Genomic DNA, 98,410 nt, shown 5'->3' with positions numbered 1-98,410 from the left:
CATCCGCGTTCGCCCGGGCTGCGCAACCCTCACCAGCTCCGCCCGGGCGAACGCTGACCGCCGCGCATTACATAAGGGGGTCAAAATTGGACGCCGATCGGGGGTCAGTTTTGGAAGCCGTTTGACACCCAGTGTCTTCCTCAATCTCAACGCTGCTGATGCCGATCGATTTGGCGTCGGCGAACAGCTTTTGAGTAAGCTCGGCAACTGAGATGATGTCGGCGCCGACGGTCTCGGGGACGTTGGCCGAGATCCACTTGTACAAAAAGTCGGTGCCGCGTGTGCTCATTCGCCCATAAGACTGAAGCCCGCGTTAGGTTCCAAGCGGCCGGACCGCAGCTTCGTCGAGTTCGGCTTCCAGCTTGTCACTGACAGCGGGTATTCTGCCGGCAATCGGTTCGCCGTCGAAGCCCTTCAGCCATGCATCGGCATATTCGTTCCAGTATTGCGGCACGTCTCGCGCCTTGCCGTCCTTGCGAGCCTGGGCGCCGTACATCCACGCATATGCAAAACGCTCATGGTCCTTAGCCATTGCCACTTTCCTCCCTGGAATCCTGCAGCGAGGCGTGGCGTAGATCTTCCTCGCCACGCAGGTGCTTCACCTTGACGATCAGCCCCGGCTTGACCCAAACCGTTGCGGGTCGCTTCATGCCGTCTGTTCAGACGGGTGTTCAAAGCGGTTGCACCTGCGCGAGCAACGCCTCAACCATTGGGAGCATGTTTCTAACGACGACCGCATCACCCGCTGCATTTGGGTGGTCGTTGTCCGCTTGCAGCAACTCCGGATGCCCAGTCACGCCCTCTTTGAAGTCGGCGTAGAGCAAGTCTCCATGCTTGGTCGCCAGCTCGGAGAACATCTTTGAAAACAGCTCGGCATAGTCAGCGTGCCTAAACGAGCAATAGTCATAGGCCGCGGTTCCAACCACAAGCACTGGAACCCTCTTGTCGGCGAGGATACCCAGAAGCTGGTCGAGATTCGCTCGCGTGTGATCAAGGTCGAGAAGCCCGCAATCGTTCTGTGCCAGTTCGACAAGGACAACTTGGTTTGCAGGGCTCGCCTGCAGGTCAAGGCCACCTCTCGATTTCGTCAGCCAACGGAGACCCGCCCCGCTGTCGTTTGTGTACCCGACCTCGACAATTGTCACTGGGTGCCCGGCAGCGTTCAGCGCCGACTTGAGCGTGGGCGCAAATGCGTCAGCCGGAGCTACTCCGTGGCCGTTGATGTAGCTGTCGCCGAGGGTGACGATTGTCGGAGGTGCATCCTCGGCATCCACGTTGCCGGCTAACCCCAACATTGCGGAAAGTGCGGCAAGGGCCACAAACGAAACGTCACGCACTTTTGTCATAGTCTACCCTCCCAGCTGGACCATTCGGGGCTATCCTGGCCTAAGCCTCAGAGCCAGCGATGAATTGTCGGCGAGTGGTTAGCGAACCGCCTGCCTCTATTGGATGCGACGACGGTTTAAACCATACGCTTTCGCATGGCGGTCTGCGAGTCCCCAATGGTTCACTGGGTTTTACGTCCTGGCGCACACTCTGTGGCCACGTGCCAGCGCAACAAAGCCTGCTCGGCACCGCTGATGAACATATATTAGCGGCTGCGAATGCTGTATAACGCCCATGACGACACTCGGTCGCCGCCTAGGGGGAACCGTTCGGTGCATCCGGCCGGAACACGACATATGGCGGGCTTGGCAGGCGTGATAGCCACGGCTGCGATGCTTGAGGATGTCTCTGTTTTCGCGCACGACGCCGCAACTGGCTGGACCTATCCGCCCGCTTGCTGTCACGGCGATCCGAAAACGGGCGAATGTGGTAGGATACCCAGCGCCACCGTAACACCGCGACCCGATGGCTATGTGATCATCTTGCGGCCAGGCGACCATCAAAAAGTCACCCACCAAGACCGATACTTCGTCCCCTATGACAGTGTCATTCCTTCCGGCGACGACAACTTCCACATCTGCCTTCATCCGACCGAGGAAGACGAAAACTGCTTCTTCGCGCCTGCAGACGCGATATAGCCCTGTAGGTTTGGTACTCACCTATCAGCGTCCACCCCGTCTATATTCGCCGGGATCGACAAAGCTCCCTGCCCACAAGTTACGTTTGGCAATGCGGGCTTCGCGCTCTTCGGCAAGGTATCGAGGTGCTCGTTTGTCGGTGACCGCCAATCCGTGTTTCACCAGGTCTCGCCCGAGATCGATGCTTCCCGCGAAGCAGACGCCGGCATCGTCGTCATAGCGGTCTTTGCCTTCGATGGTGCAGGATACATCCCCTATAGCAAGGAGATGACGAATGTGGTCACGCGCATACCTGCCGCAGGGCCAGATCTTGTCAGCGGCATCAAAACACGCCTGCGAAAGTTCCGGGGCATCGATACCGAGCAACTGAACTCGTCTCTTGTCATGCCACAGCGTGTCGCCGTCATGAGCAAACCAATGCTCTCCTGCGGACACGGGGCCACAGGTGAGCACGAAGGCAAGAGCAATGGTCCGATCTACACATGGCCGGAGGCAATGTGATTATTGCGCCTTCTCGTCGTATTTGAAAAGTGGACCGGTTCGCAATTTCCGCTTCGCAGCCCCGCCAGCGCGCGTTCCCCGTCGCAGCTCTCCTACACCCGCCGAAGCGCCTGTCGCGTCCTGACGGCTCCCTATATGGCTGCGAGACAGGCCGAACTGCTATATGCTTCAGCCGGAAGCATGGTGAGCAACAATGGCCTACACTGTGATCTGGTATGGAAGACAAGGCATCATAGACAAGGTGACCTTTGACGCCGAAAAGGCGGCCAAGGATCACGCGATCTCCATGTTCCCGACCCGAAGGGTTGACGATGGAGTCGTGTCAGTCGAGGTTCGCAAGGATAACGGCGCTGTCGTGTTCAGCCACGCGGAGAATTAGGAAAGACTCGCATCCGCGCGACCAGCGCCCGCCTGTGGCCCGCTGCATGCGTCCCAATCCCCGCTGCTCAGCTGCGTGGCGATGAGCGCGTCATGGGCCTCCAAGCGGTTGAGATGGTGACCAGCCAGAACTGACGGTAATGGTCCCCAAATGAAACGCCCGCCGGCGATTTGGGGCCAGCGGGCTTTTACCAGGGAGCAAGCCAGGTGTCGAAGCTGGCTTGCAGTAAGAAATGAAATCCAAGGCTATCGGTTCCATAGAACCTCTCCAGCGGGGATCTCCGCCCGGCGCTGCACGCAGGGTTCGAGAAAACCCGCCGCCCTATCACCTGGCACAATGGCAACGGCCGGTTTCGACTTTCACGGTTGCTGGCTGGAGCAGAGCGTCCCGATCTAGCCGCGTTAGCGCGGTTCACGCATCATGCTCAGATAAGTCGGGTCGAATTCGGCAACTTCCTGCAGGCGGTGCCAGTCGAGAATTGTCACCGTATAGTTTGACCAGGTAACGACCCCGCTCTGGCGAAGGGCCCCGATGACCCGGTTCATATGTACAATCGACAGGCCGAGCACGTCAGCCAATTCAGCCTGTGAGAGCGGCAAATGGAAACTCATGTCCGTAGTGTGCTTGACCACCTGCAATCTCACAAAGAGCTCGCATACGAGATGGGCCAGATGAGAGATCTTGGAACGGCGCCCCATCGCGACAATCCATTCGCGGTGGATGGCGCCGTCAACCAGAGTATCCAGCCAGAGCAATCGAGTGAGGTGCGGTGCTTGCTCGGTGATCGCACGAAGCTTGCTGTGATCGGCAAATATGACGTGGCAGGGTGACAGCGCCACGATGCCATGGTCCATCGTCTTCAGCAAAAAAGCATGAAGATCAACAAAATCACCTGGCACCTGGAGTGAAGTAAATTGCCGACCGCCATCCTCTAGAACCTTGTACCGCGCGGCCAGGCCGTCGAGGATCAACGTGCTATAGGTGGGTCTGGATCCGGAAGACACGATGTCTTGGCCGGTGGCAAAGCTTCGCTCAACGGTCATAGCACCTGACAGCAATGCCTTCTCGGCGTCGGAAATGGCGTCGTGCTGACCAAGGTTCAAGTACAGGGATTCTAGCATGGCAACCGCCTCCAGCTCAGGGCTTTGAAGCCGATCGCCCATTGTACCGTTGGGGAAGCAAAGGCGGCCTCGACAGCACCTAGTCCGTCGGAAGTTGACGGGCATTAACATTTGATATGATGCGCTTTTTCGCGAGCAAAAGCGATGGCACATGGAACCACCTCTTCGCCGCCGAATTTAGGTTTGGAATCGCTGACGGATAGCAGGAACAACATGCCGCGCTATTTTCTCGACCTCTACAATGGCGACGGCCTGACAGTCGACAGGGAGGGCCAAGTCTTCGACACGCGCGAGCGTCTCAGGCGCGAAGCAATCCGCATCTTGCCCGATATCGTTCGTGACGAGATACTCGAAGGCGATCGCACCGCGATCACGGTAAAGGTCCGGGACGAAAACGGACGCCAAGTATTTGAGGCATCTCTCGTAGTTTCATCGGGATGGTGTGATTGAATGAGCGGCTTTTTGTGCAGCGCATTGGCCGAGCGTTGGTTTATGTCAATGAGAAAAGCGGATCGTCTATTTCTTCACACGACCGACGAGGCCCGGCGTGGCCCATTGCGTAGCGGGTCGCTTCATTCCCTTCGGCGCCGTCGCTGCCTGGTCCTGGCCGCGCTTCCATAGCCTTTCGCGCAGCTCTCGGTTTAAGGTAATGAAAGCGCTGCCGACCGGGCAGTAATAAGGCTCAAAAGACGCTTGTGGTCCAAGGGAAATAGCGGGTGATTGGCGGTTTCACCGGTATTGCTGCCCGAGTCATCGAAGTACGCTGAAAGGTCCATCGCTTACCTATTTGCCGGCTTCTCTCAGTCGCGACCGACGTGGAGCGGAAGCTTTCAGCTGATAAATTAAAGTTCGTGTTGTAGGGAATGCCTGCAAATCTCTCCCAATTTTAGCAGAGCCGCGCCTTAGCTAAGCAGGCGAGTTAGGAATCCTGTTTATTATTTCTATTGGTCCTAGACTCTGTCGCGACTTGGCGTAGGAAATGTGTTCGAGTTTCTGCCACTGTATTTGGAGTTGGGAAATGCCGACGACCCCACCTGATCTCAAGGACCTTTCCAAGTACCCCACCATGACCGGCTGGTTCAGTCCAGTGCTTCTCATAAGGCTGATATGGCGGGTCATTCTTTCAGACCTCTTTGGTCAATATGCGGATCGACGTCTAATCGTCGCGGCGCTTGACACAGTTCCTCCTGAAGAGCTGGTCGCCCGCGCCCAGCAGTTCCTGCCGGGAAAGGACAACGAGCAAGTTTGGACTTTGGAGCCGGACGATGAGGGCGCCATTTGGATCGATTTTGTAGCTGATCTGGGGGACGGGTTCGACGCTACTTATGCGATTGCATCACTTCTCGCGCAGGAGAAGCTTTCGGTCGATGGCCATGACTTGAAACGCGGACAGATGCTTTTTATGGGAGGAGACGAGGTCTACCCACGCGCGGCGTCTGAAACGTATCGAAAGCAGTTGCGCGATCCATACGAATGGGCATTCCCGGATCCTAACCAGCGCCTCATAAAAGGCCCTCCCGTTTATGCGTTGCCGGGTAACCATGACTGGTATGACGGCCTTGTTATCTTCCTTTCGCTTTTCTGCCGGAAGGACCATTTGCATCTTGGCGGATGGCGCTCGCACCAGCGACGCAGCTACTTTGCGGTCCAGTTGACCGACCATTGGTGGATATGGGCGATCGACGCCCAACTGGACGACGATGTCGATCAACCACAGAAAGAATATTTTCTCGAAATCGCCAAAGCTATGCCGGACAACGCGAGGATCATTCTCTGCGGTCCGGAACCTGGCTGGCTTTACACGGGGCAGGCCGGAAACAAGGCCCTGAGCGTCATGAGCTATATCGGATGGATAGCCTTGAATCAGCGGCGAGGGCTGACTGTGTCACTCGTCTTGTCTGGCGATACTCATCACTACAGCAGATATGTAGCGGATGATGGCAATACCCAGTTCGTCACCTCCGGTGGGGGAGGGGCCTTCCTTCATCCCACCCATCAGGTGGAAGCGTCAGTAGATCTCAATCGCCCGAACGACGGCTACAGCTGGCTGAATGGCCACATTCAGAAACTGACCTTGGCGACTGATGGACAGGGTGGAGAGGCGGTGTACCCGTCGAAAACCGAAAGCCTGTCCATGTTGGTCGGCAACTTCGCTTTCGCGGTTTATAATCCTGCGTTCGCTATGGTGCTGGGGGGACTTTATTGGCTGGTGGCTTTGGCGGGGTGGCTCCTGCCTGTCGACATCTACTACATTGCACCAGTTCTGTTTTTTGCGGGTTTCTGGGGATATACGAGTAAGCAAGAAGGTGGGGGCGCCAAGACCTTGCTGGTGTCGGCTGCAAATGCTCTGCTGCATTGTATGGGCGTAGCTGCGACCGCTGACATCTTATCACGGGTCAACGCTCGCTTTGTTGACCTTGGGGCATGGCCCCGCTTGTCATTTTGCCTTTCCGGGGCCGAGATGATCGTGGTTGGCGGTGTGATTGCCGGCACTCTGTTCGGGGTCTACCTCTACGTGACATCCCGCTGGCTGAATATGAACCACAACGACGCGTTCAGTTCGATGCGGCGCGACACCCACCGGCATTTCCTGAGGCTGCGCATTCAAAACGATAAAGTTACGGTCTTCCCCGTGGGCCTCACCAAGATTCCTTCGCGGAAGGATTGGCGTCTTAATGAAGCAAATCTTGGCACCCCGCCTCCGGCCTACGTTCCCGTACCTGCTCTGACCCCGCATCTGATTGAACAGCCCTTTTCCGTGTCTTGATGCTTGGACGAATCGAGCAAGATCCTGAGGCTTCATAACGTCACTGGACACGTCGCACATCACGCGCCAAGCGGCCCAGGCGCGTCAGGATGGAAGATCTCGCAAGAGCACTGATTACGGCCCGCCCACAAAACCGTGCGATCCCAAACACTAGTTGGGCCAAGGCCGCACCCAAGGCGCATTGACACCGCCGAGCAAGACCTCCTCGCTGGCCTCAGAGAGGTCCGCCGAGAACTGCGCCTCCGCGCTGCACGCGAACCGCCTGAGAGCGAACGGCTCACCCTTGGGCGTTATGGGCTCTTGGACCTTCATCCTGGTGCAAAGCGCGATCCTGCTCGCGTTGATTGCGGCCAATCTGACCGGCGTCCTGCGCGGATGGGATCCTTAGCCCCGTTCGGCGACCATCGCTATGTTCGCCGGCCATCTGCTCTTCACGCCGTTCACCATCGAACACCTGCGTACCCTTCGCAGTCCACAGGTTTCGCGCATGCTCGCCTTCATGGCTCCGCAGCTTTTCGGCGATCCAAAGCAGCGCGCCGTATATCGTGGCGCGATCATCGGCTGTCAGATCCACAATGCCCGCCTTGACGACGAGCCCGCCGAGTTCGATCAGATGTCGTGTGCGCTGGCGTCGCTCGACCTGCCACGTGCGCATGTCACTGCGAGCCTGTGCCGCTTGCCGGCGATTGTGGGCTGCCCGGTTGCGCTGGAGCGCCGCGAGGATCGCGCTGAGATGCCGGAGCAGTTCGCCGGGACCTGTTCTCGAAAAACATCACTCCACGCTTGGCCCATGCCTCACGCTTGGCGGTGTCTTTCGTCTCGGCGATTGCGACCAGCGCGCCAGCCAGTTCGTCGGTGCTGAGCTGATCGGCGCCGGTGACGATCACCAGTTCGCCAAGTTGCTGCACCTTTCGCGTTTTGAGTTCTCGCGCCTTGTCTTCCAGCGCCCTCAGTTCGGCGTCAAAATCCCGTGGTTTACGCATGGCTGTCTCCATCGGTTGTCGATGCGCCGATGATAGGGGAGCGTTTGCCGGAAGGCTCCAGGGTCGCCGAGACAGGCGGGGACGGGCTGGTCCATCCCGAGAATTTTTCGAGGGAGGGCGCGCTTATACGTCGTGCCGACGTACGCTTTGACGTGCAAATGATCTGGTCGCGATGGCGATCTATCATCTTCACGTCAAGGTCATTGGCCGCAAGGCTGGGAGCAGCGCCGTGGCATCGGCGGCTTATCGCTCGGCTTCGCGGCTGCGCGATGAGCGGATCGACCGCGTGCAGGACTTCTCCGCCAAGCGCGGCGTCGTGCATTCGGAGGTGCTGCTGCCCGAGAATGCTCCGGAAGCCTGGAGCGACCGCGAACGGCTTTGGAATGACGTAGAGGCGTTCGAGGTGCGCAAGGATGCCCAGCTTGCCCGCGAGGTGGAGTTTGCCCTTCCGCGCGAACTGAGCCAAGTGCAAGGCATTGAGTTGGCACGCGACTTCGTTCAGGCCGAGTTTGTCAGCCGAGGCATGGTCGCCGATCTCAATGTGCATTGGGACAGGGCAGAGGATGGCAGTCCAAAACCTCATGCCCATGTCATGCTCACCATGCGGTCCGTGGACGAGAATGGCTTTGGTCCAAAGGTGCGCGACTGGAACAGCACCGAACTGGTCGAGCGCTGGCGCGAGCGATGGGCCGAGCTTTCCAATGAGCGGCTTGCCGAACTCGACATCGACGCCCGCATCGATCATCGCAGTCTGGAAGCGCAGGGCATCGCCCTGGAGCCGCAGACCCAGATTGGTGCACCGGCGCAACGCATTGAAGGCAGCAGCCTTGACGCCGTCGACATTGAAGCGGATCGCGCCGAACTGCATCGCGAGATCGCGCGCAACAATGGCGCGCGGATTGTTGCGGATCCATCCGTGGCGCTGGATGCCATCACGCATCAGCAATCGACTTTTACCCGAAAAGACATTGCGAAGTTCTCGCATCGACACAGCGACGGAATGGAGCAGTTCAATGAGGTCATGGGCGCGATCGGCAACGCACCTGATCTGGTCGAACTCGGCAAGGACGGACGCGGCGAAGACCGGTTCACTACCCGGCAGATGATCGAGACCGAACAGCGCCTGCGTCGCGCGACAGAACGCATGGCCGGAGAGGAGCGCCATGCGGTGAATGACACACATCGCGAGCGGGCTCTGGCACAGTCAGTGCAACGCGGGCTTGTCCTGTCAGACGAGCAGACCGATGCACTGGACCACATCACCGATGGGCGCGGTCTTGGTATCGTCGTCGGCTATGCCGGAACGGGCAAAAGCGCCATGCTGGGCGTTGCACGCCAGGCATGGGCAGCCGCAGGCTATGAAGTTCGAGGCGCGGCACTGTCCGGCATTGCCACCGAGAATCTGGAGGGCGGATCAGGAATTGCCTCGCGCACTATCGCCAGCATGGAACATGGTTGGGGACAGGGCCGTGACCTGCTGACCGCCCGCGATGTCCTGGTGATCGACGAAGCCGGCATGGTCGGCACGCGCCAGTTGGAGCGCGTGCTCTCCCATGCGGCTGACGTTGGCGCAAAAGTCGTCCTTGTCGGCGATCCGCAGCAGTTGCAGGCGATCGAAGCTGGCGCGGCATTCCGGTCGATCCACGAGCGTCACGGCGGCGTCGAAATCGGCCAGGTGCGTCGTCAGCGCGAGGACTGGCAGCGGGATTCAACGCGCGATCTGGCGACCGGCAGGATCGGCGCTGCGATCGGCGCTTATGACGCGCAAGGCATGGTGCACCAGGCCGCGACGCGCGACGAGGCGCGCAACGATCTGGTCGAGCGCTGGGATCGCGACAGGCAGGCAGAGCCACAGGCGAACCGGATTATTCTCACCCACACAAACGACGAGGTGCGCGCACTCAATCAGGCTGCGCGCGAGCGCATGCGCGCTGCCGGCGATCTCGGCGACGATGTTCAGGTGGATGTGGAACGCGGTGCTAGAAACTTCGCCAATGGCGACCGCATCATGTTCCTGCGCAACGAGCGCGGGCTCGGCGTCAAGAACGGCACGCTTGGTGTGATCGAAGAGGTCAGCGTGCAAAGCATGACGGTTCAAACCGACGACCGTCGGTCGGTGCGCTTTGACCTGAAAGACTACGCCCACATCGACCACGGCTATGCCGCGACCATTCACAAGGCGCAGGGCATGACGGTTGACCGCACCCACGTTCTGGCAACGCCAGGCATGGATACGCATGGTAGCTACGTCGCCTTATCGCGGCATCGAGATCGCACGGACCTGCATTACGGCAGCGACGACTTTGCCACACGGGAACGGCTCGTCCGCACGCTGTCACGCGACCGTGCCAAGGACATGGCGTCGGATTACGAGCAAGCCGATCCGGCGCAGTCCTATGCAGAGCGGCGCGGCATCACTTTCCGCGAGCGTGTGGTCGAGATTGTGCGCCGGATTGTTCCGGAGAAGCTGCGCGACAGGATCGGCGGGCTGCTGGACGGGTTGCGCACGTCCGGAGACATCGAGCCCGGCCAGGACCGTGGGCGCAGGCCGGAAAGGGAAGATGTCGGAGCGCAAATAGCAGGTTCCGGCGCCGCGCCTGAAAGAGAGGCTACCGCCAGGGGAGCGGAGCGCGAAACGGATTTGCCGGCGGACTCGGAAGCGGCGTTGCGCAGCACTCGCACGAAGGCGCTTGTGCGTCACGCACGCGCGCTCGACACGATCCTGCGCAGCGGAAATGCGGACGGGCAGGGCAGTCCCGAGCAGATGCGCGAATTGAGGGAAGCCCGCAACGCTTTCGAGAAGGTCCGGCCGCATGGCTGGCGTGATGCCGAAGCGGCTTACACGAAAAATCCCGAGCTTGTCCGCGAGGCGGGGGCCGGCCGCGTCAACCGCATCGTGCTTGCTCTCCAGCTTGAAACGGAAATCCGCACCGGGATGGACATCGATCCGGGCCGCCGCGCCGACCGTTTCGTGCAACGTTGGCAAAAGCTCGACCGGACGGGCCAACACCAATACCAAGCCGGCGACATGTCTGGCTACCAGTCAACGCGGTCGGCCATGTCCGACATGGCCAAGAGCCTCGAACGCGATCCGCAGCTTGAGTCGCTCCTCGCCAGTCGCAAGCGCGATCTTGGCATTCAAACCGATTCCGGCCGGCGCCTCGGCGCGGAACTCGCATTCAGCCATGGCATCGGCAGAGGGCATGGTATCGGACTTTGAAACCCCTCCGATTTGCCGCCGGCAACACGCCATAGATAGGTGCTGCAGGAACTTCGATTGCGTCGAGCATCGGTTCGCGCTGTCTGTCCCAGCACATACCAGCAACAACCCACTGAGAGGCAGGCAAGCTATGCCCGAGCCAGATCGTATCATACGCCTCAAAACCGTCCTTACCCGGACCGGCCTGTCCCGCTCTACCATCTATCGCAAGATCGCCGAAGGCACGTTCCCACCCCAGATCAAGATCAGCATCAACGGGGCGGGCTGGCATGAATCCGATATCAATCGCTGGGTTGAAGATCCCATTCGATGGGGGCCGAAGGCTGAGGTGAAGAGGTCCGATTGAATGGGTAGGTGCAAAAACTGTGGGCTTCCTTGCCGGTTCTGCAAATTGTGAATTTGCATTAGCGCGGTCACGCGCTCCCATCGCTCAACCTGTTACTTCCGATAGCTTCTTGATGGCTGACGGAGCGTTAAAACCGAGAATCTCGGCGAGGTTTATAAACTCCACGACATCAACACGTCGCTGTCCGCTTTCCAGGCGAGCTACGAACGATTGGTATTGGCCGAGCCTGGTTGCCAACTCAACTTGAGTAAGGCCTGCCGCTTCACGTTTTTCGATCAGCAGCGCGATCAAAGCTTTGTGCCGATTCGTACCGAGTGTATCGACCACTTATCACCTCATCTGACCTCAGATGGGGGGTTCCTTTATATCTGATTTTCAGTTATCTTAAATTCAGATATTTAGCTGAGGGCGCCAAAGCGCTTGGCTGTATCCACCAACCAAGCAAAGCTGTTTGGAACTCGGATCATGGCTGATACCGACAATAAATCGACCCTACTGACCGTCACCCGCCGGCAATTGATGGCGGGAGTGGCTGCGGCAAGTTCGTCCGGGCCATTCGGGGTTTCGGCGCGTGAGAATACGACGCGCAAATTACAGCTAGAAGATCCCACTCTGCGCTTGTGCGAGAGGTGGCTGGAGGTTCATGGCAGGACACAGGCACTCTGCCGAAAGCAACAATCGCTGGAGACACTGCTCGTCAGGACAATTGGGTTTCAAAATACACAGGAGCACCTTACCAGCGGGGGCGAAGCAAACGTCCGTTCTGTCGACGGTTTGTCTATTATTCTTTTGCCTGAGGACGAGGCTTTCCATAAGGCGGTAGCTGAACTCGCCGCGCATCAAGCGCACTGGGATGCCATGGACGACCAGATCGGCTATTCGAGAATGGACGAAATGATCCGGCAATCCGAAGCTATCGAACAGGCTCTTCTGGGTGATCTACTGCTATCGCCAGCGACAACGATTCACGGCGTGCTAGCCAAGTTGTCGGTCGTGCTGTGCCAAGCTGAGAATAGGGAAGACCCTGACGATTTCCCATGGCATCACATCCGCGCATTGCGGAACGATCTCATCCGCCTTCATGGCTTAGACGCTGCGACGAACCCAAGATCAGAAAAGCAGCAAAACTCACAGAGCAGGTGAAGCCTTGTTAAAACTTTTGGATGGTTTTCAAAGCGGTGTGGTACCTAATGGTGAGGTCGGTCCCCATCCGGCCGACCGTCATGTCGGCAGGCAGATCGCGACTCTGCGAGTCCAGTCGGACGTCTCCCAGGCGAAACTGGCCCGTGCGATCCGCATCAGCTTTCAACAGCTCCAGAAATACGAAAGCGCGCGCAACCGCGTCAGCGCTTCCACGCTCTACGAAATCGCCCGCTCGCTGGATGTTCCTGTCAGCCGCTTCTTCTATGGTCTGCCGGGCAATGGCGAGGCAACCGCTCCGCTCCTGCCCGTCGACGAACGCCTGGAATTCATCGCCAGCGCGGAAGGCAGACGCTTGATCGGAAGGCTGATGCGACTCCCCCCGCGTGTGCGCAACCGCGTGTCCTCCCTGCTCTTTGAATTGGGAAAGGAAATCGATCCTGTGCAATGGCAAGACGAGGATTAGAAACGAGGTTGAGGAGGTCGTGAGGGCCCGCGCCTCTTGTTGCCTACAACCTGGGAAAGACGGCGGTGGGTGTAGTCAGGCGATCCCGCCAGACATGCCTGAGAGCTTCTCTAGAGCCGCCCGGAATAGCTTGCGGCTTGAGGGTGGGATTTGCGGATTTCCGAAAAGCACGCCTTGCTATCCAATTCTGCGACCAATCAATTTGATGGCTTTTCTCATCTCCTGCATGCGCGCATCTGCTAGGCATGGACCAAGATCATGATCTCGGCAGGATTGACCCAAGCCGCACATTCTGCGGACTGTTATTTTCAGCAGAAGCCCAGCCGATCCGTAGCGAGCGCTACTCGCAATGGTTGTGAGACACCAAAACAGGGCCTTGTTCCGAGCGCCTGATAGAGCGATTCTGCGCCTTGCAAAAGCACTTGCGCGCCAAACGGCTCGCGAAGATCACGAGCGTGAACAGACCGAGAAAACTTATCATGAATCGAACCGCGATCTACGCACGCTTCTCAACCGACCTCCAAAATGAGCGATCAATCGACGATCAACACGCTTTGTGCCGAGCATATGCAGAACGTGAGGGGTTGAACGTTCTCGCAACGTTTGAAGACCGAGCACGCTCCGGTGGCTCCGTCCTGGGCCGTGACGGATTACTTCAGCTCATGGACAAAGCGCGTGAGCACGAATTCGACGTGCTCGTCGTAGAGGCACTTGATCGGCTCTCGCGCGACATGGAAGACCTTGCAGGCATTCACAAACGCCTTTCATTTCTCGGCATCGAAATTCGTGCCGTTCACGAAGGCGCGGTGAACACGGTCTTGGTCGGTCTGCGCGGTCTCGTTGGCCAGCTGTACCGAGAGGACATCGCTCACAAAGTCCGCAGGGGCCAAGCCGGCCGAGTCAACAAAGGGCTCCACGCCGGCGGTCTGACCTATGGATATTCGTCCGTGCTAGGCGATCCCGGGAAGCGGATGATCGCAGAGGATGAAGCGGAAATCGTGCGTCGTGTCTTTCGAGATTATGTCGCAGGGCAAACCCCGCGCGATATCGCTCACGAACTAAACACCGACCGCATACCGCCGCCTCGCGGTCGTGCCTGGAATGCCTCCACCATCAATGGAAATGTACAGAGAGGGACGGGGCTGCTTCACAATGAGCTTTATGCTGGCCGCCTGATCTGGAACAGGGTCAGAATGATCAAGGATCCTGATACCGGGAAACGTGTCTCGCGTCCAAATCCCAAGGGTGAATGGCGAGTAGTCGCAGTACCGGACCTCGCCATTGTCTCGTCCGACCTGTTCGACGCAGCACAAGCACGCAAGAAGGCGCGTGCAACCACCCATCCAAGCCATCAACGCCGACCACGGCATATGCTGACTGGGCTCCTGAGGTGCGGTGCTTGTGGTGCTGGAATGTCGTCGAAAGGCATGGACAAGTCCAGGCGCATTCGCATCCGCTGTTCGGCTGCGACAGAAAGCGGAACATGCGGTGATCCGAAGACCTTCTATCTGGATACGGTCGAGACTGCAGTTCTGAACGGGCTTACCGCAGAGTTGCGCCATCCCGAAGTGATTGCCCAGTACGTCCAGACCTACCACGAAGAACGGAAACGCTTGGCCGCAGCTACCGATGCCAGGCGCACCCGTTTGGAGCGCCGGCTTGAAGAGGTCAGACGGGAGATTGAGCGGCTGGTCAACGCCATTGCCAAGGGCCACGGCGACCCAGCCGTACTGGGACCGCATTCCACAACGCTGCATGAAGAGCGTAAGTGCATTTTGGCAGAGTTGGATCAGGTACCCGCCGCGACCGGAGTGATCGCGCTGCACCCTGCGGTTCTCGCCCGCTACGAGGAACAACTGAATCAACTTCAGACCAGGCTCGCCAACGGCATTGTTTCTGGCGATTTCGAATGTGCAGAGGCAATGCGTGACTTGGTCGAAACAGTCACGGTGTTTCGAGATCCGTCGAGAACCGGCGGGGTTGTAGTCGAAATCGCTGGTCGGCTGACGGCACTCTTGGGCGAGCGTGCCTTCCCCCACGGCCTCAAAGGAGTGGGGGGAATGGTGGTAGCGGGAGAGGGACTTGAACCCCCGACCCCAGGATTATGATTCCCGTGCTCTAACCAACTGAGCTACCCCGCCAGGGCGGCGAAAGGCCCGAAATCCGCCTTAAATCGAAAGGCATTTCGAGGCGTTCGCCAAGGTCGCGCGGATATAAGGTTGGGAGGGCGAGGCTGTCAAGCTTCGAAGCGTTCCATACCGCCGCATATTCTCATTACCCAAAAAAGCTTTGCCGCGCGGACATTTGGTTGCAACGGCCGGGGTTGAGTTCGAAGGGGCACGTCGCTATGTCTCGGCCACGAGTTTTTAGAGTTTGAAACAGATGAAGCCGCGCATTGCAGTCCTCGGTTGCGGATACTGGGGCAGCAACCACATCCGCACCCTCAAGACGCTCGGCGCGCTGCACGCGGTTTCCGACGCCAACCGGGCGCGTGCCGAAGGTTTTGCCAGCGAACAGGATTGCCTGGCGATCGAGCCCGACCAGCTGTTCGTGCGTGACGATATCGACGCCATCGTCATGGCCTTGCCGCCGCAGTTCCATGCGGATCTTTCCGTGCGCGCCGCCGAGAGCGGCAAGGATTTGCTGGTTGAAAAGCCGATCGCGCTGACGGTGCCGGATGCCGAGCGCGCGGTGCAGGCGGCCAAGGACAATGGCCGCGTCTTCATGGTCGGCCATGTCCTGCGTTTCCATCCCGCCTTCGAGACGCTGAAGGGGCTGATCGACAAAGGCGAACTCGGCGAGGTCCGCTACATCCACTCGCACCGGCTTGGCCTTGGCAAGTTCCACACCGAGAACGATGCGCTGTGGGACCTGGCGCCGCACGATCTGTCGATGATCCTGGCGATCACCGGCACCGAGCCGATCGAGGTCCGCGGCGAGGGCGCGGCACTCCTCGACAACCTCAGCGATTTCGCGCATCTGCACATGCGCTTTCCCAACGGCCTGCGCAGCCATCTTTTCACCTCGCGGCTCAATCCCTACCGCGAACGGCGGCTGACAGTGGTCGGCACCAAGGCGATGGCGGTGTTCGACGATGTCGAGCCATGGGAGCGCAAGCTTGCCGTCTACCGCCACGCGGTCTGGCAGGACAGCGGCCAATGGGCCTTCACCACCAACGAGCCGTCCTATGTCGCGGTGGCGCAAGGCATGCCGCTGACGCGCGAGCTGGAGCATTTCATCCACTGCATCGAGACGCGCGCCGAACCGCGCACCAGCGGTGAAGAAGCGATCAGGGTGCTGCGCATCCTGACGGCCGGTACGGTCACCCACACGAAGTCCTGAAGGAAAGCGAAGGCCGCGCCGTAATCATGGCGCGACCGGGCAGGCGGCGCCTATTCGGCGGGAACCTGCGTCGGCCTGGCTGCGAGCCGGCTCAGCATGGCCTCGGCCTCGGCACCGCGCTCGGAGCGTTCGATGAAGCCGCCACCGAAGATGCGGGCCTCGTTGCCGTCGTCGGAATAGAGCACGCAGGCCTGTCCGGGCGCGATGCCGGATTCGCCGTCGGCCAATTCGACCGACGTCACGCCTGCGATGTGGCGCAGCACCGCCGGACGCGGCGGCCTGGTCGAGCGCACCTTGGCGAACAATTCGAGGCCGCCTTCGGGAATGTCGCTGAGCGGCCCGTCGCCAAGCCAGTTCATGTTGCGCAGATAGATCTTGTGCGTCTCCAGCGCTTCGCGCGGGCCGACCACGACGCGGGCCCGTTCGGCATCGAGATGGACGACATAGAGCGGCTCGCCCGAGGCGATGCCGATGCCGCGGCGCTGGCCGATCGTGTATCGCAATATGCCTTCATGGCGGCCGAGCACGCGGCCGTCGATGTGGACGATGTCGCCCGGATTGGCGGCGGTCGGCTTCAGCTTGGCGATGATGTCGGAATATTTGCCCTGTGGCACGAAGCAGATGTCCTGGCTGTCCTGCTTGGCCGCCACCGTCAGCCCCATTTCCTCGGCAATAGCGCGGACCTGCGGCTTCGACAGGCCGCCCAGGGGAAAGCGCAGATAGTCGATCTGCGCCTGCGTGGTGGCGAACAGGAAATAGCTCTGGTCGCGATCGGCGTCGACCGGCCGGTAGAGCGCGCGGTGGGCGCCATTGGCGCCGGAGCGGATATAGTGGCCGGTGGCGAGCGCATCGGCGCCCAGTTCCTTGGCGGTGGCCAGCAGATCGGCGAACTTCACTGTCTGGTTGCAGGAGACGCAAGGGATGGGGGTCTCACCGGCGACATAGCTCTCGGCGAAGGGATCGATGACCGCCTTGCGGAAGCGCTCCTCGTAGTCGAGCACATAGTGGGGAATGCCCAGCGTCTCGGAGACGCGGCGGGCATCGTCGATGTCCTGTCCGGCGCAGCATGAGCCGGCCCGGTGCGTCGCCGCGCCATGGTCATAGAGCTGCAAGGTGACGCCGACGACATCATAGCCCTCGCGCTTCAACAGGCCGGCGACCACGGACGAATCCACGCCGCCCGACATGGCGACGACAATGCGGGTGTTTTCGGGACGTCCGGGAAGGTCGAGACTGTTCATGATGCTTTCATTCTGCGCGGCATCTGAATGCCAATGTCGAGAATATAGGTCAAGCTTTCCGGCGACGCCAGCTTGCAAGGCGATTCCCGGATTGCCGGCGATCCGCGATCGGCTGGATTTTTCCCAGCCAATTCAAGGCTTCCAGCCCGATGTTTCAAATGCCTGCGAAAAGACTAACGCGCCGTTCACGATCCTTACCTAGTCATTAGGGTCTGCTTAGGCAATTTTTAAAGCTGTGGCGGTAACGTGGCGGGGATTGGGTCTTTGAGTTTTTTGTAGAGAGTACGATGACCGATCTGGTTAGACCTAGAGTCAAGTATGTTATTGGGCCTGACGGCAGCCCTCTTACGATTGCCGATCTGCCGCCGACCAACACGCGTCGCTGGGTCATCCGGCGCAAGGCGGAAGTGGTTGCGGCGGTGCGCGGCGGGCTTTTGAGCCTCGAAGAGGCATGCCAGCGCTACAAGCTGACCACCGAGGAATTCCTGTCCTGGCAGGCGTCGATCGACGAATATGGCCTTGCCGGGCTGCGCACCACGCGCATCCAGCAATACCGGCACTAGAGCCGGCCTGAACACGATCAAAGGGCGCGGTACTCCGCGCCCTTTTGTTTTGGACCTGATCCTTCCGACGCTCAGACCGTCAGCGCCACCTTGCCGATCGGCTTGGTGGCGAGAAAGGCGTGAGCGGCACCGGCCTCTTCGAGCGGAAAGCTCTTGGCTACGTGGACGGTGAGCTTGTTCGCGTCGATCAACCGGCCAAGCTCCACCAGGCCTTCACGGTCAGGAACGACCGACATGCGCTCGACCCGGATGTCACGGGCGCTGGCCAGCGCCCTGGTGGTGTCGTTGAGGTTCAGCAAAGACACCAGCACGCCGCCATTCCGGATGACCTTCAGCGAGCGTTCGGCGTGGTCGCCACCCATTGGGTCCAGCACCAGATCGATGTCGCTGATCCGGCTGGTGAAATCGCCTTGGGTATAGTCGATGACCTCGTCGGCACCGAGCTTGCGGACGAAATCGAGCTTGCTCGGGCTGGCGGTGGCGATGACGTAAGCGCCGCGCGCCTTGGCGATCTGCACCGCCAGATGGCCGACGCCGCCGGCCGCCGCATGCACCAGCACGCGCTGGCCCGATTTCAATACGCCATGGCGGACAAGGCCCTGCCAGGCGGTCAGACCGGCCAGCGGCAATGCACCTGCCTGGATGTGGTCCGCCGCCTTCGGTTTCGGCGCGATCTCGTCGGCCGGCACCGCGGCGAGTTCCGCGTAGGCCGCCGCCTGCTTGGGGAAGCGCGGCATGCCGAACACCTCGTCGCCGATCTTGAGACCAGTGACGCCGGCGCCGAGCGCCTCGATGGTTCCTGAAATATCCCAGCCGAGGGTGAAGGGCGGCTCGCCGAGCAGCGGATAGTAACCGCCGCGCACAGCGCCATCGACCGGATTGATGCCGGCTGCCTTGACGCGGACCAGCACTTCGCCGGCCTTGGGCGAGGGGGCCGGCTGGTTGGCAATAATTAGGACGTCGGGACCGCCGACGGTATTCTGGGTAACGGCACGCATGGGATCTCTCCTGCTTGGTTGGTGCCGCTATCATTTGTATAGTAATATTCTGTTGTCCAGTATGTACCTTCTTGATATATAGGTACCTCATGGATAGTGAAGATACGTCTCCCTTTGGCTATGACGCGTACCGGCGGACATGCGCTTCGCACACCGTGCTGGAGATGCTGGCCAGCAAATGGGTCTACCTGGTGGTCTGCGCGCTGCGCAAAGGCCGGCTGCGCAATGGCGAGCTTGCCCGCAAGCTTGAAGGCATCACGCCCAAGATGCTGACGCAGACATTGCGTGTGCTGGAGCGGGACGGCCTGGTGCGGCGTGAGATCTTCCCGGTCATTCCGCCGCGCGTCGAATATGAATTGACGGAACTCGGCCAGAACCTGGCGGGATTGCTCACCCAGATCCGGGTATGGGCGGAACAGCACGCGCCTGATATCAAGGACGCCCGTGCCAGGGCGATTGCCGCCAATGAAGGGGATTGGGCCGCTTAGATCGGTGATCTCCGCGGCGATTCAGGCAGTTCGATGCGACCGCCCGATGAGTTGCGTGCCAGCGGACACATCGAGGACGCGGATCTCGGCCGGTTCAGCCGATCATGGCGCTGCGGCCGCCGGTTTCGGCCTCGCGAATCTTGGTGTCGCGCGATTCCAGCATTTCGGCCTTGGAAAGCTCCGCTTCAGCTTCGCCGAGTAATGATTCGGCAGCGCTTCGCTGTTGGGCGAGGTCGCTTTGCGAATTTCTGAGGTTGTCGCGGCGCAAGCGTGCCGCCTTGGCGAAGGTCGGATAGGCGAAATGATTGATGTCGGTGATGCCGGCTTTCTTTTCCTCGGCGGTGATCTGAAGCTCCAGTTCGACGGCCATGCGTTCGAACTCGGCAATCATCATGTCGAGCTGCAGCAGCTGCCGCCGCTTCTCATTCACCTGAAACTGTTTCAGCCGAACGAGGTTTTCACGTGACTTCATGATTCGGTACTCCCGGAAACGCACACCCGCACATATCGTCCAAACCACCTGGAAAGGCCCAGGCTCTGCCCGTGTCCACCGGCATTCCCCAAACTATGGGAAACAAAACCCTAAAGTTTTTTGCCGGCGGTAACCATTCGTTTACGGGCATTGTTAATCATACGGGTCAGGGCTTAAGGCCGGGTAAAAATTCCGGCCGCCGAAGCGAAGGCGCGTCGATGAGTCCCTGGAGTCGCTTAGTCCAGGTTATTAATGTGTTGCATTAGGAATTTGGGTCTGGGATTCGTTATTAGATTCAAGAGGGTGTAGAAAGAGGTTAAAAAATCTGGTACCGTCGTGGACGGGAAATTAGGTTTTGTTAACCATTTGATGGCAGCCTCTGCACAAGGCAACCACTGCTCCGGGGCAGGACGGGTCGTGAAATGGTCCGGCAGCAGAAAAGGGGAATGAAATGCGTGTTCTGCTGATAGAAGATGACAGTGCAACCGCACAAAGCATCGAACTGATGCTGAAATCGGAAAGTTTCAATGTCTATACGACGGACCTCGGCGAAGAGGGTGTCGATCTGGGCAAACTCTACGACTACGACATCATCCTTCTCGATCTCAACCTGCCCGACATGTCCGGCTATGAGGTGTTGAGAACGCTTCGCCTCTCCAAGGTAAAGACGCCGATCCTCATCCTCTCCGGCATGGCCGGCATCGAGGACAAGGTACGCGGCCTCGGCTTCGGCGCCGATGACTACATGACCAAGCCGTTCCATAAGGACGAGCTGGTGGCGCGCATCCATGCCATCGTGCGGCGCTCCAAGGGCCACGCCCAGTCGGTCATCACCACCGGTGATTTGGTGGTCAACCTTGACGCCAAGACGGTTGAAGTCGGCGGCCAGCGCGTGCACCTGACCGGCAAGGAATACCAGATGCTGGAGCTGCTCTCGCTGCGCAAGGGCACCACGCTCACCAAGGAAATGTTCCTCAACCATCTTTATGGCGGCATGGACGAGCCGGAACTGAAGATCATCGACGTCTTCATCTGCAAGCTGCGCAAGAAGCTCGACGCCGCGTCCGGTGGCCAGAACTACATCGAGACGGTCTGGGGCCGCGGCTATGTGCTGCGCGAACCCGAAGACATCCGCGTCAGCGCCTGAGCGGCGATCGCCGCCCGACTTACTGCTTCGACAAAGAACCCGGCTTCGGCCGGGTTCTTTGCGTCATGGATCAGCAGTGAGGGTATGCTGCCGCCATTTCACCGTTTCACAGAAACGGCGAACTGCTCTAACTCTTTGTTTTGATGCAATTCCTCAGGAGAAAGCGCTATGCGCTTTTCCCGTTTTACACTTTTCCTGGAATTGTTTTAGGCGGCGATCTTCAAGTTGCGAAAGCGCTCGAGCAGCTGCGGGCGATTGAACGGCTTCAGGAGATAGCCCTGGGCGCCGGCGCGCTTGGCCCGCATGATCGACGCGATATCGAGTTCGACCAGCGAGATCAGGATCTGCGGTTTGATCGGACTTTCCATGGCGCGCACGCGGCGGATGAGGTCAACCGCCTGCACGTCCGGCAGGGCGCCGTCGACGACGATGATGTCGGGCATGTCGGCGGAGCACATCTCCAGTGCATCAAGCCCACTGGCTGCTTCGATGACCACCATGTCGGAACCGCCCAGGATGCGTTTTGCAACCTTCCTGATGACGCTTGAGTCGTCGACGAACATGCAACGTTTCATTTTCCGGGTCCTCTTTGCCCTGGGGCAATCCGGTCGTGCGGGCATCTGCTGAGCACCCTAGACCGATCTGGTAAAGAACCCGAAAAGCCTTTAGGTAAAATTTTTGGAAAGATGCCGCCGGAGAGGCTTTTCTTCGCGAATGCTTCGCTGTCGCCGCCGATTGAGCCGTCACGGCAATATTACGCCGTTGAAATACTTTGTTCTCCCGGCAAGCCGGCCTGACGCTCAGGCTGCCGAAAGCACGATTTCTTCCGCCGTCGCATGGATCGATATTGTCATGCCGGCCTCGCGGGCCAGCAGCAGCGTGTAGTAGGGCTGCACCGAATGCGCGTCGATCGGCTCTTCCGGCTTGTGACCGGAATGCAGTTCGAGGAATTTCGGCGGCACGCGCAGCATCGGGCCGCTCGCCGAAATTGAAATGCGCGGCTCGGTTTCAAGATTCTCGAGGGTGACGACCAGCTTGCCACCGCGCGGAATGGCGGCATTGCCGACCAGGATCAGGTTGAGCAGCAGCTTGACCTTGTTCTTGGGCAGCAGCGCGCGCGCCCCGTTCCAGGTCAGTTCCGGCTTTTCATTCTTGAGGAAGGCGATGGCCACCGCTTCGGCGTCGCCGGTGTCGATCAGCATGCCGGCGGAGCCTGCCGCGCCAAAGGCGATGCGGGCGAACTGCAACCGGGCCGAGGCGTTCTTGGCACTCTGGCGGATGAGCCGCATGGCGTCTTCGTCGGCGCCACCCTCGTCGAGCAGTTCAAGCCCGTTGTTGATCGCACCGACCGGCGAGATGATGTCGTGGCAGACGCGGCTGCACAGAAGCGCCGCCAGGTCAGGCGCGGAAAGGGTGAACAGATCGGCCATCGGTGAAAATCCCTGCAAAATTCCGCAATTCGTGGCCGAGCGATTGATCGTCGCGCCTGCCCACACGAATCACGCTCCAACCCGAGGCTTTCTGAATACACAGCACTCGTACGTACAGCAACAAACCCAAAATTGTCGTTGGGGCAAATGGCGTGTTCGCGCAGGCTCCCGGCGCCGCGCGACCCCAAAAGCCAGCCTTCGAACCGCCATCTTCCTGTGGGAGTTAATGGTTGAAAAAGGATTACGGCATAGTTTGCCCCTAACAGTCATCCTTAACGGCCGCCTAAAGAGCCGGACCGGATGCGAGGCGTCGGCGAAAGTGCTCCATGACGGAGATTGGAAGCATGTTTTCCCGATTTTATGACCGGAGTGCCCTCCGCGTCCTCTCACTGGCGATCACGCTCATGGGCGTTCTCGTCTTCTCGACCTCAGCCCTGCGGGCCCAGGAATACACCGCTCAGGAGATTATCGATTCCGGTCACAAGTTCTTCGGCGCGACGTCGGGTGGGCTCGCCACCGTCGTCGAGAAGATCTTCGCCTCCTACGGTCTGCCCAATGGCTATCTGCTGGGTGAGGAGGGGTCGGGCGCACTGATCGGCGGCCTGACCTACGGCGAAGGCACGCTCTACACCAAGAATGCCGGCGACCACAAAGTGTTCTGGCAAGGCCCGTCGCTGGGCTGGGATTTCGGCGGCGAGGGCTCCCGGGTGATGATGCTGGTCTACAATCTCGACGATGTCGGCAACCTCTACAACCGCTATGGCGGCGTTGCCGGGTCGGCCTATGTGGTGGCGGGCGTCGGCTTCAATGTGCTGAAGAACAACAATGTGCTTCTGGTGCCGATCCGCACCGGCGTCGGCGCCCGGCTCGGTGTCAATCTCGGCTATCTGAAACTGACCGAGCGGGCGACGTGGAATCCGTTCTAAAGTCCAACGCGTCATGACCGCAATGCCGACTTTTCCATGGGATTTGTAGGCCTGTGACCCCCAATGCGCTGCGGCAAGCTCTTGCCGCAGCGCCGGATTTCCGCCATGCCAGTATGATGCGGTCCAGTTCCGGCGGTTGCCGCCGATAGCGGGTAGTCCTTTGGTTCAGTCGGTCCTGTTCTTTGCCCTCGGCTTTCTGTGTGCCGGCTTTCTGGCGCTGATCGTGGCTCCGGCTGTCTGGCGGCGTGCCGTCGCGTTGACCCGCAGGCGCATCGAGGCCTCTATTCCGTTGACGCAGGCCGAGATCCAGGCCGACAAGGACCGCGTCCGGGCCGAGTACGCCATGGCGACGCGCCGCCTCGAAATGAACGTCAAGGCACTGCGCGAGAAAGCGGCCGAACAGCTCGTCGAGATCAATCGCGGCCGCGAGGCGTTGAAGGGGCTAGCGATCGAACGCACGGACAAGAACCAGGCGCTTGCCGAACTCGGCGCCAAGAACGAGGCGCTGCGGCAGCGCGAAGAGGAACTGCATCAGCTTTCGGAGCGGCTCAAGGAAACCGAACGCAAGCTGGAGAAGCGGGCGCTCGAGCTCGAAAAGCTGGAGCACATGTACGACGATGCCAGTTTTTCCTCCTCCAGCCGGCAGATCGAGCTGGTGGCGCGCGAATCCGAATTACAGAAGCTCGCCAGCGACATCTTGCTGCTGCGCGGCCAGCGCAAGGAAGCGGATCGGCGCCAGCAGGAGATCGCGGCCGAAAGCAAAGCCGCGCGCGATGCCCTGAAGGCGGAGAAGAAAAGGGCGGCCGAACTCGACAAGAAGGTCGAACGGCTGCTGGCAACGCTCGCCGATCGCGAGGACAAGCTCGACCGCCGCGAAAAGGAACTGGCGCGGCTGCGCGAAAAGGCGAAGGCCGAGGACGGCGGACCGGCCTTGCGGCTGGTCGGCAAACCGGATGAAGCCGGGCAGGACGAGGCCAAGAGGCGCGATGATCTGGACCAGGCGATCGCCAAGCTCGACAGCGATCGCGAGCGGCTGGAGGCCAGGCTGACGGCGCTGGCGCGCGAGAACAAGCGGCTCAAGGCGGATCTCGGCGCGGTTGCATCGCCGGGCTCGGCGAATGGCAGTGCTGCGCTGCGCGAGCAGATGAACGAACTGGCGGCTGAAGTCGTCCACCTGACAGCCAAGCTCGAGGGACCTGACTCACCGATCGCCAAGGCGCTGGCGGCACCGCAGGACAGCCGATCCGACGGCGGCGACCGCAGTCTCGCCGACCGCGTGCGGGCCTTGCAGAAGGCGGCCGCGAACTGAAGCGGCGGTCTGTCGTCACGCCTGTTCAACGGTGTGAAAAGTGGTGCAGCGCGATAGCTGACGCTGCCGCGACGTTCAGGCTGTCAAAACCTTTCGACATGGTGATCCGCACGGTTTGAAGGCGCGCAAGCAGGCTTTCGGGAAGGCCTTCGCCCTCGGTGCCGAGATAGAGCGCCAGGCGCCCGGCCGGCTTTGCATCGCCTATGTCGGTTCGTCCGCGCGGCGACAGGGCGAATTGTTCGAAGCCTCGTTCGGCGAGCATCGCCGTAAAGGCCGCGGTGTTGGTGAAGGACGCGAATGGGATCTTGAGCGCGGCGCCGACCGAAACGCGGATCGCCTTGCGGTAAAGCGGGTCGCAGCATGTCGCGTCCATCAGCACCGCGTCGGCGCCGAAGGCGGCGGCATTGCGGAAGATCGAGCCCATATTGTCGTGGTTGGCGATGCCGACGAGCACCACGACCAAGGCTCGAGCTGGCAGGGCATCCAGCAATGGTCCGGCCGCTTGCGGCGTCTCCTTACGGCCGATGGCCAGGATGCCGCGATGCATGTGGAAGCCGGCAATCGCGTCCATCACCGTGGTGGTGACGACGTAGACCGGCAGGTCGGCGGGTGCCTTGTGCAGGATGTCGTTCAGACCGCTGAGCCGGTTTTCCAGAACAAGAATGGATTCGGCGCCGAAGCGGCCGGACGACAGAAGCAGGTCAAGCACCACCTTGCCTTCGGCGACGAAACGGCCTTGCCGGCCGGCGAGATCGCGTTCGCGGATATCAAGATAGGCGGCGACGCGTGAATCCCGGGGGTCGTCGATGCAAATTGGGTCCATATCATGCGCTCAAAGATCGAAAGCGCGGTTCGTGCGTCGGGAGAGACGCACAAGCCACGCTCCGGAAATCCTCAGCGAGGTAAGCGGCCGCAGGAGTGTCGGGTCAAGTCCCGGCGCGGCGCAATCTCTGTGCCATCTGGGACAGATCCTCCTTGCCGGTACCGAAAATACCATCCAGCACAACGAGCAGCTCGCGCACCGCATCGGATTTGCAGGAGTAATAGATCATCTGGCGATCGCGGCGGGTTTCCACCAGGTCGAGTGCCCGCAGCTTGGCCAGATGCTGGGAGAGCGCGGATTGGCTGAGCATCACCTTGTCGGCGATGGCGCCGACCGACATTTCACCGTCGATCAGATAGCTCATGATCAACAACCGTTTTTCGTTGCCCATCAGCATCAGAAATTCGGCAGCCGATTCTGCGTTGGCTATTAGCTTTGTCGAGACCATGAATGCCCCATGCTGTTTGGTCATCGAGGCGCCATGGGGGCAATGGTGCCTGAATCCATAAATTCACTTGCGTAAGGCCCCTGACGAGTCAGCGCCGTCTCTGAAAGGTAGAACATTTCTTTCAAATCTCAAGTGTTGCTTTTGATCAAATGCAATTAAGTTTCATTATTTGGCTGCCTGGCAGCCCGGCCGCGCTTGGCCATATCGACCAGAACGGGTCTCAACTCCTGCGTTGCTACCAGGGGTTGTGGAAAGAATACCCGGCAAACATTGTCTCTCGACACCAGATCCATGCCGTCGGCGTCCAAACCGGCGATGCTCCAGCCGTCGCCAGATGCCCCGGCAAAATGATGTGCATAGACGGCGATCGCGTCAAGATGATCCGCGTTCATGTGTTCGACGGCTGATTGTTCGCTCGCCGCGAGCTCTTCGACTATGGGGCCGCCGGTGACGAGATCGGCGCGATCGAGCAGATAGGCCTTGCCGAAGCCGCCATTGAGGCTGGCGCGTTGCGGCTCGAGGCGAAAGATCGAGAAATCGCCGAGCCCGGCATAGAGGCTCGCCTTGGGATTGCGATTGAGATAGCGGCGCTCTGCACGACCATGCGCGTCCGAGCCACGCTCGAGCAGTAATGCCTGGCAGATCAGCGTCAGGCGTGGATGCGCCAGCGGGTCGCCCTTGCCCGGCTCGCCGAGCAGCAGGGAGCAGCGCGGATCGGCAAGCATGGCGGGCGTGTGCGCCGAGAGCATCGAGACCAGGATCAGCGGCGCGCCGTCGATGTCGGTGGCGACGCCCACCCGGCTTGCCAGCGGCGACCCGGTCTGCGGTTCCAGCACCGCCAGAGCGCCGAAGCGGGCGCTGCGCAGAAGCGTTTTCGCCAGCCGGATCGCCTCCGCGTCGGTCTCGCGGATCACGTCCTTATTTTGATTTTGCTTCATCAAAACGCTCGCCACAATTTCATTCGCTTATCGGCGCTGCAGGTCGGATTTGGCAAGGTCGCCTGATCCGCTTCCTTCCTCACCTTGGCCTGCAGGCGGATCGGTCCTTCCGACAGACGTCGGCCAGCGCTATTTCGGCGCCATGCGGATGGCGCCATCGAGGCGGATGGTCTCGCCGTTCAGCATCTGGTTTTCGACAATGTGCAGGGCAAGTGCTGCATATTCGGATGGTTCGCCGAGGCGGGACGGGAAAGGCACCGCGGCGCCCAGCGAATCCTGCACGTCCTGCGGCATGCCGGCCATCATCGGCGTCTTGAAGATGCCGGGTGCGATGGTGCAGACGCGGATGCCGGAACGGGCAAGATCACGCGCTACCGGCAGTGTCATGCCGACGACGCCGCCCTTGGAGGCGGAATAGGCGGCCTGGCCGATCTGGCCGTCATAAGCGGCGACCGACGCGGTGTTGACGATGACGCCACGCTCGCCGCCCTGCAGCGGCTCGAGCCTGGCGGCGCGGTCGGCGACGAGGCGGATCATGTTGAAGGTGCCGATCAGATTGACCTCGATCACCTTGCGGTATTGATCGAGCGGATGGGGGCCATCCTTGCCGATCGTCTTCACGCCAATGGCGATGCCGGCGCAATTGACCAGGATGCGCGGTTCGCCCAACTTGCTCGCCGTCTCGGCGACGGCGGCGGCGCCGCTGTCGGCGCTGCTGACGTCGCATTGCACGGCAATGCCGCCGATCTCGGCCGCGACCTTGGTGGCGCGGTCGATGCCGACATCGAAGATGGCGACGCGGGCACCCTTGTCGGCAAGGGCACGCGCCGTTGCCTCGCCAAGGCCGGAGCCGCCGCCGGTCACGATCGCGATCTGGCCGTTCGGATTCATGGCGTTATCCTTTCCCGGAGCAATTCATCATTTCACGAAAGCGCTGAACCGTTTCACATCTTCCTGGAATTGCTCCAAGAAAACAGAGGCGGATCAGGCCCGGATCGGCGGGCAAGGTCAAGCCATGGCCTAGACGTGCTCTACGACCCTGGCCTGGCTGGCATGGCCGACCTCGCCGGTGAGCCTGGCAACCGCGCCCGTTGTGATCTCGTGCGACAAAAGGCGGTCGAGATCGACAGGGCGCGGCATCGAGATCTGGCCGCGCGGGATGCGCTTGAAGCCGAGCGGCCCGTAATAGGGTTCGTCGCCGACCAGTATGACGGCTGGCGCGCCGGCCTTGGCTGCCGCTTCGAGCGCGATCGCCACCAGCCGGCGGCCGATACCCAGGTTCTTGAAGGCCGGCCGCACGGCGAGCGGCCCGAGCATCAGCGCGCGGCCGGCGCCGGCGGCGATGCGGGTCATGCGCACCGAGGCGACGACGAGGTCGCCGTCGACCGCGACAAAGGACAGCGCGCGCTCGTGGCCGCCGGCTTCGCGGATCTTGTAGGCGGCCAGCACGAAACGGCCGGGCCCGAAGGCCTCGGCGTTGATGGCTTCGATTTCAGGGTCGTGCGCCGGAGTTTCCGGCAGGTATTTCACGTCGGCAAGGCTCATGGTCTTTGCGTTCCGGTAAAGGAGGAAAGGTTTGCTGCAAACGGCAGCATTCGCCAGTCAGCGCTTCATCAAGCGCGGGCGCTCTTTCGTCGTCGGTCAAACCGGATCAAAGCAAAGTCAAACATGCGGAGTGTCCGCTAGCATCAATTTTCGGCCGCTGCAATTGGCCTGATATCTCCGCCGTCTCCGTCAAGTGACGGTCTGTTCAGCGCCTGACGTCTTCGACACGGCAACCTTGCGCCTACATTGCGGTGAGGACGCAAGGAGATTTGCATGGGATTGCTGGTCGAAGGCAGGTGGCAGGACCGCTGGTATGATACGGCGGACAGCGGCGGCAGGTTCGTGAGGACGCAGTCGCAATGGCGCGATTGGATCACCGTTGACGGGCAGCCGGCCGAAGGCCGCACACGCGGCTTCAAGGCCGAGCCCGGGCGTTATCACCTCTATGTCTCGCTTGCCTGTCCGTGGGCACACCGGACGCTGATTTTTCGCGCGTTGAAGAGACTGGACGGCATCATTTCCGTCTCGGTCGTGCATCACTTCATGGGCGCCAATGGCTGGACATTCCTGGCCGAGGACGGTGCCACAGGCGACACGCTTTACGGCCTCGATTTCCTGCACCAGATCTATGCCAAGGCCGATCCCGCCTATTCGGGCCGGGTGACGGTGCCGGTGCTGTGGGACAAGAAGGAGCAGACCATCGTCTCCAACGAGTCTTCCGAGATCATCCGGATGCTCAATTCGGCGTTCGACGCATGGGGCGATGCAAGCCTCGACTTCTATCCGCAGGAGCTGCGCAATGAGATCGACCGCGTCAACGCGCTGGTCTATCCCGCGGTCAACAACGGCGTCTACCGCGCCGGCTTTGCCACCACGCAGCGCGCCTATGAGGAAGCGTTCGGTGAATTGTTCGCGGCGCTGGATACGCTGGAGGAGCGGCTGTCAAAACAGCGCTATCTCGTCGGCGACCGCATCACCGAGGCCGACTGGCGGCTGTTCACCACGCTGGTGCGCTTCGACCCGGTCTATGTCGGCCACTTCAAATGCAATCTGCGTCGCATCGCCGACTATCCGAACCTGTCGAACTATTTGCGCGATCTCTACCAGGTGCCTGGTGTCGCCGCGACCGTGAACCTGCACCACATCAAGGCGCATTATTACGGCAGCCACGAGACGATCAACCCAACGCGGATCGTGCCTGTCGGGCCGGAACTCGACTATGGCGCGCCGCATGATCGGGGGCGGTTCGGGAGCTGAGTTCGCCGGCGGAGGCAAACAGCCGAGACCTTACTGGAAGGTCTCGGCGTTGATGCGAGCCTGTCTGGCAAGCTCCGCTTTCAGGAAATTCTTGCCCATGCGGCTGGAATAGCCCCAGGCGTTGATGCCAAAGACGACAAGCCCGGCAAACAGCAGGGTGAAAACCCAGCCGAGAGCAGGGATGGTATCGCTTCCCGGCATGGCTCCGCCCGCAACAGCAAGGCCTAGGAACACCAGTGAAAGCAGGCACGAGGCCAAAGACGAAAAAAGCGTTATCTTCCAATATTCGTCTCGATTGAAAAGCCGAAGGTTCCTCTTGACGAATTTGTAAGAGGCGAAAGAGGTCGACCCGAACGTGATCGCGAAGCCGCTCGCATGGCCGAAGCTGTCGGGTAGCGACGGAAAAATCATTGCGATGCCGATAAACACGGCGGTCAAGCCTACCATCATAAGACTGTAAAAGCCGACATAGGGCCAAACGCTTACCGATTTTACTTGTTCGACATCCATGGAATCGCCCCCCGTGTATTTTCTTGATCAATACAGCCCGGAACTTTTTTAACAGCTAATGCAAGCTTACCAAAAGGACGACGCGGGTTCGTCCCCAAAAACTTCGGCTATACGCCGCAGTGTTGCTGGCGTCGTATCCCTGGGCAAGCGATCGAGCGGGAAGAAACCGGCCTCGGCGATCTCATGGTCCGGCTGCTTCGGCGCTGTCTGGCTGAAATGCTCGATGACGTAGAAGCCGACATGATCGCGCCGGCTGGAACGGCGGTTGAAATGCATCGACTTCAGCGTCGCGGGGGCGGTCAGCGCGATGTTGCCTTCCTCAGCGAGTTCGCGCGCGAGCGCTTCGGCCAACGTCTCGCCGACTTCGACGCCGCCGCCGGGAAGCTGCCAGCCCGGCACATAGGTGTGGCGGATCAGGAAGACCGAATTGGATGCCGTGTCGTGGACGAGGCCGCGCACGCCGAGCGTCATCGGCCGCCGCAGCACGAAATAGAGGTGAAACAATCTGGCCCGCAACCCCGGCCAGCCGGTCTGGCGGAAAGCGGTTTCGGGATCGTTCGTCATCGTTAGCGAAACCGTGGGTGGAAAGCCGCGTGCGCGTCGCCTATGAAAGAAACATGTTCAGGCTCGCGCATATTTCCGATGTCCATCTGGGGCCGCTCCCCGATGTATCCTATCGCGATCTCGCCTCCAAGCGTGTGCTCGGCTACGTCAACTGGCAGCGCAACCGCCGCCGCCACATGCATGACGCCGTCATCGATGCCATCACCACCGACATCAAGGCGCAAAATCCCGACCATCTCGCCGTCACCGGCGACCTGGTCAATCTGGCGCTCGACGGCGAGATCGAGATGGCCAAGCACTGGCTGGAGACGCTGGGATCGCCACACGACGTTTCCGTCGTTCCGGGAAACCACGACGCCTATGTGCCAGGCGCTTTTGACAAGGTCTGCCGGTCATGGGCGGCCTGGATGAGCGGCGACGGTGTCAACACACCGGTCGACCGCAACGCATTTCCCTATCTGCGCGTGCGCGGCAATGTCGCGCTGATCGGCGTCTCGACGGCGCGCGCCACGGCACCCTTCATGGCCAATGGTTTCTTCATGGAAGGGCAGGCGGAGCGGCTCGGCAAGATCCTGCGTGACACCGGCGGGCAAGGTCTGTTTCGCGCGATCATGATCCACCATCCGCCGGTGCGCGGCGCGGTCTCGCAACACAAGCGGCTGTTCGGGATTTCACGCTTTCACAAGATCATCCGCCGCCATGGCGCCGAGCTTGTCCTGCACGGCCATTCGCATCTGCCGTCGCTGTTTTTTATCGGTACCCGGGCGGTCCGGATTCCGGCGGTGGGCGTCGCCGCCGCCGGCCAGGCGCCGGGTGGCAAGCATCCCGCGGCACAGTACAATCTGTTCGACATCGATGGCGAAAAGGGCAATTGGCGCATCCGCCTAATGCGACGCGGCCTGACCGGGCCGGCTATTCCGCCTGCCGACCTACAGACGCTGGAGATTGGCGCGGAGGCACCGGCCGCTATGGCCGCAGGCTGAGCCCCATTGCCACGATGCGGTCCCAGAACAGGGCGGCCGACACCGCCAGGCCGACCAGGGCGCCGGCGGCGATCACGCCAAGGCCCGACAGGAAGGCCGACCAGCCCTTGCTGCGCGCCATCGACCGCAGCGGCGGTTCGGCTTCCGCCACCTCGGCGCGCTTCATGCCGGCGACGGCCGGCTCGACCCCGCCCTCCATCATCCTCTGGCGCTCGACGACGCGTTCGGCGACATAGCGGGTCACGGAATCGGCAACCGGCTTCATCTCGGTCGATTCGGCAAGCACCACACGGCCGATGCGGGTGTCCTTGAGGAAGCGGTAGGTGCGGCGGTCGCGCCCCATCGCGACATGACTGACGGCATCGATCCACAGGCGCGGCTGCAGCCCAGCGGACACGACGAAGTCGAAATTGTCCATGTCGGCGGGCACGTCGGCAAAGACGGGTGCAAGCTCGGCGGCCAGGAGATCGAGGCGCATGCGATGCGCCTCGCGCATGTCGACGACGACATCGTCGCGGTCGGCGAAGGCATTCTTCACATCACGGATGGCATCGGACAGTTTCCTTGACGGATCGATCTTTTCGCCTGCGTCCTTCATCGGCGTCTGCCTCGCGGGTTTGGTTAACACGGGGTTAACACAGCCGCTGGCAAAATGCACTGGCGAGATCAGGGGAGCGAGGCGCTCTGGATGTTGCGCCGGAAGCAACTCAACCGGTCGCGGCGGCGAGTTTCGCGCGAACGGGCCTGGTGCGGCGGTTCATGTTGCGCTGGATGATGCTGGCGATCAGATCGGGCGCCTCCTCGATCAGCATATGGCCGGCCTCCAGCACATGGTGCACATGAAAGCGCACCGGCAGGTCATCCGCATGAGTGAAGGGCAGCACCGCGTCATCACTGCCCCACACCACCATCACCGGCATGGTCAGCCTGTCCAGCAGGTCGCGCGGGATGACGCCTTGCTGGTCGTCCCTGGTCATGGCGGCGGCGATCTCTACGAGTTTTTCCAGTTGCCCGGGCCGCTTGCGCATTTGGAACAGCACATCGGCGACGCATGGCGAAGGCGTGCTGGCGGGCCCTGACATCGCGTCAAGGCAGGCACGCACCTCGGCAAGATCCCGTGCCCTGGCATAGCGGCGCAGCAGCGGGCCGTTGATCTCCGGGCCAAAACCGCCAGGCGCCAGCAAGGTCAGCGAAGCCACTTTCTCAGGCTCGGCCAGAGCCATCAAGGTCGCCACCGCTCCGCCCATCGAATGGCCAACGAGATGGATGCGTTTGACCCTGCGGGACTCAAGGTCGGAAAGAACGGCCCTTGCCGCGACCTTAGCAGGCCCGGCACCGGGAAAGTCGAGCGACATGCCATGTCCCGGCAAGTCGTATGCAAGGGTGCGCGCGGAAGCAGCGAGCGAGGCGATCACCTCGCTCCAGACATCGTGGCAGCCGCCGAAACCATGCAGCAGAACGATGGTCTTCGAACCAGCACCTTGTTCGGCGACATAGAGCGATGAAATCATGAAAGCTGGGGGCTTATTGCGAGACTGAGAAAAGCGCGGGACCAGGCACCAAATGCGGCTGGATTGCTCTTCGTCCAGCGCCATAGCCAGTAAAATTTTCGCGATTATTCGCGGGCGCGAGCATGTAATTCAACGGGTTCGTCGGGCAAAGCCGGCAAATCAGCCCGATTGGTGCTTTGTTCTCCGCGCGCGAACACCCAACAATTCCATTGGTCCAAATGGTCGGAGACTGTCGAGCTTCAGCTGGCGTTGCCGAGGCCGGCGGCGCGCAAAGCGCCGACCAGCCGCTCGGTCAGATCGGCCGGGTATTTTCGCTCGACGAAGGTCGCACGCGGATCGGCGGCAAATTTAGGGAACTTGGTGTTCAGCTCGTCGAGCAGCGTGGCCACCAGTTGGTCCTGTCCGGCAGCCTTGGCGCCGATCAGACGCGCCGCCAGATAATGCGATTTCGTTGCCGTCGTTCGCAACGCCATGCTGGCCGCTATGGCCTTGTTCATGTCGCCCAGCATGAAATCACCGACGAACAATCCGTAGTCCCACCATGTCGAGTGACCGCTGAAGGTCTCGGCCGCATGGGCAAGGATCGGCGTTCCCTCCGCGTATCGGCCAGCGAAGATCAGCCCATAGCCGTAAGCGGCGGCCATGCCGAGATCATAGGGATTGAGTTCATAGGCCTTGCGCATCCAGCGGATCGCTTCGTCCGTGTTGCCGAGGCGCGAGCTGACATAGCCATAGGCGCGATGCGCATAAGGACTGGTCGGTCCCATCTGCACGGCGCGGTGGGCAAACTCGACGGCCTTTTCGATCGTCGCATTGGGCGGGTAGACATAGTGATCGGAAACCGCCTCGACTTGTAGAGAAGCAAGTTCCGAATAGACGAGCGAGGATTTTGCCCCGGAATTGGCCAACGTCTCGAGGCAGCGATAAGCGGCCTCATGGGTTCTGGCATTCTGGTCGAGATAATATTTGTCGTTGAGCAGCAAGCATTGGGTCAGGCCGTTTGGCGTGCCGGTCTGCTCGATGTAGTTGTAGATCGTGCCCGAGGCGGGAAGGGCCGAGCTCAGCATGTCGGCAACACGGTCTTCGACAGCAGCAGGGGCGCTGTCGGTCGGCGTGAGATTGCGTGAAAGAAGCACTCGTCCGGACGCAACGCTTTGCAGTTCGATCGTGATATCGCCCGCGCTCGGACCAGGTAGAATGTCGAATATGAAGCTGGTGGCGTCGTTGGCGGCATCGTGCCTGTTGATGGTGTCGCGACCGATGAAGTCGATCGTATCGAAGCCGCTCAGGCCGGCGCGCAGCGAGGCGGCGACGCGGCTGGCGTCAGCACCGTCTGCCTTGGTGTCAATGTAGACGAGCGGCAGGGTTTCAGCCGTCGCCGATAATGCGATGTTGCTGGTCAGGCCGGCGGTCTCGAGCGTAGCCGGCACGTCGCCGCCGGCCAGCAGCGCGCCGCTGCCCTGACGCAGGATCAGGACACCGAGCATGGCGATAACCAGCGCGATCGCCATCCAGAAGAATCCGAGATGGCGCGCCACGGAGGGCACGGGGGCTGCCGCCGGCGCCAGCAATGCAGCGGCCGCAATGGCACCGTCGGCGGGCTCGGATGGAGCCACTGCCGCTTCCGTCTGTTCCGCGGGTTTGGCTGCTTCCGGCAAGCGGATCGCGTTGAGCTCGTAGGCCGGGACGTAGCCGCCGCGTGGAATGGCAATGCGGACGGGCTCGGCGATGCCTTCATTGGCGAAATACTGCTGCAGCAATTCGCGCAGCCTGCCTGCCTGGACCCGCACCACGGCATCGGTCGACGGATCGAAATCGCCGTCCTTGCCGAAGACATCCATGGCGATGGAAAAGCCCTTGAGCCTGTCGGCTTCGCCGGCCTGCTCGCGTTCGACGAGATAACGGATCAGTTTGCGCGCGCGCTCGGACCGTCCGAACGTTTCGCTGGCAAGCAGTCGCTCCAGTGTCTCGCGCACTGCGGGGGCGGCAGGCGTGGCATGCTGCAAGTGTCGATCCTCTCGAAGTCGGCACAGGTTGAGATGCGATCATATAGGGCTCGCACCACCACACAAGTGCACACCCATTATGCGATCGCGTACCTAACCGGATAATTTTCCGGTGGTTAATGGCGCGGCCGATGTCGGCTTCAGAATGAGCACGCCGCCGCCATGTCAGCCATTCGAGGTCAAAGCCTTGTTTCGGCTTGAAAAAATGAATGGCGCGAGAGTTGTTCTGATCCCTCGCGCCAGTCGGTAAAAGCTACCGCGCCTTGCGGCCGACGATGCGGTTGGCGGCCGAAGTCACCGCTTCCAGCGAGGCGGCGACGATGTTGGTGTTGATGCCGGCGCCGAACAGCTTGCCGCCGGGATATTCCATTTCGACATAGGAAATGGCCGAGGCATTGGAGCCGCGCTGCATGGAGTGTTCGGAATAGTCGAGCACAGACATCTCGACACCGACATGGCGCGACAGCGCATCGACGAAGCCGTCGATCGGGCCGGTGCCGGTGCCGGTAATGGTCACTTCCTTGCCCTTGTCGAGGATCACCGCCTCGACCACGCGCCGGCCCTTGACCTCGGTGTCCGGATAGGTGTGGTGGTCGAGGAATTTCAGGCGCGCGCCCGGCTGGTCGACATAGGTTTCGAGGAAGCGCTCATAGATGCGCTTGGCCGGCACTTCCTTGCCTTCGGCATCGGTGATCGCCTGGATCGCCTGGCTGAACTCGATCTGCAGATTGCGCGGCAGATTAAGGCCGTAGTCGGCCTGCAGCACATAGGCGATGCCGCCCTTGCCCGACTGCGAGTTGATGCGGATGATCGCCTCGTAGCTGCGGCCGACATCGGCCGGGTCGATCGGCAGGTAGGGCACTTCCCACAGGCTGGTGTTGGCCTTCTTCAGCGCCTTCATGCCCTTGTTGATGGCGTCCTGGTGCGAGCCTGAAAAGGCGGTGTAGACGAGCTCGCCGACATAGGGGTGGCGCTCGGGGATCTTCAGCTGGTTGGAGTACTCGTAGACATCCTTCATCCGGTTGATGTCGGAGCAATCGATGCCCGGATCGACGCCTTGCGTGTACATGTTGAGCGCCAGCGTGACGATGTCGACATTGCCGGTGCGCTCGCCATTGCCGAACAGCGTGCCTTCGACGCGGTCGGCACCCGCCATCAGGCCGAGCTCGGTGGTGGCGATGCCGGTGCCGCGGTCATTGTGGGGATGCAGCGAGATGATCAGGTTTTCGCGGTTGTCGAGATTGCGGCACATCCACTCGATGCGGTCGGCATAGATGTTGGGTGTCGACATCTCGACCGTCGACGGCAGGTTGATGATGAGCTTGTTGTCCGATGTCGGCCTGACGATCTCGGTGACGGCGTTGCAGATCTCCAGCGCGACTTCGAGTTCGGTGCCGGTGAAGCTTTCCGGCGAATATTCGAAGCGATAGCCGCCGCCGGCCTTGGCCGCCATGTCGGTGATCATCTTGGCCGCGTCGGTGGCGATGCGCTTGACGCCGCCGACGTCTTTTTCGAAGACGACGCGGCGCTGCAATTCGCTGGTCGAATTGTAGAAATGCACGATCGGGTTGGTGGCGCCCTTCAGCGCCTCGAAGGTGCGGGTGATCAGTTCGGGACGGCACTGCACCAGCACCTGCAGCGACACATCGGCCGGGACGTTGCCTTCCTCGATGCACCAGCGGGCGAAGTCGAAATCGGTCTGCGAGGCCGAGGGGAAGCCGATCTCGATTTCCTTGAAGCCCATATCGAGCAGCAGGCCGAACATGCGCGCCTTGCGCTCATGGCCCATCGGGTCGATCAGCGCCTGGTTGCCGTCGCGCAGGTCGACCGAACACCAGATCGGCGCCTTGTCGATCACCTTGTTGGGCCAGGTGCGGTCAGTGAGGCCGACGGTCGGATAGGGTTGATATTTGCGGGCTGCCTCACGCATGCCCCGGGCTGACTCTGTCATGCCCCGGGCTGGTTCCACGTCCTTGCCGGTGACCCCGGCATCAGGGCGGATTTGTTCTCGTGCGTTCATCGTCTTGTTCTCCCGGCGGCCCTCGGATCCGTCCCGGACGGATTGCTGGCGAGTGGCGCCTCTACCAGATTTTCGTTCGCTTGATGTGACTGCCAATTTTGAGACTGGCTAAGGAGCATGCGCTTGCGCGGCGGTTCGACCGCCGGGCGCTCCTTCAGCGAACCCGGCGATCGCCGATAAGGCCGAGAAGAAGCAGGGTCGAGGCAAGCGCGCGCACGGTCTCGCCGGAAAAACCGGTCGGACGTGAGGCGGTGGTGGCGCGCGTGTTCATGCCGGTTCTCATACAGGAGCAGCTTGTGCGAGGCAAGCGGGGGCTGAATCTGTTGAACATTATCCCTGACGCGGAAGCTCTTCCCCGCGCGCCGCAAATGCGCCAGACTTGCGTTTCGGTGGGGCTGCGGTGCGCCGCCGCCGGGAGGGGGTTGTCCATGAATTTCGTGTTCTTCTCGCCGCATTTTCCGACCAACGGCGCCGATTTCTGCGACCGGCTGAAGAAGGCCGGCGCCACCGTGCTCGGCATTGGCGATGCGCCCTATGAGGCGCTGGACGGCAGACTGAAGGCAGCACTTTCGGAATATTACCGCGTCGCCGACATGGAGGACTACGATCCGGTGTTCCGGGCGATGGGGCATTTCATCCACAAATGGGGCCGCATCGACCGCTTCGAATCGCTCAACGAGCATTGGCTGGAGCTGGAAGCCAACATCCGCACCGACTTCAACATCTACGGCACCAAGCTCGATTTCGTGAAGAATCTGAAGCGCAAGAGCCGCATGCGCGCCTTCTTCCGCAAGAGCGGCGTCGAGACGATCGCGCAGCGCAAATGCTCCGACCGTGCCGGGGCGATGACCTTCATCCGCCGCGTCGGCTATCCCGTGGTGGTGAAGCCCGACAGCGGCTCAGGCGCTTCCAACACCTTCAAGATCTCCAACACAGCAGAGCTCGACCAGTTCTTCCGGGACAAGCCCGAGGACGTGACCTTCGTCATGGAGCAGTTCATCGAAGGGCTGGTGGTGACCTATGACGGGCTGGTCAACCGCGACGGCGAGGTGGTGCTGGCGGCCAGCCACCGCTACGACCAGAGCGTCATGGAGGTGGTCAACAAGGACCGCCACATGAGCTACACCTGCTTTCCGCATATCAGGCCAGCCGTCGAGGAGGCCGGCCGCAAGATCCTGAAAGCGTTCGACGTGCGCGAGCGCTTCTTCCACATCGAACTGTTCGAGACCAGGGACGACCGGATCATCGCGCTGGAGGTCAATATGCGGCCGCCCGGCGCCTGGATGACCGATGCCATCAACTATACGTTCGACATCGACGTCTACGCGGCATGGGCCGACATGGTGGTCAAGGACGCCGCCGGCGGGCCCTATGAGGGCAAGTATTTCACCGCCTATGCCAGCCGCAAGCGGCACCTCCACTATTTGCACAGCCATGAGGACGTGCTAGCGGCGCACCGCGACAAGATCGTGCACCATCAGCCAATAGAAGAGGTTTTCAGCCGCGCCATGGGAAATTACGCCTACCAGATGCGCTCGAAGGATCAGGCGGCGTTGCGCGAGGCGGTCGCCTATATCCACGCGGAAAAGGCCTGAGGCCATGGACATCTCCTATCACAAGCATTTCTCCGGCAAGCTCGGCCGTGACATGGAATACAAGCGCTACGGCCATGCCGGCCGGCCGGTCGTGGTGTTCCCGACCTCGCAGGGCCGGTTCTACCAGTTCGAGGATTCCGGTGGCGTCGGCGCCCTGGCCGAGTTCATCGACACTGGCCGTATCCAGCTGTTCACAGTCGACGGTATCGATTCGGAATCCTTCTTCGACAAGCACGCCGATGCCGCGCATCGCATCGCCCGGCACGAAGCCTATTTCCGCTATGTGCGCGATGAGGCGCTGCCGGAAATTGTGTCCACCGCCTCGGCCGCCAATGGCGGGCGCAAGCTGAAGCCGCTGTTCTCAGGCTGTTCGATGGGCGGCTACCATTCCTCGAACTTCGTCTTCCGCTTTCCGGAACTCGCCTGCGGCGTCATCTCACTGTCGGGGGTCTATTCGGCCCGTGACTTCTTCGGCAAGGCGCTGGAGGGCGACATCTTCTACAATTCGCCGCTCGACTATCTGCCCGGCATTGTCGACCCGAAGCTGCTGGCCCGGCTCAAAGCGCTGAGGCTGATCTTCTGCTGCGGGCAGGGCGCCTGGGAAGAGCGCATGCTGGTCGAGACGCGCCAGCTGGAACAGATCCTGCGCGACAAATCCATTCCGGCCTGGGTCGATTATTGGGGCGGCGACGTCAGCCATGACTGGCCGTGGTGGCACAAGCAGCTGGTCTATTTCTTCGGTCGCTGGCTGGATGATGATCTTATGCATCGATTGGACTAAGAGTTCCAGTTTCCGATTTCGGAATTTTCAGTAAGCTTCAGCGATCAAAAACGCTGAGTGAAAATCCTCATTGTCAAGCCACCAACAACATTTGCCGATAGACAAATCGGTGTACATGCATTTGATTAGGCTTGGCGACGGGAGAATGAAATTTGGGTACGAAGCCAAAAAAGGCCAGTAAGTCTACAAAAACCAAGAAGCCAGCGAAAGCGACTGCTTCTGGAAAGCTCGCTAAGCGAGCACTGCCGCCGCCTGTCATTATAGACAGTACCCTCGCATTTTTTCTAGACGATTATAGCCGAACCCTTTTCCCGATGAGGACGAATCGCGAGCTGATTGTAAGGGGCGAAAAGGAGATTAAGGAATACATAAATAAATGTTTGGACGAATCTGAAAAGGCATACTCGTTCCTGTCGCAAAAACGCGTATACGCGGCGAAGCCAAATTCATATCTTCGGAGAACAATTAAGCTGGATCCAGTTGCCGAATACTACTTATATGATGTGGTATTTCGGAATCGCTCTCTTTTTAGAAAACCTCATACTGCGGGCCGTACCCACTATGGCTATCGCTTTGAAGGAGGCGTGCCAATAGCGCCAACGGAAGCTTACAAAGCTTTTAAGAGTGCTCTTGCTGAGTACAGCTCCAAATATTCTCACTCGATGGGCTTTGATGTGGCTTCGTATTTCAACGGGGTATATCATCACGACTTGGTCAGCTGGTTCTCGGAGCTTGGGGCAAGTTTGGATGATGCAAATGGTCTCGGGAAACTCCTTCGTCAGATAAACTCTGGAAGATCTATAGATTGCCTTCCTCAAGGAATCTATCCTACAAAGATGATTGGCAATGATTTTCTTAGATTTATTGACAATTATTATGAAATTTCGTCAGAAAAATTTGTTAGATTTATGGACGACATGTACCTTTTCTCAGACGAAAAGAAAGATATTTCCGATGATTTTCAGATCATTCAACGACTTTTAGGTGATAAAGGACTGTCGGTTAACCCGCAGAAGACGAGTAACGACTCTGCCGGTCATATAGATATGGAAAACAAAATCGATTCCGTGAAGAAAAGCTTGCTGAAAAGGAGGCGAATTCTCATTCATAATGATTATAACGACGATGAGCCCCCTAGCGAGTTTCATTTTAAGAAACCTCTTTCGGAAGATGAACTTAAATATATAAATGAAATACTTGACAAACCAAATATCGAAGAAGATGATGCGGAACTAATTCTAACTATTATGCGAGACAACGCTCACCGTGTTGAGAGAAGACTGCCAGAAATTATAATGTCCTATCCAAACTTGGCAAAAACTGTTTACGGGTTTTGCGCGGGCGTTAAGGACAAGGAGCTTATTGCCGACATAATCCTTGGCGTATTGAGAGGACCTGGCCGGCTTACTGAATTCCAGCTTTTTTGGTTTGGCTCGATCCTTGAGGAATATCTGATGGACACGTCCAAAGTAGGCTCTTTGATTTCTGCACTGTTTAATCATCGGTCTACCACCTCCATCACGAAGGCAAAAGTTCTTGAGATCGACGATGCCAGATTTGGTCTCCCGGAGCTTAGAAACGAGTTTTTGATAAGCGGTCAATCAGACTGGCTCGCTTGGTCATCAGCTGTAGGCTCGAGTTCACTAACGCCGGCTACGAGAAATCATCGACTAAAATACTTTGGAAATTCGTCCCAGATCAATCATTTGATCGCTAATATCATGCTGAAGGTATAGAGATTTTTGAGACCGCAGCGCGCATGAAACTTGCGTTGTCGCATTGCGAGTGCGCGTCGGTGGGAGGCGCAGAAATTACTCGCCCTACCCAATCCATCGGTTCGTCGAAGCCACCAACGCCACCAATACAGAGGCGGTTCTCGCTACCTTTGCCGACGACGCGTTCTTGAGCGACTGGGGACGGTCGTTCCAGGGCCGCGCTGAGATCGCGCGCTGGAACCAGTCGGACAATATCGGCGCGAAGTCGCATCTGAGCATCGTCAGCATCGCGCCGGTGCAAGGCACTTATCGCGTTCGCATCGCCGTCAAAGGCAAGGGCTTCAACGGCGAGGGCGACATGACCTTCACGCTGGATGGCGACCGAATAGCGAGCCTCGTCATCACCTGACAACCGTAGCCTATCCTTCCTGGCATACCGGCACAGGCACGGTCTCGTGTTCCGCCGCTGATCCGCGACGCAGGCCGAGGAAGACGACAAGGGCGGTGATGACGGTGATTGCCGCCAGCACGATCAGCAGCCTGTCGAACGCCGTCTCGTAGGCCTGGACCAGGAAGGCGGGGTTGACCGTCGGCAGATGCCGCGCCGTGTCTCCGACATTGCCGGTCACCAGCAGCTGCGCCGCGGCGGCAGCATCCCTGGAAGACGCTCCTTGAGCGGCGAGTTGTACCGCGGTGAAACCCGACAGGATCGCCATGACGATCGCCACCGCCACGCCCTCGCAGGCGACACGCGTGGTGTTGAAGATGCCGACCGCCATGCCGGCACGCTCCCGCGGCACGACGCTGACGGCGAGCCCGTCCATCAGCCCCCAGGGCAAAGCGATGCCGATACCGATCAGCACCAGCGGCGCCACCAGCTCGATGGCGACCGGTGGTGTCAGGCTCAGCCAGACGAGGCCGGCGGCGGCGATGAGCAGGCCCGCGCCGCAGATCGTGGCCGGCGCGACCCAGCGCGCCAGCTGGCCGGCCAGCAAGGGCAGGATCAGCAGCGGTCCCGAGAGGCAGATCATCAACTGCCCGGCTTTGATCTCGCTCATCCCTTCGATGCCGATGAAGCGGATCGGCAACAGCACCAGCAGGACGACGAAGCCATAGGCTGGCGCCGCCGCCAGGAACTGGCCGCCGACGAAGCGGGGAAAGCGAAACAGCGTGAGATCGAGCATCGGCCGGCGCACGCGCCGCTCGACAATAACGAAAGCGGCAAAGAAGAGGACCGCCGCCGCGAGCAAAACGATGACGAGGGGATCAGCCCAACCGTTCTGCGGCGCCTGCAAGACACCATAGGTGAGCGAAGCCAGCGCGATCGTGAAAGTGCCGGCGCCCGCCCAGTCGAGACCGGTCGCGTCCGGGTCGCGCGATTCCTTGATGGTGCGCAGGCCCAGCACTGCCGAGGCGATCGCCAGCGCTGCCACGAGGACAAAGATCGAGCGCCAGCCGAATGCGGAGATGAGCAGGCCCGAGGCGATCGGACCGAAGGCGAGGCCGATGCCGAAACTGGTGCCGAGGAAGGAGAAGGCGCGCAGTCGCGGCGGTCCCTCGAATTCCTGGGCAAGTGCCGAGGCGCCGCCGGCGAAGGCCAAGGCGCTGCCGATTCCTTGCGCGGCCCTGAACATGTCGAACCAGACGATGCCCGGCGCCAGCATGGCGCCGAGCGACGCCATGACATAGAGGCAGAGGCCGGCGAGGAAGAGCCGTTTGCGGCCCAAATTGTCGGCGAGCGCTCCAGCCGCCATCAGGCTGGCGCCGAAGGTCAGCATGAAGGCGTTCGTCACCCAATTGAGCGCGATCGGGCTGCCGCCGAGATCAGCCGCGATGCGGGAGAGTGCGACGGCCGGGCCGGTGAAGGTCAAGGGCATGGTCATCGCGGCAAGGCATACCGACAAGAGCACGAGCCATCGCTCGGCCGGGCCGGTTGGGGTCTTCGAGGTCATGGATTTTCCTATCTGAAGCAGCATCCGCCGGCATGCCGCGTGGGTCGTGGCGCCGGTCGTAACGACAAGATAGGTCGACGGCCTTTCAGGAAAAATGGTATTATATCTCCTGATATACCGGACTGAAACGCTCGAATGGAAGAATGCAATGGATCGTCTCAGCGGCCTCATGGCCTTCGCCCGCACCGCCGAACTCGGCAGTTTCATCGCCGCCGGCCGGGCGCTCGGCATTTCGGCGTCCGCCGTCGGCAAGAGCGTCGCCAGGCTCGAACAAGAGCTCGGCGTGCGGCTCCTGCAGCGCAGCACGCGGCGGGTCGGCCTGACGGAAGAGGGCAGGCTGTTCAACGAGCGTGTGCGCCGCATCCTCGACGACATCGACGATGCCGAGGCGATGCTGTCGCGCACGCGGGAGACGCCGCATGGGCGGCTGCGCGTCTCGACCCCGATCGTCACCTATCATCTGCTTTTGCCGGTGCTGTCGGAGTTCATGGCCCGCTACCCCAAGATCGAACTCGACATCGATTTCAACGACCGCATCGTCGACATCATCGACGAAGGCATCGACGTCGCGATCCGCAGTGGTGCGCTGCCCGATTCACGATTGGTGTCGAGACCCGTTGCGCCGTTTCGCATGCTTCTGTGCGCGGCGCCCTCCTATCTCGAGCGCCATGGCACACCTGGCGAGCCGGCGGATCTCATCAGGCATTTCGGCATCAACTTCCGCTTTCTCAACAGCGGCAGGCTGCTCGAGTGGCCATTCATCACCGGAAGCGCCGAACCGCAGATCCGCTCGATGCTGACCTGCAACAACATGGAAGCCCTGAAGGGCGCCACGCTCGCCGGACTCGGTATCGCCTGCATGCCCGATTTCCTGGTCCGCGAGGCGCTGCACGACGGCAGGCTGCGCACCGTACTGGACGAGCATATCGACGGCCGCGGCCAGTTCCGGATGCTGTGGCCCTCCAATCGCCATTTGTCGCCGAAGGTGCGCGTCTTCGTCGATTTCCTTCCCGAACGGCTTGCGGCGCCGCGATAGGCTGGGCAGGGACACAGCCTTTGGCCAGCCAGACGGCACGGTCTTCGGCCGGCCTGGGGTCACGGCCTTCGGCCGACCTGGGGTCACGGCCTTGTGATGCTCAGATATGAAGGTAAACTTTGAAGTTTACCTTCATATCTGTTACGAGGCAGCCATGAAAGATCAAGTGTCTCCGCAAAACGACCCGGAAACTGTGCGTGCAATGGCTTTGGCGGCCGAGCTTCGGTTTGTCGCCGGCAGGCTGATCCGGCGCCTGCGTGAACAGGCCGGTGACGGCGATCTGACCTCGTCGCAGAAGTCAGTGGTGCTGCATCTGGACCGAGAGGGTCCGGCGACGGTCACGACACTGGCGCGCGCCCAGGACATGCGTCCGCAATCGATGGGCGCCATTGTCTCGGCCCTGCAACTGGCTGGTCTGGTGGAAGGTGCTCCGGATCCGGCCGACGGCCGGCAGACCCTCCTGTCGCTCACGCCGGCCTGCCGGGACATGATCGCGACGGGACGGGCGGCAAGGCAGGACTGGCTGTTCCGCGCCATCCAGTCGAAGCTTGACCGCGAGGAGCAGGAACAACTCGCAGGCGCTGTCGAATTGCTGAGACGGCTCGCCGACTTCTGACCAATCGTCCGGCGTCGACGCGCCGCTGTTCCAACCACTGGAAGGAAAACACGGATGGCAGTCACTACGCTTGACCAGAAAACGGCACTCATCATCATCGACCTGCAGAAGGGCATCGTCTCCTTGCCCTCAGTCCATCCGATGGCTGAGGTCCTGCAGCAGGCCAGCACGCTCGCCGATGCGTTCCGCCGCCACGGCTTGCCGGTCGTGCTCGTCAACGTCGTCGGCGCGCCTTCAGGCCGGACGGATCAGGCGCCTCGCATGCGGGAATTTCCCGCCGGCTGGGCTGATCTTGTCCCCGAATTGCAGCAGCAGCCGGCGGACCACATCGTGACCAAGCGCACGGTCGACGCCTTCGTCAACACCGATCTCGAAGCCTGGCTGAAGGGCGACGGAGTCACCCAGGTGGTGATCGCCGGCGTCTCCACCAGCATGGGCGTCGAAGCGACAGCCCGCCATGCCCGCGATCTCGGGTTCAACGTCACGCTGGCCGTCGACGCCATGACCGACGGCAATCCCGATGCCCACGCCAACAGCGTCGATCGTATTTTCCCGAAACTGGGCGAAAGCGGCACGGCGCGGGACATCCTCGATCTCTTGGCAAAAGGGAGTGCCTGAGAATGCAATGGATCGACTGTGTGTCCTATTTCTTCGGTGGCGCCGTGCTGACCAATGCCGTGCCGCATTTCGTCAGTGGCGTGATGGGGCGGCCTTTTCAAAGCCCCTTCGCCAAGCCGCGCGGCCAGGGGCATTCCTCCTCGACCGTGAATGTGTTGTGGGGGTTCCTGAACCTGGCGATCGGTTATCTCCTGGTGATCCGTGTCGGAGATTTCGACCTGCGATCTACGGCCGATATCGTCGCACTGGGGCTGGGCACGCTCCTCATGGGCGTGGTGATGGCACGCATGTTCGGACGCTTCAACGGCGGCAATTCCCCGGCCGACGGATGAGCGGTCCGGCAAAAGGCACGTTCCGTTCGCTGGCCAATTTCAACTACCGGATCTGGGCCGGCGGCGCGATCGTGTCCAATGTGGGAACATGGATGCAGCGCACTGCGCAAGACTGGCTGGTGCTGACGCAACTGACCCACAACAACGCGACCGCCATGGGCGTGGTGATGGCGCTGCAGTTCGCGCCGCAAATCCTTTTGCTCCCATGGACCGGCTTTGCCGCCGATCATCTCGACCGGCGCAAGCTGCTGCTCGCCACGCAAGCCGCCATGGGCCTGCTTGCGCTTGGCCTTGGGCTGCTCACCGTCGCCGGGTTGGTGCAGTTGTGGCATGTCTATGTGTTCGCCTTCCTGCTTGGCTGTACGACGGCGTTCGACGCGCCGGCGCGCCAGACATTCGTCTCGGATCTGGTCGGCGAGACAGACCTGTCGAACGCCGTGGCGCTCAACTCCACCTCGTTCAATGTCGCGCGGATGATCGGGCCTGCCGTCGCCGGCGCCCTTATCGCTTCCATCGCCTCCGGCTGGGTTTTTCTGACCAACGCGGCGTCGTTTGCCGCCGTCCTTGCCTCGCTCGGCCTGTTGCGTCTCAGTGAGCTTCACCTGAAGGACAAGGTGCAGCGGAGCTCCGGCGGCCTTGCCCAGGGCTTTGCCTATGTGTGGAAGCGCCCTGACCTCAAAGCCATCCTTCTGATGCTTTTGCTGATCGGCACATTCGGGCTCAACTTCCCGATCTTCATCTCGACAATGTCCGTCTCCGTATTTCACGCCGGCGCCAGCCAGTACGGTCTGTTGACGTCGACCATGGCGATCGGATCGGTCAGCGGCGCGCTGCTGGCTGCCCGGCGCGAGCAGCCACGACTGGCGTTTCTTCTGGCTGGCGCCGCGATTTTCGGCTTTGGCTTCAGCCTGGCCGCGATCATGCCCAGCTACTGGCTGTTTGGCGTCGCGCTCGTCGCCATCGGCGTCTCCGCGCAGACGATGACCACCTCGACGATCGGCCTGGTGCAGCTCTCGACCGACCCTGCCATGCGCGGGCGGGTGATGGCGATCCTGTTGGCCACAACGCTGGGCGGCACCGCTCTCGGCGCGCCCGTGGTCGGCTGGGTGGCCGATGATGTCGGTCCGCGCTGGGCGCTTGGCGTGGCCGCTGTCGCCGGCTTCGCGGCAGTTATCGTCGGGGTTCGCTATCTCGTGACGTATCGCCACCTACGCGTGCGGATCGAGGCCGGACGTCTGCGCTTCGACCTCGACAACGGTAAAGCCGAGCCGACATAGCTGAACGAGCCTTTCCCCGGCGCTCCGATAAAAATATGATTACTTAAGTCAAGTTTCCTGTGGAAACCCCGGCGACGCTGTGGCATGGCCGATGATGGCGACGAGGCCCGATCTTTCGGCGGCTTCGTTTGAACCGCTATTGAAGGATTTCGGCGATGGACCAGTTGAGCGCGCAAACCCGCATCAGCGATGAGGCGATCAGGTCGGCGATCGAGCGTCTGCGCGCCGAGCACGGCGAATTCGAGATCGAAACCGGCGCTGCCGATCGATGGGAGCTTCGCCTGTATTACGGGTCGTTGAGCGCCACGCTTGAAGGCGATGCCATGCTGATCCGCGTCGCGGCGATCGACGAGACCTGCCTGTCCTATATGAAGATGACGGTTGCCGGCCATGTCGCCCAGCATCTCGGCACGGCCAGTGGATTGCGTTGGCAAGGCGACGGTCGCGATGCCGGCACGCCGGTCTTCTTCCGCGAGATCACGGTGATGTCGTCGACGCGGATTTCGCCGCACATGCACCGCCTGCGCTTCGCCGGCACGGACCTCGGCCGCTTCACCCATGGCGGCCTGCATATGCGGCTGCTGTTGCCACCGCGTGGCCGGCAGCCGGTCTGGCCCTTGGTAGGCCCTGATGGCCTGCTGGTCTGGCCCGCTGGCGAGGATGCGCTCACGGTGCGGGTCTACACGATCCGGGCGATCGATGCGGCAAGCGGCTGGCTCGATGTCGATTTCGTGCTGCACCCCGGCCAGGACACGCCGGCGGCCGCCTTTGTGCAGAACGCCCAGGCGGGAGACATAATCGGCATGATCGGACCCGGCGGCGGCGAAGCGCCGGAGGGACGGACCCTGCTTCTCGTCGGCGATGACACCGCGCTGCCGGCCATCGGCAGGATCCTCGAGCACCTGCCGCCGTCAACGCCGGCCGAAGCGCTCATCGAGGTCGATGGTCCGGATGACCGGATCACGCTGCCGCAACGCGAGACCATCGCCATCACCTGGCTCTACCGGCATGGCCGTGAGGCCGGCACCGCCGGCATGCTGCCAGCCGCCTTGCGGGAGCGCAGCCACGCGGCACTTGCCGACGGCCTCTTCGTCTGGGCCGGATGCGAATTCGCCGACTTCCGCGAGATCCGTAAGATCGTGCGCAAGGAGTGGGCCTTGCCACGCGACAGGCATCTGGTCACCGCCTATTGGCGGCGCGGCGCGCAGGGCGAGAATGGGGGCGACGAAGACTAATCCGCCGCCCGGCAACGCCTCAGAAGCGGTAGCGCAGGCTGGCGAACAGCGAGCGGCCTTCGTCGCGGTAGCAGTAGCCGGCCGAGCAGATGGTTTTCTGGTTGTCGAACAGGTTCTTGGCATTGACCTGCAGCTTGACGCCTTCGAGCTTCGGATTGCGATAGCCGAAATCATAGGACAGCGAAGCATCGACGAAGGCGCGCGCGCTGTTCTTGAAGGTGTTGGTGTCGTCGCCATAGCTCGAGCCGGCGAAGCGCACACCCGTGCCCAGCCCCAGTCCTTCCAGCGTGCCGTTTTCGAACTGATAGTGACCCCATAGCGACAATATGTGGTTGGGCGTCGCCGACAATTCCTTGCCATAGGTTCCTTCGGCACCGCGCTCGATCTTCACCCGCAGATAGGTGTAGGAGGCGATGAAACTGAAGCCATTGTCGAGCGAGGCATTGGCTTCCAGTTCGAGACCGCGCGAATTGAGGTCGAGCTGGCGCTGCTTGTTGATGCCGGTCGAGGCGTCGAAGACGACGCCGTCCTTCTGGTCGATGTCGAACAGCGCGGCGCTGATGGTCGCATTGTGATCGGGGATTTCGTATTTGACGCCGATCTCCTTTTGCGTGGCGATGGTCGGGCGGGCGACGCGGCCGACATTGTTGGTGACGTCGTCATAGACGAAGCCGATGTTGGGCGAGAACGAGGTCGAGTAATTGACGTAGGGGATGACGCCCCATTCGGTCCGGTAGGACAGGCCGAGCCGGCCGGAAAAGGCCCTATCCTTCTGCCTGGACTGGCTGAAGTCGGCGGCGGTGGAGGTCGTGTCGACCCAGTCGTAGCGGCCGCTGGTGAACAGGGTGAAATCGTTCCACTCCATCTGGTCGTGCAGATAGGCGCCGAGCTGGTTCATCTCTTGCCCGCCGGAGTGGGGGACCGGCATCGCCTTGATGTCCTCCACGCTGTAGGCCGTAGCGCTGGCGGCATCATAGTCCGACCAGGCATAGTCGACGCCGCCCACCATGGTGTGCTTTACCGGGCCGGTGTCGAATTCGAGTTGCGCCATGTTGTCGACGACGAAGTTCTTCATCGTCTCGGTGTAGTGGCCCCAGTAGCGCTGCAGCGGCTGGCCGGCGCCGATCGAATAATGGCCGCTGTATTCGATGTCGCTGTCGACGGCGTTGTAGCGCAGGTTCTGGCGCACTGTCAGCACATCGTTGAAACGATGCTCGAACTCGTAGCCGATACGGCCCTGGCTCTGCTCGAAATCGTTCCACGCCGGATCACCCTCATAGACGTTGGACAGCACCCCATAGCCCGAATTGTAGAAGGCGGCGGTGCCGCCGGTGACGGATTTCGAATATTCGCCAAGGATAGTGAGTTTGGTGTCCTCGTCCGGCTTGAAGGTGACGGCCGGTGCCAGATAGAGCTTGTCGTCGGAATAGCCAGGCAGATCGGTCTCGCTCAAGCGGCCAAGGCTGGTGAAGCGATAGAGGATGCTGCCGTCGGCGTTCACCGGTCCGGAAGCGTCGAGTGCGGCCTGAAACCGATTGTGTTCGCCGGCTAACAGTTCGATCTCGTGATACGGCTCGTCCTTGGGGCGCTTGGTGACGACATTGACGATGCCGCCGGGGCCGCTGACGCCGTAGAGCGAAGATGCCGGGCCCTTCAGGATGGTGACGCCCTCGATACCGTAGGGCTCGGTCTTGAACCAGGCCGAGGGGCCGTTGTACTGGCGCAACCCGTCGCGGAACATGCCGTTGTAGTAGGCCGGGAAGCCGCGCAGGAAGAAGGCGTCATACCGGGTGTCGAAGCCGAAACTGTTAGGATTGGCGCTGGCCGTGTAGCCGAGCGATTCGTTGAGCGTGCGTGGCTTCTGGTCCTCAAGCTGCTTCTGCGTCACCACCGAAATGGCCTGTGGGATTTTGGCGATCGGCGTGTCTGTCTTGGTGCCGATGCGGTCCTTCCTGGCGAGATAGCCATTCTGCTTCAGGATCTCGTTGCTCTGCGCGGTCACCTCGATCTTGCCGAGGACAGGGGCCGCTTCAGCATCCTGCGCATAGACCGCGCCGGGCTGGCAAAGCATCGCCGCGCCGCCCAGCAAGGATAGTCCCGGGCGTCCTATCGTCGGCCGTGTTCGCATCAACTCGTCTCCACTGTCTCATGCAGGATTGCGCATCCGCGCTCTCAAATATGAGTATGTGAGTCAAGTATTTTTTGCGACCAGTGCCCATGCAATCGAGGGATGTCGCAGGGCGGCAACTCTGGTCGGGATCCGGCCGGTCAAATTATGCGATTGGAGGAGCGGTTTTGCCTATTCCCGGATGCTTCTGGCCACCAGCCGAGCGACGCTCGGGCCGACGAGCAGCACGATCAGGAAGCGCGCCGATTGCAGCGCCATGACGAAGGAAATGTCGACGTTCTGCGCCGCGGCGGCAATGATGGCCACACTGTCCATACCGCCGGGGCTGGTCGCCAGATAGGCGGTCAGTGGATCGATACCGAGGAGATGGCTGATCAGGAAGGCGAGCCCGCCGCAAAAGGCGATCAGCGCCACGATCGAGGCGATGATCTGCGGCAGCGCGCGCGTCGCATGGCGCAGGATCGGCCTGGTGAAGTTCAGCCCGATCGACCAGCCGACCATGGCGTAGCTGACCGCCAGCAGCCAGGGCGGCAGCTGCATCTCGACGCTGAGGCCGAGATGGACGACGGCACCGAAGATGAAGGTGCCGAGGAAGAAGGGCGAGGGCAGCCGGCACAGCTTTCCCGCCAGGCCGCCTATGACTGCGATGCCGATGGTGGCGGCGAAGGCTTGGACACCGATCGGCGGAAACCAGATGATGGGCGGGACTTCGATGCCTGATGTGTCGACCCACAGCTTGGCGACGACGGCCGCCGTCATCGAAACGAAGATGACGCGCAGATACTGCATGAAGGCGACGAGCCGCTGGTCGGCACCGAAAGCGCCGGCCATCAGCACCATGGCGGTGGCAGCTCCAGGTGAGGAACCCCAGACGGCGGTGGTGCCGGGCAGGATGCGCCAGCGGCTGATCAGCCAGCCGAGCAGGCTGGAGGCCGCGACTGTGGCAATCACCACGCCGAGGAACAGCGGCCATTCCTGGTAGAAGACAGGAAAGATGTCGGCCGAGATCGACGCGGCGACGAGGCAGCCGACAATGGCCTGGGCGGAGCCGAACAGCAGGCGCGGCACCCGCACCGTGGCGCCATTGGTGCCGGCGACGATCGCCGCCAGCATCGGCCCGATCAGCAGCGCCGCCGGCAGAGCGGCGAGTTCGAGCGCGCCGGCAAACAGGGCCGAGATGGTGAGCAGGACCAGCCATTGCCAAGGCTTGCCCATCCGCGCCATGCGCTCGGTGGCGGGCGTATCCGGAATTGGATGCTCGGGCGAAGTCTCCATATTTTGGTCTTAGACCCAGCCGCGAAAAATACGAACCCTTGCGGCGAAAATGGGCACGATTTCTCTCAGTCGGCGACGCTGGCTTGGAGTCTACGTCGGTAAGGGCATTTTCATGCCGATGTCAGTAATTGCGCAAATTTTGTTATTCGCGTATAATGAAAGGGACAAGGAGGTACAGCTATGAACGTATCATTGGGAGATCGTTGGGAAAATTTTGTCTCCGACATCGTCAAGCTTGGCCGCTACGGCTCGGCCAGTGAAGTCGTGCGCGAGGGGCTGCGCCTGGTCGAAGAACGCGAGGAAAAGCTGAAGGCTTTACGCGCTATGCTTGACAAATCGTTTGCTGAGGGTGGCGAAGCCACTGAGCAGGACATTGATGCATCCTTAGACGCCAAGGCCGCACAGCTCGCAAAGGAAGGCCTCTAGGGGTGCCACGCCTTCGCATGCTCCCTTCAGCCCAGGCAGACTTGGTCGGTCTTCTTGAGCATATCGCCCGAGAAAGCGGCAACCTCGAAATCGCGAGACGGTTTGTAGAGGTCTTGCGTCAAAAATGTCGCGACCTCGCGACATTGCCAGCCATTATCGGGCGTGCGCGACACGAACTCAGACCTGACGTGAGAAGCTACGCATTTCGCGGATATGTGATCTTCTTCCGTTACCGGGACGATTTTTTCGAAGTCGCCAACATAATCGAGGGGCATCGCGATATTGATGCTCTGTTTTCTGAAGCAGAGGGCGACTGAGGAGTCTTCCAATGCGGCTTCCTCAGTACGGTGCCGACGCGCGCTAACGCCCGGCTATGGGCCGCATTCGAGAATGCGCTTGCTCTGTTGAGGATCAGCCCGTCTTGCCGTCAGGCAACCCGAAGCCGCCGACGGGGTGGGTCTCCACCTGGAACTCGAAGCCGGCGATGAAAGGGCGCGCCTTGGCGATGGCTGCCTGGACTTCCGGAAGCTGCAGCGAGGCCTTGTGGCTTTCGGCGTCGGTCCACACTTCGGTCACCCAGATCGCGTCGGCATCGGCCGGGTCGGTGGCGACGATATAGCTCAAGCAGCCGGGCAAGGCGCCGGTGCTGGCGCGCAGCACGTCCATGACCGCGTCGCGCTGGCCGCGCGACGCCCGCATCTTGCCGATCAGTCCGTACATTCAGTTGTCTCCCCTTCAAAGTCTCCGACAAGAGTATGCGGACCGTCAGTATGCAGATAGCTGGTCACGGCATCAACTGGCCGCCATTCACCTCGATCACCTGGCCGGTGATATAGCCGCTCAACAGGTCCGACGACAGGAACAGATAGGCGCCGACGCAGTCTTCGGCTGTGCCGGCGCGACCCTGCGGAATGGTGGCGACCATGCCCTTGATCTGCTCGTCGGTCGAATAGCGCTCGTGGAAGGGTGTCAGGATGGTGCCTGGCGCCACGGCGTTGACGCGGATGCCGAAGCCGATCAGTTCCTTGGCCATGCCGCGTGTCACATTGGAGACGAAGGCCTTGGCCGAGCCATAGAGGCCGGCGCCGCCACCGGCACCGTTGCGCGCGGCGATCGACGAGGTGTTGACGATGAAGCCGCCCTGCTTCTTCAGCCACGGGATCGCCTTGCGTGAAGCCGTCAGCACGGAACGGGCGTTGAGGTCCATCACCGCATCGTAATGCGCCTCGGTCTGTTCGGCATAGGGCACGCGGCCGAGCATGCCGCCGGCATTGTTGACCAGCCCGTCGAGGCGGCCGAAATGTTGCGCGCTCTCCTCGACGACGCGTTCGACATCGGCGACGACGGAGAAATCGCCCTGGACGAGGAACACTTCGCCGCCGCTGTCGGCAATGGTCTTGCCCAGTTTCTCGGCGGCATCGCGGCTCGAATTGTAATGCAGCGCCACCCGGGATTTCTGTGCGGCGTAGGCCAGCGCAAGTGCCGCGCCTATGCCGGTCGACGCGCCGGTGACCAGCACCGCTTTGCCGGCGAGATCGGGAATGGTAAGCGCGATCGTGGCGGGCACTGCTGGTCCTCCGGAGGGTTCAGCGAGACCAGCCGTTCCCGGCCCCGGAGTCAAGACTGTGCACTATGGCCGGAGATAGGCATAGCCCTGGCTTTGCAGTTCCGCGAGCTTGACGACGCCGCCCTTGTCGGCGGCATGGAAGCCGTCGAGCAGGTCGGTGAGCGAGATGTCCATGCCCCGCATGGTGTTGCCACAGGCCTGCGGCTCGAGCCCCTGCTGCACCAGGCCGGCGAAGCGGCCGGAGACCGCGGCCGATATGCCATTCGACTTGAAGGCGGCCAGGGCCGGGCCATGCACGACCAGCACGATGTCGACATTGCCGCCGGCGCCCTCATAGTGGTTCTTGATGTTGCCGAGCACGAAGTTGACCTTATCCACATCGCTCAGGTGATAGGCGACCTTCAGCCTGGCGGGTTCCGTGGCCGCGGCCTGCACGGCCCGCAGGCCAAGAAACGTTCCGGTTCCTGCAAGAACCGCGCGGAACATGTCGCGTCGGCGCATGGCATCCTCCCTGGATTTCACCGCGATTTGCATGGCTGCGGCCGCAATACTAGCATAAGTTGGTGCGACGTCCTGTCGATGCGAGGAGAGGTCACATGACGTTTGGGGCAGGGGCATGGAAGACAATTGCCGGCGCCGGATTTGGCGCTGCGCTGCTTGGGTTGCTGGCAGGCACGGCTGTCGCCGACGACGCGCTTAAACTTAAGGAACTCAGCCCGAACGGGGCGGACGCCTGTTTCGGCCGGGTCTATGACGCGGCGCATCTCAAGGCGCATCCGAAGCAAAAAGTGGCGCGGATCTTCTTCTACTATGGCCATGATCCGGTCAGCAGGCCGAACGAGGAGCCGAGCGCGAATTCGGACACCTCCTACAATGGCTTCGTCACCACCACGGTGCGGGGCGCCAAGGCGCCGCAATGGGCCAGTGGCTGGTGCAATCACGAATCCGAGGACGGCACATCCGGCCCGATCCGCTGCGGCATGGATTGCGACCGTACGCTGGCGTCGCTGAAGGTCGACGACAAGGGCCGGGTGCTGCTGTCCGACCTGTCGCCGGATATCTATCTCGATCCCGACTCGGAGGAGCAACTCGGCAAGGCGGAGTATGACAGGCAGGCGCTCGGCTCGGAGGATGACAATTTCCGCCTGGACCCGATGCCGGCTGCGACCTGCAAGGCCGAATTCGCGCGCATCGATCCGATCGATCCGGCGCTCGGGGACCCGTTGCGCGTGCGGCTGAAGCCTGACCAGCCGTTCTGCTACGGCCGCGACTACGATGCGGCGCATATGAGTTCACACCCCAACCAGTTGACGCAGTCGATCCGGGTTTTTCGCGGGCCGGTGGAACTGGCGTCCTTTGCTTCGGGAGGTGACGCCGCCAATTGGCCTGATGGCGCCGACATCGCTGTTTCTGTCACCACGCGGCTGAAGTCCGGCAAGGTCACGCAGATCTATTCCTGCCAGGGCGAGGCCGACCAATGGCGCTGCGCGGCAAGTTCCAAGATGAGCGATTTCTCCTGCGACATCGCGCAGAAGGAAATCTTCCTCAAGCGCGGCGCCAACGGCACGATGATGCTGGCCAACCCCAACAGCAGCCTGGCGATCGTCGATCTCTGCTCGAAGGCCGCCGACGGCAAGACGAAGTCGGACGACAAGGTCTACCGGCTGGAGCCAATGCCGCAATCGGCTTGTGCGCCATAGTCACCGTAGCAGCCATTCGGCAATGAAAATGATGTGTCGCAGCTTTCTTGGTTTTCTGACTTCCTTGCCGTTCATCGGTTCCACCAACGCCGAAGGCGAAGCTGAGGCTCGCAAGGCGGCCTCAATGGCACAGTTGAAGAAGGATGGCGTGCCGGTCATCGACCATTTGCCGATAATCGAAACCGTAGCCGAAAGCCGGCGACGAACGACGGACGAGGTGATTCAACGCGCCATCGCTCTGGTGATCGTGGCCGTCACAATTGGCTGATTGGGTATATTGGGGCAGGAATGGGATGACATCTCGACCGACACATGATGAGCCGGTCGCAAGCGGAGTACTCGATGACGATTTTGTCGAGGCCGTGCTGGAGCACCTTGATCAGCAGGAGCGGCCAGAGTTGGACGCCTTGTTCAAGCCTTGATTTGTTTCTGTAGACATTTGATTGACTTGCGGGAAGGACCGTAGCTGATCGCGGCAAGATCAATTCCAATGTTCTGTGCCGCCACAGCAGCCAAGTCGCTTTCTGCCAAATGTATCCGTCTGCCATCCACAAACAAGGGCGCTTCTCCTTTTATTTGATCCAGGCAAGTTACCACGAGCTTGGGAACGATATGGACCTTTCCCTCAGACCGGCGGATGTCGTTCTCTATCGCATTCTTCAGAATATTCGTATCGAGAGGGGCTGCCCTTAACCTGCCCTGCCAAGGGTTTTCAATATTGGTGGGATCGAGGATGCTGAAGGCCGCCATGCTCTCACCTTCGTGGGCCATCGGGCCCGCGCCATGACGGGTCACATAGGCGCGGGTGGTGTAGGATGTCTCGATCGTTTCAATGCCAGCCTCGGCGGCAACAGCGGCCATGTTGACGAGACCGGTGTTGGATCGCGTCACATAGGGAAACGCTCCGAAATCCTGATCGAGCATCAGGCCCTGGGCGCCTTCGAAGATGACATGCCCTGACAAATCGGCATCGGCGAGAACCGAAAGCGATGCGGCCATGGCTTCGCAATCCTGCAGATATCGATCAAGCACAGCGTCGTTCATAACGAGCTCGATCTCTTGCCTGCCCAGGATTCCGCCGCCCAAGGCGGCGAGCCTTTGCGGCACCCATTGCAGCCTTATTTTTTCGAGGGCCGGGCGCAGATATTTCGCTGACGCGAGATCGCCGAAACTGAGGGCCAGCTCCGGAACGAGACTTCGTTCTATGGTTTCGCCAAATCCAACGCCGCAACTGCCGTGCCTGGCGCTACCGCGCCTCATTTCGACAAACTGGTTCAGCATCATGTCCCAGGGGGTCGTCACCAGGGCGCGTGGGTCGACCGAGGTTCTGACGCATGCGTTGATGCTGGCGAGCGTCTCCATTTCGGAGGCAAACAGCAAGGGATGCAACACGAAATGCCGACTCAGATGCGTCGGCACGCCGGCAAGCGAGCCCGAGCCGAAATGGTGGAAGACATGGCGTCGGCCGGCAGGGTCAATAACGGTGTGCCCGGCCTGCGTGCCGCCATTGGTTCTGACCACGACGTCGCCTCCCTGCGCGGCGAGGCAATCCGTCATCAGGCCTTTGCCCTCGTCTCCGTAGCCTGCCCCGATGACAGCTCGGGCCGTCCTTGCCTTGTTCATGATCGTTGTCCCTGCGGCCCAGCCATGCTGAGCAGCTTGATCGCGCATGCCGCCGACAAGCGGTGGACATTTTTTGGCGGCATGCGCATGGATTGTTGTCTTGTTCCGCTATGCCAGGCGTACAGCACCGGAGGTGTCCAGTGTGGCGATATCCTTGATGGCATTGGCGACCGTCACTGCGGTGCTGCCATTCCATGAGGCCGCGACCGTGGATTTACTTGCCCCTTCCGCGACCTGGATCGTCGAGACGACAGCTTCCGCAAGCTTGGTCACGTCGTCCAGCAGGATGAGACGCTGTGGGAGAAGGGGTTGCCAGGACGCTAATACTCTTGCGAGGCTGCCCTTAGCATAGCCTTCATTTTTCAAAATGACATGAAAGACCTCATAGGTCCGCGACGCCATGGCAATGCACTCAGCGGCACTGACATTTTTTGCCGGCCCGCCGAACACACGGCTAACCTCGCTGCCGCGCATGCCGTCGAGCACCGGTTCGTCGCCGATGGTGAACAGATAGCCTTTCTTGCGGCGCTTTTCCCAGGCATCGCTCACGGTCTTGGTGGCGGCGAAATAGTGGGCGCCGCAATAGGACTCGCCGCTGTTGCCGCCACCGCCGCCCTCGATCCACAGGCCCCGGACCTGATCGGCGAGTCTAATGTCGGCCTCGAACTGCGTTACCTGAAGCGGGGCCTGGTCACATTCGACATCGCCAACGGCCATCATCATGACATGCGGATCTGAAACGGGCTTTCGGGCGTAGATTTCCTGCGCAAGCGTGTTCAGCCCATCCTTCATCAGCTGGTGTGCGACCATGCCCATCGAGCCTGTTACGTCGGAAGCCAGGATGATCGGGGTCGATGCCGGATTGTCGGCGGAATCCCTGGACTCTCGCACCTGGATCATTTTCGGATCATAGGTCGGGTCCAGTGTGCGCGCCTTGAAAACATGGGCGGCCGATTTGCCGCTCACATGCGCGGTTGCATAGGCATTCCAGTCCGTGCTGCTCCAACGTCCACTACCCATGGTCTTTCTCCTTTGCTGTCAGGCGCCGAAATTCGTCTTTTGGCGATAGATGTCGGCCGCCGTGGTTGAAAACGGTACGAACTTCCTTAGTCCGAATGAGCGAGCGAGGCATTCCTGCCACCGCGTGTAATCCTCATAGGCATGCTGTGCGGGCGGCAGCAGCAGCCAGTCGCGCATCGCTGACGGAATGTCTGGTGCGAGCACCAGACCACCACCGCCAGGGGTGGCAAGCAGGTCGCAGGCCGTTGCCCGGATCAGGCCAAGGTCGATATCGGGGCTTGCCAGTTCACCTTTGAGCATCAGGCGTGGAATGGCCGCAGCGGTTCGTTCCGGTATGGCGGCGGGCCTGGCTCCATAGTGTGTGGCGAAACCCCAGCCGCCGATCAGCATGACCGCGTGCGATTGCGGGTCGACAAAAACCGTCTCGCAAGCGATGGCACAGTGGGCGAGCCCGCGCCAATGCAGGTAGGAGGCGAGGTTAAGCATGCCGGAGACGATCCAGGCGACGTGAACGGGCTCTAGCCTGCCGCCCATGTAACGGAGCAAATCACCCAGCAGAACGGCATCCCTGGGTTTGTCCAACACAGATGCCTTGATGCCGCTTCTGGCCACGACCCGGTCAAAGGCGGGAAGAAACCGCTTCATCTCCGCCGCCATTTCAGGTCCGGCAAAGGCAAGGGAGCGAATATTGGCTGCTTCGGCCTCGACGATATCGCCGAAGGCTTCCGGCGCTTCGTAGACGACATGGCTGCGGCCGACCAGAACATCGCCGAGGGGACCGGGTTGCTCAGAGTAAAAGCGCATCCGGCATGTCTTGGCGCCGGCCGCGTGGTAGGTGCGCTCTCTCAGGGTTGGGCGCGCGCTCTGCACGATCCTCAGGGCGGCTTCTCTCAAGCTGGTCAGGTGGGCGAAAATCTGTGCGGCTCGTTTGTCGCAGCAGTGGTCGGGATGCCACGCCGCAGCCAGTTGACGATAGGCTTTGCGGATGGCGATGGCATCGCCTGGAAACAGGGAGCGAGCGTCGCTTGGGCGGATCGTCAAAATTTCACTCGCTGATTTCATGGTTCCTCTCCGTCGCTCTCAGGTCAGATAATACGCGCTGATTTGTAATTTGCAAGTTGCATTTTGCAAATTGCAAACTTGATGTTACTGATTTGCTAAACGCAGCGCAGGGGCGGGCTCGAAGAATGCAGGCAGACAATTTCGAGAAGCCGATCGTCACCGCTGATGTGGTCTTGCTGACCATCGTCGACCGCCGCCTTCACGTCGCGCTCGCAAGGCGTCGGGTGCCGCCTTTTGAAGGCGAGGAGGCGCTGATCGGTGGTTTTGTCCATGTCGATGAAGACAAGGACGTGGATGAAACCGTGGCGCGCGTGCTCATGGCAAAGACCGGCCTGAAAAAAATCTATTTCGAACAGCTGGCCAGTTTCGCGGGCCTGCTGCGGGACCCGCGAGGCTGGTCGGTTTCGATTGCCTATATGGCGCTGGTTCCGGCGGTTCGACTGGTTGACAGCACTGCTCTCATGCTGAGGCCGGTGGATGAGGTGAGGGGGCTGCCTTTCGATCACAGCGACATTCTGGATGCTGCCGTTGGCAGGCTGCGCGGCAAAGGGGCCTATTCGACCCTTCCCATGCAATTGCTGGAGAGAAAATTCACGCTGCCGGCGCTGCAGGAAGTTTACGAGCAGGTGATGGGGGTAAACCTCGACACGAGCTCGTTTCGCAGAAAGATCGCTGAACTCGAAGTCGTGGAAGCGACCGACGAATTTGAAGCGCCGGCCCCCCGAAAGCGTCCAGGCAGGCTATACCGCGCCAAGCGGGGTGTGCTGATGTTTGACCGGACCATTTGACGGCATCAAAGTTGAAACTGCGGGCCATGCCGGCTATGCGAACGGCACGGCCGTCGTGCCTTTCGGCAGCTTCGCCTCGTCGTCGGGCTCGACATGGATGGTGACGCGCACCGAGGGGATTTCGGCTTTCAGCGCATCCTCGATGCGGTCGCAGATGACGTGGCTCGCGCCAACCGACATGTCGGCATCGACGACCAGATGGAACTCGATGAAGGTGGCGCGGCCGGCGATGCGGGTTTTGAGGTCATGCACCTCCAGCGCGCCCTTGCAATTGGCCGAGATGACGTCGCGGATGTGCATATGCTCCTGGGTGTCGACCGCGCGGTCCATCAGGCCGTTCATCGACGAGCCGATGACATGCCAGCCCTGCCACAGGATGTTGAGCGCGACGATCACGGCCAATGCCGGATCGAGGATCTGCCAGCCGGTCAGGATCGCTCCGACCAGGCCGCCGAATACGCCGATCGAGGTGACGACGTCGGTCATGATGTGATTGCCGTCGGCGACCAGCGCCGGCGACTTTTCGGCCCTGCCGGCGCGGATCAGCGTCCAGGCCCAGAAGGCATTGATGACCGTGGCGATGCCGTTGACAGCAAGGCCGTTCCACGGCTTTTCAAGGGGTGCCGGCGCTTGCCAGGAGCGCCAGACCTCGTTGAGGATCAAAAGCGCGGCGAGCACGATCAGCACGCCTTCGAGCACCGCCGAAAAATACTCGGCCTTGTGATGGCCGAAGGGGTGATCCTGGTCGGCCGGCTTGTAGCTGACCTGGATCGCCCAGAAGGCGGCGCCCGAGGCAATGACGTTGACGATCGATTCCAGCGCATCGGAATAGAGCGCGACAGAGCCGGTCACGTACCAGGCGGCGGCTTTCAGCGCGAGCACGACAAAGGCGACCACGATCGACCAGAAGGCAAGGTTGGCGACCTTGCGCCTCGCGGCCGCCTTGGCCGCGATCGCCATTGTGTTCTCGGCTTCGGCCATCGCGGTCAGGCTGCCTTTTCCTTGGCCTTGCGCGGCAAGTGGGCGACGATGTTCTCGATGATGCGCATACCGGCATTGTGGCCGAGCGTCATGATCGATTCCGGGTGGAACTGCACCGCGGCGATCGGCTCCTTGCGGTGCTCGAAGGCCATGATGACACCGTCCTCCGTCTCGGCCGTGACGATGAAATCGTCGGGCAGCCGCACCGGATCGGCGAAGATTGAGTGGTAGCGGCCGACAGTGACTTCCTTGGGCAGGCCGGAGAAGATGATGCCCGGCTTCGAGACGCGGATGCGCGAGGGCTTGCCATGCATCGGAATATGCAGCTGGCGCAACTCCCCACCATAGGCCTCGGCCAGCGCCTGCAGGCCAAGGCAGACGCCGAAGATCGGCAAGTCGCGGGCGCGGGCCTTCTTGATGGTGGCGGCGCAATCGAAATCCTTCGGCGTGCCCGGTCCGGGCGACAACACGACGAGGTCGGGCTTCAACCGCTCGAACACTTCCTCCGGCACCGGCGTGCGCACGGTCGAGACATTGGCGCCGGTCTGGCGGAAGTAGTTGGCGAGCGTGTGGACGAAACTGTCTTCGTGGTCGACGAGCAGGATGTTGACGCCGTCGCCGACACGCGCGGTGGTGCGCTCGGTGCTGGCGGAATTGCCCATCTTGGCGTCGCGGATGGCGGAGAGCATGGCGGATGCCTTCAGTTCGGTTTCGGCTTCTTCTTCCTCGGGAATGCTGTCGAACAGCAGCGTGGCGCCGGCGCGCACTTCGGCGATGCCGTCCTTGATGCGGATGGTGCGCAAGGTGAGGCCGGTGTTCATGTCGCCGTTGAAATTGACCATGCCGATCGCCCCGCCATACCAGGCGCGCGGGCTCTTCTCGTTCTGCTCGATGAAGCGCATGGCCCACAGTTTCGGCGCGCCGGTGACGGTGACCGCCCAGGCGTGCGACAGGAAGGCGTCGAAGGCATCCATGCCTTCGCGCAGGCGGCCCTCGATGTGGTCCACGGTGTGGATTAGGCGCGAATACATCTCGATCTGGCGGCGGCCGATGACGCGCACCGAGCCCGGCTCGCAGACCCGCGACTTGTCGTTGCGGTCGACGTCCGAGCACATTGTAAGCTCGGACTCGTCCTTCTTCGAGTTGAGCAGCTTCAGGATCTGCTCAGAATCCGAAATCGCATCGTCGCCGCGCTTGATGGTGCCGGAGATGGGGCAGGTCTCGACGCGGCGGCCATTGACGCGCACGAACATTTCGGGCGAGGCGCCGATCAGATATTCGTTTTCGCCGAGATTGATGAAGAAGGAATAGGGCGAGGGGTTGATCGACTTCAGCTTGCGCGAAATCTCGGACGGCTGCGTCTCGCAGCGCTCGTAGAACATCTGCCCGGGCACCACCTCGAACAGGTCGCCGCGCTTGAAACTATCCATCGCCTTGCGCACCAGGTTGGCGTATTCGCCGGGCTCATGGTCGCCGCGCGGCGGGATGCGGTCGGCGGTCTTGAACGGCTCGGCGATTTCGTCGCGCGACAGGCCTTCGGTCGAAAAACCCTCGCCTGAATAATCGTAGCGGTCGGTCCAGGCCTTCGCCGAATAATGGTCGACCACCAGGATCTCGTCGGGCAGGAACAGCACGAGGTCGCGCTGGCTCGGCTTGCGCTCGAGCTTGTAGTCGACCGGGTCGAACTGGAAGGCAAGGTCGTAGCCGAAGGCGCCATAGAGGCCGAGATTGGCGTCTTCCTCGGTCTTGAACAAAGCGGTGATGGCGCGCAGCACGGTGAAGACCGAAGGGACGCGGCTGCGCTCCTCTTCGGTGAAGACACGGCCGGGCTTGGCAACGTCGAGGCGGATCAGTGTCTTCGACGTCTCGGCGATTGTGATGTCGGCAAGGCCGCCCAGCGTCTTGCCGATAACCGGCAGCAGCGCCTCGCCGCGGCGGTTCAGCGCTTCGATGCGCATGGCGCGTCCACGCGCCGAGATGACCAGCGGTGGATCGATGATGGCGGTGTCCCAGCGCGTGTAGCGGCCGGGATATTCGTAATTGGAGGAAAACACCGCACCCCGGCGCGCGTTCAAACCATCGACATAGGCGTCGATCGCACCCGCATAGGGCCGGTCGTGGCGCTCACGCGTAATGGTGATGCCACCCGCGGTCACGAAGCTTTCAGCGCCGTTTTCCAGAACCTTCATCGTCATTGCCGTCTCCATCTGGCTTGTTGGGGCAACGGACCCGGGACTGGCTTTTAAAAAACAAATGGCCGCCCGGACTTTCCGTTGCGGCCACCCTCTCTTTCACGCACGCGCGTTCGAACAGGCCGCTGTCAGCAGGCCCACCACCAAATGGTCTTGGTCGAACGCATGTTCATGGCGAAATCCATAGCGGCGAAAAACCGGATGCGCAACAGGTTTGAAAGGCTGTCTAGTGGCCGCCGCTTCTCGGGCTCATGGCACATCGCCAGGGCTGGCGGTCCCGGCTAGGCTGGACTTCCAACAATACCAAGACGGGAAAACACCAATGACCGATCAGGCCGAGCGCGCGCGGACGTTCCATTCCCTCCACGTCAAGGGCAACCCGATCGTTCTCTACAATGCCTGGGATCCGGGCTCGGCCAAGATCGTCGAGAAGGCGGGCGCCAAGGCGATTGCCACCGGAAGCTGGCCAGTCGCGGCCGCCTTCGGTTATGCCGATGGCGAGAAGATCCCGCTGGAGCTGGCGCTCGACAACATCAAGCGTATCGTCGCGGCGGTCGACCTGCCGGTGACCATGGATCTCGAGGGCGGCTATGGGGTCGAGCCTGAAGTCGTTGCCGAGACGGTGACGCGCGCCCTGCAGGCTGGTGCCATCGGCTTCAATTTCGAGGACCAGATCGTCGGTGGCGCAGGGTTGCACGACATCGCCGTGCAGGCGACGCGGATCGAAGCGGCCGCGGCCGCCGTCAAGGCCTCCGGCATCCCGGCCTTCCTCAACGCCCGCACCGACATCTTCCTCAAGGCCAAGCCCGATGCGCATGACAAGGCGCTACTCGACCAGGCGATCGAGCGGGCGCATGCCTATCAGAAGGCAGGCGCAAGCGGCTTCTTTGCACCGGGTCTTGGTGACGAGGGCCTGATCGAGACGCTCTGCAAGTCGACGAACCTGCCGGTCAACATCATAGCGCTGGCGCATGTGCCGCCGCGCCAGCGGCTGGCCGAACTCGGCGTCGCTCGCATCAGCCACGGCCCGGTGCCGTATCGGCAGATGGCCGAATGGCTGGAGGCCAAGGCGCGGTTGGCGATCTCAGGTTAGGTCAATCCTCCAGCGTACCCGACCTGGCATCGGTGCTCTTCCTGTCGCCGACCAGCTTCAGCAGGTCCTCGCCGGCGCGGATGATGCGGCGCGAGCGGCGGGTCAGGATGATGCCGTCCTGCGGCGCGAACACTTCCGTACGGCCATCAGCTTCGCCCGGCGCGTGGACGACCGTAGCGAGGCGCGCGCCGCGGGCGACCCGGTCGCCGGGCTTTACGTCGTAGAGGACAGCGCCGGCGCGGGGAGCCGGCATCATGTCGATGTTCTCCAACGGGGCGACAACGCCCTGGAACGAGCCGGGTGCAAGGAGCGTGCTGTCGGCGATCACGCCGCGCGCCACCAGCAGCCGGTAGAGGCCTTCGGCGTCGGCAGCGGCGAGCGCGCCATCGACGTCGAGGATGCCGCGATATTCGACCGTGGTGGCGACGCGACGGTCGAACTTCGCGACGTCGGCGGGGACGTTCTGGTAGGGCATGATCGAGGCGCCCTCGAAGGTGCCGTCGGTGTCCTCGCTCCACAACACCACCGCATCGACGCCCATGGCGGCGGCGCAATCGGCCATGGCTGGCCACAGGCTGGTGTGGATGTACAGATAAGCAAGACCCTCGTCGTCGCAATGCAGGTCGAGCACGATGTCGTGGCCGAGCGACAGCTGCACCAGGCGTGACTTCAGCCGCTGATCGGCGCCGCCAAAGCTGGTGTCGGGCAAGAGCTTGGCATCGGGCGCGGCAAGCAGCGGAAAGGCGCGGTTGAAATTGGTGCGGGTGCCCAGGTGAAAGCGGCCCTGGTGTTCGCCGAAATGATATTGTGCGCGGCCGATCGGGTTGGCCCAGGGCACGATGGTGATGTTGCCCTTGATGCGGCCTTCGGCTGCGGCCTTGTTCAGCGCCGGCACCAGCGCGTCGATGGCGACGACGCCCGGCAGTTCGCCGGCATGGAGGGCGGCCTGCAGATAGGCCGAGGGCGCCGCCTTGTCGCTGCCTGTGAAGCGAAACACCGGGAATTCGTAGGAAACGCCCTCGCTGTCACCGGCGATGCGTTCGATCGATTTCTGCATGACTTCCTCCATCAAGAGCAAGAAGACATGCCCATTTGAGAGTGCCGATGTCGATTGGTCCAGCCTGCCGCGCTATGGGCGCAAGGGCCTATTCGGCTGCCGCCTGAAGCGGAACGGGCGCGCGCCGGTCCAAGGCTTGCGACAGCACCGCGACGGTGACCGCCAGCAAGGCGAGCACGGCGCCGACCAGCGGCAGGTGGGCGTAGGAAACGCCGGCCGAGAGGGCCACGCCGCCGATCCAGGCACCGCTGGCATTGCCGACATTGAAGGCGCCCTGGTTCAGCGTCGCGGCAAGGTTCGGTCCTTCGGACGCGGCCTCGACGACGCGGATCTGCAGCGGCGGCACGACGACGAAGATGAGCAGGCCCCAGAGGAAGACGATGCCGATCGCGACGCTGGCGATGGCGCCGAACTGCATGAAACCGACAAACAGGACCGCCATCAACAGCAGCGTGCCGATCACCGTCGGCATCAGTTTCCAGTCCGCCAGCCGCCCACCAATGATGTGTTGCCGATCGTCATGCCGGCGCCGAACAGCAGGAGCACCCAGGTGACTGCAGAGGTCGACAGGCCGGATACGTCGGTCAGGTAGGGTTTTATGTAGGTGAACACGGCAAACAGGCTGGCCGAGGCCAGCGAGGCGATCAGCATCGCCAGCCAGACCTGCAATTTGCCCAGCACGCGCAACTCGCCGCGCAGGCCGCCGCCGCTTGGTTCCGCGACATCGGACGGCACCAGCCAGGCGATGGCAGCGACCGAGATCAGGCCGATGCCGACCACGGCGAAGAATGTGGAGCGCCAGCCGAAAGCTTTGCCAAGTGCCGTGCCGGCGGGAACACCCAGAATGTTGGAAAGCGTCAGGCCGGCAAACATCAGCGCCATGGCGCTGGCTCGTCTGTTGCGCGGCACCAGGCTGGCGGCAACGACCGAGCCGATGCCGAAGAAAGCGCCGTGGCCAAAAGCGGTGAAGACACGCGCCGCCATCAGCGTCCAATAATCAGGCGCGATGGCACAGAGCAGATTGCCGACGACGAATGAAGCTGTCAGCCCGACCAGCACTGGCTTGCGTGGCAAATGCGCAGTGGCCATGGCGACGATCGGTGCGCCGAAAACGACGCCGAGTGCATAGCCGGTGACCAGCAGGCCGGCCGACGGGATCGACACGCCGAGATCGGCGGCGACCTCGGGCAGCAGGCCCATGATGACGAATTCGGTGGTGCCGATGCAGAAGGACGCAATGGCAAGCGCAAGAATCGGCAAAGGCATGGAGCGTCCAGACTGAATCGGTTCAATTTGGAGATTGCGCGAGGAGTTGAGCTATGCGCAATGCACATTGCTGCAATGCACCAATGCAGAAAGTCCAGAGCTTGACGTGCCTCAGGCCAGCGGCTTCAGCTCCTGGGCAATGGTGGGCAGGAGCTCCGAGACAGTGGGATGGATGTGCATCGCGCGCGCCAGGGTGTCGATCGGTGCCTTGGCGTACATCAAATCGAGCACGCAATGCACCGCTTCGTCGCCGCCGGGACCAAGCACGGAGCAACCGAGGATCTCCCGCGTGTCGGCATCGACGAGGATCTTCATGAAGCCCTGCGTCTCGCCCTTTTCGACTGCGCGGCCGACGCGGGTCATCGGCCGTTGGCCGACCAGCGCGCGTCGTCCGGATTTCTTCACCGCCGCCTCGGTCATGCCGCAGCGGCCGAGCGGCGGGTCGATGTAGAGCGCATAGGCCTCGATGCGGTCGCTGACCTTGCGTGGGTCGTTGTCGAGCAGATTGGCGGCGACGATCTCATAGTCATTGTAGGAGGTGTGGGTGAAGGCGCCCTTGCCATTGCAGTCGCCCATCGCCCAGATGCCCGGTACGCTGGTGCGCAACTGGTCGTCGACGATAATGGCACCGCGTTTGTCGACGGCGACGCCGGCTCTGTCGAGGCCGAGATCGTCGGTGTTGAGGGTGCGCCCCAGCGCCAGCAGCACATGCGAACCGACGGCCGGTGGCTTGCCGGCCGAGAAGGTCACGGCGATATCGCCGCCCTGTTTGGCGAAGCCGATGTCGTCGGCGCCGACATGGACCGCGATGCCTTCATTTTCGAGGATCGACAGGATGGTGGCCGAGACGTCCTCGTCCTCTCGGCCGGTCAGGCGCGGGCTCTTCTCGATGACGGTGACTTCGCTGCCGAAACGGCGGAACATCTGTGCGAATTCGAGCGAGATGTAGCTGCCGCCGACGACGACCAGATGGCGCGGCAGGACGTCGAGATCCATCATCGAGGAATTGGTTAGGTAGTCGATGTCGTGGATACCGGGAAGGTCGGGCACCGAGGCGCGGCCGCCGGTGTTGAGGAAGATCTTGTCGGCGGTCAGAAGGTCGTCACCGACACGCACCGTATTGGCGGATTCGAAGCGCGCATGGCCGCGATAGAGCGTGCATTTGTCCATGCCGGCGATCCAGGTTTCCAGCCCGGTGCGGGAGGCGCCCGAAACCTTGTCCTTGCGCGCCTTGATCGCCTTATAGTCGACGCCGACAGGGCCACCGAGCGTCACGCCATAATCGGCGGCGCGCCGCGCCAGATGCGCGGCATAGGCGCTCGCCACCATCGTCTTGGTCGGGATGCAACCGGTGTTGACGCAGGTGCCGCCGACCAGCTTGCGCTCGATCAGCGCCACGCTCATGCCGGCTGCGTTCAGCCTGCCGGCGAGCGGTGTGCCGGCCTGTCCGGCGCCAATGATGATGGCGTCGAAAGTTTTTGCCGTCATGCCACCGCCGCCACGATCAGCAGGCCGCCGATGATCGCCACCGCGTCCTCGATGAAGGCGGCGGGCTGATCCTTGCCGAAGGCGGCCGCCAGCCGGCCGCGCGCTTCGGCCCCGCCATACGTGCCGATGACGGCGCCGATGGCGCCGGCGATCAGGCCGCCTATGGTGGAACCACCCGTCGCGCCGATGACCGCGCCGGTGAAGGCGCCCATGATGATGCGGGCGCCGAACTGCTGCGGCACTTTACGGCTCGGCGTCGACGGCAGCTGGTCGGTGACCAGCTCGACGATGGCGAGGATGGTGAAGATGCCGACAGCGGCCCAATGGCTCATGAAGCTCGCCCAGGTGCCGGCAACCGGCAGCCAGCCGAGATACGCGCCCCAGGCGACCGCCGCCGGCGCGGTCATGGCGCGCAGACCGGCAATGACGCCGATCAGAAGTGCAAGAAGATAGAGCATGATGATCCCCTCGATCCCGGGCCGAGACAGCCCTGAATGGGCAGGCTACCATAGGTCCGATATTTGGCCACTAGTTGCGTCGACGCTTTTGTGCCGGCTGCATTTGTGCTTTGCAATGACGTGAATTGGAGACCCGCCATGGCTGGAAGCGAGCGCGCGAAGATGGCGGCCGGCGAATGGTACACTTGCCTCGATGACAAACTGGAGGCGCTGCGCGCTACGGCGCGCGACGCGGTCTTCGAGCACAACTCGCTGCCGCCGCGGCAGCGCGGCAATCTCGGGCCGGGCCTGAAGGCATTGCTCGGCGGCGCGGGTGAGGGCGCCCGCATCGAGGCGCCGTTCCACTGCGCCTATGGCTTCAACATCTTTCTCGGCGACAGCGTCTTCCTCAATGCCGGCTGCACCATCCTCGATACGGCAAGCGTGCGCATCGGCAAGGGGACGCTGCTCGGCCCCAATGTGCAGATCTATTGCGCCGAGCACCACAAGGACGCAGCCGGGCGGCAAGCGGGACTGGAGATCGCCAGGCCGGTCGAGATCGGCGCCCATGCCTGGATCGGCGGCAGCGCGGTCATCCTCGGCGGCGTCAGCATCGGCGAGGGCGCCATCGTCGGGGCTGGTGCCGTGGTGACGCGTGACGTGCCTGCCAACACCACGGTGGTTGGCAATCCGGCGCGGGCGGTCAAGCGCGGCTGAATTCCCGTTTAGGCGATCAGGCGTGCGCCATCCGCTCGTCCTGATCCGCCCGCCTGGAAAACTCCCGCCGGTATTGCGCCGGCGATGTCCTCAGTCTCGCGGCGAAATGCTGGCGCAGCGAGGTGGCGCTGCCGAAGCCTGCTTCGAAGGCCACGATGTCCATCGATTTCTCCGTGGCTTCCAGCAAGCGTTGCGCCAGTTCGATGCGCTGGCTGGTCAGCCAGTCGCCAAAACTGGTGCCGATCGATTTCTGGAAGCGGCGGGTGAAGGTGCGCCGCGTCAGCCCGGCAGCCTCGGCGACGCCGTCGAGGCTGTGGGTTTCGCCGAGTGTGGCGCGTACGGCGTCGAGGGCCTGGGTGAAGCGGTCTGCATCCGCGCTTTTTGCCACTGGATGCTCGATGAATTGTGCCTGCCCTCCCTGCCGATGCGGGGACAGCACAATCTGGCGGGCAAGCCGCAACGCCGCCTCGGCGCCATAACGGGCGCGCACGATGTGGAGACAGCAGTCGAGGCCGGCGGCGACGCCCGCCGAGGTCACCACATCGCCATTGTCGACATAGAGCACCGTGGCATCGACAGCGATGTCGGGATGGAGTTTTTGCAGCCGCTCGGCATAGGCCCAGTGCGTCGCCGCACCGCGACCTGAAAGCAGCCCGGCAGCGGCGATGGCAAAGGTCCCGAGACACAGGCCGACGATCAATGCGCCATGCTCGTGCGCCTGGCGCAGCGCCTTTATCAGCAGCGGCGATGGTGGCTCGCCGAGATGATGCCAGCTTGGGATGATGACGATGTCGGCGCCATCGAGCCCGTCGAGCCCGTGCGGCGCGGCAACCGTCAGCCCGGCTTCGGTATGGACGGGGCCGGCCTTGAGCGCACAGATGCGGAACTCGAAGCGCGGCAGGCCGAGAGCGGTCCTGTCCTCGCCAAACACCAGGCACGGCACGGAAAGATGGAACGGGCTGATGCCGTCGAAGGCGAGGACGGCAATGATCGGATCAATCATGGCTGCTTCCAGCATCGAAAAGTGGATTGTCCCAATTCTTTCGAATGATGTCAATCGGGACACTTTCGGTGACCTGAATCCCCGCCTATCTTCGGTCCATCGCATTCAACCGGAAAGGAAACACCATGTCTGCCCCAGCCAACACCACGCCGCGCCGCGCACTGATCGTCGTTGACGTCCAGAACGATTATGATGGCGGCAATCTGGCCATCCAGCATCCGCCGTTCCGTGACAGCGTCGTCAATGTGGCGCGCGCCATGGATGCAGCCGCGGCCGCCGGCATCAAGGTCGTGGTCGTCAAGCAGATGGCACCCGAGACCTCGCCGTTCTTCGCCAAGGGCAGTCACGGCGGCGAACTGCACCCCGAGATCGCCAGGCGCGGCCGCGACCACTATGTCGAGAAGATGCTGCCCTCGGCCTTCACCGGCACCGACCTCGAGGCGTGGCTGCGCGCCAATGCCATCGATACGATCACGGTGGTCGGCTACATGACGCATAATTGCGACCTGTCGACCATCATCCATGCCGTGCATGCGGGCTTTGCCGTCGAGTTCCTGTCCGACGCGACCGGCTCGGTCCCCTATGCCAACAGTGCCGGCTATGCCTCGGCAGAGGAGATCCACCGCGTGGTGACGATTATCCTGCAGTCGCGCTTCGCCGCAGTGCTGAAGACCGCCGAATGGGTCGAGTGCCTGAAGACCGGCGCTTTGCCGGAGCGCGACACGATCTACGCCTCCAACCAGCGGGCGCTGGCGCGCAACGCGGCGTAATATTCCTGGAAACAGAAAAGGGCGCCGCATCGCTGCGGCGCCCTTTGCCATTGGATTGAAGGATTTTTAGAACAGGCCTTCGATCTGGCCCATTTCGTTGAGGAAGATCTTCTCCGAGGACGGCGCCTTGGGCAGGCCGGGCATGGTCATGACCTCGCCGCAGATGATGACGACGAAGCCCGCACCGGCCGAAAGCCTGACCTCGCGCACCGGCACGGTGTGGCCGGTCGGCGCGCCGCGCAGGTTCGGGTCGGTCGAGAAGGAATACTGGGTCTTGGCCATGCAAACCGGCAGATGGCCATAGCCGGCCTGCTCCCAGGCGTGCAACTGGTCGCGCACCGACTTGTCGGCGATCGCTTCCGAGCCGCGATAGATGCGCTGGACGATGGTATTGATCTTCTCGAAAAGCGGCATCGCATCGGGATAGAGCGGCGCGAATTGCGAGGCGCCGGATTCGGCCAGCGCCACCACCTTGTTGGCGAGTTCTTCGATGCCGGCCGAGCCCTTGGCCCAGTGCTTGCACAGGATGGCCTCTTCGCCCATCGAGGCGACATAGTCCTTCATCGCCTGGATTTCGGCATCGGTGTCGGAATAGAAGTGGTTGATGGCAACCACAGCCGGTACACCGAACTGGCGGATGTTTTCGATGTGGCGGCCGAGATTGGCGCAGCCCTTCTTCACCGCCTCGATGTTTTCCTTGCCGAGGTCTTCCTTCTTGACGCCGCCATTCATCTTCATGGCGCGCACGGTGGCGACGATGACGGCCGCCGCTGGCTTCAGACCCGCCTTGCGGCATTTGATGTCGAAGAACTTTTCAGCGCCGAGGTCGGCGCCGAAACCGGCTTCGGTGACGACATAGTCGGCGAGCTTGAGCGCCGTCGTGGTGGCGACGACCGAGTTGCAGCCATGGGCGATGTTGGCGAACGGGCCGCCATGGACGAAGGCCGGGTTGTTCTCCAGCGTCTGCACCAGGTTCGGCTGCATGGCGTCCTTCAAAAGCACGGCCATGGCGCCGTCGGCCTTCAGGTCGCGGGCGTAGACCGGGGACTTGTCGCGGCGGTAGGCGACGATGATGTCGCCGAGGCGCTTTTCCAGATCCTTCAGGTCGGTGGACAGGCACAGGATGGCCATGACTTCCGAGGCGACGGTGATGTCGAAGCCGCCCTCGCGCGGAAAGCCGTTGGCGACGCCGCCGAGCGAACAGATCATCTCGCGCAACGCCCGGTCGTTCATGTCCATGACGCGGCGCCACACCACGCGGCGGGTGTCGATACCGAGCTCATTGCCCCAGTAGATGTGGTTGTCGATCAGCGCCGAAAGCAGATTGTGCGCGGTGGTGATGGCGTGGAAGTCGCCGGTGAAGTGGAGGTTCATGTCTTCCATCGGCACGACCTGTGCATAGCCGCCGCCGGCGGCACCGCCCTTGACGCCGAAATTCGGGCCGAGCGAGGCTTCGCGGATGCAGACGATCGCCTTCTTGCCGATACGGTTGAGGCCATCGCCGAGGCCGACGGTGGTGGTGGTCTTGCCTTCGCCGGCCGGGGTCGGGTTGATGGCGGTGACCAGGATCAGCCTGCCGTCCTTGTTGCCCTTCACCGACTTGATGAACTCGGCGGATATTTTGGCCTTGTCATGGCCATAGGGCAGCAGATGTTCGGTCGGGATGCCGATCTTCTGGCCGATCTCCTGGATCTGCTTTTTCTTGGCGGCGCGCGCGATCTCGATGTCGGACTTCACTTCGGCCATGACGGCTTTCCTCTGGATTGGACTGTGGAGGGGACGGGGTTGATCTCACTCGCAAGCAGGTTGGAACCGGGCGCGCGGGCATGTTCTAACCCTGTCGCTGCCGTGGCGTCAACTTCCATGCAACTATGTTTCCTATAGAGAAAATTCTTTTGCGGCCGGCCGACCTGTCCTCGGTTCTTTCTGGCTCCGCTTGCCGCGCCGTATAGAAGCCAGAGCAGGGGCGCTTCCGCCGTCTCAAAACAGCCGCACAATGCACGGAATGCGACAGAGGCGACGGCGCAAATTCGCCATCGCCGGATTGCGGGCTAAGCAGCCTTACTGCGTCAGCACGTTGCTGATTTCGACCATGTTGGAACGGACGCGCAGGATGTAGAAGCCCATCGTCGTCAGGTGCGTCGGCAACAGCCAGCCATCCTCGCGGCCATTGGCGATGATGAAGGGCTGGATGCGCAGCGCCGAGACGAACTGCGCGTCCATCGTGTCCCACAGGCTCTGCAGGTGCTTTTCCTTGATGACGTCCTCGAAATCGGCCTGGGCACCCTTCATCAGGCCGTAATAGGCATAGAGCTGGCCGTAGGCGAACCAGTAGCGGTCGTCGGCGCGGGTGTCGAACCAGCCATTGTTGTGGTTTTCGGCGCGCTCCTTGAGAATGGCGGAAGTCGAGCCGATGTCCGACGCGATACGGTCGATATACTGCTTCAGATTGTCGGCGCGGGCATCGAAAGTGGCCTGGCAGGTGGCCAGCCGTGCGTTGAACGAGCGCAGCTTGCGCACCGCGTCACGGTAATAGCTCGGCGTCGGCGTCTTCGGGCCGAACGGGCTGACGCCGAAATACCAGGTGTATTCGTCGAACTGCAGATTGCCGCGCGCGTCCTGCAGGTCGGCATCGATCTGCGAGGTCGTGCGCACGCGGCCGAGATTGTCCGCAAGCTCGGTCGCGGTGCGTCGCACCGCCTGGTTGATGCCACGCTGGAACGAGGCCTTGTTGTCCATCCACGGCGTATCGTCCCAGTCGATGCCGAACAGGCCGAGCTTGTAGAGGATCATCGACGAGATCCAGGCATTCTGGTTGACGTTGAAGTCGGTCAGATCGGCGGCCACCTGGGCGATGCCGGAGTTGCCGCAAGTCTTTGCCGTGTCGGTGCCGGTCCCGGCGGCCACCTGCTCACCGGCGGAAACATTGCGTTTCTCGAACGTGTAGGTGTCAGGGTAGTTCGGGTTGAATTTGTTCCACCACTGCGTGGCATAGAAGAAATTGGCATAGAGGCCGATCAGCACCAGCACGGCCAAGCCGACCATGGCCTTGAGGATCCAGCCGCGCTGCGTGTACCAGCTGCCCGCCCATAGGAACGGCCACAGGATAGCGCCGATCAACAGGCCGATGCCGCGGCCGATCCATTGGAAAATCCGGGTGAAGAAGTTCACGATCGGATCGAGCATGGCTGTGTCATCCCCTCAAAGCATGATGCCAAAAAGTTGCAGACTTTTTGGATAAAATCATGCGCCAAACAATAAGTTAGAACGAAATGACGGTTCATTTCGTTCTAGTCAGTCAGGCCGTAGAGGCGTGTGCGAAACGCCACCTTGTCCTTCAAATATGTGGTTTTCAGAACGTCCACAACATGCGATCTCCAGGCGTCGCTGAAGCCGTCATAGTCCTTGTAGAAGCCCTGCTTGTTGAAGATGTAGCGCGAGACGAAGTCGCTCGGCACGAAATCCGAGATCAGCCGGTTGGTCAGCCAGGCGTCGGGGTGGTCGGGCTTGGCGCGGATCACCAGGAAGCGCTGCTGCGGGAAGACATCGTCGATCTTGAGATGGCCAAGCTGGGCGATCTCGCGCTTGGCGGCGTTGAGGAAAGGAAAATTGCCGTCCTTGGTGATCAGGTCGGCATGGCTCTGGATCCAGGTCTGCAGCCAGACCTTGTCGACATCGGTCAGATTGCGGTTCGGCTCGGCGTCGCGGATCAGCGCGCGCACCACCATCTCGGCGCGGTGCTCGAGATAGCCCGAGGCTTCGATCCAGGAGGCGCGCGGCAGTTCGATGCGGCCGGTACTGGCGAGGAACTTGAAGACCTTGTCGGCGTCGTTGATCGAGAGATAGCTGACCTGCCATGGCCGCGACCGGCGAAAGCCCGGGGCGGCAGGATCGCTGATCACGGTCGTCATGCCGGGATCGACGAAGACGTAGAGCCCGCCGAAATGGCTGGTCCAGTAGGCGTTGTGGCGGAAGATCACCTGGTCGGGGACCAGCGCGTTCTCGCGGATATCGCCGCAGACCTTGGCCAGCTCCACCATGCGGGTCAGCATGGCGTTGTCGCGCCAGGCGTCGGGCTCCTGCTTCAGCCGGTCGACCAGCTTGCCGAGTTCGGCGGCCTTGCCCAGCACGTCCTCGGCCGACAGCACCTTGAACTCGACCTGGTTGATCGACAGCAGATCCTCGATGTCGTTGACCTTGGGAACGGAATCCTCGATCTCGCCGTAGATGACATCCTTGATGGTCAGCGCGTCGATGGCGCGCTGGTTCTTGGACATGAACTCGAACATCAGTTGCGAGGTGTTGGAGAAGGCCGTGTGCACCACCGGCAGGTCGATCTGCGACGGCGTCAGGATGATGAAGCGGCGGTTGACCTCGTTGGGGTCGAGATAGTCGGGGTCGCCGCATTCATCGGCGATCTCGGGCGAGAAACCGGTGCGGTCGATCTGGAAGCTTTTCAGCTTGGTGGGCTTGAGGCCAAACGCCGCCAGCGCCTTGTTGTAGCGCTGGATGAGATGCGGCTCGTCGACGGTGAGCAGTCGGCCGTAGATGAGTTCGTTGTCGCGCAGCAGGTCGGGTTTTTTGCTCACCTTTCCTTCTCCCCGTTTACGGGGAGAAGGTGCCCGAAGGGCGGATGAGGGGCAGCGCCGGCGCTCATCATTTTTCACCCGACGTTGAGGCGGGCAAAAACTTCGCGTCGATACCAATCATCTTGCGATCCAACCGACCGTCCAAGGCCGCAACAATCGTATCCAGCACGCTCTTATGGACCGTGAGGACATCAGAATGCCAAACCCTCAACACCGACCAGCCGTTCCTATTCATGGTCTCATCCCTGTATCGATCATGAGATCGATTTGCATGCTGGCTTCCATCGACTTCCACAACCAGATTGGCTTCACGGCAGGCGAAGTCTGCGAAATACGGACCGATCGGCAGCTGACGAACAAACTTGTAGCCATTCAATCGCCGTCCACGCAGCTCATGCCAAAGCCGTTCCTCGGCATCGTTCTCAACTTTCCGCAACTCGCGGGCTCTCGCCACTTTTGGCTCATTTCTTCACGCATGGCGCTGCCCCTCATCCGCCCTTCGGGCACCTTCTCCCCGTAAACGGGGAGAAGGAAAGATCACCAATTGCCCTTCTTCTTCATCTCCTCCATCTCGCGCGCCGCCCTCTCACGCAACCTCGCGTCGCGCAGCAGTTTTTCCACAGCGGCGTCGTCGGACTTGTCGGAATAGCGGAACTCGCTGTCGGCGTAGCGGTTGATCTCCTGCATGACCATGTCCATCGAGAACGGGCCGCGCAATTCCTCGATCATCGCTTTCTTCTCGTCATAGCCCTTGTGCATGAAGGCTTCCGGCTTCTCGAACCAGTCGTCGGGAAGCTCGATGTCCATGGCGCGCATCTTGATGGCGTCGGTGACGTTCTTTATGGCGCGGCCGGTGAAGCGCGGCTCGGCGTCCTTGATCAGGTGCAGATAGGTGCCGATGTCGGCCATGGTCTTGGGCGCGCCATTCTCCTTCATGTAGCGCTCGTAGACCTTCATCAGACCGTCTTCCTGCGGCTTTTCATGCTCCTCATAGGCCTCCTCGACAGCGCGCTGGATTTCCTGCGCGGCGTAGAGCTCGTGCTTGCCCAGAGGGATCTCGTGGTTCTTGCCGGCGAGCAGCACGAAGATGTCGATATAGTCGTCGCGAGTCTGCGGGCCGTCGACCAGCCAGCGGGCGCCGGCGCGCTGGCGCAGCGCATCGTCGACATTTTCCGGATAGTTGGAGAACATACCGAACGAGCAGTTGCCGCGCACCACGGTTGACGCGCCGGCAAAGGCATCCATCAGGACGCCGGTGATTTCCTGCTGGCCCGCCGAGGCGCGGTCGTCGGAGCGGCGCGCCGCGACCTGGTCGATGTCGTCGATGGTGCCGAAGCCGATGACGCGCGGGTTGAGCACATTGTTGATGAACTGGCGGCAATTCTGGCCTGATTTGCCCTGATAGGACGAGATCTGGTCGACGCCAAAATTCTCATAGGCGAAGGGATAGCCGGCGACCTGGCAGTAGCCGTTGACGAGGCCGGCGATCATTTGGATCAAAGTCGTCTTGCCGGTGCCGGGGGCGCCGTCGCCGATGAAGGTGAACAGGAAGCCGCCAAGCTCGACAAACGGGTTCAGCTCGCGCTCGAAATCATAGGCCATCAGCATCTTGGCGAGCTTGACCGACTGGTATTTGGCGATGTGGTTGCCGACGACCTCTTCGGGCTTCTTGAAGGTCATCACCAGTGGCTTGGAGCGTTTGCCCGGCGCAACGTCGAAACCGTCGAGGGTGAAATCATCGGCATCGATGCGGATATGGGCGTTCTCGAACGGGCCGATGCCGTCGAAGCGGCCTTTTCTGGCCAGCAGCCCGTCGATGGCGACACGGGCAAAGGCGCGTGCCCGGGTCACCAGGTCGGCATCGTCGGACGCGCCGGTAACCGCCTTGTCGAGGCCGGCGAGGATCGACTTCACCGCGTCCTGCGGCGTATCGAATAGAAAGTCCGGCTCGGGGATGTCGTTGGGCGCTTCGCCATCGCTGTCGATCAGCTGGAACAGATAGGAGGCGAGGCTGAACGCCGAGATGTAGGCCGAGGCCGACAGGAGTTTCTTGAAGGTCGACGCCTCATCGCCTTCGAGCGGCGCGCGGGTGTTTTTCGCCTGCAGGCTTTCGAGGTCGGAGCCTTCGGCGAAGACGTCCGATATGGCGAGCGCAATCGCCGTGCCGCGCCGGGCGCGGAACAGAAGCGTGTGCTGCGGAATGGTCAGCAACTGGTCGTCGGGATGGACGGCGCCGACGGTCTTCGTGAGCTCGACCTCGCGGGTGCGGCGCACCGAGCCGACCGAGACGGTGGAGACGAAGCGGCGGTTGGTGCCGGCCAAGGCAGTGCCGGATTCGCGCGACGGATCCTCCAGCACGACGATGCGGGTGATGAAGCTCTGCGCGGTGGCGCGGTGCTTTTCGATCGTCGCTTCCGGGATGGTGGTCAGGCCGGTGTCCATGAAGTGTGCTCCGTGGTGTGACGGTCAGACGTCTGAGATGACCTGTCCGTTAGACAGGATGTGGACCTTGTAGCCGCCGAATATCTTCTGTGCTTCGCCGGCGGCGTAGAGCGCCTGGTAGGCCTCGTGCGGGATCAGTGCGTGGTTCTCATAGCTCGACACACCCTGGCGTGCGGCTTCCAGATCATCGGTGTTGATGAAGAATTCCTGCGTCGTCTTTTCGCTGGAAAACAGCCCCTTGCGGCCGGGCTTCTCGCCCTTGGAATAGACCTCCTGGATGGTCCAGGTCAGCAGCCAGGCGTTTTCGGGCTTGCGCACCTTGGCCAGCACTTCGGTCACCGTCGAATTGTTGTCGGTAATCCCCGCCGAATAGAAGGGGCCGAGCACGACACGGCGCAATTGCTTGGGGTGCAGCGGCTCGAAATCCTTGTCGAGGTTCACCGCAATCGTCGCCGGCGACAGCGTGTAGGCGGAGTTCTTCTCGGTGAAATCGTCGAAACGATGGGCAAGCTCGGGATTGAGCAGGCCGTCGACCGGCAGCGGAATGTCGACTTTGTCGTTGAGCTTGCCGTTGCTGTCGACGAGCTGGCGGATCATGCTTTCCGAGGAATCTTCCACCGTCACCATGTAGACCAGGGGCAGGTTGGCGCTGCCGTCGAAGGTCGCCCAATGGACGAGATAATAGGGTCGTGCCGTCTTCGGATTGACCGAGACCTTGGCGGTCTGCGCCAGCGTGAACGGCCCAAAAGTCTGCTCGCTCTTGACGTCCTCGAGATAGAGCCGCTCGGCCATCGACTTCTGCAGCGCCTCGGGGAATTCCTTGTGGCGCAGGATGAAGTCGGCCATCTCCTCGCGGAGCTCGCCGGCCAGCGGGATGTTGGCGAGCCGGCTGTCGGCCTGGCGACGGTCGTTTTCCAGTTCGAGCAGGTTCTGGAAGACAGGAAAACCGCTTTCGGCGCGCGAAATGCGGAACGTGTCCATGAAGCCCAGCCGGTTGCGCCAGCAGGAGAAGGACTTGTCGAGCCGGGCGATGTATTCGGCAACGATCTTGGCGACGATGCCGTGCCGGTAGAGCGGCGAGCGGTCGTCGCGCATGAACACTTCAAGGCCGCTGAGCGCGGCCGTGATTGCCGAGAAATACCGCGCCGCCGCGTCGTTTTCGGGGGTCATGCTGTCAGCCCTGGGATTGTCGCACCGGTGCGCGCGGCAATTATGACTGCACGTAGTTGGCCGAATTGTGCTTCTTCAGCACCTCGTCGAAGCGGCGGGCGAAGGCATCGTCGGCCAGCTTCTTGCGGCGCTGGATATCGGCGCTGGCGACCATGTTCTTCTCATGCATTTCGAGCAGATCGCCGATGTGCTTCTGCGAGGCGGCGCCGATGCCGGCCATGGTTTCTTCCGCCGTGTTGTCGACCTGGCTGCCCAGCGTGTTGATCTTGTGGGCGACATCCTGCTGGGCGGCGGTCTTCAGCGAATCTTCCAGCGCCTTGTAGAGCACGATGCGCTGCTCGGTATCGATGGTCAGCTTGTTGATCAGTGTCGACTGCGCGGCGATCTGGTTGTTGAGCGAATCGACGAAGGTCTGGAACATCGAGGTGTAGCGCTCGAGCGTCTGGCTTTCGGCCAGCAGTTCCTGCTCCTTGGCCTGCTTCTCGTTGTACTCGGTGGCCAGTTTCGAGCGTTCGCCCTCGAGCTGCGTGCGGTCCTTCTGGCTCGTCGAGGCGGCGATCTTGTTCTCGATGTCGAGCAGCATCGGGTTGAGTTCCTCGATGCGCTTCTGCACGGCTTCGAGGTTGGTCATGGTGGTTTTGCGGCGCTCGATCACCTGCGACAGGCTGGCCTCGGAGGTTTTGTAGCGCTGGTCGAGGACCTCTTTCTGCGCCTTGAGGATGCCGACGATGGTGTCGGACTTGGCCAGCAGTTCCTGCAGATTGCCGGCCAGCGACATGTTGCGGACGCGGTCGGTACGCAGGCGCTGCTTGCGCTGCGCCGAAAAGACGCCAACGAAATTTTCCCAGCCGGTGTAGTTCTTCATGCTCTCGAACTCGGCGCCGAAGACGTTGGTGGCGTCCTCAAGGCCGATGATCAGGTCGGCAATGTTGCCTTCCATCACCTTCTGCTGCTTCAGCACATCCTCGATGCGGGCGTTCTCGATGTCGAAATTGGCGTCGCCGATCTTCTTGTCAGCGGTGGCAAGCGTGTCGAGCACGGTGCCGGACTGCTCGATCTTGGTGCGCATGTCCTGGACGACCTGCTTGGTCTTGGCAATTTCGGCATCGAAATTCTGCAATGTCGCCATAGGGGCCTCCCGCTTCGGCTTCCGGTCGCTGGTTGCGAACAGCGGCGAATATATGTGGGGCATCCGGGGATTGAAAGACGTGAAGATAGAGGCGGCGTGAAAACAAAAGAATCCGCCAAGGCCTTGAAAGACAATGAAGGTGGGGTCATGGCGTGATTAGCCGGTAAGTCGGAACTAGTTCAACTGTCATTGAACTTTGATGCCGGCAAAGCAACCGGTCCCCACCGATGCGGAGATGCTGAATTCGGCAGGGAATTGAACCGGTTGCAGGCAAACATATCGATGCGGCGTGCCACGCCGGCGCTCGCTCAGGGCTTAGGATCGGCCTTCAGATAGGCGATGACATTGGCGATGTCGTCATCATTGGTCAGGCCGCCAAAAGCCATTTTGTTGCCAGGAACTTTGAGCTTGGGAGCCCGGAGATATTCAGCAAGATTTGCCTCGTCCCAGACGAGACCGGCGGCGCCCGCGCCCTTCATGGCCTCGGAATAATGGCCAAGAAAGCTTTCCGCGGTGCCGGCAGTGCGGCCGACGACACCCTTGAGATGCGGGCCGACCTTGTCGCGGTCGCTGGCTGCTTCATGGCAGGCCATGCAGCGGTTGAAAACGTGCTTGCCCTGTACGGGGTCGCCGCCGGCATGGGCGGCAATCGAGGTGGCAATGAGAAGAAGGCTGGCTGAGGAAACGGCTCGAAGCATGGCTGACCCCGGAGAGCTCTGGCTGACGGCCTTATAGGGCCGAGGCCTTAACAAACGCTGCATCGTGGCGGGATTGGGGATAGGCGGGCGGGCGCTCAATCCCGTGCGACCGGACGAGGATCTCAGGCTTGCTGTGCGAGGTCGCGGCGCAGGAAATCATGCAGCCGATCGACCGCCGGCGTCGTCGACAGCGGGTTGCGCAAGATGCCGACTTCGAGATCCGGCAGTGCGGGAAGCCCTTCATTGGCGCCAATGATGCGCAGCGACTGGGGCACGCTGCGCTGGGCGAGGCCAGCAACGGCGAGCCCGGCCTGTACGACCGCGATCAGGCCAAGCAGGGAGGCGCTGGAATAGGTGCAACGGTAGGACCGGTCGGCTTCGCCAAGCGCCTGCAGGACGCTCATCCTGGCGGCGCAGCCGGGCTCGAACAGCGCGACCGGCAAGGGATCGGTCTGCCAGGCAACATGGTTGGGCGAGGCGACCCAGACGAAGCGTTCCAGCCGGATGACGTCGAGCGGCTGGTCCGGCAAGCGGGTGACAATCGCCAGGTCGAGTTTCCCCTCGGCCAGGGTTTTCACCAGCGCGGTCGACTGTTCGCAGATCAGTTCCACCGTCACCAGCGGGTGGTCCTCGGCAAAGCGTGAGAGTACGGGTGGCAGCAGGAAGGCCGCATAGTCGTCCGGCACGCCAAGGCGCACGCTGCCCGTCTCCTTCGGCCGGGTGACGCTCGCCCAGGCCTCATCCGACAGCTTCAGCAGCCGGCGCGCATAGATGAGAAAATCCTCGCCGATGGCGTTGGGCGTGACGGTTCGGGGACCGCGCACCAGAAGCTGGTTGCCCACCATCTCCTCCAGCCGCTGCATCTGCATGCTGACCGCCGACTGGCTGCGGCCGACCCGCGGTGCCGCATTGGACAGGCTGCCGCTCTCGACGACGGCGACGAAGGTTTTCAGGAGGTTGAGGTCAAGCGGAGCGGCCATGGTGCTATCAGCATATCGAATAGCTGTCTCCAAATCTATTCGCTTGTTTGAAAGCTGTCCTGCTGGCCAAATGAGTCTTGCCCGTTTGAGGACCTTCGATGAAGGATCTGCCAACTTCCCGTTTTCCGGCCGCGAGCCTGGCCGTTGCAATGACGATCGCCGGCACGGTCGGCGCCTTCGTGACGGAAGCGGGGCTACATCCCGTGACGATCGTGTTCTGGCGCTGCGTGTTCGGCGCCATGTTCCTGGGCGCGTGGTGCCTGCTGCGGGGCTATTTGCCGGACCGGACGCTGTCGCCGTCCCGCCTGGCGCTGGCAGCGCTTGGCGGCGCCTGCATGGTGCTGAGCTGGACGGCCTTCTTCGCCGGCTTTGCCATGACGTCGATCGCCACGACGACGATCGTCTATCACGTGCAGCCCTTCTTCGTGGTCGTCATCGGCGTGGTCTTCCTCAAGGAGCGTATCTCGCTCGACCAGATCCTGTGGATGCTTGGCGCGTTCCTTGGTGTCGTGCTGGCCAGCGGGCTGGTGGTTTCGCATACGCAGGCCAGCACGGCATGGGCGCTGGGCATTGCTGTGACATTAGTTGCCGCGCTGCTCTATGCGGTGGCGACGATCCTCGCCAAGGGTCTGGGCCAGCAGCGCGCGGAGGTCACCGTGCTTTGCCAGACGATCGTCGGGATTGTCATGCTCGCGCCTTTCGCCGGAATCGGCGAGCATGTTCCCGCGCATTCATGGGGCTGGCTGGTCAGCATCGGCGTGCTGCACACCGGCATTGCCTATGTGCTGATGAACTCCGCCTTTCCACGCCTGACGACGCCGGTGATCGGCATCATCACCTTCATCTATCCGGTCGTTGCCATCATCATCGACTGGGCGATCTATGGGCATCCGCTCGGGCCGGCGCAGGCGGCCGGCATGGTGCTGATCGCCGTGGCGACGCTCGGTGTCCGGCTGGGCTGGCGGTTTCCGCGACGGCGTGTGTCGGCGGCCTGAGGCGGATCGCGGGTCAGGATTTCATGAAGCCGATGAAATCGTCGGGCGCGGCGCGGCCCATTTCCTCTTCCCAGTGGCGACGACAGAGCGAGACATAGACATCCTTGCCGATCGCCACCTGTTCGCCCTGGCGGGCAACCTTGCCGTCCGGGCCGAGGCGCACGACCATCGTCGCCTTGCGGCCGCAGCGGCAGATGGTGCGCACCTCGCGCAGATCGTCGGCGATCGCCAGCAGCGCGCGCGAGCCGGAAAACAGCTTGCCCTGGAAATCGGTGCGCAGGCCGTAGCACATGACCGGAATGTTCAGCCGGTCGGCGATGCGGGCCAATTGCCAGACCTGCTCCTCCTCAAGGAACTGCGCCTCGTCGACGAAGACGCAATGCACCGTCGTGTGGTCGTGATGTTCGGCGACGCGGGCGAACAAATCGTCGCCGTCGCGGAACATCTCGGCCTCGGTCTCCAGCCCGATGCGCGACGAGATCAGGCCGCTGTCGCCCTTGCGGTAGTGCCCGGCGACGAACAGCATCGTCGTCATGCCGCGCTCGCGATAATTATATGACGCCTGCAACAGCATCGTCGTCTTGCCGGCATTCATCGTCGCGTAGTTGAAGTAGAGCTTGGCCATGCGATCTTTTAAGCTGACTTGCCTCCGCGCGGGGAGGGGCCGCCAACGCATTCCCCTGAAAAAGCGGGCTCGCCATTGAAAAAAGCGCCTGGCACGACAAAAGCGTCAACCGTGTCGCTCATTGGCCAGTCCGCGCCGTTGATCGTGATTGCCTTAACGCTTGAATCCACACCAGAATGGTGTTTGGCTGACGAAACAAGGCGGGCAGAGAAACCGTAACTACGCTTCGCCAAAGAATCACAATGGGAGACTGTCTATGTCGCGTATGAATTCCTTCGCCGCCGGCCTCGGCCTGGCGGCTTTGTTGTCGACGAGCGCCGCCTTCGCCGGTGACGCCGCAAGCTGCAAGACCGTGCGACTTTCCGATGTCGGCTGGACCGACATCCAGGCGACCACCGGGGTTGCTTCGGTGCTGCTCACCGCGCTCGGCTACGAGCCGAAGGTGATCCAGCTGTCGGTGCCGGTGACCATGGCTTCGCTGAAGAACAAGGACCTCGATGTCTTCCTCGGCAACTGGATGCCGTCGATGACCAACGACATCAAGGACTACACCGCCGATGGCTCGGTCGAGACCATCAGCACGAACCTGACCGGCGCCGGCTATGGCATCGTCGTGCCGACCTATGTCGCGGACGCCGGCGTCAAGTCGCTGACCGACCTTGGCAAGTTCAAGGACAAGTTCAACGGCAAGATCTACGGCATCGAAGCCGGCAATGACGGCAACCGCATCATCCTCGACATGATCAAGAACCCGAAGGACAATCTCGACGGCTTCGAGCTGGTCGAATCCTCGGAGGCCGGCATGCTGACGCAGGCCGAGCAGTCGATGAAGAACAATGAGTGGATTGCCTTCCTCGGCTGGACGCCGCATCCGGTGATGGGCGCCATGAAGATCACGTATCTCGACGGCATGGGCGACAGCGGCTTCGGCGCCGCCACCGTGTTCACCAATGTGCGCAAGGGCTACACCACCGAGTGCCCGAATGCCGGCAAGTTCATCGCCAATTTGAAGTTCAATCTGGACATGGAAGGCCAGATGATGGACGCGATCCTCAAGGGTGGCGACGCCGCCACGGTGGCGACCGACTGGCTTAAGAAGAACCCGGACGCGGTCAAGCCATGGCTCGCCGGCGTGACCACCTTCGACGGTGGCGATGCCGCGGCAGCGGTCAAGACCGCTCTCGGGAGCTGAGCCGACTGAATTCGGCAAGGCCGAACCAGGAAGGGCAGCCATCTTAGAAAAGGCTGCCCTTTTTCATATCCTGTGACAAGATGACGTTGCGCGAGCCGAGAGCAGGGGCGGCTCCTGGACGAAGAGGGGTAAGATGGATCCGATTTCGCAATTCATGGTCGATCACAAGATCCCGATCGGCGCCTGGGGAAAGGCGTTCTTCGGCTTCCTGACCGACAATTTCGACACCATCTTCAGGGCCTTCTCCAATGGCCTGAACTTCATCCTCGACGGGCTGGTGAACGTTCTGCTGCTGGTGCCGCCGGTGCTGCTGGCGCTGGTCATCGCTGTTATCGCCTGGCTGTTGCAGCGCTCGCGGCCGCTGGCCATCGGCGTCTTCCTCGGGCTAATCTTCATCATCAACCAGAACCTGTGGAAGCAGACGGTTCAGACGCTGGTGCTGGTCGTCGCCGCCGCCGCCATGGCCATGGCCATCGGTGTGCCGCTCGGCATCTGGGCGGCGCACAAGCCGAAGGTCTACCGCATCATGCTGCCGGTGCTCGACCTGATGCAGACGCTGCCGACCTTCGTCTACCTGATCCCGGTCTTGACGCTGTTCGGCCTCGGCAATGCGCCCGGCCTCATCGTCACCATCATCTTCGTCATCCCGACCGCGGTCAGGCTCACCCATCTCGGCGTCGTCTCGGTGCCGAAGTCGATCATCGAGGCCGGCGAGGCGTTCGGCGCCACCAAGAGCCAACTTCTGTGGAAGGTGGAACTGCCTTCGGCGCTGCCCACCATCATGGCCGGCCTGACGCAGTCGATCATGCTGTCGCTGTCGATGGTGGTGTTCGCGGCCCTCATCGGCGCCGGCGGGCTGGGTACCGAAATCAACCGCGCGCTCGGCTCGCGCCGCATCGATCTCGGGCTTGAGGCGGGCCTCGCCATCGTGGTGCTCGCCATCGTGCTCGACCGAATGACCCGCATTGGCGTTGGAGGCAAGAAATGACCGTCGCCGTCGATTTCAAGAACGTCGATATCGTCTTCGGCGCCGACCAGGCCGGCTCGCTGGCGATGATCGACAAGGGTGCGACGCGCGCCGAAATCCTGGAGAAAACCGGCAATGTGCTGGGTTGCGCCGGCGCCAGCCTGACCGTGCATGAGGGCGAGATCTCGGTGCTGATGGGCCTGTCGGGCTCCGGCAAGTCGACCCTGCTTCGGGCCGTCAACCGCCTCAATGTGGTGTCGCGCGGCCAGGTTCTGGTCAAGGACGGCGACAAGATTGTCGATGTCGTCACCTGCGACGAGCCGACCTTGCGGCGCTTGCGCCAGAAGCAGGTGGCGATGGTGTTCCAGCAGTTCGGCCTGCTGCCGTGGCGCACGGTCGAGGAAAATGTCGGGCTCGGCCTCGAACTGGCCGGCGTGCCGGACGCCGAGCGCAAGGAGCGCGTGCACAGGCAGCTCAAACTGGTCAATCTCGACCAGTGGTCGAAGAAATACGCGCATGAGCTGTCGGGCGGCATGCAGCAGCGCGTTGGTCTTGCCCGCGCCTTCGCCACCGAGGCGCCGATCCTGTTGATGGACGAGCCATTCTCGGCGCTCGATCCGCTGATCCGCACCAAGCTGCAGGACGAACTGCTGCAGCTGCAGGCCGAACTGAAGAAGACCATCATCTTCGTCAGCCACGATCTCGAGGAAGCGCTGAAGATCGGCAGCCACATCACCATCATGGAGGGCGGGCGCATCGTCCAAACCGGCGCGCCGGAAGACATCGTGCTGCGCCCCGCCAACGACTATGTCCGCGACTTTATCGCCAATGTGAACCCGCTGTCGGTGCTTACCGCCTGGAACGTCATGCGCGACAGCCGTGACCTCGATCACGGCGACAATGGCTGGGTGTGGCTCGACCGGCGCAAGACGACGCGCTTCAAGATCGACGATCACGGTCTGGTGGCTGCGGCCGAACGCGACGGCAAGCCGGCGGTGTGGGTGTCCTGCGCCGATGTCGAGGCTCAGTCCGAGGAAGCAGCGCAAGTGTTCTGGGCCAATCCCGGAACGTCATTGAAAACCGTGATGCTGGCCATGCACCGTTCGCAGACGGCGCCCGTGGCGCTGTTCGACGACCAGTCCCGCTTCGTCGGCGCCATCGGCATCAGGGACGTGCTGAGCGCGGTGTTGCGGCGGTAAGCGCCTCGCTATCCTTGTTTTGACGTCATTGCTGCGTCAAGCCGCCAGCGGCAGGCGCAGCTCCGTCAGCAATCCGCCATCCGGGTGGTTGGACAGGCGGATTTCGCCGCCGGCGGCGCGCGCGATGTTGCGGGCGATGGTAAGGCCGAGGCCAAGGCCGCCGGTCTGGCGGTTGCGCGACTGTTCGAGGCGCACGAAGGAGCCGAACACGGCATCGATCTGGGCTTGCGGTATGCCCGGTCCTTCGTCGCGGATGGTGAGCGTGATCGTGCCGTCCGAGCGGTGCAAGCTGAGATGCGCCTTCTTGCCGTAGGTGACAGCATTCTGCACCAGATTGGTGACGCAGCGCCTGAGTGCCACCGGCCGCGCGATGCAGATCAGGCCGCGCGAACGGGTATCGTCATTGTCGAACGAGACCTCCGGGTAGGGGTCGGCGATCGATTCCACGAACGACCAGAAGTCGATGAGCTCGGTCTTTTCCTCGTTTACCTCGAAAGTGGCGAAGTCGATCACGGAACTGGCGATGCTCTCGACATCGGCGAGATCATGCGCCAGCGCCTCGCGAACCGCCGATTTGCGCAACAGCTCGAGGCGCAGCCGCATCCGCGTCATCGGCGTGCGCAGATCATGCGCGAGTGCGGCGGCCAGATGTTCGCGGTCCTCGACATATTCGCGCAGCCTCTTCTGCATGGCGTTGATTGCCCTGGCTGCAGCCTGCACCTCGCGGCTGCCGGACTCGGCTATCGGCGGGCTCTTCAAATCCTTGCCGATCCGGTTCACGGCGGTTTCCATCATCCGGTAGGGCGCGGTCAGCCGGCGCAGCGACCAGATCGACATGATCACCACCAGGCCGGCGATCAGCGAATAGAGCGGCAGGCTGTCGAAGCTCAGGATCGGGCCGACCGGCGTGATCGGCTCGGTGAAGTTCAGCCACTGGCCGTCGGCGAAGCGCAAAGAGGCTGTCAGCTTGTCGCTCTGGGCGAAGTCGGCGGCCAGCACCAGAAGGTCGCGCTCGACCTGGCCGATATCGGGGCCGGATACAGTGCTGGCGTCGTCGGCCTCGCGCGTCGCCGGGTCGCGCCGCACGCGCGCGTCGGTGACGCCGAACTTCGACAGCCGGCCGACCAGGATGTCTTCGAGTTCAGCCAGTTCGTCGTCGCCGGCGATCGAGGAGGTGACCGCCGGCGTGTCCGAGACGGTCAGGGCGTAGGTCGCGTTGAACAGGCCCGCCGCGGTTGCCTTGCGCTCCTCGGGCGTGGCGTTGCTCATCAGCTGCACCAGCGAAAAGGCGCGGTCGTTGAGGCGGTAGAGGTCGACCACATCGTTGGCGACGGCACGGTCGCGCGACACGATATAGAGGGTCGCGACCTGGCTGATCAAAAGGCCGGCAATGACGATCAGCAGCACCCAGACAGGCAAGGTCTGCGGCAGGAAACGTCTCATTCGGAGGTCGTCTCGGGCAGGAACTGGTAGCCGCCGCTGCGCACCGTCAGGATCAGCTTCGGCGTCTTCGGGTCATCTTCCATCTTGCGCCGCAGCCGGCTGACCAGGATGTCGATGCTGCGGTCGAAGGAATAGTCGCTGTCGCCGCCGGAGAGTTCGATGAGCTGGTCGCGGGTCAGCACGCGCTGGGCGCTCTTGACGAAGGTCTGCAGCAGGTTGAATTCGGCCATGGTCAGCTCGACCCTGACATCGTCGGGCGCCGTCAGCCGGCGCCGCGAACAGTCCATCGTCCAGCCGGCAAAACGGTAAATCTGCTTGGTGGTGGGACGCTTCGGCTCGGTGGTGCCGTTGCGCCGCAGCACGGCGCGGATGCGGGCCAGGAGCTCGCGCGGGTCGAAGGGTTTGGGCACATAGTCGTCGGCGCCCATCTCCAGGCCGACCACGCGGTCGGTGGTCTCGGTGACGGCGGTCAGCATGATGATCGGCGTCGTATACTGGGCGCGCAGGTCGCGGCACAGTTCCAGCCCGCTCTTGCCGGGCAACATCACGTCGAGCACGATGAGGTCCACCTGCGCACGGCGCAGGATGGCCTCCATCTCGGTACCATCGGCGGCTACCGAAGTGTGCAGCCCCCGCTTCTGGAAGAACTCCTGAAGCAGGTCGCGGATGCCCTTGTCGTCGTCGACGATCAGTATGTGTGCGTCGGATTTCACGAGGTGCCCTGTCTCGATTGCCGGCCAAGGAATTCTGGCAGGTGAGCCACACGATAGAATTCGGGCCATATGTTGGCCAGTGCCTTGGATTTCAAGGGAGAACGAATTCCGCCTTCTCCACATGGAAAGCGATGGCCGTGCCGAAGCTCCTTGTTTCCATGCGTGTCGTTCTGCCAAACTGGGACCACTTTTGGCCGACACGCATCAGCGTTTCCATGCGTGTCGGCTCCAAAAACCGGGACCGCTTTTGGACGATACGCATCAGGCGGGCGGGCCAGACACAATCCAGAAACAAAATTCTACAATCGGGAAAAACTCCTGAAAAGGTAGGGCGGCATAACGGTGCCGTGGCGGTCAGATTACCGGCTGCGACGCAAATCTCCGGGTTCACGGAAAAACCGATGCCAAGGTTGTCGATCAGTTTGTTGGGTGCGTTGCTGGGCCTTGGCCTGGTCACTGCCGCTGCAGGACAATCAAACGCAAAGGCGCCACTGACCCGGAGCGAACGGTGCGCCAATCTCAGCCACCAATTTGATGAAGCCCTCGAAACCCATGCCACGGCAACGCAGGTCACCGCGGCAAAGGCACTTCAGAGAAAGGGCAACCGGTATTGTGCCGCCAAGAAACAGGCACAGGGCATCCGGATGCTCGCCAACGCTTTGAAGCTGCTTGGAGTGACACCGAATGACCCGGTCCAGTGACGCTCAAAATCGACCCGCATAAAAAGGAAATGAAGCCATGAAAAAGTCCCTCCTGTCGGCCCTCGGTCTCTCCGTTGCTCTTGCCTTCTCGATGCCGGCTCTCGGCAACGCTGCCGCCACCACGACCGCTGCCCCGGCTGCTGCCACCACGACCACCGCTCCGGCCGCTGCCGCGACGACCACCGCTCCGGCCAAGGCTGCTCCGAAGAAGGTCGCCAAGAAGGCCGTCTGCAAGGTGACCAAGAAGCACAAGTGCCCGGTCAAGAAGGCTCCCGCCAAGGCAGCCCCCGCAGCGGCGGCCCCCGCCGCGGCGGCCCCGAAGGCTGCTCCGAAGAAGCCCTGATCAGCTTCGAGATCAGTTCTAGCAAGGCCGCCCCAGCCGCAACCCGGCTGGGGCGGCCTTCTGCCAGGCACCCGATCGAGCGGCTGAACACCGGTGGCTCACAGCCAGCCACCTCGATCGCATTTAACCCGTTTTCAACGCCGGCCGTGTAGGACAATCCGCATGAAGAAGCGGCTTTCGTCCATTTTGCGTTCGATGGTGATTGGCGGCCTGGTTGCCACCGGTATCGCCAGGGCGCTGATTCTGCTCACCGCCAGCCCCGTGCCCGACCCTGCCAGCGGCCGCACCGAGCCCTCGCTGTTCGCGCCGATAATCTCCAGCAACTGGGACTACATCACGCCTGTCCAGGCGTGGCTGCTGATCGTGCTTCTCGCCGTGACGCTGGTCTGCGTTGCCGGATGGCCGATCGCGGCATGGCTGGAACGCCGGGCCAATTCCAGCGGCAATCGGCTACGTCCCAATCTCGACCGTTGAACAGCGGCCAGCGATTGCCCACATCATTGTGATGCGCCGCGCTCGACCCAGCTTGCGCGTCAATCAAAATGGACGATCGGTTTGACGTCTGGCAAAATGCATGGCGCCGCCGTCGATCGTGAAACTGTCGGTTCCGATGCCAGAAATCACCACAAAACCGCGTACCAAGGTCAAGCCGCAGACCGAGCGGCCGAAGCTCTACAAGGTCATCCTCATCAATGACGATTTCACGCCGCGCGAATTCGTCGTCACGGTGCTGAAGGGCGAGTTCAAGCTCAGCGAGGACCAGGCGCACCGCATCATGATCACCGCGCACCGGCGCGGCGTCTGCGTGGTCGCGGTGTTCACCAGGGATGTCGCCGAGACCAAGGCGACACGGGCCACCGATGCCGGCAAGGCCAAGGGCTACCCGCTGCTGTTCACGACCGAGCCGGAAGAGTAGAGGAGGGTGCTTTTTCCCTCGCCTCGTTTAAGGGGAGAGGGACAGCGAGGCCGGCTTGCCGGCCGAGCAGGGTGAGGGGTGAGGCGAGTGCCAGATTCTGATTTGTAGGCGCTGCCCCTCATCCACCCTTCGGGCACCTTCGCCCCGTGAAACGGGGAGAAGGGAGAGGGGCTCACCGTCCCTCGCGGTACCACATCGAGCCCATTGCCAGGAGCAGCAGGCCGAGGCCGAGGAAGCCGCCGAACAGCGGCACGCGCGAGACGGCCTTCAAGACGCTGTCGTCGGTGGTGCGCAGGCCGATCCAGTCGTTGCCTGACGCTTCGCCGGCCGAGCGCACCGGCACGATAGAGGGCAGCGTCACGTCGCTGCCAAGGGCAGAGGACGATGCCAGCCGGCGCACGCTGCCGCCGGTGGCTTCCGTCGGTGCCCTCAGCAGGTTTTCGGTGGAGATGACGTCGGCGAATTCCGGCGCGTTGACCGGCCCGACATGGGCGAGCGCGGTGAGATCGCCATTGGCGACCTGGAAGAGGCCGATCTCGTTGGTCTGGACACTGCCGAGGAAGACGCCGGGCTCGGATTTGTCGAGCTTGACGGTCACCGTCTTGCCGGAGGGCGTGATGATCTGCGCCGCGCCTGGATCGTCGGCCATGGTCTGGCGGCGGATCTCCAGCACCATGCCGCGTCCCTCGGCGGTCAGCCGCTCTTCCTCGAGCTCGGGTTCCTTCATCAGCCAGTGGGCGATGCGCCTATAGAGCTGGACATGCGGGCCGCCGCCCTCGAAGCCGCGCGCCCACAGCCAGCCCTGGTCGGACAGAAGCATGCCGACGCGGCCTTCGCCCTTGCGGTCGAGCAGCAGCAGCGGCCGGTTGTCGGCGCCCTTCATCACCACTTCGCCTTGCGGGTTCTGCACGCCGATGGTGCGGAACCAGCGGCTCCAGTGCGGCGGCTCGGTGGCCGAACCATCGAGGCCGCGCGTGACCGGGTGGCGCTGGCCGAGGTCGGTGAGGCGCGGGTAGAAGGCCTTTTCGACCACTTCGCCGGTCGGCATCGCCGGCAGGGCCGACATCAGCGGCGTGCGCGCGATCGAAGCCTCGCCGGCATATTCGGGGCCGGCGGCGATCAGCAGCGCGCCGCCCTTTTCGACATATTCGGAGATGTAGTCGTAATAGAGGATCGGCAGCACGTCGCGGTGCTGGTAGCGGTCGAAGATGATGAGGTCGAAATCCTTGATCTTCTCGACGAACAGTTCGCGGGTCGGGAAGGCGATCAGCGACAATTCGTTGATCGGCGTACCGTCCTGCTTTTCCGGCGGCCGCAGAATGGTGAAGTGGACGAGATCGACCGAGGCGTCGGACTTCAGCAGATTGCGCCAGGTGCGCTCGCCCGCATGCGGTTCGCCCGAAACGAGCAGCACACGCAAATTCTCGCGGATGCCGTCGACCAGCGCAATGGCGCGGTTGTTGGTGTCGGTCAGTTCGCCCGGTTCGCGGTCGATGGCGAGTTCGATGATGTTGCGTCCGGCGCCAGGTATGGTCACCTGCAGCGGCATCGCCTGGCCGACGGTGGCATGCTCGACCGAGACCTGCTCGCCATTGACCGAGACGCGCACATCGACCGGGCCGGTCTCGTTCTCCGTCGAAATGACGCGGTAGGTCATGTCGAGCGGCTTGCCGACGATGCCGAAGCGCGGCGCGTTCTCGAAGCGGATGCGGCGGTCCTTTTCGTGGTCGTTGCCGGTGATCAGCGCGTGCAGCGGGGCGTTGAAGTCGGGCGCGCCGGGAGGCGCGTCATGCACCTCGCCATCGGTGATCATGACGGCGCCGCCGATGCGCGACGGCGGCACGTCGCGGAAGGCGCCTTCCAGTGCGCCGAACAGCCGCGTTTCGGTACGTTCCTCGGCGGCATCGGACTTGCCGGCCTCGACGACGCGGACGTCGAACTGCTTGAAGCGGCCAAGACGCTGCTGCAGCCCGGCCACCGCCTCGTCGGTCTGCCTGGCGCGGTCGCCGATGTCCTGGCTCTGGCTGCGGTCGACGATCAGTGCAACGACGCTCTTCAGCGGTTCGCGCTCCTCATTGAGGAACACCGGGTTGAACAAAGCGGCGGCCAGCGCCAGCAGGGCGACGAAGCGCAGGACACCGCCGCGCTGGCGAAACCACAGGCCGACAAGCGCCAGCAGCGCCAGCGGCACCAGCACCACGGCCAACAAGGGCCAGGAGATCAGCGGTTCGAAGGAGATCGACCAGTTCATGCCTTATTGCCCCAGCCGTTCGAGCAATATGGGCACATGCACCTGGTCGGATTTGTAGTTGCCGGTCAGCATGTACATCATGATGTTGACGCCGGCGCGCAGCGCATAGACGCGCTGCATCGGGTCGGCCGGCACGGTCGGCAGCAGCGCGTCGCCATTCTCGTCGACCGCCCAGGCACCAGCGAAATCATTGGCGGTGATCATGATCGGCGAGACGCCGTCGCCGGTGCGCACCGGCCGGTTGTCGGTGTTGCTGGCGTCGAGCGAGGCCTCGACCCAGAGCGGGCTGCCACTGAAGCGGCCGGGAAATTCGGGCAGGATGAAGAAGGACTTGGTCAGCACGTGGTCCGACGGCACCGGCTCTAGCGGCGGCACGTTGAGGTTGCCGAGGATGTCGCGCAGCCGCTCGGTCGCCGGGCTGGTCGAATCGGCGCCGATGCCGTTGGCGAACTGGTCGCGCGTGTCGAACAGCACGGTGCCGCCCTGCTGCATATAGGCGTCGATGCGGGCGATCGCCGCCTGGCTCGGCATGGGGGCGGCCGGATCGATCGGCCAGTAGATCAGCGGATAGAACGAGAGCTCGTCTTTGGATATGTCGACGCCGGCCGGCGCGCCGGGCTCCAGCGCGGTCTTTTCGATCAGGAAACGGGTCAGGCCTTCGAGCCCGGCGCGGCTGATCGAATCGTCGCCCGGCACGCCGGTCAGCACATAGGCGATGCGGGTCTTCGAAATCGCCGTGATGGCCGCCTCGTCGCCCGGCTTGGCATCGTCGGCGCGGGCGAAATCGGCATGGCCGAACAATGCGCCAAGCGCAATCAGCACCGCCGCGGTGGTGGTCACCGCACCGGCGCGGCGCGGCCGGCGCGAAAACAAGCCGCCCATCCAGAACACCGCCAGCGTGTCGAGCAGCATCAGCACCAGGGCGGCGGTGACCAGCGAACCTTTCAGATTGCGGGATTCATCGAAGGCATACTGGATCGTGGTGACCGGCACGGCGATCTGCGGGCGCGCCAGCGGCTCGAACGTGCTCGCGGCATCGAGCAGATTATGGGCGAAAACGCCGGTCTCCGAGCCGTACAGCCCGGGCGGGTTCTCGAAAGTCACCGGCAGTGCGCCGGCGCCGGGCACCAGCGGCCGCGCATCCGGCGTCGGCGGCACCAGCGAGCCGTCGGCCGCGATCATGCGGTAGGGCGCCAGCGACGTGGCGGCGGCTTCGGCATTGGCGATCGCCGCGCCCTGGTTACGCGACAGCTGGACGATGCGGCGCAGCATCTCGACGAAGCTGCCTGAGATCGGCAGGTTCGACCAGGTCGCCTCGGGCGTGACATGGAACAGCACCAGCGTGCCCTTGCCTTTCTTCAGCCCGGTGACCAGCGGCGTGCCGTCGGCAAGCGCGGCCCAGGTGCGCTCGACGATATCGGGCGTCGGCTCGGCCAGCACCTGCCTGCTCACCGTGACTTCGGTGGGCGGCGCCAGGTCGGCGAAGGGACCGGCCTTGGGAAATTCGGTGACCGGCTGCGGTGAGGTCCATGACAGCGCGCCGCCGAGCGAACGCTCGCCGGTGCGCAGGCGAACCGGCAGCAGATCGTCGTCATTGCCGGCGGCGGCCAGCCGCGAGCCGGCGAAGCGCACCAGCGTGCCGCCATTGTCGACCCAGTCAACCAGCCTTTGCCGGACTTGTGCGGGAATGGTGCCGATATCGGCCATGATGATCATCGCCGGCTTCTGGTCGAGGATCTGCGGGATGGCGTCGGCGAGATCGGCGCTGGAGGGCTCGACCAGATCGGCGAAGGGCTGCAGCGCGCGCCTGATGTAGTAGAGCGGCGACAGGAGCGGCTGCGCCTGGTCGGCCTCGGCCTGCGACAACAGCCCGACGCGGCGGCGTTTGGAGCTTTCGTCGAGCACGCGCACCCCGCCCGCCTGGCGCTCGCCGTCGAGCGCTATCGAGGCGAAGTCGTTGCGCAGTTCGAACGGCACCGCCATGGTGCCGGTGGCGGTGGCTTCGCCCGGCGCGAAGGTCAGCGTGGCATCGGCGATGCGGCGGCCCTTGTCGTCGAAGGCGCCGGCGGTGACCTGTGCCGGCGCCGGATCGCCCGGCGCGCGGATGGCGGTGAGCGCAAAACCGTCGACCTGGTTGTCGGCGGCGGTCAGCCCGGTCAGCGAAAGCCGATCGGCGGTTGCCCAGACGACGCGGGCGGCATTTCTCGACAACAGCGTGTTGAAGGCGGCCTCGTCGCCCTTGGCCGCAAGGCCGTCGGCCAGCACGGCGACGCTGGCGCCGGGCAAGGTCTCCAGCACGCCGGCGACACGGGCATAGACGGCGGGCCGGTCGGTCGGGATCGGCCGCGGCTTGGCGGCGCGCAGCCGGTCGAGCGCGGCGGTGGCATCGAAGGGCCCGATCTCGGCATTGGCCTTTTCGGCGGTGAAGGCGATGATGACCGGCACGCCGTTCGAGCCGGCGTCCTTGATCAGCCGCTCGGCGGTGGCGACGCGCTTGTTCCAGTCGGCCGCACTCGCCCAGTCATTGTCGATGACCAGCGCAAGAGCCGCACCTTCGGCCGGCAGTTTTTCGCGCGGGTTGAAGACCGGTTCGGCAAGCGCCGCGACGACGAGGCCCGCCATCAGCAGCCTGAGCAGCGTCAGCCACCAAGGGCTTTGATGCGGCGTCTCCTCGCGCTTCAAGACGCGCGCCAGGATCTTCAGTGGCGGAAAGATCTCGGCCTGCGGCTTGGGCGGGGTCAGCCTGAGCAGCCACCAGATCACCGGCAGCGCCAGCAGGCCCCACAGCACCATGGGAGCGCCAAAGGAGAGCGGTAACCAACTCATGCGACGGCCTTTCCGGCACGACCGCTAGCGGCATAAGAGCCTTCAGCGGTCATCGCCAGATGCAGGCGCACCAGCGCGTCGGACGCCAGCCGATCGGTGTGGTTGACGGTAAAACTCCAGCCGAGCCGCTTGCACCAGCCGGCCAATTCCTGTCGACGGGCGGTGTAGAGCAGGCGGTATTCGTCGCCGAGCATTTCGGCCCGCCCGGCGGTTAGCTTGTCGCCGGTCTCCGGATCGGTGAACTCGGTGCGGCCGGCATAGGGGAAGGTTTCCTCGGCCGGGTCGGCAACCTCGATCAGATGCGCGCGCACGCCGTGGCGGGCGAGCACGTCGAGCCACTCCATCGTTTCCTCGACGGGATCGAGGAAATCGCTGGCGATGACGATGTCGCAGAAGCGCCTGATATCCGTGAGGTCAGGCTTTGCCGGCAAGTCGCCGGCATGCATCAGCTGGGCGGCGATGCGCTCGGCGCCGTTGCGGGCGGTGAATGGATCGGTCAGGCCAGGCCAGGCGATGCGCTCGCCGCTGCGCGACAGCAATTCGGCCATGGCCAGCGTCAGCACCAGCGCGCGCGATTGCTTGGAAACGCTGGCGCCGGTCGATTTGTAGAGCATGGACGGCGAGGGGTCGGCCCACAGCCACACTGTATGGGCGGCTTCCCATTCGCGGTCGCGCACATAGGTGTGGTCGTCGCGGGCCGAGCGGCGCCAGTCGATGCGCGAGGAATCACCTTCGACATAGGGCCGGAACTGCCAGAAATTCTCGCCGATGCCGCGCTTGCGGCGGCCATGCCAGCCAGCGATCACGGTGTTGACGATGCGGCGCGCCTCGACCAGCAGGTCAGGCACAAGCGAAGCCCGCAACCGGCCACGGGCGAGCGCGTCGCGCGTCGCTGCCGGAGCCTGGACCTCGCCGATGCGCGCCATCAAATCCCTTTCACGAGCTTTGCCACCACATCGCGCACGCTGGTGCCCTCGGCGCGGGCGGCGAAGGTCAGCGCCATGCGGTGCTGCAGCACCGGCTCGGCCAGCGCCCGCACATCGTCGACCGATGGTGCCAGCCGCCCGTCGTAGAGGGCGCGGGCGCGCGTGCACAGCATCAGCGCCTGGCTGGCGCGCGGGCCGGGACCCCAGGCGACATGTTTGTCGGTCTCGGCATTGCCCTGGCCCGGACGCGCCGAGCGCACCAGAGTGAGGATCGCCTCGACCACGCTTTCAGGCACCGGCATGCGGCGGATCAGCGTCTGGATTTCCTTCAGCCGCACCGGTTGCAGCACGTTCTGCGCCTTGGCATCCTCGATGCCGGTGGTTTCCAGGAGAATGCGGCGCTCGGCCTCGATTTCGGGATAGAGGATGTCGACCTGCATCAGGAAGCGGTCGAGCTGGGCTTCGGGCAGCGGATAGGTGCCTTCCTGCTCCAGCGGGTTCTGCGTCGCCAGCACATGGAAGGGTGCCGGCAGGTCATGGCGGACGCCGGCGATGGTGACGTGATACTCCTGCATCGCCTGCAGCAGCGCCGACTGGGTGCGCGGCGAGGCGCGGTTGATCTCGTCGGCCATCAGCAGCTGGGCGAAGATCGGCCCGGAGATGAAGCGGAAGGAGCGCTTGCCGATCTCGTCCTGCTCCATCACCTCGGAGCCCAGGATGTCTGATGGCATCAGGTCGGGCGTGAACTGGATGCGGCGCGAATCAAGGCCGAGCACGACGCCCAGCGTCTCGACCAGCTTGGTCTTGGCGAGGCCGGGGACGCCGACCAGCAGCGCATGGCCGCCGGCCAGCAGCGCCACCAGCGTGCGCTCGACGACGGCCTCCTGGCCGAAGATCACCCGGCCGACCCCGTCGCGGATCCTGGAAATGTCAGCCAGCGCCTTTTCGGCCTCGGCGATCATGTCGGTTTCGCTGATCGGACTTTCCTTGACCATCACGCTCATTCGGCTCGATCCCTTTGGTTGGAAATACCAGCCCGCACCATATCATAGGTTGCCGCGATTCGGCCTCGCGTAGCGCCTATGGT

At 62.1% G+C, this 98,410-nt stretch carries 100 protein-coding genes, 1 tRNA gene and 1 pseudogene; 45 read left to right on the top strand and 57 right to left on the bottom strand.

The genetic code is table 11. The features are described 5' to 3' along the window. A partial coding sequence (locus CKW40_RS46195; protein ID WP_500684302.1) for a hypothetical protein occupies nucleotides 1-211 on the top strand: 211 nt, incomplete at its 5' end. A gap of 102 nt (nucleotides 212-313) precedes the next feature. On the opposite strand, the gene CKW40_RS22345 is transcribed toward CKW40_RS46195, so the two are convergent. From CKW40_RS22345 to CKW40_RS22335, 3 genes are read right to left on the bottom strand one after another with little or no spacing between them, the layout of a single operon-like run. Then, nucleotides 314-532: a hypothetical protein gene (locus tag CKW40_RS22345; RefSeq protein WP_244571248.1), complete on the bottom strand. Its 219-nt coding sequence runs from the start codon at nucleotides 530-532 to the stop codon at nucleotides 314-316. Beyond that, nucleotides 525-650: a hypothetical protein gene (locus CKW40_RS45370; RefSeq protein WP_280175392.1), complete on the bottom strand. Its 126-nt coding sequence runs from the start codon at nucleotides 648-650 to the stop codon at nucleotides 525-527. Before CKW40_RS45370 ends, CKW40_RS22345 begins: the two co-directional genes overlap by 8 nt. A gap of 21 nt (nucleotides 651-671) precedes the next feature. After that, on the bottom strand, nucleotides 672-1,346 hold the full coding sequence (locus tag CKW40_RS22335; RefSeq protein ID WP_095202004.1) for a GDSL-type esterase/lipase family protein: 675 nt from the start codon (nucleotides 1,344-1,346) through the stop codon (nucleotides 672-674). A gap of 336 nt (nucleotides 1,347-1,682) precedes the next feature. On the opposite strand from CKW40_RS22335, the gene CKW40_RS22330 reads away from it, so the two are divergent. After that, complete coding sequence (locus CKW40_RS22330) at nucleotides 1,683-2,024, top strand: hypothetical protein (RefSeq protein ID WP_179298065.1); 342 nt, start codon at nucleotides 1,683-1,685, stop codon at nucleotides 2,022-2,024. A 24-nt stretch (nucleotides 2,025-2,048) separates the two neighbouring features. Here CKW40_RS22330 and CKW40_RS45765 read toward each other — a convergent pair whose 3' ends face one another. Further along, complete coding sequence (locus CKW40_RS45765; RefSeq protein WP_369333057.1) at nucleotides 2,049-2,459, bottom strand: thermonuclease family protein; 411 nt, start codon at nucleotides 2,457-2,459, stop codon at nucleotides 2,049-2,051. A gap of 259 nt (nucleotides 2,460-2,718) precedes the next feature. Here CKW40_RS45765 and CKW40_RS22320 point away from each other — a divergent pair, with 259 nt between their 5' ends. Continuing rightward, complete coding sequence (locus CKW40_RS22320) at nucleotides 2,719-2,904, top strand: hypothetical protein (protein WP_095202002.1); 186 nt, start codon at nucleotides 2,719-2,721, stop codon at nucleotides 2,902-2,904. A 401-nt stretch (nucleotides 2,905-3,305) separates the two neighbouring features. On the opposite strand, the gene CKW40_RS22315 is transcribed toward CKW40_RS22320, so the two are convergent. Continuing rightward, nucleotides 3,306-4,025: a Crp/Fnr family transcriptional regulator gene (locus CKW40_RS22315; protein WP_095202038.1), complete on the bottom strand. Its 720-nt coding sequence runs from the start codon at nucleotides 4,023-4,025 to the stop codon at nucleotides 3,306-3,308. 144 nt (nucleotides 4,026-4,169) lie between these two features. On the opposite strand from CKW40_RS22315, the gene CKW40_RS22310 reads away from it, so the two are divergent. Both CKW40_RS22310 and CKW40_RS22300 read left to right on the top strand, forming a co-directional pair. Then, nucleotides 4,170-4,475, top strand: a complete 306-nt coding sequence (locus CKW40_RS22310; RefSeq protein WP_244571246.1) for a DUF6894 family protein — start codon at nucleotides 4,170-4,172, stop codon at nucleotides 4,473-4,475. Nucleotides 4,476-5,043: 568 nt separating this feature from the next. Next, nucleotides 5,044-6,792 (top strand): metallophosphoesterase, encoded by a 1,749-nt coding sequence (locus CKW40_RS22300; protein ID WP_095202000.1) that lies wholly within the window; start codon nucleotides 5,044-5,046, stop codon nucleotides 6,790-6,792. 277 nt (nucleotides 6,793-7,069) lie between these two features. Here CKW40_RS22300 and CKW40_RS22295 read toward each other — a convergent pair whose 3' ends face one another. Further along, a complete protein-coding gene (locus tag CKW40_RS22295) occupies nucleotides 7,070-7,447 on the bottom strand; it encodes a conjugal transfer protein TraD (protein WP_095201999.1) in 378 nt (125 codons plus the stop codon). Between the two features lies 1 nt (nucleotide 7,448). Beyond that, nucleotides 7,449-7,775, bottom strand: coding sequence for a conjugal transfer protein TraD (locus CKW40_RS22290; RefSeq protein WP_095202037.1), 327 nt, complete (start codon nucleotides 7,773-7,775; stop codon nucleotides 7,449-7,451). A gap of 172 nt (nucleotides 7,776-7,947) precedes the next feature. Here CKW40_RS22290 and traA point away from each other — a divergent pair, with 172 nt between their 5' ends. Both traA and CKW40_RS22280 read left to right on the top strand, forming a co-directional pair. Next, complete coding sequence (traA, locus tag CKW40_RS22285) at nucleotides 7,948-10,995, top strand: Ti-type conjugative transfer relaxase TraA (RefSeq protein WP_095201998.1); 3,048 nt, start codon at nucleotides 7,948-7,950, stop codon at nucleotides 10,993-10,995. Nucleotides 10,996-11,125: 130 nt separating this feature from the next. Beyond that, complete coding sequence (locus CKW40_RS22280) at nucleotides 11,126-11,341, top strand: helix-turn-helix transcriptional regulator (protein WP_095201997.1); 216 nt, start codon at nucleotides 11,126-11,128, stop codon at nucleotides 11,339-11,341. An 84-nt stretch (nucleotides 11,342-11,425) separates the two neighbouring features. Here the strand turns inward: CKW40_RS22280 and CKW40_RS22275 are convergent, their stop codons facing one another. After that, nucleotides 11,426-11,668, bottom strand: coding sequence for a helix-turn-helix domain-containing protein (locus CKW40_RS22275; protein ID WP_095201996.1), 243 nt, complete (start codon nucleotides 11,666-11,668; stop codon nucleotides 11,426-11,428). A 138-nt stretch (nucleotides 11,669-11,806) separates the two neighbouring features. On the opposite strand from CKW40_RS22275, the gene CKW40_RS22270 reads away from it, so the two are divergent. The 3 genes from CKW40_RS22270 to CKW40_RS22260 all read left to right on the top strand — a co-directional run bounded on the left by CKW40_RS22270 (nucleotide 11,807) and on the right by CKW40_RS22260 (nucleotide 15,055). Then, nucleotides 11,807-12,484 carry a hypothetical protein gene (locus CKW40_RS22270; RefSeq protein WP_095201995.1) on the top strand — a complete coding sequence of 226 codons (678 nt, stop codon included), beginning with the start codon at nucleotides 11,807-11,809 and terminating at the stop codon, nucleotides 12,482-12,484. 4 nt (nucleotides 12,485-12,488) lie between these two features. Further along, a complete protein-coding gene (locus CKW40_RS22265; RefSeq protein WP_244571245.1) occupies nucleotides 12,489-12,947 on the top strand; it encodes a helix-turn-helix domain-containing protein in 459 nt (152 codons plus the stop codon). Nucleotides 12,948-13,426: 479 nt separating this feature from the next. After that, on the top strand, nucleotides 13,427-15,055 hold the full coding sequence (locus CKW40_RS22260; protein WP_095202036.1) for a recombinase family protein: 1,629 nt from the start codon (nucleotides 13,427-13,429) through the stop codon (nucleotides 15,053-15,055). On the opposite strand, the gene CKW40_RS22255 is transcribed toward CKW40_RS22260, so the two are convergent. Next, nucleotides 15,012-15,088: transfer RNA gene (locus tag CKW40_RS22255), tRNA-Met, on the bottom strand. The genes CKW40_RS22260 and CKW40_RS22255 overlap by 44 nt on opposite strands. Before the next feature lie 241 nt (nucleotides 15,089-15,329). On the opposite strand from CKW40_RS22255, the gene CKW40_RS22250 reads away from it, so the two are divergent. Beyond that, nucleotides 15,330-16,289, top strand: a complete 960-nt coding sequence (locus CKW40_RS22250; protein WP_095201993.1) for a Gfo/Idh/MocA family protein — start codon at nucleotides 15,330-15,332, stop codon at nucleotides 16,287-16,289. A gap of 50 nt (nucleotides 16,290-16,339) precedes the next feature. On the opposite strand, the gene mnmA is transcribed toward CKW40_RS22250, so the two are convergent. Beyond that, nucleotides 16,340-17,530, bottom strand: a complete 1,191-nt coding sequence (gene mnmA / locus CKW40_RS22245; RefSeq protein WP_095201992.1) for a tRNA 2-thiouridine(34) synthase MnmA — start codon at nucleotides 17,528-17,530, stop codon at nucleotides 16,340-16,342. Here mnmA and CKW40_RS43080 point away from each other — a divergent pair. Both CKW40_RS43080 and sciP read left to right on the top strand, forming a co-directional pair. Then, the gene (locus CKW40_RS43080; RefSeq protein WP_143748360.1) at nucleotides 17,529-17,732 is read left to right on the top strand and encodes a hypothetical protein; all 204 of its coding nucleotides are present in this window, start codon (nucleotides 17,529-17,531) and stop codon (nucleotides 17,730-17,732) included. The genes mnmA and CKW40_RS43080 overlap by 2 nt on opposite strands. Before the next feature lie 85 nt (nucleotides 17,733-17,817). Further along, nucleotides 17,818-18,093, top strand: a complete 276-nt coding sequence (gene sciP / locus CKW40_RS22240; RefSeq protein WP_006203587.1) for a CtrA inhibitor SciP — start codon at nucleotides 17,818-17,820, stop codon at nucleotides 18,091-18,093. 71 nt (nucleotides 18,094-18,164) lie between these two features. On the opposite strand, the gene CKW40_RS22235 is transcribed toward sciP, so the two are convergent. After that, nucleotides 18,165-19,091 (bottom strand): NADP-dependent oxidoreductase, encoded by a 927-nt coding sequence (locus tag CKW40_RS22235; protein WP_095201991.1) that lies wholly within the window; start codon nucleotides 19,089-19,091, stop codon nucleotides 18,165-18,167. An 89-nt stretch (nucleotides 19,092-19,180) separates the two neighbouring features. Between CKW40_RS22235 and CKW40_RS22230 the strand changes: the two genes are divergently transcribed. Further along, nucleotides 19,181-19,579, top strand: coding sequence for a winged helix-turn-helix transcriptional regulator (locus CKW40_RS22230; RefSeq protein ID WP_095201990.1), 399 nt, complete (start codon nucleotides 19,181-19,183; stop codon nucleotides 19,577-19,579). 94 nt (nucleotides 19,580-19,673) lie between these two features. On the opposite strand, the gene CKW40_RS22225 is transcribed toward CKW40_RS22230, so the two are convergent. Further along, complete coding sequence (locus CKW40_RS22225; protein ID WP_056578132.1) at nucleotides 19,674-20,051, bottom strand: hypothetical protein; 378 nt, start codon at nucleotides 20,049-20,051, stop codon at nucleotides 19,674-19,676. 451 nt (nucleotides 20,052-20,502) lie between these two features. Here CKW40_RS22225 and ctrA point away from each other — a divergent pair, with 451 nt between their 5' ends. Then, nucleotides 20,503-21,198, top strand: coding sequence for a response regulator transcription factor CtrA (gene ctrA / locus CKW40_RS22220; RefSeq protein WP_006203583.1), 696 nt, complete (start codon nucleotides 20,503-20,505; stop codon nucleotides 21,196-21,198). Nucleotides 21,199-21,404: 206 nt separating this feature from the next. Here ctrA and CKW40_RS22215 read toward each other — a convergent pair whose 3' ends face one another. Together CKW40_RS22215 and chpT are read right to left on the bottom strand one after the other, a co-directional pair. Further along, nucleotides 21,405-21,773 (bottom strand): response regulator, encoded by a 369-nt coding sequence (locus CKW40_RS22215; RefSeq protein WP_095201989.1) that lies wholly within the window; start codon nucleotides 21,771-21,773, stop codon nucleotides 21,405-21,407. A gap of 225 nt (nucleotides 21,774-21,998) precedes the next feature. Continuing rightward, nucleotides 21,999-22,628, bottom strand: coding sequence for a histidine phosphotransferase ChpT (chpT, locus tag CKW40_RS22210; protein WP_095201988.1), 630 nt, complete (start codon nucleotides 22,626-22,628; stop codon nucleotides 21,999-22,001). A 404-nt stretch (nucleotides 22,629-23,032) separates the two neighbouring features. Between chpT and CKW40_RS22205 the strand changes: the two genes are divergently transcribed. Then, the gene (locus CKW40_RS22205; RefSeq protein ID WP_244571251.1) at nucleotides 23,033-23,554 is read left to right on the top strand and encodes a DUF1134 domain-containing protein; all 522 of its coding nucleotides are present in this window, start codon (nucleotides 23,033-23,035) and stop codon (nucleotides 23,552-23,554) included. Between the two features lie 160 nt (nucleotides 23,555-23,714). Then, complete coding sequence (locus tag CKW40_RS22200) at nucleotides 23,715-24,863, top strand: coiled-coil domain-containing protein (protein ID WP_095201986.1); 1,149 nt, start codon at nucleotides 23,715-23,717, stop codon at nucleotides 24,861-24,863. Between the two features lie 25 nt (nucleotides 24,864-24,888). Here CKW40_RS22200 and CKW40_RS22195 read toward each other — a convergent pair whose 3' ends face one another. The 5 genes from CKW40_RS22195 to CKW40_RS22175 form a co-directional block, all read right to left on the bottom strand. Continuing rightward, on the bottom strand, nucleotides 24,889-25,686 hold the full coding sequence (locus CKW40_RS22195; RefSeq protein ID WP_095201985.1) for a TrmH family RNA methyltransferase: 798 nt from the start codon (nucleotides 25,684-25,686) through the stop codon (nucleotides 24,889-24,891). A gap of 103 nt (nucleotides 25,687-25,789) precedes the next feature. Then, nucleotides 25,790-26,134, bottom strand: a complete 345-nt coding sequence (locus CKW40_RS22190) for an ArsR/SmtB family transcription factor (RefSeq protein ID WP_027047319.1) — start codon at nucleotides 26,132-26,134, stop codon at nucleotides 25,790-25,792. Nucleotides 26,135-26,289: 155 nt separating this feature from the next. Continuing rightward, nucleotides 26,290-27,072: a HugZ family pyridoxamine 5'-phosphate oxidase gene (locus CKW40_RS22185; protein ID WP_095201984.1), complete on the bottom strand. Its 783-nt coding sequence runs from the start codon at nucleotides 27,070-27,072 to the stop codon at nucleotides 26,290-26,292. A gap of 129 nt (nucleotides 27,073-27,201) precedes the next feature. After that, complete coding sequence (locus tag CKW40_RS22180) at nucleotides 27,202-27,963, bottom strand: 3-hydroxyacyl-CoA dehydrogenase (protein ID WP_095201983.1); 762 nt, start codon at nucleotides 27,961-27,963, stop codon at nucleotides 27,202-27,204. 129 nt (nucleotides 27,964-28,092) lie between these two features. Then, on the bottom strand, nucleotides 28,093-28,617 hold the full coding sequence (locus tag CKW40_RS22175) for a GNAT family N-acetyltransferase (protein WP_095201982.1): 525 nt from the start codon (nucleotides 28,615-28,617) through the stop codon (nucleotides 28,093-28,095). Nucleotides 28,618-28,890: 273 nt separating this feature from the next. Here CKW40_RS22175 and CKW40_RS22170 point away from each other — a divergent pair, with 273 nt between their 5' ends. Further along, a complete protein-coding gene (locus CKW40_RS22170) occupies nucleotides 28,891-29,874 on the top strand; it encodes a glutathione S-transferase family protein (protein ID WP_095201981.1) in 984 nt (327 codons plus the stop codon). 30 nt (nucleotides 29,875-29,904) lie between these two features. Here the strand turns inward: CKW40_RS22170 and CKW40_RS22165 are convergent, their stop codons facing one another. Both CKW40_RS22165 and CKW40_RS22160 read right to left on the bottom strand, forming a co-directional pair. Further along, entirely contained in the window at nucleotides 29,905-30,384 is a 480-nt protein-coding gene (locus tag CKW40_RS22165; RefSeq protein WP_143748359.1) for an ABZJ_00895 family protein, read from the bottom strand. A gap of 66 nt (nucleotides 30,385-30,450) precedes the next feature. After that, nucleotides 30,451-30,948: an NUDIX domain-containing protein gene (locus tag CKW40_RS22160; protein ID WP_095201979.1), complete on the bottom strand. Its 498-nt coding sequence runs from the start codon at nucleotides 30,946-30,948 to the stop codon at nucleotides 30,451-30,453. Nucleotides 30,949-31,001: 53 nt separating this feature from the next. Between CKW40_RS22160 and CKW40_RS22155 the strand changes: the two genes are divergently transcribed. Further along, nucleotides 31,002-31,931, top strand: a complete 930-nt coding sequence (locus CKW40_RS22155) for a metallophosphoesterase family protein (protein WP_095202034.1) — start codon at nucleotides 31,002-31,004, stop codon at nucleotides 31,929-31,931. Here the strand turns inward: CKW40_RS22155 and CKW40_RS22150 are convergent. The 4 genes from CKW40_RS22150 to leuA form a co-directional block, all read right to left on the bottom strand. Further along, complete coding sequence (locus tag CKW40_RS22150; RefSeq protein WP_095202035.1) at nucleotides 31,915-32,529, bottom strand: hypothetical protein; 615 nt, start codon at nucleotides 32,527-32,529, stop codon at nucleotides 31,915-31,917. The two genes, CKW40_RS22155 and CKW40_RS22150, sit on opposite strands and share 17 nt — an antisense overlap. Nucleotides 32,530-32,638: 109 nt before the next feature. Next, entirely contained in the window at nucleotides 32,639-33,442 is an 804-nt protein-coding gene (locus CKW40_RS22145) for an alpha/beta fold hydrolase (protein WP_095201978.1), read from the bottom strand. A 239-nt stretch (nucleotides 33,443-33,681) separates the two neighbouring features. After that, entirely contained in the window at nucleotides 33,682-35,448 is a 1,767-nt protein-coding gene (locus CKW40_RS22140; RefSeq protein WP_095201977.1) for a tetratricopeptide repeat protein, read from the bottom strand. A gap of 253 nt (nucleotides 35,449-35,701) precedes the next feature. After that, nucleotides 35,702-37,378: a 2-isopropylmalate synthase gene (gene leuA, locus CKW40_RS22135; protein WP_179298069.1), complete on the bottom strand. Its 1,677-nt coding sequence runs from the start codon at nucleotides 37,376-37,378 to the stop codon at nucleotides 35,702-35,704. Between the two features lie 518 nt (nucleotides 37,379-37,896). Between leuA and CKW40_RS22125 the strand changes: the two genes are divergently transcribed. The 4 genes from CKW40_RS22125 to CKW40_RS22110 all read left to right on the top strand — a co-directional run bounded on the left by CKW40_RS22125 (nucleotide 37,897) and on the right by CKW40_RS22110 (nucleotide 41,968). Further along, nucleotides 37,897-39,063, top strand: coding sequence for an ATP-grasp domain-containing protein (locus CKW40_RS22125; RefSeq protein ID WP_095201974.1), 1,167 nt, complete (start codon nucleotides 37,897-37,899; stop codon nucleotides 39,061-39,063). Nucleotides 39,064-39,067: 4 nt separating this feature from the next. Beyond that, nucleotides 39,068-39,844, top strand: coding sequence for an esterase family protein (locus CKW40_RS22120; RefSeq protein ID WP_095201973.1), 777 nt, complete (start codon nucleotides 39,068-39,070; stop codon nucleotides 39,842-39,844). 152 nt (nucleotides 39,845-39,996) lie between these two features. Continuing rightward, on the top strand, nucleotides 39,997-41,580 hold the full coding sequence (drt5, locus tag CKW40_RS22115) for an antiviral reverse transcriptase Drt5 (RefSeq protein ID WP_198421159.1): 1,584 nt from the start codon (nucleotides 39,997-39,999) through the stop codon (nucleotides 41,578-41,580). Nucleotides 41,581-41,746: 166 nt separating this feature from the next. Beyond that, nucleotides 41,747-41,968, top strand: coding sequence for a nuclear transport factor 2 family protein (locus CKW40_RS22110; protein WP_500684301.1), 222 nt, complete (start codon nucleotides 41,747-41,749; stop codon nucleotides 41,966-41,968). Nucleotides 41,969-41,978: 10 nt separating this feature from the next. On the opposite strand, the gene CKW40_RS22105 is transcribed toward CKW40_RS22110, so the two are convergent. Then, nucleotides 41,979-43,511 carry an MFS transporter gene (locus CKW40_RS22105; RefSeq protein WP_095201970.1) on the bottom strand — a complete coding sequence of 511 codons (1,533 nt, stop codon included), beginning with the start codon at nucleotides 43,509-43,511 and terminating at the stop codon, nucleotides 41,979-41,981. A gap of 148 nt (nucleotides 43,512-43,659) precedes the next feature. On the opposite strand from CKW40_RS22105, the gene CKW40_RS22100 reads away from it, so the two are divergent. The 6 genes from CKW40_RS22100 (at nucleotide 43,660) to CKW40_RS22075 (ending at nucleotide 48,625) form a co-directional block, all read left to right on the top strand. Beyond that, nucleotides 43,660-44,547, top strand: a complete 888-nt coding sequence (locus CKW40_RS22100; protein WP_095201969.1) for a LysR family transcriptional regulator — start codon at nucleotides 43,660-43,662, stop codon at nucleotides 44,545-44,547. Nucleotides 44,548-44,749: 202 nt separating this feature from the next. Next, on the top strand, nucleotides 44,750-45,163 hold the full coding sequence (locus tag CKW40_RS22095; RefSeq protein WP_244571244.1) for a MarR family winged helix-turn-helix transcriptional regulator: 414 nt from the start codon (nucleotides 44,750-44,752) through the stop codon (nucleotides 45,161-45,163). 54 nt (nucleotides 45,164-45,217) lie between these two features. After that, nucleotides 45,218-45,781 (top strand): cysteine hydrolase family protein, encoded by a 564-nt coding sequence (locus tag CKW40_RS22090; protein ID WP_095201967.1) that lies wholly within the window; start codon nucleotides 45,218-45,220, stop codon nucleotides 45,779-45,781. A gap of 2 nt (nucleotides 45,782-45,783) precedes the next feature. Further along, a complete protein-coding gene (locus CKW40_RS22085; RefSeq protein ID WP_095201966.1) occupies nucleotides 45,784-46,113 on the top strand; it encodes a hypothetical protein in 330 nt (109 codons plus the stop codon). Beyond that, nucleotides 46,110-47,390: an MFS transporter gene (locus CKW40_RS22080; RefSeq protein ID WP_095201965.1), complete on the top strand. Its 1,281-nt coding sequence runs from the start codon at nucleotides 46,110-46,112 to the stop codon at nucleotides 47,388-47,390. The genes CKW40_RS22085 and CKW40_RS22080 overlap by 4 nt, the downstream gene beginning before the upstream one ends. Nucleotides 47,391-47,545: 155 nt before the next feature. After that, nucleotides 47,546-48,625, top strand: coding sequence for a siderophore-interacting protein (locus CKW40_RS22075; protein ID WP_095201964.1), 1,080 nt, complete (start codon nucleotides 47,546-47,548; stop codon nucleotides 48,623-48,625). Nucleotides 48,626-48,644: 19 nt separating this feature from the next. On the opposite strand, the gene CKW40_RS22070 is transcribed toward CKW40_RS22075, so the two are convergent. Both CKW40_RS22070 and CKW40_RS22065 read right to left on the bottom strand, forming a co-directional pair. Then, the gene (locus tag CKW40_RS22070; RefSeq protein WP_198421158.1) at nucleotides 48,645-50,753 is read right to left on the bottom strand and encodes a TonB-dependent siderophore receptor; all 2,109 of its coding nucleotides are present in this window, start codon (nucleotides 50,751-50,753) and stop codon (nucleotides 48,645-48,647) included. Nucleotides 50,754-50,924: 171 nt separating this feature from the next. Then, nucleotides 50,925-52,028 (bottom strand): AbrB family transcriptional regulator, encoded by a 1,104-nt coding sequence (locus CKW40_RS22065; RefSeq protein ID WP_095201962.1) that lies wholly within the window; start codon nucleotides 52,026-52,028, stop codon nucleotides 50,925-50,927. A 180-nt stretch (nucleotides 52,029-52,208) separates the two neighbouring features. On the opposite strand from CKW40_RS22065, the gene CKW40_RS22060 reads away from it, so the two are divergent. Then, the gene (locus tag CKW40_RS22060; protein ID WP_095201961.1) at nucleotides 52,209-52,454 is read left to right on the top strand and encodes a type II toxin-antitoxin system ParD family antitoxin; all 246 of its coding nucleotides are present in this window, start codon (nucleotides 52,209-52,211) and stop codon (nucleotides 52,452-52,454) included. Between the two features lie 17 nt (nucleotides 52,455-52,471). Then, nucleotides 52,472-52,771, top strand: a complete 300-nt coding sequence (locus tag CKW40_RS22055; RefSeq protein ID WP_244571243.1) for a type II toxin-antitoxin system RelE/ParE family toxin — start codon at nucleotides 52,472-52,474, stop codon at nucleotides 52,769-52,771. A gap of 94 nt (nucleotides 52,772-52,865) precedes the next feature. Here CKW40_RS22055 and CKW40_RS22050 read toward each other — a convergent pair whose 3' ends face one another. From CKW40_RS22050 to CKW40_RS22040, 3 genes are all read right to left on the bottom strand, one after another. Next, a complete protein-coding gene (locus CKW40_RS22050) occupies nucleotides 52,866-53,174 on the bottom strand; it encodes a putative quinol monooxygenase (protein ID WP_095201959.1) in 309 nt (102 codons plus the stop codon). A gap of 64 nt (nucleotides 53,175-53,238) precedes the next feature. Further along, complete coding sequence (locus CKW40_RS22045) at nucleotides 53,239-54,021, bottom strand: SDR family NAD(P)-dependent oxidoreductase (protein ID WP_095201958.1); 783 nt, start codon at nucleotides 54,019-54,021, stop codon at nucleotides 53,239-53,241. 63 nt (nucleotides 54,022-54,084) lie between these two features. Further along, complete coding sequence (locus CKW40_RS22040) at nucleotides 54,085-54,522, bottom strand: DsrE family protein (protein ID WP_095202033.1); 438 nt, start codon at nucleotides 54,520-54,522, stop codon at nucleotides 54,085-54,087. 95 nt (nucleotides 54,523-54,617) lie between these two features. Between CKW40_RS22040 and CKW40_RS22035 the strand changes: the two genes are divergently transcribed. Both CKW40_RS22035 and CKW40_RS22030 read left to right on the top strand, forming a co-directional pair. Further along, entirely contained in the window at nucleotides 54,618-55,721 is a 1,104-nt protein-coding gene (locus CKW40_RS22035) for a hypothetical protein (protein WP_095201957.1), read from the top strand. 28 nt (nucleotides 55,722-55,749) lie between these two features. Further along, nucleotides 55,750-55,989: a DUF4272 domain-containing protein gene (locus tag CKW40_RS22030; protein ID WP_244571242.1), complete on the top strand. Its 240-nt coding sequence runs from the start codon at nucleotides 55,750-55,752 to the stop codon at nucleotides 55,987-55,989. Nucleotides 55,990-56,132: 143 nt separating this feature from the next. On the opposite strand, the gene CKW40_RS22025 is transcribed toward CKW40_RS22030, so the two are convergent. The 3 genes from CKW40_RS22025 to CKW40_RS22015 form a co-directional block, all read right to left on the bottom strand. Continuing rightward, nucleotides 56,133-57,344: an adenylosuccinate synthetase gene (locus CKW40_RS22025; protein WP_095202032.1), complete on the bottom strand. Its 1,212-nt coding sequence runs from the start codon at nucleotides 57,342-57,344 to the stop codon at nucleotides 56,133-56,135. A 108-nt stretch (nucleotides 57,345-57,452) separates the two neighbouring features. After that, nucleotides 57,453-58,364: a hypothetical protein gene (locus CKW40_RS22020; protein ID WP_095201955.1), complete on the bottom strand. Its 912-nt coding sequence runs from the start codon at nucleotides 58,362-58,364 to the stop codon at nucleotides 57,453-57,455. A gap of 18 nt (nucleotides 58,365-58,382) precedes the next feature. Beyond that, nucleotides 58,383-59,426: a J domain-containing protein gene (locus CKW40_RS22015; RefSeq protein WP_095201954.1), complete on the bottom strand. Its 1,044-nt coding sequence runs from the start codon at nucleotides 59,424-59,426 to the stop codon at nucleotides 58,383-58,385. Between the two features lie 125 nt (nucleotides 59,427-59,551). Here CKW40_RS22015 and CKW40_RS22010 point away from each other — a divergent pair, with 125 nt between their 5' ends. Continuing rightward, entirely contained in the window at nucleotides 59,552-60,214 is a 663-nt protein-coding gene (locus CKW40_RS22010; protein WP_095201953.1) for an NUDIX hydrolase, read from the top strand. Between the two features lie 33 nt (nucleotides 60,215-60,247). Here CKW40_RS22010 and CKW40_RS22005 read toward each other — a convergent pair whose 3' ends face one another. Then, nucleotides 60,248-61,195 (bottom strand): cation diffusion facilitator family transporter, encoded by a 948-nt coding sequence (locus CKW40_RS22005; RefSeq protein WP_095201952.1) that lies wholly within the window; start codon nucleotides 61,193-61,195, stop codon nucleotides 60,248-60,250. A 5-nt stretch (nucleotides 61,196-61,200) separates the two neighbouring features. Next, the gene (locus tag CKW40_RS22000) at nucleotides 61,201-63,390 is read right to left on the bottom strand and encodes an anthranilate synthase (RefSeq protein ID WP_095202031.1); all 2,190 of its coding nucleotides are present in this window, start codon (nucleotides 63,388-63,390) and stop codon (nucleotides 61,201-61,203) included. Nucleotides 63,391-63,709: 319 nt separating this feature from the next. Here CKW40_RS22000 and CKW40_RS21995 point away from each other — a divergent pair, with 319 nt between their 5' ends. Continuing rightward, the gene (locus CKW40_RS21995; RefSeq protein ID WP_095201951.1) at nucleotides 63,710-64,480 is read left to right on the top strand and encodes an isocitrate lyase/PEP mutase family protein; all 771 of its coding nucleotides are present in this window, start codon (nucleotides 63,710-63,712) and stop codon (nucleotides 64,478-64,480) included. A gap of 1 nt (nucleotide 64,481) precedes the next feature. Here the strand turns inward: CKW40_RS21995 and CKW40_RS21990 are convergent, their stop codons facing one another. The 4 genes and pseudogenes from CKW40_RS21990 to CKW40_RS21975 all read right to left on the bottom strand — a co-directional run bounded on the left by CKW40_RS21990 (nucleotide 64,482) and on the right by CKW40_RS21975 (nucleotide 68,749). Then, a complete protein-coding gene (locus CKW40_RS21990) occupies nucleotides 64,482-65,537 on the bottom strand; it encodes a M14 family metallopeptidase (RefSeq protein ID WP_095202030.1) in 1,056 nt (351 codons plus the stop codon). Nucleotides 65,538-65,625: 88 nt separating this feature from the next. Continuing rightward, nucleotides 65,626-66,803 (bottom strand): annotated as a pseudogene (locus CKW40_RS21985) (MFS transporter). Between the two features lie 111 nt (nucleotides 66,804-66,914). After that, a complete protein-coding gene (locus CKW40_RS21980; protein WP_095201950.1) occupies nucleotides 66,915-68,291 on the bottom strand; it encodes an FAD-containing oxidoreductase in 1,377 nt (458 codons plus the stop codon). Further along, nucleotides 68,288-68,749: a DUF4126 domain-containing protein gene (locus tag CKW40_RS21975; RefSeq protein WP_095201949.1), complete on the bottom strand. Its 462-nt coding sequence runs from the start codon at nucleotides 68,747-68,749 to the stop codon at nucleotides 68,288-68,290. The genes CKW40_RS21980 and CKW40_RS21975 overlap by 4 nt, the downstream gene beginning before the upstream one ends. A gap of 138 nt (nucleotides 68,750-68,887) precedes the next feature. On the opposite strand from CKW40_RS21975, the gene CKW40_RS21970 reads away from it, so the two are divergent. After that, nucleotides 68,888-69,445: a sugar O-acetyltransferase gene (locus CKW40_RS21970; protein ID WP_095201948.1), complete on the top strand. Its 558-nt coding sequence runs from the start codon at nucleotides 68,888-68,890 to the stop codon at nucleotides 69,443-69,445. A gap of 16 nt (nucleotides 69,446-69,461) precedes the next feature. On the opposite strand, the gene CKW40_RS21965 is transcribed toward CKW40_RS21970, so the two are convergent. Beyond that, nucleotides 69,462-70,448 (bottom strand): GlxA family transcriptional regulator, encoded by a 987-nt coding sequence (locus tag CKW40_RS21965; protein ID WP_095202029.1) that lies wholly within the window; start codon nucleotides 70,446-70,448, stop codon nucleotides 69,462-69,464. A gap of 125 nt (nucleotides 70,449-70,573) precedes the next feature. Here CKW40_RS21965 and CKW40_RS21960 point away from each other — a divergent pair, with 125 nt between their 5' ends. Continuing rightward, nucleotides 70,574-71,218, top strand: a complete 645-nt coding sequence (locus CKW40_RS21960) for a cysteine hydrolase family protein (RefSeq protein ID WP_095201947.1) — start codon at nucleotides 70,574-70,576, stop codon at nucleotides 71,216-71,218. Nucleotides 71,219-71,284: 66 nt separating this feature from the next. On the opposite strand, the gene CKW40_RS21955 is transcribed toward CKW40_RS21960, so the two are convergent. The 9 genes from CKW40_RS21955 to CKW40_RS21915 all read right to left on the bottom strand — a co-directional run bounded on the left by CKW40_RS21955 (nucleotide 71,285) and on the right by CKW40_RS21915 (nucleotide 82,226). Continuing rightward, entirely contained in the window at nucleotides 71,285-72,964 is a 1,680-nt protein-coding gene (locus tag CKW40_RS21955; protein ID WP_095201946.1) for a formate--tetrahydrofolate ligase, read from the bottom strand. A gap of 315 nt (nucleotides 72,965-73,279) precedes the next feature. Next, nucleotides 73,280-74,404, bottom strand: coding sequence for a DUF2333 family protein (locus CKW40_RS21950; RefSeq protein ID WP_095201945.1), 1,125 nt, complete (start codon nucleotides 74,402-74,404; stop codon nucleotides 73,280-73,282). Nucleotides 74,405-74,508: 104 nt separating this feature from the next. Continuing rightward, nucleotides 74,509-75,807: a DUF6638 family protein gene (locus tag CKW40_RS21945; RefSeq protein WP_095201944.1), complete on the bottom strand. Its 1,299-nt coding sequence runs from the start codon at nucleotides 75,805-75,807 to the stop codon at nucleotides 74,509-74,511. A gap of 67 nt (nucleotides 75,808-75,874) precedes the next feature. Continuing rightward, nucleotides 75,875-76,261: an endonuclease domain-containing protein gene (locus CKW40_RS21940; RefSeq protein WP_095201943.1), complete on the bottom strand. Its 387-nt coding sequence runs from the start codon at nucleotides 76,259-76,261 to the stop codon at nucleotides 75,875-75,877. Between the two features lie 83 nt (nucleotides 76,262-76,344). After that, on the bottom strand, nucleotides 76,345-78,249 hold the full coding sequence (locus CKW40_RS21935) for an AAA family ATPase (RefSeq protein WP_095201942.1): 1,905 nt from the start codon (nucleotides 78,247-78,249) through the stop codon (nucleotides 76,345-76,347). A gap of 24 nt (nucleotides 78,250-78,273) precedes the next feature. Further along, a complete protein-coding gene (locus CKW40_RS21930) occupies nucleotides 78,274-79,419 on the bottom strand; it encodes a hypothetical protein (protein WP_095201941.1) in 1,146 nt (381 codons plus the stop codon). Between the two features lie 40 nt (nucleotides 79,420-79,459). Further along, on the bottom strand, nucleotides 79,460-80,548 hold the full coding sequence (locus tag CKW40_RS21925) for a hypothetical protein (protein WP_095202028.1): 1,089 nt from the start codon (nucleotides 80,546-80,548) through the stop codon (nucleotides 79,460-79,462). A 308-nt stretch (nucleotides 80,549-80,856) separates the two neighbouring features. Then, on the bottom strand, nucleotides 80,857-81,246 hold the full coding sequence (locus tag CKW40_RS21920; protein WP_095201940.1) for a c-type cytochrome: 390 nt from the start codon (nucleotides 81,244-81,246) through the stop codon (nucleotides 80,857-80,859). Nucleotides 81,247-81,368: 122 nt separating this feature from the next. Further along, nucleotides 81,369-82,226: a LysR substrate-binding domain-containing protein gene (locus CKW40_RS21915; RefSeq protein WP_095201939.1), complete on the bottom strand. Its 858-nt coding sequence runs from the start codon at nucleotides 82,224-82,226 to the stop codon at nucleotides 81,369-81,371. 98 nt (nucleotides 82,227-82,324) lie between these two features. On the opposite strand from CKW40_RS21915, the gene CKW40_RS21910 reads away from it, so the two are divergent. Continuing rightward, complete coding sequence (locus CKW40_RS21910; protein ID WP_095201938.1) at nucleotides 82,325-83,221, top strand: DMT family transporter; 897 nt, start codon at nucleotides 82,325-82,327, stop codon at nucleotides 83,219-83,221. Between the two features lie 13 nt (nucleotides 83,222-83,234). Here the strand turns inward: CKW40_RS21910 and CKW40_RS21905 are convergent, their stop codons facing one another. Then, a complete protein-coding gene (locus tag CKW40_RS21905) occupies nucleotides 83,235-83,846 on the bottom strand; it encodes a thymidine kinase (protein ID WP_095201937.1) in 612 nt (203 codons plus the stop codon). Nucleotides 83,847-84,102: 256 nt separating this feature from the next. Between CKW40_RS21905 and CKW40_RS21900 the strand changes: the two genes are divergently transcribed. The 3 genes from CKW40_RS21900 (at nucleotide 84,103) to choV (ending at nucleotide 87,204) form a co-directional block, all read left to right on the top strand. Continuing rightward, on the top strand, nucleotides 84,103-85,038 hold the full coding sequence (locus tag CKW40_RS21900) for a choline ABC transporter substrate-binding protein (protein WP_095201936.1): 936 nt from the start codon (nucleotides 84,103-84,105) through the stop codon (nucleotides 85,036-85,038). Between the two features lie 133 nt (nucleotides 85,039-85,171). After that, nucleotides 85,172-86,026: a choline ABC transporter permease subunit gene (gene choW / locus CKW40_RS21895; RefSeq protein ID WP_095201935.1), complete on the top strand. Its 855-nt coding sequence runs from the start codon at nucleotides 85,172-85,174 to the stop codon at nucleotides 86,024-86,026. Continuing rightward, nucleotides 86,023-87,204, top strand: coding sequence for a choline ABC transporter ATP-binding protein (gene choV, locus CKW40_RS21890; RefSeq protein ID WP_095201934.1), 1,182 nt, complete (start codon nucleotides 86,023-86,025; stop codon nucleotides 87,202-87,204). Before choW ends, choV begins: the two co-directional genes overlap by 4 nt. Nucleotides 87,205-87,240: 36 nt before the next feature. Here the strand turns inward: choV and CKW40_RS21885 are convergent, their stop codons facing one another. Together CKW40_RS21885 and CKW40_RS21880 are read right to left on the bottom strand one after the other, a co-directional pair. After that, nucleotides 87,241-88,647, bottom strand: coding sequence for an ATP-binding protein (locus CKW40_RS21885; protein ID WP_095201933.1), 1,407 nt, complete (start codon nucleotides 88,645-88,647; stop codon nucleotides 87,241-87,243). Then, the gene (locus CKW40_RS21880; RefSeq protein WP_095201932.1) at nucleotides 88,644-89,360 is read right to left on the bottom strand and encodes a response regulator; all 717 of its coding nucleotides are present in this window, start codon (nucleotides 89,358-89,360) and stop codon (nucleotides 88,644-88,646) included. The genes CKW40_RS21885 and CKW40_RS21880 overlap by 4 nt, the downstream gene beginning before the upstream one ends. A 401-nt stretch (nucleotides 89,361-89,761) precedes the next feature. On the opposite strand from CKW40_RS21880, the gene CKW40_RS21875 reads away from it, so the two are divergent. The 4 genes from CKW40_RS21875 (at nucleotide 89,762) to clpS (ending at nucleotide 91,320) form a co-directional block, all read left to right on the top strand. Further along, nucleotides 89,762-90,061 (top strand): hypothetical protein, encoded by a 300-nt coding sequence (locus CKW40_RS21875; RefSeq protein ID WP_095201931.1) that lies wholly within the window; start codon nucleotides 89,762-89,764, stop codon nucleotides 90,059-90,061. Between the two features lie 37 nt (nucleotides 90,062-90,098). After that, the gene (locus CKW40_RS21870; protein WP_095201930.1) at nucleotides 90,099-90,404 is read left to right on the top strand and encodes a hypothetical protein; all 306 of its coding nucleotides are present in this window, start codon (nucleotides 90,099-90,101) and stop codon (nucleotides 90,402-90,404) included. Nucleotides 90,405-90,566: 162 nt separating this feature from the next. Further along, complete coding sequence (locus CKW40_RS21865) at nucleotides 90,567-90,878, top strand: hypothetical protein (protein WP_095201929.1); 312 nt, start codon at nucleotides 90,567-90,569, stop codon at nucleotides 90,876-90,878. Between the two features lie 136 nt (nucleotides 90,879-91,014). Then, the gene (clpS, locus tag CKW40_RS21860) at nucleotides 91,015-91,320 is read left to right on the top strand and encodes an ATP-dependent Clp protease adapter ClpS (RefSeq protein WP_095202027.1); all 306 of its coding nucleotides are present in this window, start codon (nucleotides 91,015-91,017) and stop codon (nucleotides 91,318-91,320) included. A gap of 172 nt (nucleotides 91,321-91,492) precedes the next feature. Here the strand turns inward: clpS and CKW40_RS21855 are convergent, their stop codons facing one another. From CKW40_RS21855 to CKW40_RS21840, 4 genes are read right to left on the bottom strand one after another with little or no spacing between them, the layout of a single operon-like run. Next, nucleotides 91,493-93,571, bottom strand: coding sequence for a hypothetical protein (locus CKW40_RS21855; protein WP_095201928.1), 2,079 nt, complete (start codon nucleotides 93,569-93,571; stop codon nucleotides 91,493-91,495). Nucleotides 93,572-93,574: 3 nt separating this feature from the next. Next, complete coding sequence (locus CKW40_RS21850; RefSeq protein ID WP_095201927.1) at nucleotides 93,575-96,397, bottom strand: DUF4159 domain-containing protein; 2,823 nt, start codon at nucleotides 96,395-96,397, stop codon at nucleotides 93,575-93,577. Then, nucleotides 96,394-97,323, bottom strand: coding sequence for a DUF58 domain-containing protein (locus CKW40_RS21845; RefSeq protein ID WP_095201926.1), 930 nt, complete (start codon nucleotides 97,321-97,323; stop codon nucleotides 96,394-96,396). Before CKW40_RS21845 ends, CKW40_RS21850 begins: the two co-directional genes overlap by 4 nt. Beyond that, nucleotides 97,323-98,327 (bottom strand): AAA family ATPase, encoded by a 1,005-nt coding sequence (locus tag CKW40_RS21840; RefSeq protein ID WP_095201925.1) that lies wholly within the window; start codon nucleotides 98,325-98,327, stop codon nucleotides 97,323-97,325. The genes CKW40_RS21845 and CKW40_RS21840 overlap by 1 nt, the downstream gene beginning before the upstream one ends. Between the last annotated feature and the right edge of the window lie 83 nt (nucleotides 98,328-98,410).

This window comes from Mesorhizobium carmichaelinearum (assembly GCF_900199455.1).
Taxonomy (GTDB): Bacteria; Pseudomonadota; Alphaproteobacteria; order Rhizobiales; family Rhizobiaceae; genus Mesorhizobium; species Mesorhizobium carmichaelinearum.
The sequence above is the reverse complement of the archived record's forward strand: the minus strand, read 5'-3'. Positions and strand labels throughout refer to the sequence as shown.

What these genes read in the sequence shown, in the direction of transcription:
- CKW40_RS22295 (WP_095201999.1), bottom strand. Translation starts at nt 7,447, where the DNA reads ATGCGCACGTGGCAGGTCGAGCGACGCCAGCGCACACGACATCTGATC.
- CKW40_RS22025 (WP_095202032.1), bottom strand. Translation starts at nt 57,344, where the DNA reads ATGAACAAGGCAAGGACGGCCCGAGCTGTCATCGGGGCAGGCTACGGA.
- CKW40_RS43080 (WP_143748360.1), top strand. Translation starts at nt 17,529, where the DNA reads ATGATGCTTTCATTCTGCGCGGCATCTGAATGCCAATGTCGAGAATAT.
- CKW40_RS22230 (WP_095201990.1), top strand. Translation starts at nt 19,181, where the DNA reads ATGGATAGTGAAGATACGTCTCCCTTTGGCTATGACGCGTACCGGCGG.
- CKW40_RS22120 (WP_095201973.1), top strand. Translation starts at nt 39,068, where the DNA reads ATGGACATCTCCTATCACAAGCATTTCTCCGGCAAGCTCGGCCGTGAC.
- CKW40_RS22160 (WP_095201979.1), bottom strand. Translation starts at nt 30,948, where the DNA reads ATGACGAACGATCCCGAAACCGCTTTCCGCCAGACCGGCTGGCCGGGG.
- CKW40_RS22165 (WP_143748359.1), bottom strand. Translation starts at nt 30,384, where the DNA reads ATGGATGTCGAACAAGTAAAATCGGTAAGCGTTTGGCCCTATGTCGGC.
- CKW40_RS22175 (WP_095201982.1), bottom strand. Translation starts at nt 28,617, where the DNA reads ATGAGCCTTGCCGACGTGAAATACCTGCCGGAAACTCCGGCGCACGAC.
- CKW40_RS21875 (WP_095201931.1), top strand. Translation starts at nt 89,762, where the DNA reads ATGCCAAGGTTGTCGATCAGTTTGTTGGGTGCGTTGCTGGGCCTTGGC.
- CKW40_RS22250 (WP_095201993.1), top strand. Translation starts at nt 15,330, where the DNA reads ATGAAGCCGCGCATTGCAGTCCTCGGTTGCGGATACTGGGGCAGCAAC.
- CKW40_RS21960 (WP_095201947.1), top strand. Translation starts at nt 70,574, where the DNA reads ATGTCTGCCCCAGCCAACACCACGCCGCGCCGCGCACTGATCGTCGTT.
- CKW40_RS22150 (WP_095202035.1), bottom strand. Translation starts at nt 32,529, where the DNA reads ATGAAGGACGCAGGCGAAAAGATCGATCCGTCAAGGAAACTGTCCGAT.
- traA (WP_095201998.1), top strand. Translation starts at nt 7,948, where the DNA reads ATGGCGATCTATCATCTTCACGTCAAGGTCATTGGCCGCAAGGCTGGG.
- CKW40_RS22070 (WP_198421158.1), bottom strand. Translation starts at nt 50,753, where the DNA reads ATGCGAACACGGCCGACGATAGGACGCCCGGGACTATCCTTGCTGGGC.
- CKW40_RS22075 (WP_095201964.1), top strand. Translation starts at nt 47,546, where the DNA reads ATGGACCAGTTGAGCGCGCAAACCCGCATCAGCGATGAGGCGATCAGG.
- CKW40_RS22100 (WP_095201969.1), top strand. Translation starts at nt 43,660, where the DNA reads ATGGATCGTCTCAGCGGCCTCATGGCCTTCGCCCGCACCGCCGAACTC.
- CKW40_RS22170 (WP_095201981.1), top strand. Translation starts at nt 28,891, where the DNA reads ATGGGATTGCTGGTCGAAGGCAGGTGGCAGGACCGCTGGTATGATACG.
- CKW40_RS22270 (WP_095201995.1), top strand. Translation starts at nt 11,807, where the DNA reads ATGGCTGATACCGACAATAAATCGACCCTACTGACCGTCACCCGCCGG.
- CKW40_RS21865 (WP_095201929.1), top strand. Translation starts at nt 90,567, where the DNA reads ATGAAGAAGCGGCTTTCGTCCATTTTGCGTTCGATGGTGATTGGCGGC.
- CKW40_RS21935 (WP_095201942.1), bottom strand. Translation starts at nt 78,249, where the DNA reads ATGGACACCGGCCTGACCACCATCCCGGAAGCGACGATCGAAAAGCAC.
- CKW40_RS22125 (WP_095201974.1), top strand. Translation starts at nt 37,897, where the DNA reads ATGAATTTCGTGTTCTTCTCGCCGCATTTTCCGACCAACGGCGCCGAT.
- CKW40_RS22280 (WP_095201997.1), top strand. Translation starts at nt 11,126, where the DNA reads ATGCCCGAGCCAGATCGTATCATACGCCTCAAAACCGTCCTTACCCGG.
- CKW40_RS22330 (WP_179298065.1), top strand. Translation starts at nt 1,683, where the DNA reads ATGGCGGGCTTGGCAGGCGTGATAGCCACGGCTGCGATGCTTGAGGAT.
- CKW40_RS21920 (WP_095201940.1), bottom strand. Translation starts at nt 81,246, where the DNA reads ATGCTTCGAGCCGTTTCCTCAGCCAGCCTTCTTCTCATTGCCACCTCG.
- CKW40_RS22225 (WP_056578132.1), bottom strand. Translation starts at nt 20,051, where the DNA reads ATGAAGTCACGTGAAAACCTCGTTCGGCTGAAACAGTTTCAGGTGAAT.
- CKW40_RS22005 (WP_095201952.1), bottom strand. Translation starts at nt 61,195, where the DNA reads ATGGCCGAAGCCGAGAACACAATGGCGATCGCGGCCAAGGCGGCCGCG.
- CKW40_RS22320 (WP_095202002.1), top strand. Translation starts at nt 2,719, where the DNA reads ATGGCCTACACTGTGATCTGGTATGGAAGACAAGGCATCATAGACAAG.
- CKW40_RS22060 (WP_095201961.1), top strand. Translation starts at nt 52,209, where the DNA reads ATGAACGTATCATTGGGAGATCGTTGGGAAAATTTTGTCTCCGACATC.
- CKW40_RS22185 (WP_095201984.1), bottom strand. Translation starts at nt 27,072, where the DNA reads ATGAAGCAAAATCAAAATAAGGACGTGATCCGCGAGACCGACGCGGAG.
- CKW40_RS21930 (WP_095201941.1), bottom strand. Translation starts at nt 79,419, where the DNA reads ATGACCCCCGAAAACGACGCGGCGGCGCGGTATTTCTCGGCAATCACG.
- CKW40_RS22050 (WP_095201959.1), bottom strand. Translation starts at nt 53,174, where the DNA reads ATGTACGGACTGATCGGCAAGATGCGGGCGTCGCGCGGCCAGCGCGAC.
- chpT (WP_095201988.1), bottom strand. Translation starts at nt 22,628, where the DNA reads ATGGCCGATCTGTTCACCCTTTCCGCGCCTGACCTGGCGGCGCTTCTG.
- CKW40_RS21840 (WP_095201925.1), bottom strand. Translation starts at nt 98,327, where the DNA reads ATGAGCGTGATGGTCAAGGAAAGTCCGATCAGCGAAACCGACATGATC.
- CKW40_RS21975 (WP_095201949.1), bottom strand. Translation starts at nt 68,749, where the DNA reads ATGCTCTATCTTCTTGCACTTCTGATCGGCGTCATTGCCGGTCTGCGC.
- CKW40_RS22180 (WP_095201983.1), bottom strand. Translation starts at nt 27,963, where the DNA reads ATGAATCCGAACGGCCAGATCGCGATCGTGACCGGCGGCGGCTCCGGC.
- CKW40_RS22195 (WP_095201985.1), bottom strand. Translation starts at nt 25,686, where the DNA reads ATGGACCCAATTTGCATCGACGACCCCCGGGATTCACGCGTCGCCGCC.
- CKW40_RS22095 (WP_244571244.1), top strand. Translation starts at nt 44,750, where the DNA reads ATGGCTTTGGCGGCCGAGCTTCGGTTTGTCGCCGGCAGGCTGATCCGG.
- clpS (WP_095202027.1), top strand. Translation starts at nt 91,015, where the DNA reads ATGCCAGAAATCACCACAAAACCGCGTACCAAGGTCAAGCCGCAGACC.
- CKW40_RS22290 (WP_095202037.1), bottom strand. Translation starts at nt 7,775, where the DNA reads ATGCGTAAACCACGGGATTTTGACGCCGAACTGAGGGCGCTGGAAGAC.
- sciP (WP_006203587.1), top strand. Translation starts at nt 17,818, where the DNA reads ATGACCGATCTGGTTAGACCTAGAGTCAAGTATGTTATTGGGCCTGAC.
- CKW40_RS22205 (WP_244571251.1), top strand. Translation starts at nt 23,033, where the DNA reads ATGGGCGTTCTCGTCTTCTCGACCTCAGCCCTGCGGGCCCAGGAATAC.
- CKW40_RS21980 (WP_095201950.1), bottom strand. Translation starts at nt 68,291, where the DNA reads ATGACGGCAAAAACTTTCGACGCCATCATCATTGGCGCCGGACAGGCC.
- CKW40_RS45370 (WP_280175392.1), bottom strand. Translation starts at nt 650, where the DNA reads ATGAAGCGACCCGCAACGGTTTGGGTCAAGCCGGGGCTGATCGTCAAG.
- CKW40_RS21965 (WP_095202029.1), bottom strand. Translation starts at nt 70,448, where the DNA reads ATGATTGATCCGATCATTGCCGTCCTCGCCTTCGACGGCATCAGCCCG.
- CKW40_RS21950 (WP_095201945.1), bottom strand. Translation starts at nt 74,404, where the DNA reads ATGCTCGATCCGATCGTGAACTTCTTCACCCGGATTTTCCAATGGATC.
- CKW40_RS22190 (WP_027047319.1), bottom strand. Translation starts at nt 26,134, where the DNA reads ATGGTCTCGACAAAGCTAATAGCCAACGCAGAATCGGCTGCCGAATTT.
- CKW40_RS22040 (WP_095202033.1), bottom strand. Translation starts at nt 54,522, where the DNA reads ATGCGCCGACGCGACATGTTCCGCGCGGTTCTTGCAGGAACCGGAACG.
- CKW40_RS21850 (WP_095201927.1), bottom strand. Translation starts at nt 96,397, where the DNA reads ATGAGTTGGTTACCGCTCTCCTTTGGCGCTCCCATGGTGCTGTGGGGC.
- CKW40_RS21845 (WP_095201926.1), bottom strand. Translation starts at nt 97,323, where the DNA reads ATGGCGCGCATCGGCGAGGTCCAGGCTCCGGCAGCGACGCGCGACGCG.
- choW (WP_095201935.1), top strand. Translation starts at nt 85,172, where the DNA reads ATGGATCCGATTTCGCAATTCATGGTCGATCACAAGATCCCGATCGGC.
- CKW40_RS22145 (WP_095201978.1), bottom strand. Translation starts at nt 33,442, where the DNA reads ATGATTTCATCGCTCTATGTCGCCGAACAAGGTGCTGGTTCGAAGACC.
- CKW40_RS22085 (WP_095201966.1), top strand. Translation starts at nt 45,784, where the DNA reads ATGCAATGGATCGACTGTGTGTCCTATTTCTTCGGTGGCGCCGTGCTG.
- ctrA (WP_006203583.1), top strand. Translation starts at nt 20,503, where the DNA reads ATGCGTGTTCTGCTGATAGAAGATGACAGTGCAACCGCACAAAGCATC.
- CKW40_RS22015 (WP_095201954.1), bottom strand. Translation starts at nt 59,426, where the DNA reads ATGAAATCAGCGAGTGAAATTTTGACGATCCGCCCAAGCGACGCTCGC.
- CKW40_RS21995 (WP_095201951.1), top strand. Translation starts at nt 63,710, where the DNA reads ATGACCGATCAGGCCGAGCGCGCGCGGACGTTCCATTCCCTCCACGTC.
- CKW40_RS21905 (WP_095201937.1), bottom strand. Translation starts at nt 83,846, where the DNA reads ATGGCCAAGCTCTACTTCAACTACGCGACGATGAATGCCGGCAAGACG.
- leuA (WP_179298069.1), bottom strand. Translation starts at nt 37,378, where the DNA reads ATGCGTGAGGCAGCCCGCAAATATCAACCCTATCCGACCGTCGGCCTC.
- CKW40_RS22315 (WP_095202038.1), bottom strand. Translation starts at nt 4,025, where the DNA reads ATGCTAGAATCCCTGTACTTGAACCTTGGTCAGCACGACGCCATTTCC.
- CKW40_RS22020 (WP_095201955.1), bottom strand. Translation starts at nt 58,364, where the DNA reads ATGGGTAGTGGACGTTGGAGCAGCACGGACTGGAATGCCTATGCAACC.
- CKW40_RS21970 (WP_095201948.1), top strand. Translation starts at nt 68,888, where the DNA reads ATGGCTGGAAGCGAGCGCGCGAAGATGGCGGCCGGCGAATGGTACACT.
- mnmA (WP_095201992.1), bottom strand. Translation starts at nt 17,530, where the DNA reads ATGAACAGTCTCGACCTTCCCGGACGTCCCGAAAACACCCGCATTGTC.
- CKW40_RS22345 (WP_244571248.1), bottom strand. Translation starts at nt 532, where the DNA reads ATGGCTAAGGACCATGAGCGTTTTGCATATGCGTGGATGTACGGCGCC.
- CKW40_RS22155 (WP_095202034.1), top strand. Translation starts at nt 31,002, where the DNA reads ATGTTCAGGCTCGCGCATATTTCCGATGTCCATCTGGGGCCGCTCCCC.
- CKW40_RS22215 (WP_095201989.1), bottom strand. Translation starts at nt 21,773, where the DNA reads ATGAAACGTTGCATGTTCGTCGACGACTCAAGCGTCATCAGGAAGGTT.
- CKW40_RS22055 (WP_244571243.1), top strand. Translation starts at nt 52,472, where the DNA reads ATGCTCCCTTCAGCCCAGGCAGACTTGGTCGGTCTTCTTGAGCATATC.
- CKW40_RS21900 (WP_095201936.1), top strand. Translation starts at nt 84,103, where the DNA reads ATGTCGCGTATGAATTCCTTCGCCGCCGGCCTCGGCCTGGCGGCTTTG.
- CKW40_RS21855 (WP_095201928.1), bottom strand. Translation starts at nt 93,571, where the DNA reads ATGAACTGGTCGATCTCCTTCGAACCGCTGATCTCCTGGCCCTTGTTG.
- CKW40_RS22105 (WP_095201970.1), bottom strand. Translation starts at nt 43,511, where the DNA reads ATGACCTCGAAGACCCCAACCGGCCCGGCCGAGCGATGGCTCGTGCTC.
- CKW40_RS21990 (WP_095202030.1), bottom strand. Translation starts at nt 65,537, where the DNA reads ATGCAGAAATCGATCGAACGCATCGCCGGTGACAGCGAGGGCGTTTCC.
- CKW40_RS21870 (WP_095201930.1), top strand. Translation starts at nt 90,099, where the DNA reads ATGAAAAAGTCCCTCCTGTCGGCCCTCGGTCTCTCCGTTGCTCTTGCC.
- CKW40_RS21925 (WP_095202028.1), bottom strand. Translation starts at nt 80,548, where the DNA reads ATGGCGACATTGCAGAATTTCGATGCCGAAATTGCCAAGACCAAGCAG.
- CKW40_RS22335 (WP_095202004.1), bottom strand. Translation starts at nt 1,346, where the DNA reads ATGACAAAAGTGCGTGACGTTTCGTTTGTGGCCCTTGCCGCACTTTCC.
- CKW40_RS22000 (WP_095202031.1), bottom strand. Translation starts at nt 63,390, where the DNA reads ATGACGATGAAGGTTCTGGAAAACGGCGCTGAAAGCTTCGTGACCGCG.
- CKW40_RS22090 (WP_095201967.1), top strand. Translation starts at nt 45,218, where the DNA reads ATGGCAGTCACTACGCTTGACCAGAAAACGGCACTCATCATCATCGAC.
- CKW40_RS22010 (WP_095201953.1), top strand. Translation starts at nt 59,552, where the DNA reads ATGCAGGCAGACAATTTCGAGAAGCCGATCGTCACCGCTGATGTGGTC.
- CKW40_RS22260 (WP_095202036.1), top strand. Translation starts at nt 13,427, where the DNA reads ATGAATCGAACCGCGATCTACGCACGCTTCTCAACCGACCTCCAAAAT.
- CKW40_RS22310 (WP_244571246.1), top strand. Translation starts at nt 4,170, where the DNA reads ATGGCACATGGAACCACCTCTTCGCCGCCGAATTTAGGTTTGGAATCG.
- CKW40_RS22300 (WP_095202000.1), top strand. Translation starts at nt 5,044, where the DNA reads ATGCCGACGACCCCACCTGATCTCAAGGACCTTTCCAAGTACCCCACC.
- CKW40_RS21955 (WP_095201946.1), bottom strand. Translation starts at nt 72,964, where the DNA reads ATGGCCGAAGTGAAGTCCGACATCGAGATCGCGCGCGCCGCCAAGAAA.
- choV (WP_095201934.1), top strand. Translation starts at nt 86,023, where the DNA reads ATGACCGTCGCCGTCGATTTCAAGAACGTCGATATCGTCTTCGGCGCC.
- CKW40_RS21885 (WP_095201933.1), bottom strand. Translation starts at nt 88,647, where the DNA reads ATGAGACGTTTCCTGCCGCAGACCTTGCCTGTCTGGGTGCTGCTGATC.
- CKW40_RS22080 (WP_095201965.1), top strand. Translation starts at nt 46,110, where the DNA reads ATGAGCGGTCCGGCAAAAGGCACGTTCCGTTCGCTGGCCAATTTCAAC.
- CKW40_RS22030 (WP_244571242.1), top strand. Translation starts at nt 55,750, where the DNA reads ATGATGTGTCGCAGCTTTCTTGGTTTTCTGACTTCCTTGCCGTTCATC.
- CKW40_RS21910 (WP_095201938.1), top strand. Translation starts at nt 82,325, where the DNA reads ATGAAGGATCTGCCAACTTCCCGTTTTCCGGCCGCGAGCCTGGCCGTT.
- CKW40_RS21915 (WP_095201939.1), bottom strand. Translation starts at nt 82,226, where the DNA reads ATGGCCGCTCCGCTTGACCTCAACCTCCTGAAAACCTTCGTCGCCGTC.
- CKW40_RS22065 (WP_095201962.1), bottom strand. Translation starts at nt 52,028, where the DNA reads ATGGAGACTTCGCCCGAGCATCCAATTCCGGATACGCCCGCCACCGAG.
- CKW40_RS22235 (WP_095201991.1), bottom strand. Translation starts at nt 19,091, where the DNA reads ATGCGTGCCGTTACCCAGAATACCGTCGGCGGTCCCGACGTCCTAATT.
- CKW40_RS22035 (WP_095201957.1), top strand. Translation starts at nt 54,618, where the DNA reads ATGACGTTTGGGGCAGGGGCATGGAAGACAATTGCCGGCGCCGGATTT.